Source organism: Brevundimonas bullata, from assembly GCF_014207965.1.
GTDB classification, from domain to species: domain Bacteria; phylum Pseudomonadota; class Alphaproteobacteria; order Caulobacterales; family Caulobacteraceae; genus Brevundimonas; species Brevundimonas bullata_A.
In genome coordinates this window covers 221393-330934 of the sequence record NZ_JACHLM010000001.1, presented here as the reverse complement: position 1 = coordinate 330934, position 109542 = coordinate 221393, and the positions used below count along the sequence as shown (strand labels likewise).

Genomic DNA, 109542 nt, shown 5'->3' with positions numbered 1-109542 from the left:
CAGGGCCGCCCAGATCAGGAAGGACCCGCCGAACAGGGCGAAGAAGCCGAAGATCCAGCGCCAGGGCGCCACCAGCATGATCAACTGGCCGACCGTCGGGGCCAGGATGGGCACGCCCAGGAAGACCAGGAAGCTCAGCGACATGACCCGCGCCATGGTCCGGCCCGAATAGCGGTCGCGCACGATGGACACGGCCAGCACCCGCGTCGCCGCCGAGCCCAGACCCATGCCGATGCGCGACAGGATCAGCAGCTCGAACGAGGCGGCGAAGGCGGCCAGAATGCTGAACAGGACATAGAGGCCGATGCCGACGAACAGCACCGGACGACGGCCATAGCGATCCGACAGCGGGCCGTAGAACAGCTGCGCCCCGCCGAAGCCGAGCAGATAGGCGGTGATGACCCACTGGCGCGTGTTCTCGTTGGCGACGCCCAGGTCTTCGCCGATGTGCGGCAGGGCCGGCAGCATGGCGTCGATGGCCAAGGCGTTCATCGCCATCATGATGGCGATCAGGCAGACGAATTCGGCGAACCCCGGCCCCTTGGGCGCGGCGGCCCCCGGACTTGAGGGAGAGGTGGTCGGGGCGCTGGTCATCGGGACCAATTGCGGGCTGCGACAGGCTGACGCAACCCTGAAGCTGCATCAATTTTGCGTTGCACCATGATGTCAGCGCGTCTTTTCACCGCTCGCGCTGACATCGATTCGCGCCGTCACCGACATGCCGGGGGCCAGCCGCGCGGCGGCTTCCTGACCGGGATCGATGGAGATGCGAACCGGCACGCGCTGGGCCACCTTGGTGAAGTTGCCGGTGGCGTTGTCGGGGCGGATGACGCTGAACTCGGACCCGGTGGCGGGCGAGATGCGCTCGACCCGCCCCTTCAGCGTCTGGCCGCCCAGGACGTCGACCGAGATCTCGACCGGCTGGCCGACGCGGATGTCGCGCATCTGCGTCTCCTTCATATTGGCCGTTACCCAGACCGCATCCGGCACCAGGGCCATCAGTTGCGTGCCGACCGAGACCTGCTGGCCGACGCGGACGGAAACCTCGCCCAGACGACCAGCGCGCGGGGCGGTGATGCGGGTGTTTTCCAGGTCGATCTGGGCCAGACGCACCTGGGCCTGGGCGTTCTCGACGGCGGCCTCCAGCGAGCCGCGCCCGACGACCGCAGAGGTGACGCCGGTCTGGGCCACGCCCTCGGCGGCGCGGGCGGCGGCCAACTGGGCCTCGGCGGCGCGCAGGGCGTTCTGGGCTGTGTCCACCTGGGCCTGGGCCACCCATCCGCCGGCGAACAGGGTGCGGACGCGTTGGGCGTCGGCGCGGGCCTTGGTCACGGCGGATTCGGCGGCGGCGATAGACGCGCGGGTCTGGGCCACGGAACCCCGAGCCGAGGCCTGGCTCTGGGCCGAGTTGGCCAGGGCGGCTTCCGCTGAATGCAGCGACGCCTTCGCCTGCTCCAGCTTCTGGCGATAGATACGGTCGTCGATGGTCGCCAGCAACTGGCCCTGCTTCACCATCTGGAAGTCCTGCACCTCGACCGAGGTGACATAGCCGCTGACCTGCGGGCTGATGACCGTCACCTGGCCGCGCACATAGGCGTTGTCGGTGGTCTGCGGCCCGCCGTCGAACGGCGGCAGACGCCAGGCGTGCAGGATCAGGCCCACGCCGACCAGGGCGATCAGCACCATCACCACGCTCCACATCACGCGGCGGTCGTTGGACGGCGGCGGCGCGGCGGGGGCCGGGGCGGGAGGAGGAGGAGCGGCGGGCGCAGGGGCGGGAGCGGGTGTGGCGTCGGTCATGGTCGGGTCCGGGTCATTCGACAGCGGCGGCGGCGGCGGCTTGCGCCGCCTCGCGGTGGGCGGCGCGGCGCGCCTCGATACGGGGGCGGAAATGGTTGGCGGCGACCCAGAGCGCGCCCACGGCGGCGGCGCCCGAGATCAGCAGGAAAACGTCGTTGTAGGCCAGGACCTGGGCCTGCTGGCTGACCTGCTGTTGCAGCAGTTTCAGCGCCGCGCCCTGTCTCTGGGCCGCGTCGCCGATGACGTGGGCATAGGCCCCGCCCAGTTGCTGCAGCCGCAGCACCACCTCTGGATCGCCCAGGTCGATGTGCTCGGCCAGCTGGTTGGAGTGATATTTCTCGCGGATCGTCTGAACCGTGCCGACCAGGGCCGAGCCCATCAGGCCGCCGATGTTCTGGCCGATGGAGAAGACGACGATGAAGCTGATCAGGTTCTTGCCCCCGCCCTGCAAGACCTTGCCGAAACCGATGATCATGGTGGGGCCGATGAAGAAGGCGGCAGCGAAGGCCAACAGGGCCTGACTGAAATAGAGGTCCACCGGTCGCGTCAGCACTGTCGCGTGGCTGTCCATGAAGGCGCCGACGGCGATCAGGGCGAGGGCGATGGAGATGGGCTTCCACAGCTTCATCGGGTTCAGGGTCAGGGCGCTGGTCAGGGTCCCCGCCGCTGTGGCCAGCAGCATGACCCAGAACAGGCCGTGCATCTGGTCGATGCCCAGACCCATCTGTTGCAGGAAGCCGACCGCGCCGGTCGTCTGTTCCGACAGGACGATCCGCACCAGCAGGATGGCGAGCAGCAGCCGCACGATATCCCCGCCCGCCAGCCATTTCAGGTCGATCAGCGGATTGGCGCGGTTGTATTCGATGACGACAGCGGCGGTCAGCAGGACCAGGGCGCCGACCAGGGCCCAGCCGATCCAGGCCGCCTCGGTCCACCAGACGATGCGCCCCAGTCCCAGCACGGCGGTCAGCAGGGCCACCCCCGGCGCGAACAGGGCGAAGGTGACGAAGTCCAGCTTCTCAAAAGTCTTGACCCGCTGCGACGGCGGCATCTTCAGGGCGAAGACGGCGGGCAGGGCGATCAGCACCAGCCCCAGGTCGAACATATAGACGGCCCGCCACAGGTCGTGGTCCAGCAGGGGGCCGATCCCTAGCCGCGCCAAGGGAATAGCCAGGCTGGACAGGCCGACGCCGATGATGATTCCCTTCAGCCGGTGCTGCGCCGGAAAGGCCTGGATGATGTAAAGGATGCCCAGGGTCGACATCCCCGCCGCGGCCATCCCGGCGATGCCGCGCACCACCAGGGTCGAGCCGAAGTCCTCGAGGAACAGGTGCGCCGCCGCCGTCGCCAGGAAGACGACCAGGATGATCTCGGTGAACAGCCGCAGGCCGTACTGCATCCTGAACTTGACCAGCAGCAGGTTCATGCAGGCGTTGGTCATGACGAAGATGACCGGCAGCCAGGTCGCCTCGGCGATGGTCACGCCCAGGTCGCCCGCCAGCTGCGGAATATTGGCCGTCACCGCCGCATTGCCCAGACTGCCGGTCAGAGCCACCAGAATCCCCACGGCGGCATAGGCCCAGCGCATCGGCGTCGAATGGTCGGGGGTGGCGGGCGAGCCGGGCAGGGCCGGCCGCTCGTGCGGCTTCAGCGTCGCCAGATACTCGTCCCAGGGCAGGTTCCAGTCGCGGCGGCTCATGCGGGGCGCCCCTGCGGACTTGTTCCCTGGCCGGCTTGCGGCCACTCAGCTTCACCGGCTTGCGGCCGGACCGCGTCCAGCACCAACGCCAGCGCCCGGCGGCTCAGGGCGTCGCGGTCGTCGGCCGGGGCGGTGCGCGAGGGCGCGCCCAGCATCAGGGCGAGGACCCGGATGTCCTCGACGGTCAGATCGGGCCGCACTCGCCCCGCCGCCTGCGACACCGCCAGGGCCTCGGCGCCCGCCTGCTTCAGACCCGCGCGGATCGGGGCCAGGGCCTCGTCCCTCAGGTCGCGGATGGCGCTGGACAGGCCCGCGCTCTGGATCATCAGCTCGACCATCTGGGCCAGGAACCACAGGAAGACCTCGGGGTGGTCCAGCCGTTCGTGCGTGCGCCGGCCCAGGTCGTCGATCTGGCCGACAAACACCGCCAGGGCCAGCTCGGAGCGGTCGGCGAAATTGCGATACAGCGTCGCCCGCCCAACCCCCGCCCGCTCGGCGATCAGGTGCAGCGGCGTGTCCAGCCCGTCATACGCAAAAGCCTCGGCGGCCGCTTTCAGCAGCGCCTCGCGTCGTTCGGCGGCGTCTTTTCTAAGGGGACGAGTCATGGAGAACGCCAAGTGGACACTTGTGTCCGCTTAATCAAGGGGAGGCCGCAGATTCCTTTGTTCACCGTCGCAACGCGTCAGAATGGCCGAGGCTGCGTTCGCGACGACGCCGACCTCGCGAGGCCCTGGCTGGAAGGTGATTTTGGCCTTGGGATGAAAAACCCCCGCCCGTGAGGGCGACGGGCTCCGCGGTCCTCGGGCCTGGCGCGACGCCGATGTCCCGGCGTTCGCGCCTGAAGAGACCCGGAAAAGCAAAAGCCCCGCCTTTCGACGGGGCTTTCGAGCCAAGCACAGATGGTGCGGGTGGCCGGGGTCGAACCGGCACTCCTTTCGGAACAGGATTTTGAATCCAGCGCGTCTACCAATTCCACCACACCCGCACAGGTCTGGGAGGCGCGCAATCTAGCGGCGGAATTCGCCGGGTCAATCGCTGACTGCGCGACTGACGGCGACGGCGACCTATTCGCTTCGGCTGCTGCGAATTCTGCCGCCCGATGTCGGTTCCCCCATTTTGAAATTGGTCCGATAGACGATGCGGGTCAGCGGCACGGCGCCGCCGTCGCGGTTCTCCAGGCGACCGGATCGCGTGGCCTTGAGCGCGGCGTCGCCAAACCCGCCGTTGGCAGGGAACTCGGTTTCCACGACGCAGTCCGACAGTCGTCCATCCGGGCGGGCCAGGCAGGTCACGACGGCGAAGCCCGCGGTATAGGTACGGCCCTCAGGATAGCTGGTCTCTGGCATGCGTCGCCATTTGATGTTGGCCGGCAGGCCGTCGTCCTCCAGGCCCTCGAATTCGAGGTCGCGGGGATCGACCAGGGGGTGGCCGCAGGCGCCCAGGGCCTGATCGATCGCGGCGTTGGAGGGCGGCAAGTCGACGACATAGCGCAGGTTGCGACCGCCGGCGCCGGCGCCGGCGACGACGATCTGCATCCTTCCGCCCTTGCGCATGCTGCGGGCGAGCGACGAGGGCCGTTCGGCGAAGACGACGCTGCGGTTGTCGCCCATCATGAAGCCCTGTTCGGAGACGGTGTCGTCGCCGAAGCCGATGCCGAGCATGCGCCGCGCGCTCATCAGATCGCGCGCGGCAGGGGCCTCGGGCAGGCCGCCGATCAGGACCTGGAACGTGGCGCCCTGGCACCGCGCGCCCAGCACCAGGCCGTTGTCGAATTCGGTATGGGCGGTCGTCAGCCTTTCTTCCGGCTTGAGCGTCAGGTCCCAGTCAGCGGGTACATCGCGAGCCTGAGCCTGAGCCTGAGCCTGAGCCGCGGCCGGCTGGGCGACGACCAGGGCCACGCTGATGCTGATCAGCGCGCTCATGGTTTGCGACGACATATGAAGCTCCCCCTTCCGAACGCCGTCAGCCTAGCCCGGCGAACGGCGCTCGAAAAGCGGAGATCAGGCGGGCGCGACCGTCTGTTCGATGGCGCCGAAGATGGTGTGGCGCCCGTCGTCCAGCATCTCGATGCGGACGGTGTCGCCGTGCTTGAGGAAGGGGGTCTTGGCTTCGCCGGTCAGGATGGTCTCGACGGTGCGGACCTCGGCGATGCAGGAATAGCCCAGACCGCCCTCGGCCACCGGCTTGCCCGGGCCGCCGTCGGCGTCCTTGTTCGACACGGTGCCGGAGCCGATGATGGAGCCGGCGATCAGGGCGCGGGTCTTGGCCAGATGGGCGATCAGCACGCCGAAGTCGAAGGTCATGTCCACGCCCGCGTCGGCCTTGCCGAACTCGGCGCCGTTCAACTGGACCAGAAGCTCGCCCGACAGCTTGCCGTCCTTCCAGCGATCACCGAGTTCATCAGGGGTGACGAAGACCGGCGACAGGGCGCTGGCCGGCTTGGACTGGACGAAGCCGAAGCCCTTGGCCAGTTCGCCGGGGATCAGGTTGCGCAAGGACACGTCGTTGACCAGGCCGACCAGACGGATCGAGGCCAGGGCCTCGTCGCGCGTTGCGCCCAGCGGCACGTCGCCGGTCACGACCACGATCTCGGCCTCCAGGTCGCAGCCCCAGGCCTCGTCCTTCAGCGGGATGGCGTCGCGCGGACCCATGAACTGATCGGAGCCGCCCTGATACATCAGCGGGTCGGTCCAGAAGGTCGCCGGCATCTCGGCCCCGCGCGCTTTGCGCACCAGTTCGACGTGGTTCACATAGGCCGAGCCGTCGGCCCACTGATAGGCGCGGGGCAGGGGGGCGGCCGCGTCGCGCTCGTGGAAGCGGCCGCGCGGCACGGCTTCATGCTCCAGGCTCTCGGCCAGGGCCCGCAGCAGCGGCTCACAACGGTCCCAGTCATCCAGCGCCGCCTGCAGCGTCGGCGCGATCAGGAAGGCATCCGTGAACCAGTTCAGGTCCTTGGAGACGACGACGAGGCGGCCGTCACGGCCGTGCTTGAGCGAGGCGAGTTTCATAGGGCGAAGCTAGTCCGAGGCGGGACGGTTGGGAAGCGGTCTCGACGGTCGTAAAGCCGCCGTTCGATCAACTATTCGGGGGCGAGATCACGGCGCGGGCCTCGGCCCCGGTGCGCAAGGCCGGATCGCGCACCTCGACCTCGACGGCGATGGCGCCGGCTGGCTCGTGCGACCACAGATAGCGGCGCTCGATCTCGACCGCGCGGCCGGACAGGGCCACCCCCTCATAGACGTCGCCCCAGGGGGTGATGGCCTTCATCTCGACCCACAGCAGGCCGCAGGCGGCGTCCAGTTCCTCGATGGCCATCTCTGACAGTTCGTCGGCGTGCGGGGCGGGGCGATTCGGGGTCACAGCCATCGGCGGACCTTTCCTTGATAGGCCTGGTATTCGGCGCCGAACTTGGCGCTCAGATAGCGCTCTTCACGCTGAATGACGAAGCGGTCCACGACCATCAGGCAGGGGACCAGAAGGGCCAGGGCGACAGGGCTGTCCATGGCCATGGCGAACCCGGCGTAGGTGACGGCGAAACCGACATAGATCGGGTTGCGGCTGAACTTGTAGAGGCCCCCGGTGGCCAAGGCCGTGGTCGGCTTCCACGGCTCGGGCGGGGTGCCCAGACGGCGGAAGGTCCCCGCCGCGATCCCGTCCAGCAGCAGGCCGGCGATCACCAGGACGAAGGCCAGGCCGCGCCTCAGACTGACGTCGAGCCCCAGCGACGGCTCGCTGACCAGCTGGCCGACGCCGTATCCCGCCAGCAGGAAGCCGAGATAGATCAGCGGCGGCGGGGCGATGACGCCGGGATGGTCGCGTGTCGTCATATCGTCTGCCCTGTCGGCGCGGTGAAGTCGGAGGTCGGGGCGTCGCCGGTGTTGATCACCTCCGAGGGTTCGAAGATCATCACCTCGGCCTCCTCGTCGGCGGCGGTGCGGTGTTCGACCCCGCGCGGCACGACGATGAACTGGCCGGGCTCCAGGTTCTCGATGCGGTCGCGGAACTCGACCCGGAACCGGCCCTTCCAGACCAGAAACATCTCTTCGGCGTCGGCGTGGCTGTGCCAGGGGAAGATCCCCTGCACCTTGACCAGCCGCACGTCCTGACCGTTCAGCCGGGCGGCGACGCGCGGCCGCCAGTGGTCGGAAAAGCCGCCGAACTTCTGCGCCAGATCGACGACCTGTCCGGTCATCGCGAGGCGTCTTCGTCGGCGTAGATGGCGACGCGCGACGTGCGGTCCGAACCGGCCTCGCCGCGATACATGCCCGAGGTGTTCATCGAGAAGGCGACCGCGCCGTCCTGGCCCATGACGATGACGCCGCCGCTGCCGCCGATGGCCCCGACCTCTGCGATCTCGGCGTCGGCGGCGGGCTGTACCGCCATCCCCACGGCCGTGCGATGGCAGATGTCGCGCGCCACGGTGGCGCGGATGAAATACTCGCCCGATCCGGTGGCCGAGACGGCGCAGCCGTCGGCGTTGGAGGCGTAGGTGCCGGCGCCGATCACCGGCACGTCGCCGACCCGGCCCCACTGCTTGGCGGTCATGCCGCCGGTCGAGGTGGCGGCGGCCAGACGCCCCTGGCTGTCCAGAGCCACGGCGCCGACCGTGCCGAACTTGCGCTCGTCCAGCGGGGCTTCGTTGAGCGAGGCCAGAGGCACGGGTTTGCCCAGGGTCGAGGGTTCCGGCGGGGCGCCCGCCGGGCGCGGCGGCAGGGGCAGGCCCTTGTCACGCAGGGCCTTCAGCAGGGCCTGCCAGCGGCTTTCGGTGAAGAAGAAGCTCGGCTCGACCTGTTCCAGCCCGACCGAGGCGGCGAAGGTCTCGGCGCCTTCGCCGATCAGCATGACGTGGGGCGAGCGCTCCATCACCGCGCGGGCCGCCGCGATGGGGTGGCGGGTGCGGGTCAGGCCGGCCACGGCCCCGGCGGATACGTCAGCGCCGTTCATCACGGCGGCGTCCAGCTCGTTCTGGCCGGCGGCGGTGAAGACCGCCCCGCGCCCGGCGTTGAACAGGGGGTTGTCTTCCATGGTCTGAACCGCGGCCTGAACCGCATCCAGCGAGGACCCGCCCTGGGCCAGAACCGCCGAACCGGCGTCCAGTGCGGCCTGAAGCCCGGCGCGATAGGCCGCGTCGCGTTCCGGGCTCAGGTTGGCGCGTTCGATCACGCCCGCGCCGCCGTGGATGGCCAGCGACCAGGTCGGGGCCTCTTGGGCAAGGGCCGGCGAGGCCAGCAGGGTCAGGGCGGCTGCGGCGGTCAGGACGGATTTCATCGGCGGTTTCCCCTCAGTTCTTTCCTCCCCACTCTGTGGGGAGGTGGCGCGGTCGCGCAAGCGACCGTGACGGAGGGGGCGGCTCGACGGCGGATGTCAGCGTAGCCCCCTCCACCGCTACGCGGTCCCCCTCCCCACAGAGTGGGGAGGAAAAGGCTAGCGCCGATGGTGCAGTTGCTTCCACACGCGGTAGGCCAGGATGGGGGCGAAGCCGCAGAACAGGGCGGCGAACAGCACCACCCAGAAGCCTCCCCCCAGCCAGTATTCCCCGGCCAGCGCCCCGGCCCCGGCCGCCAGAAGCGGGCCGAGCCAGGGCAGCCAGTGCGGCGGCCGCATCTTCATTCAGGCGTCGACCTTGATGACGCCGCGACGGATCTGGTCCAGCTCGATCGAGTCGAACAGGGCCTGGAAGTTGCCGTTGCCGAAGCCCTCGTTGCCTTTGCGCTGGATGATCTCGAAGAAGATCGGGCCAAAGGTGTCCTGGGTGAAGATCTGCAGCAGCAGGCCTTCCTCGTCGGAACCGTCGATCAGGATGCGGTTCTTGCGCATCCGCTCCACGTCCTCGCCATGGTTGGGCAGGCGCTTGTCGATCAGCTCGAAATAGGTCTCGATCGTGTCCTGGAAGGCCACGCCGCGCGCCTTCATGGCCTCGACCGTCTCGAAGATGTTCTCGGTGGTCAGGGCGATGTGCTGGATGCCCTCGCCGTTGTAGCGACGCAGGAACTCCTCGATCTGCGAGTTGTCGTCCTGGCTCTCGTTCAGCGGGATGCGGATGGCGCGGTCGGGCGCGATCATGGCCTGCGAGAACAGGCCGGTCGCCTTGCCCTTGATGTCGAAATACTTCTGCTCTTCGAAGTTGAAGACCGAGCCGTAGAAGCCCGACCAGGTGCGCATCTCGCCGCGACGCACGTTGTGGGTCAGGTGGTCGAGGATTTCGAGACCCATGGAGTTCTTGCGCTCGGCCTCTTCCCAGCCCTCGATCTCGTCCCAGGCCTCATATAGCGAGCCCTGCTCGCCGTACTGGTCGATGACGTAGAGCAGGCTGCCGCCGATGCCCTGCAGGATGTAGGGATAGTCGTTCCCCAGAGCGCCGCCATGCACCCCCTCGGCGGCGCGGGCGCCGCGTTCCAGCGCGCCCTCATAGGCGGCCTTGGCGTCGGCGACGCGGAAGGCCATGCCGTTGGCCGAGGGGCCATGATCCTTGGCGAAGTCCGCCGCCTGGCCCTTGGGGCTGCGGTTGACCAGCATGGTGATGTCGCCCTGCTTCAGGCGCACGGCGTCCGTGGTCGGGTTCACATGGGTCTGGGTGAAGCCCATCAGCTCCAGACGAGCGATCATGGATTCCGGCTCGGGGCCGGTGAATTCCACGAATTCGAAACCGTCCACGCCCAGCGGGTTTTCCTGGTCGAGTTTGGCGGCGGCGTCCTGCATGACGCGTCTCCTCTCAATATTTTAGTGGCGGCTCCTGCCGCCGATTGGGGCGGAACCTAATGGGCGCCCCCCGTCGGGCGCAAGGCGGGGCTGATCCGAAACAGGACACGTTGCGGTGTCGCAGGCGATTATCGACGGATGCGCGTCCAGTCGCGGCCTGCTAGGAGCCGCAGGCGCAACCGGGACGCCTGAATGCTTCGCAAGCTCTATGACTGGGTCTTCTCTCTGGCCCGCCACCGTCACGCTACCCGGTCGCTGGCCGTGGTCTCCTTCGCGGAAAGCTCCTTCTTCCCCATTCCGCCCGACGTCATGCTGGCGCCCATGGTGCTGGCCCGACCGGATCGCGCCTATTTCTACGCCACGGTCTGCACCGTGGCCTCGGTGTTGGGCGGCCTGCTCGGCTACGCCATCGGCTTCTTCCTGGAGCCGGTGGGCATGTGGATGCTGGCCGTACTGGGAAAGGCCGACACCTTCGAGGCCTCCAAGGCCCTGTTCCAGCAGCACGGGGCCTGGGTCATCCTGATCAAGGGGCTGACGCCGATCCCGTTCAAGCTGATCACCATCGCCTCGGGCATCTTCCAGTTCAATCTGGCTCTGTTCGTCGCCCTGTGCGTGATCACGCGCTGCGCCCGTTTCTTCCTGGTGGCCTTCGTGCTCAAGCGCTGGGGCGAGCCCATGCTGGCCGTGATCGAGAAACGGCTGGCCCTGTTCACCGTGCTTTTCCTCGTCCTGCTGGTCGGCGCCGTCTTTGCGGTCAAGCTTGTCGGACACTGATCGACGCGGGCCTCGGCTGCGTCTAAGAAAGGCGCCATGACGCGCCTGTATCAACGCCTGACCCGCTGGTGGACCGCCTTCGCGCTGGCGGCCTCGCTTGCCATGCTGGGCGCGGCCCACGCCTTCGAGCGGTTCGCCGGCCTGCCGCCGTGCAACCTTTGCCTCAAGCAGCGCGAGGTCTATTGGGCCGCTGTGGCCATCGCCGGGGCCGCCACCTTCTGGGCCGTGTTCAGCCGCGCCAGCCGCGGCACGCCGCGCATCGCCTCCTTCCTGCTGGCCGCCGTCTTCTTCACCGGGGCGATCACAGCGGGCTATCACGCGGGCGGAGAACTGAAGTGGTGGGAACTGCCGGCCACCTGCTCGGCCGCCCCGTCGACCACCATCGACCTCAGCGGCCTCGCCGCCCTGGCCGACGGCACGGCCGAGATGAAGCCCATCGTCGGCTGCGGCGACGTGCCGTGGAGCCTGTTCGGGATTTCGATGGCGGGCTGGAACTTCTTCATCTCCCTGGCGCTGGCGATCTTCAGCCTGCTGGCGGCGAAACGTCCCAAGGACGCACGCGCGCCGAAGGTGTAGAAGGCAGACCATGACCGAGGCATCCGACACCGTCGCCGCCGCCCGCCGCATCCCCCTGCCGCGCCCCGGCGTGGGCCAGACCCGCGCCCGGATGGCCGAAATGCTGCGCGTCGACCACGCGGGCGAGTTCGCCGCCGTCCACATCTACCGCGCCCAGCGCGCCGTGCTGGAAGGCCGCAAGGGCAAGGCCGCCATCGCCGCCGACCTGACCGAGATGGAGGGCCATGAGGCCGTCCACCTGGCCCGCTTCGAGGCCCTGCTGACCGAGAACCGCGTCCGCCCCACGGCCATGATCCCGCTGTGGAAGCTGGCCGCCACGGCGCTCGGCGCCGGCACCGCCCTGATCAGCGAGAAAGCCGCCCACGCCTGCACCGAGGCGGTCGAGAGCGTCATCGAGCAACACTACGCCGACCAGATCGAGGAGGTCCGCGACCGCGACCCCGAACTGGCCGCCGAACTGACCAGGTTCCGCGAAGAGGAACTGGCCCACCACGACCACGCCATCGCCCACGGCAGCCGCGAGGCGCCGGCTTACCGGCTACTCAGCAGCGTCATCAAGGTCGGCTGCAAGGCCGCCATCAAGATCAGCGAACGGATCTAGCGCCCTTCTCCCGCAAGGGGAGAAGGATCAGGCGGCTACATCGAACGCCAGCATCATCGTCCGCTGCAAGGCGAAGTCGTTGTCGTCGGACAGGATGTAGATTCGCGTCCGGTCGCCGCGCCGTTCGGCGGCGATCCCTTCGAAATTATCGGTCGTGCCGGGCAGCTTCAGCTCGACCAGCACCGGGCCCAGGCTCCCGTCCGCCGCCATCCGTCGCACTCGCGCCCTCAGGCCCCCCGGAAAGCCGAAGGACCGTTGCACCACGAACCAGCCGTCCCCCGCCGGATCGCGATCCACGCCGGTGATGCGATAGTCGTGAAATGGGATCGGCGCCTCAGGCGGCGCCGTCAGAACGGCGCAGCCCGCCGCCGAACAGTCCCAGACCCCGCCCGCCTCGCCCGCGACCAGCCAGCCGTCGCCTGAGACGGCCAGCGCCTCCATCCCGTCGTTCTCGGCGAAGGGGACGTCGGGTCGGCGCATGGTCTCGGGTCGCGCCCGCAGCGCGGTCAGCGGGCCGTAGTTCCAGAGGCGGTGCTCGCGCTCGAAGCTGACCAGCAGGTCGCCGTTCGCAGTGAGCGCCAGCCCCTCGGCGTCGCCCTCGGGCTTGCGGCGGATCGGTGCGCCGTCGCCCAAGGTCAGGCGGCGCACCTGAAAACCGTCCAGCCCGATCAATCGGCCGTCCGTGTCGAGCCTCAGCCGCCCGCGCGCCAGATCGCCGACGTCGGACACGGCGATGAAGCCGCCGTCGCCGGTCAGCTTCAGGTCCGACAGGCTGTGCAGCGGCGAGTTGCGGTCGGCCAGAAGAGTCACGCCGCCCGCGAACCGCACGCCCTTCGCCAGCCTGGCGCCGGGCAGGCCCAGCCCCACCGCGCGGGTCGAGACGCTGACCGGGCTCCAGCCGTCCGCCTCGGGCGTCGGCGTCCACGGTTGCGAGGTGACGACCGCGCTGGCGCAGGCCGCCAGCGTCAGCGCCGCCAGCGCCGCGACATAGACCCGGCGGTTCACGCCGCGCGTTTCCCCGCAGACCTCGGCACCGTCTTCGGCTTGGCCTCGAACAGTTCAGCCAGCTTCTCGGTCATGACGCCCGCCAGTTGCTCGACGTCGACGATGGTCACGGCGCGGCGGTACCAGCGGGTCACGTCGTGGCCGATGCCGATGGCGATCAGTTCGACCGGCGACTTGGTCTCGATCTGCTCGATCACCTGCCGCAGGTGCTTGTCCAGATAGAGGGCGGCGTTGGCCGATTGGGTCGAGTCGTCCACCGGCGAGCCGTCGGAAATCACCATCAGGATCTGGCGCGACTCGGTCCGGCCCAGCAACCGCTCGTGCGCCCAGGTCAGGGCCTCGCCGTCGATGTTTTCCTTCAGCAGGCCCTCGCGCATCATCAGGCCCAGGTTCTTCTTGGCCCGGCGCCAGGGCGCGTCGGCGGACTTATAGATGATGTGGCGCAGGTCGTTCAGACGGCCTGGGTTCGCCGGTTTGCCGGCGCTGATCCAGGCCTCGCGCGACTGCCCGCCTTTCCAGGCGCGGGTGGTGAAGCCCAGAATCTCGACCTTGACCCCGCACCGCTCCAGCGTCCGCGCCAGGATGTCGGCGCAGACCGCCGCCACCATGATAGGCCGCCCGCGCATCGAGCCCGAGTTGTCGATCAGCAGGGTCACGACCGTGTCCCGGAACGGGCTCTCGCTCTCCATCTTGAACGACAGGGGGCTGGTCGGATCGGTGATGACGCGGGTCAGGCGCGCGGTGTCCAGCACGCCCTCCTCCAGATCAAAGGCCCAGCTGCGGTTCTGCTGCGCCATCAGGCGGCGCTGCAGCTTGTTGGCCAGACGCGACACCACGCTCGACAGGGTCGCCAGTTGCGCGTCCAGCAGCGACCGCAGCCGGTCCAACTCCATCGGGTCGCACAGCTCTTCGGCGCCGATGGTCTCGTCATAGGCGGTGGTGAAGACGCGATAGGCGTCCACGGCGCGCCCGTCGTCGACGCTGTCCTGACGATTGGGCAGGGCGCCTTCGTTCATTTCGGGGCCGTCGTCCGAGGCCTCGCCGTCGGGATCGGCCGGGGCGCCGTCGGGGCGGGTCTGGCGCTCGTCCTCGGCGGACTGGTCGTCGGCCGTGCCCTCCAGCGACTGCCCGCCTTCGCCGCCGTCCTCTTCTTCCTGTTCCTGCTCGTCCGGCGCGTCCTGCTGCGAGCCGTCCGGCTCGTCCTCGCCCTCCTCGTCATTGGCGTCCTCGGCCTGGCCGTCGCCGGGGTCGAGGTCCAGCGCCCGCAGCACGTCTTTCAGCTTCGCCGCAAACGCCGTCTGGTCGTCGGCCACCGCGGCCAGGGCGTCCAGTTCGGCCCCCGCCTTCAGCTCCATATTGGACCGCACCAGATCCAGCATGGTCTTGAGCCCGTCGCGCGAGGGCTCGCCCGTCAGCCGCTCGCGCACCAGAAGGGCCGCCGCCTCGGCCACCGGCACCCGCTCGGCCTCGGCCCTAAGGGCGCCCGACTTCTCCAGCCGGGTCAGAAGCGCCGCGTTCATATTGTTGCGCACGCCCTTCAGTTCGCGCGCCCCGACCGCCTCGACCCGGGCCTGCTCGACCGCGTCGAACACCTCCGCCGCCGTCTGGTCAATCGGCCGCAGTCGGGCGTTCAGGGCCTCGTCGTGATTGGCCAGCCGCAGGGCCAGCCGGTCGGCCTGACCGCGCAGGGTCGCGCTCTCGGGCCCTGCCGGATCGCGCGGCGGATGGGGCAGGGTCAGGACGCCGTTGGACAGCCTCGGCCCGTCCGAACCAAAGTTCACCTCCAGCTCGGCCTGCTCGGCCAGGGCGCGCGCGGCGTTCGCCAAAGCGCGTTTGAAGGTCTCGACGGGGGTCTCTGCGGCGGCCATGGCCCACACATAGACCACCCCGCGCGCGGGGGAAGGGGGCGGCGGCTCTTACTTGGACTTAGCGGGGTTTGACCCGCACCCGCATGGCCCCGCCCGCCCCGGCCTCGACGTCAAAACGGCCGGTGGCGCGGATCAGGTCGGACAGCTTGGCGTGGCCGTAGGTACGCTGGTCGAAGTCGGGATAGGCGTTCCTCAGCCGGTTGCCGATGCCGCCGATATTGACCCAGCCGTCGCCGTCCTCGTCCATGTCGGCGATGGCGGCGGCGATCAGGCGCACGGCGTCCGACGGCTTTTTCTCGGCGACCGGCGCGGGCGTCGGCTCTTCGCTGTCGTCGGCGCCGCCGCTCCGTCCCGTCAGGTTCTCGGTATAGATGAAGCGGGTGCAGGCCTGGCGGAAGCTTTCCGGCGTCTTGCGCTCGCCAAAGCCATAGACCGGCACCCCCTGCTCGCGGATGCGCGCCGCCAGCCGGGTGAAGTCGCTGTCCGACGACACCAGGCAGAAGCCGTCGAACCGCCCCGAATGCAGCAGGTCCATGGCGTCGATCACCAGTGCGATGTCGCCGGAGTTCTTGCCCCTGGTGTTGGCGAAATTCTGCTGCCACTGGATGGCCCAGCGGGGCAGGACCTCGATCCATCCCTTCAGCGACGGACTGGCCGCGTCGCCATAGATGCGTCTGGCGCTGGCCTCGCCCAGGGTGGCGATTTCGGTGAACAGGGCCTCGGCGATGCGGGCCGAGGCGTTCTCGCCGTCGATCAGCACGGCCAGGCGCGGCGCGCGGGCGGCGGTGGGCAGGTCGGTCGGCATGGAGCGGGCCTCAATGATCTTCACGACGCGCCAGCCTCTTACCGCTCGCGGGCGCGGTCAACAGCCAGTGATTGTGCTATGGCGGGCCATGACCCAAGCCCCCTTGCGCCGCCTGATCGACCTGCCCGGCGTCGATGATCTGGAACTGAAGGCGCTGATGAAGCCGCGCTACGCCGATCCCGACGCCCGCGACGAGTTCCCCGAGATCGACGCCCTGACCCAGGCCCTGTTCGGCCTGACCGGCGACGCCGCCGAGGCCGTCGAACTGCCCGCCGATTGGGACGACATCCACCGTCTGGAAGGCGCCGATCTGGCCGAGGCCTTCGAGGCCCTGGGCTGGGACGTGACCGACAAGCGCCGGAAGCCGCTGCGCCTTCTGCCTCACTACGCCCTGCCTCTGGCCCTGGCGATCCGCGGCGTCGCCGGCGAACTGCCCTTCCACGCCGAGCCCGACCACCCCACGACCGACTGGGGTTCCAGCCTGGCCGCCGACGCCGCCCGCTTCCGCAAACGATAGGCGCTCAACGAAAAAGGCCGGCGGGTCGCCCCGCCGGCCTTTCCTTTTCGTGGGCTGAGGCGGCCTACTGGGCCGTCGTCGGCGTGGCCGAGCGCACCTCGACCGGCAGACCCAGAGCGTCCAGTTGCGGCTTGACCACCGAGGCATCGCCGACCACCACCCAGACGAAGGTGTCCGGCTTGATGGCGGCGCGGGCGGCGGCGTCCATCTGTTCCGCCGTCAGGGCGTTGATGCGGCCGGCCAGGGTTTCCTGATAGCCGTCGGGACGACCGTAGAGGGCGTTGGAGCGCATGGCGCCCAGCACCTGGGCCGAGGTCTCGTAGCTGCCCGACAGGCCGCGCGTGTCGCCCAGCACGGTGCGGTCGCGCTCGGCCTGGGTCACGCCGTCGGCGCTCAGGAAGCGTTCGTACTGGCCGATCAGGGCCGCGATGGATTCGCCGGTGCGGTTGGCCTGGACCGGGGCGTTGACGATGTAGGGCGAGCGGTTCTGCAAGGTGCTGACGTTGCCGCGCACGCCGTAGGACCAGCCCTTGGTCTCGCGCAGGTCGGCGTTGATCCGCGACAGGAAGTCGGCGCCCAGCACGGTGTTGGCCGTGGTCAGGGTCAACAGGTCGTCCGTGCCCGACACCGGCAGCACCTGACCGCCGTAGATCAGCGACTGCGGCGACTGCGGACGGTCGATCAGGACGATCCGCGCCGAGGTCTCGGGCAGGGCGGCGGTGAAGGCCTTGGTCCCCTTGGCCGTCGTCGGCGCGCGCCAGTCGCCGAAGGCCGCTTCCAGCTGCGGCTTCAGTTCGGCTAGCGGCAAGTCCGAGACCACGAACAGCTTGGCGTTGTCGGGGCGGATCCAGGCGGCGTGTTCGGCCGTCAGATCGTCGCGCGTCAGGCTGCGGATGACGGCTTCGTCGCCTGTGCCGCTGAACGAACGACCGTAGGGATGGCCCTCGCCATAGATCAGCGGCGGCAGGGCGCGACCGGCGATCGCGGCGGGCTGGGTCTTCTCATTGGCCAGGGCGGCCAGACGCACCGCGCGCAGACGCTCGATCTCGGCCGGGGCGAAGGCGGGGTTGCGCACCACGTCCGACAGCAGGGTCAGCGACGGCTGCAGGTTGGTGGTCACGGTCGACAGACTGGCCGTGGTGCGGTCCATCGACGAACCGACCGAGACGCTGGCGCCCAGACGTTCCTGGGCCTCGGCCAGGGCCTTGGAATCGCGCGTCGTGGTGCCTTCCTGCATGACGTTCAGCATCAGGGTGTGGGCGCCCAGGCGGTCGGCGCGGTCGGCCGCGACGCCGGCGTCGAACTCCAGGGCCACGCGGGTCACCGGCACGGTGGTCGAGCGGGCGTAAACCACCTCGATCCCGTTCGACAGGGCGGCGCGCTCCACCGCCGGGAAGTCGACGTTGGACACCTCTCCGATGGCCGGCGTGGCCTCGCGGGCCACGCGCTGGATCGGCGCGGCCGGCGTCGGGGTGGCGCCCGACGGGGCGGCGGCGGCGTCGACATAGGCCTCGCGCTCGCCTGGCTTGACGATCTGGCTATAGACCGGGCGGCTCAGCCACTTCTTCATCGCCGCCTGCACCTGGGCCGGGGTCACCGCGGCGTAGGCCGCCAGCTCCTTCTTGTAGAAGTCGGGATCGCCCGAATACAGCTGACCCTCGGCCAGGACCGAAGCCTTGCCGTTGGCCATTTCCAGGCCCTGGATGCGGCGCGAGGCGTACTGCGTCACGACCCGGTCGATCTCGTCCTGGGTGGGTCCGTTGGCGATCAGGTCGGCCAGGACCGCGTCCATGCGCTTGGCCACGGCGTCGGCGTCGGCGCCCGGCTTCACCATGGCCGAATAGCTGAACATGCTGACGCGCTGGAACACCTGGTTGCCGGCCGAGACGCTGGAGGCGATCTGCTCGTCGCGCACCAGGACGTTGTCCAGACGCGAGCTGGCCAGACCGCCCAGCACCGAGGCGCCGACGCTCAGCGGCACCGAGTCCGGGTCGTTCAGGCCCGGCGTTGTCCAGGTGCGGCTGATGCGGGTCTGGGCGACGCGGTCGTGCAGCACCTGCTCGACCGGCGCCGCCAGGGTCGGGATGGGGGCCGCCGCCGGGGTGTTGACCGGGCCGCGGGCGATGGCGCCGAAGTATTTCTGGGTCAGTTCGCGGGCCTTGGCCTCGTCGATGTCGCCCGACAGGACCAGGACGGCGTTGTTGGGACCATAGTTCTCGCGGAACCAGTCGCGCACCGTCTCCATGCTGGCGGCGTCCAGATCGGCCATCGAGCCGATGGTCGAGTGGCGATAGGGGTGACCCTCGGGGAAGAGGGCTTCCAGCGTGGCGTAATAGGTCAGGCCGTAGGGCTGGTTGTCGCCCTGGCGCTTCTCGTTCTGAACGACGCCGCGCTGCAGATCCAGCACCTCCTGGCTGACCTGCCCCAGCAGATAGCCCATACGGTCGGATTCCAGATAGAGCGTGTACTCCAGCGCCGGGGTCGGCACCGTCTGGAAGTAATTGGTGCGGTCGAACCAGGTCGTGCCGTTCAGGCCCGTGGCCCCGGCCGCATTCATCGTCTGGATATGGCTGGACGGCGAGTTCTCCGACCCGCCGAACATCAGATGCTCGAACAGGTGGGCGAAGCCGGTCGAACCCTTGGGCTCGTCCTTGGAGCCGACATTGTACCAGACCGACACCGCCACCACCGGCGCCTTGCGGTCCTCGTGGACCAGCACCGTCAGGCCGTTGTCCAGCTGGAAGCGCTTCCACGGAATATCGACGCGCGCGACCAGTTCCGACACCGGCGCCCCGCGCAGCGGCGTGGCTGACGGCGCGGTCATAGCCGGCGCGGCGGCGGGCGCAGCGGTATGAGCCAGGACGGGCGAAGCGACAGCCACAAGGGCGGCGAGCGCGACGGATGAGGCGGCAAGGCGCATGGATTTCAGTCCCCAACAGAAAATGCTGGGCCGAACCTTAGCTGCGCAGGACGTCACGGCAACGCGACACATTCGTCTATGAACGATTGTTCATCTTCAGGTCGCGGCCTTTAAGGCCTCCAGCGCTTCCTTCGCCTCGCGCATCTCCCTCCGGGCCTGGGCGGCCTCGCGCCGGGCGTCCATCACCTCGGTCCGATAGGCGTCGGGCGCAGCCTTCAACTGATCCCAGTAAAGGGCCTTCAACTCATACTGGGGGTCGTCGTATTTCGACTCCGGCGTCAGGGCGAAGCGCGCGCTCATCATCTCCCCGTTGAACCGCGCCGCCAACAGCACCTCCAGCGGCGTGTTCTCGAAGCTGTGCGCCTTGTCCTGCCGATCCATCAGCCGCACATAGACCTCGGCCAGCCGCGCCAGCCCCTGCGCCTCCGGCAGCCGTCGCATCAGCATGGCCCGGCCCGAGGCGATCATCGCCGTCGAGGCCAGCACCGCCGCCTTGCCCTCGTGCGCGTCTTCCGCCGTCAGCGGCCCGAACAGGGCCTGGGCCAGCGCCGCCTCGGCCGCCGCCTCCTGCTCCACCCTGGCCTTTTCGGCCTCTTCCTGCGCCGCCTCGCGCGCCTTCGCCGTCTCTATGGCGATCTGGTCGCCCCAGTCGCGCTTGGTCGCGCCGTGCACGGTGATCCGCTTGCGCAGGGCATGACCCGACACCCGCCACCGCTCGCTCAGCTCGGGCACAGTCGCCCCATTCCGGTATTCGTCCAGAATGATGTCCCACGTCGCCCTCGACAGCCGATAATGGGCCGGCCCGCCCTTCAGCTTCCCGCTCATCCGCCCAGCATGGCGCCGTCGGCGACCAGGGCGCGCCGATCCCCCCGATCCGCCCCTAACCCCCTGAAAACCCACAAAGTGGAATGCGAGCCTTATCCTTTCTCCCTCCCCTTCATGGGGAGGGTGGTCGCTTCAGCGACCGGGTGGGGAGGGCCAGGCGACCCTCGGTCTCAGCCTAGTCAACCGCCCAAGGCAAAGCTAACCTCCAGTAGGCGGAGGGGCCATGATCGACCCATCAAAAGTAGGAACCGACTGGCAGGCCGCCGAACTCGACGCCATCGTCGCGACCTATTTCGCCATGTTGGCCGCAGAACTGACGGGCCGTCCCTACGTCAAGGCGCACCACGCCCGCGGCCTGATGGCGCGCACCGGGCGGTCGCACCGCTCCGTCGAGTTCAAGCACATGAACCTGTCTTCGGTTTTGGCCGACCTCGGCCTGCCGACGATTCGCGGCTACAAGCGCAAGGATAACATCCAGGGCGCGATCTTCCCCGCCGTCGAACGCTATCTCGACGCCCACCCCGAAGCCTGGGGCATCGGCCTATCACTTTCCTCCCCATTCCATGGGGAGGGGGACCGCGAAGCGGTGGAGGGGGCGACGCGACGCTGGCCTTCAACCAACGAGCCCGACCAGTCCTCTTTCGCCTCGCCATGGAGCGGTCAGGACGCCCCGCCGTCCGCCATCCTCCCCATCACCGCCCCGCCGCCCCTCGGCCCGGCGCGCAAGCCCCGCCCCGAGGGCCTCGCCCGCATCGTCCGCAAATACGACCCCGCCGCCCGCGACCACCGCAACCGCGCCCTCGGCCAGTGGGGCGAAGAACACGTCCTCCGCCACGAACGCGCCTTCCTGATCGCCCATGACCGCCCCGACCTGGCGCGCAAAATCGAATGGACGTCGCAAGAACGCGGCGACGGCGCCGGCTATGACATCCGCAGCTTCGACCCGGCGGGCCGCGAGCGTCTGATCGAGGTCAAGGCCACCCGCGGCGGCCCCGCCACCGACTTCTTCCTGACCCGCACCGAGCGCGAGGTCTCCGCCGAACGCCCCGACGCCTGGCGCCTCTACCGCCTCCACGACCTCGCCGCCGCCCCCGCCCTGTTCCAGCTCAAGCCCCCGCTCGAAGCGGCGGTGACGCTGACGGCGGAGACGTGGCGGGCGGGGTTTTAGGGGTGTCACTCCGACCGAGCTTAACGGAATGGATGTAATCCGATACTCATACCATTGTTCATCGAGCAATGGGGGGTACTATGGATTTGGCTACGCGACTGGCGGAACTGCAGAAGCGCACGTTCGAGCATCGGGAGGTTCTGCTGACCGAGGAGGCGGCTAAGACCGCTCTCGTCATGCCTTTCATCCAGGCTTTGGGTTATGACGTGTTCAATCCTTCCGAAGTCGTGCCGGAATATACCGCTGACGTTGGGACCAAGAAGGGCGAGAAGGTCGACTACGCCATTTGTGACGGCGGCAAGGTAACGATCTTGATCGAATGCAAGCCCGCTTCAGCGGAGCTCAGCATCAACCATGCAGCGCAGTTGTTCCGCTATTTTAGCGTTACGGATGCTCGGTTGGCTGTTCTGACTAATGGGGTGGTTTTCCAGTTCTATTCGGACGTGGAGCGTCCCAACAAAATGGACGAGAAGCCATTCTTTACCTTCAGCATGGATGCAATTAAGCCGGCTGATATAAAAACTCTCGAAAAGTTCTCTAAATCGGGATTTGATATAGAAAAAATTGTTCAAGAGGCTGGGCTTCTCAAACTTCAAACTCTTCTTCGGAAGGAGCTTGAGAAGGAGTTTGCTGAACCTTCTGATGAGTTCATCAGGCTTATGGCCTCACGCATTCACGAAGGAAAAATTACAGCGGCCGTTAAGGAGCAGTATGGCCGCTTGCTGTCGGGCACCATCTCAACCTTGGTACGCGATCTTGTGAATGAGCGCCTTTCTTCTGCGCTTAACGCATCCTCCCCCGCTGTTGACGACGCCTCCGAGTTCGTCGCTACCGGGGAGGAGGTAGTCACTACCGCGGAGGAAGTGTCGGGCTTCCATATCGTTCAGGCGATCGCCTCTCGTATGGTCGATCCGAAGCGCATCGTTATCCGTGATGCCAAGAGCTACTGCGCCATTTTGCTAGATGATAACAACAGGAAGACGATCGCTCGGCTTCATTTCAACGGGATTGCTACGAAATACGTTGGGACATTTGACGGGAAGTCTGAAGAACGTCATCTCATCAGTGACTTGACTGATATTTATCGTTTGAGTGCTCAGATCGAGGCTCGGTTGGCTGAGCTGGATGAGGCGCTTGCGGCCTAGCCGCGCAAGATCCGACGCGTCAGATAAGCAAAGGGCGGAAAGCATCGCTTTCCGCCCTTTCGAGTCCTTGGCTGGTTAGAATGAGGATCAATCCTCATCCATCTTCAGCGCCGCGATGAAGGCTTCCTGCGGGATCTCGACCTTGCCGAACTGGCGCATGCGCTTCTTGCCGGCCTTTTGCTTCTCGAGCAGCTTCTTCTTGCGGGTGGCGTCGCCGCCGTAGCACTTGCTGGTCACGTCCTTGCGCAGGGCGCGGACGGTTTCGCGGGCGATGATCTTGCCGCCGATGGCCGCCTGGATGGGGATGACGAACATGTGGGGCGGGATCAGCTCCTTCATCTTCTCGACCATGCCGCGTCCACGCGTCTCGGCGCGGGCGCGGTGGACCAGCATGGACAGGGCGTCCACCGGCTCGGCGTTGACCAGGATGCTCATCTTGACCAGGTCGCCGACCTTGTAGTCGGTGATCTCGTAGTCGAAGCTAGCGTAGCCTTTCGAGATCGACTTCAGGCGGTCGTAGAAGTCGAAGACGACTTCGTTCAGCGGCAGCTCATAGACCACCAGGGCGCGGCTGCCGACGTAGGACAACTCGACCTGGGTGCCGCGGCGGTCCTGACACAGCTTGATCACGCCGCCCAGGTATTCGTCGGGGGTCAGGATGGTGGCCTTGATCCACGGCTCGCTGATGGTCTCGATCTGCATCACGTCGGGCAGGTCGGCCGGGTTGTGCAGGTCGATCTCGCGTCCGTCGCGCAGACCGATCTTGTAGACGACCGAGGGGGCCGTCGCGATCAGGTCCAGGTTGAACTCGCGGCTCAGGCGCTCCTGGATGATCTCCAGGTGCAGCAGGCCGAGGAAGCCGCAGCGGAAGCCGAAGCCGAGCGCCGCGCTGGATTCCATCTCGAAGGTGAAGGAGGCGTCGTTCAGGCGCAGCTTGCCGATGGCGGCGCGCAGGTCCTCGAAGTCGGCGGCGTCCACCGGGAACAGGCCGCAGAAGACCACCGACTGGACTTCCTTGAAGCCCTTCAGCGGTTCGGCGGTGGGCTTCTTCTCGTCGGTGATGGTGTCGCCGACGGCGGCGTGGGCCACTTCCTTGATCTGGGCGGTGATGAAGCCAACCTCGCCCGGGCCAAGCGCCTCGACGGGCGTATTCTTGGGCAGGAAGACGCCGACGCGGTCGACCAGGTGGGTCGAGCCGGACTGCATCATCTTGACCCGCATGCCGGCCTTCAGCACGCCGTCGAAGACGCGCACCAGCAGCACCACGCCCAGGTAGGGGTCGTACCAGGCGTCGACCAGCATGGCCTTCAGCGGGGCGTCGATGTCGCCCTTGGGCGCGGGCAGGCGCGCGACGATGGCCTCCAGCACGTCCTCGATGCCGATGCCCGACTTGGCCGAGCACAGGACGGCGTCCGAGGCGTCGATGCCGATGACGTCCTCGATCTGGGCCCGCACCCGTTCCGGCTCGGCGGCGGGCAGGTCGATCTTGTTCAGAACCGGGACGATCTCGTGGTTGTTGTCGATCGCCTGATAGACATTGGCCAGGGTCTGCGCCTCGACGCCCTGCGAGGCGTCCACCACCAGGATCGAACCTTCGCACGCGGCCAGGCTGCGCGACACCTCATAGGCGAAGTCGACGTGCCCCGGCGTGTCCATCAGGTTCAGAACATACTCCAGCCCGTCCTTGGCCTTGTAGTTCAGGCGCACGGTCTGCGCCTTGATGGTGATCCCGCGTTCCTTCTCGATGTCCATATTATCAAGGACCTGTTCCGACATTTCCCGCGCGGTCAGGCCGCCGGTGTGCTGGATCAGCCGGTCCGACAGCGTGGACTTGCCGTGGTCGATGTGGGCGACCACCGAGAAATTGCGGATGCGTTCGATTGGGGGCGTCGTCATGGTCGCGCGCTTAGCATCCGTAGCGCCGGAACGCCATGCACAGGGCGCGGGATAGGCGCGCTACGGGAAGTCAGGTGCAGCGTTTAGTTTATTCCGGGTGACGGTCCGATCAAATGATCTGATCTGAAAAAGGCGATGACCGGCCCCCATAACAAATGACGTGCCGCGCCCAAGGGGTGTTTGAAAAGCGGTTGTTTTTGGGCCTGTTCTCCTGCTGCGGGAAAGGGGAACGACGGCCTTCCAAGACGATTGGGTTTCCCGGAGGTGGAGGAACCTCCGTATCCATTTTGATCTGGAGGCTAACGATATGCGTGCCAAATTGATGACTTCGGCGGCAGTTCTGTTGGGGGTGCTGGCGTTTGCAACGGTGACTGAAGCTCAGTCCTTCGGCGGCGGCGGCGGCGGCGGCGGCGGCGGCGGCGGCGGCAGCGACCCGTCCTCGATCGAGGATTCCTACAACAGCAACTCGGGCAATGACAATTCGCGGGTTCGGATCAGCGACTCCTGGAACGACAACTCCACGAATACGGATAACTCGGATCACACCAAAGTCGATGACTCGTTCAATGACAACTCAAAGAACTACACCGACAATTCGGATTACATGCGTGTCGATGACTCGGGCAACGACAACTCGAAAATCTATACTGACGATTCCTACAATACCGACAACTCCAGCCACCTGAAGGTGGATGATTCCTTCAACGACAACTCCAAGACCTACACCGACAACTCCAACCACCTCAAAGTGGAGGACTCGTTCAACACCGCCAACTGGAATGTGCGCGTTTCGCTGACGAACCAGGACCTCGGCGCCTCCGTCAGCAACGTCAAGTTCGATCTCTCCGATGACGGTCGGGGCGCTCAGAACGGTCGTATTCGCAGCGGCGACATCAGCCAAAGCGGCGGCGCCTTCGCCGGCTTCGCGGGCATTCAAACCGTGAGTAACAACACCGGCATGGCTTCGATCGGTCAGGCGGCGACGGCGGTCAGCGCCAACGCCAACGTCACCTTCGGCAACGGCGGCGGCTAATAATCGTCCTGTCGGCGGCCGGTCATCCCGGCCGCCGATCCCTTTCGGGAGGAAGCCATGCTCACCATTCTAACAGCCGCGCTGTTGTTCGCCGGCTCGGATCCCATGCCGCCGCCGCAAGTCGTGACACCCCATGTGTCCGAAGCGCCGCCAGCGTCGGCGCCTTTGGAGGTTCAACCCCTGGACGCCGCCGAGCTTCATGACCTGAGCGCTCGTCAGGGCGTCAGCGTCATCGTGGCCAGCGACCAGCTTCTCAAGGCCACAAACAGCGGCAACAGCATCAACGCCAACACCGTCGGGTCCGGCGCTATCACGGTCGGGGCCAACGCCTTCGCCGGTTACAGCGGCGTCGGCAATTTCGTCATGAACACCGGCCACAACAACAACCTGCAAGGCGCGATCACCATCAATATCGTGACCACGGGGCCGACGCCGTGAAGCGCAGATCTTCCAGTTCCCGCAGCGGTCTTGGCCTGCCGCTCGCGGCCTTGTGTACGGCCTGGTTGTTTGCGGCGCCTGCGAGCGCTGAGGTGATTATCAGCACCGGGGCGGCTCCCGCTCGCCTCAACGTCATCAGCTATCGGGATATCCCCTTCCGCACGGTGGTTCGTCAGCGCTACGATTTCAGCTGCGGTTCAGCCGCCTTGGCCACGCTTTTGCGCTATCACTATGATCGCGAGGTCGGCGAGGAGCAGGTGTTTCGCGCCATGTACGCGGCCGGGGATCAGGATGTGATCCGGCAGGTGGGCTTCTCTCTGCTGGACATGAAGCAGTTTCTCGAAGCGAACGGCTATCAGGCGGACGGCTTTCGGCTTTCGCTGGATGATCTGGCCAGCATGAACAGGCCCGCCATCGTCATGATGGACACTGCGGGCTACAAGCATTTCGTGATTTTCAAGGGCGACGACGCTGATCGCGTGCTGATCGGCGATCCTGCCCTGGGGCTGAAAATCTACAGCCGCGATGAGTTCTCTTCGATGTGGAACGGCGTGGCCTTCGTGATCCGCGAACCGGCGGATCGTTTCAATCAGGCGGCGGAGTGGACGCCCTGGAATCGATCGCGGCCCTGGCAGGCCCTGCCCAACAGCTCCTTGGCGGAGCTGACGCGGGAGCTGCCGCCGCTCTATCAGGTGACCACGCGTTTCCCGCTTGATCCGTACCTGAGGTAATGATCATGCGCCGCGTGCATACAGTCGCCCTGGTCGCCCTGTCGTTGGCGACCGCCTGTTTGTCGACGGCCACTCTGGCCAAGCCGGCGTCATGGCTGCAGCCCATGTTTGAGGAAGGGGAGGCGCGGTCCTGGTCCTCTGCGGCGTCGCCGCAGCTTCCGTCTCCCCAGGCCGGGGGGCAGCCCCTTTCCGACGAGGAGCTGTCGGGACTGCGTGGCGGCTTCATCACCACCAACGGCTTCACCTTCGGCTTCGGCGTGGTGATCCGCTCCTATATCGACAACACCTTGGCGCTGAAGACGCAGTTGACCTGGACCCCGAAGGGGGCGGTCACCGAACAGACCCGTGGCGATGTGCCTGGTGCGACGGATCTTGCCAGCGCCATGACCTCGCTGTTGAATCGCGGGATTGACCTGACTGGGCTCACCGGAACCAGCGGCGGCGTCGCCTTGGTCGATGGCGATGGCGCTACGGCCCTGATCCATAATGTGACGACCGGTCAGTTGCAGAACCTGATCGTCAACAACGCCAATAATCGCAACCTGCGCCAGGACATGGAGTTGAATCTCTACCTGCCCGATCTGGCTGCGATGCAGAGCGCCAGCAGCGCGCAGCAACGCGCTATGCAGATGACCTATGATCTGAATACGGCCCTGGTTGGTTCGCTAGGACGTTGACGGCCTCCGACCCTCGGGTCGGAGGCGCTTTTCTCTCGGGTCAGAAGATGATCGGCAGACGCAGGACGAACCGCATGTCCGGCGCGTCTTCCGTGACGCCGAACTCGAAGTTGCCGTTCAGGCTGAACCGATCCGTCAGCAGGTAGGACATGCCGAACTGCAGGGCGCCGACCTGGAGGGAATCGGACTTCTCGACGAGGTCGTTCAGCTCGCTGCTCGTGGGGCGGATATAGTTGTGCTTGTAGCCCAGCGAGAATGAGAATTTCGGGTTGAGCGAGAAGCCGAAGCCGATCGACATGCCGATCGCGTCGCCGGGATCGACCTCGCCGATACGGATATCGCCCTCGGTCTTGTTGATGTCGCGCGGCAGGTGGGCGAAGTAGCTGAGGCTGCCGAAGATCACCGCCGGATCGCTGGGATAAATGAAGCTGAGGCTCGGCTCGACGCCCCAGAAGCCCGAGCCGGTGGCCAGGCGGGACGCCACGCCGAACTCGTCGCGGGGAATGTCGAAGGGGCCTTCGCCGGTGTCGCTCTTGACGCGCAGGCCGGCGATGACGATCGGGCGGCCGCGTTCGCCGCCATTGATCTGATAACGAACGGCGCCCTCGACATCGCCGATCCCGTCGCCGCTCAGGTCGATGGTGCGCGTGACGGCTTCATCGCGCTGCTGGACCGTGGTGATGGTGTCGTTGCGGCGAACATAGCTGGCGCGCAGTTCCACCTCCATGCGTGAGGTCAGGCCGTACTTGGCCGCGACGGTCGCCACATTGGTGTCGCGGTCGGCCTCGTTGGCTTCGATGACGCCGATCTGGACGCCGGGGACGATCTCGATGCCGCGGAAGACCAGGCGATTGGCGCTGGAACGCGTGTATTCCCCCGACAGGTCGAGGGTCAGCTTGCCGGGTTGGGTCAGCACGGCGATGCCTTCGGGGATGGCGGCCAACTGTTCGCGGCGGGCCGCCAGAAGCGGCGCTTCCACGGGCGGGGCCCCCGCGGGCGCCGGCAGGGTCTGGGGCTGGGAGTTCAGCGTGGTCTGGCTGGCGACTTGATCGGGCGCATGACCGGCCCGCAAGGTCGACATGTCGCGATCGGCGAAAATCGCCCGACCCGAGGCGTCGGTCTGGACGCGCCAGCGGGTGTCGACGTCGGATGCGGCCATTCCGGCCGGGGGGGCGGTTCCCGCCGCCCTCTCAGCGAGAAGCGCGTCCTGGGCCTCGATACGTTTCTGCTGGTCCAGAACCAGGGCTTCGAGCCGCGCCACCCGCGCGGCCAGATCGGCCTCCTGGGCCAGGGCGGCCCCCGGCGCGAGCAGGGCCGCCGCGGCGACGGTCGCCAACAGCAAGCCGGACCTGGAACCCTTTCGACGAGAGCCGCGCAATTCGCGCTGCTGAGGCGAAGGACGATGCTGGATCATAACGCGCTCTCTCTCTCTCTTTTGACGGGATTCAATGAAGGACCGGGTAGTCGGCGTCGTAGTCGCAGGCGGACCGGAGGTAAGACTCGTCCAGAATGGTCAGCCAGCCATTCTGCATCGCGATCAGGCGGTTGCGCTTCATCTGGCTGAGGGTTCGGCTGACGTGGACCAGGCTGAGGCCCAGCGCGTCCGCGAGCGCTTCCTGGGTCAGGGGCAGGTGCATCCGGTCGATGCTGCACAGCCCGGCCCGTTGCAGGCGGTCGCGCAGCTCCAGCAGCAGATGCGCCAGCCGGGCCAGGGCGGACTGGCGGCCCAGGCGCACGACGTGATTCAGAAGGCAGGTCTCTTCATAGCGGCGCGCGGTGGCCAGGGCTCGGCGCAGCCGGTCGTGCCGGGGATCCTGAAGCGCCAGAATCTCGCGCAGCATGACGGCGTCGACGCACTCTACCCGGGTCAGGGCCACTGTTGACGCTTCGTCCAGCGGGCGCGCGTCCGTTCCGAGACCGACGCCGTCGCCGGGCAGCAGGAAGCCGAAGATCTGCCGCTGGCCGTCGGCCAGGATGCGCTGCCGGCAGGCCCAGCCGCTCAGGATCAGCCGCGGGGTCACCGTCCTCCCTTCGGAGGTGAAGGCTTCGCCCGCGTTGATGACTTCCTGAAAGATGCAGAGGCGGCGCACCAGGGCGCGTTCTTCGTCCGACAGGCGCGCGGCCGTGTTCAGGATGCGCAGCGCCGCCGTATCCGCGGGTACGGCCAGGCTGCGTCGCGCGGTCAGGGTTCGCGACGTCATGCGCTGCGTGCTTTCTGGCGCGGCGACCCTCCAGTCGCGCAGCGCCTGTCCCTCGCCCAATACATATGGCGCTCCTCCGAGGGCGCAACGGTCGCAAACCGTTGGTGTTCCGCAGGGTTGGGGGAAACATCTGTTTCCGCGGGCGCTGTGTTTTGACGGTCTCGAACAGGCCGGTAGAGGTCTCGGCCACGCTTCAATGGCGCGGCGCGAGGGATCGCTGTTGGTCCCGCCGGCGCGGCGCTGGAACGGCGTGGTCGCGCCCAGTCAGTGAGCGGCAAGCAGCGACTGGCCCGGATGGGCTTATCTAGCTAACTTGCTGAAAAAATGGTGGACACGACAGGGATTGAACCTGTGACCCCCTCGATGTCAACGAGGTGCTCTCCCGCTGAGCTACGCGTCCGCCGGGTTTGCTGAGCGGCGACTGATGTCGTTGCCCGGCAAGGCGGCGTCTATAACCCGCAGTTTGCGGCCGCCGCAAGAGGCTTGTGCCTTCTTTTTTCGTATTTTTCCGTTAGGCGGCGATCATCCGTTCGACCTCGTTCACCAGGTCGCGCAGGTGGACGGGTTTGGACAGAACCTTGGCCTGAGGCGTGGCTTGAGCGGCTGACAAGGCGACGGCGGCGAAGCCGGTGATGAACATGATGCGGATGCCCGGCTGGCGCACGGCGGCGACGCGGGCGACCTCGATCCCGTCGGCGCCGGGCATGACGATGTCGGTCAGCAACAGATCATAGGGACCCTGTTCCAGGGCGTCGATGGCGTCGTCGCCGTTCTCGCAATCCACCACGGCGTGACCGGCGCGTTCCAGCGCACGGGTCAGGAAGCCTCGAAGCGAGCCGTCGTCTTCGGCCAGCAGAATACGCGCCATGTGGGGATCAGGTCCTTGGAATGTCAGCGGGGAACCTAGGCTGTGATCTGTAAACTCGTGATGAAAATCACCCTTGAGACGAATGCGTAGAGGGGCGAAGTCGGGGATAAATCAGTCTATGGCCAAGCCATGAGCCCCCAGCCCATGAAACCAGCGCCGACCGACGCGACCTTCAGCATCTCCCCCGCGCCGTCCGGGCGGGCGACGCCGCTGGTGTTCGCCTCGCCTCATTCGGGCGTGATCTACCCCGAGGACATGGGGGCGGCCGTGGGCCTGTCAGAGGCGTCGTTGCGCAGCGCCGAGGACGCGGCCGTGGACCAGCTTCTGACCGCCAGCGCGGCGGTAGGGGTGGTGTTGATCACCGGGCGGATCGGGCGGGCCTATGTCGATCTGAACCGCGGCCCGGACGAACTGGACCCTGTCCTGATCGTCGGGGCGCCGGAAGCGCCGCCGCCGGGGCTGAAGACCTTGGCCGGATATGGCGTCGTGCCGCGCCTGGCCGGGGACGGGAGGGCGCTCTACGACCGCCGTCTGACGCTGGAAGAGGCGAGGGGACGGATCGGCCGGGTCCATGCCCCCTATCATGCGGCCCTGGCCGAACAGATGCAGGCGGCGCGTGACCGCCACGGGCGTGCCATTCTGATCGACTGGCATTCCATGCCCGCGCGCGCCACGGGGCCGAATGGGCCGGACGTGGTCCTGGGCGACCGCTATGGGACCAGCTGCGCGGTGGGGCTGACGCGGCGTCTGCGGGCGCTGTTCGAGGCTCTGGGCTGGCGCGTGGCGCTGAACCGGCCCTATGCAGGCGGTTACGCCACCCAGTCCTGGGGGCGGCCTGACGAGGGCTTAGAGGCGATCCAGATCGAACTGAACCGTCGGCTTTATTGGGATGAGGTCGCGAGCGCGCCTTCGGTCAGCTGGGGGCGTTGCCAGTCGGGGCTGAACCGGGTGATTGCGGCTCTGGGCGAAGACTTCGCCGTGTGAGCCGACCTTGCAGACCAAAAAAAAGCCGCGCCCGGGGGCGCGGCATATAAAGTCTATAGGGAGGAAACGCCCAGGAAGGGCATGACGCCCGGAGGCGTCGAAAGCCAAGTTAGTTTGCAGCGCACAAAATTTCAAGGTCCGATTATCTTTGTGCGATCACAGGCTGTTACGTAAATCTGTTTCGTTGTTACCTGTCGCGGGGCGCGCGATCCGCATAAATCGTTCGCGGCTGCAATATGGCCAAACTCAGGCCTAGCTGCGTTCCAGCAGCCGTCGAGCGGTGCGTACGGCCCGCGCCGCCGGGGACCCGGCCTGGCGCCAGACCAGCAGTCCGAAGGCCGAGATCACCCCCAGCGCCAGCCACGTGGGCCCGAACAGCCAGGCCGCCGCCGCCAGGGCGAAGTAGTAGCCGCGCACGCCCTGGCTGAACCCGCCCAGGGCCGGGTTCAGCACCCGCGCCACGGCATGGCCATAAGCGACCTTGTCGGTCTCGGAGTGAATTTCGGGCGCCGCGCCGATCAGAGCCAGGGCGTAGTTCATCTGCCGCAGCGACCAGATGAAATCGAGGAAGCCGCGCGCCAGGCAGACCAGAACCAGAGCCAGCTTGGCCTCCAGAATCTTGACCGGCACCGCCTCGGCGCCGACGGCGGCGAACCCGCGCAAGGCGTTCTCGCCGCCGAACAGGATGCCGGCCACAGCGGCGATCAGCAGCAGGTTGGTCGAGGCGAAAAAGGAGGCCGAGTTGATCGAATGCCCCATCAGCTGGCTGTCGATCAGCCGGATCTCGCGATGGGTCATGGCGGTCATCCAGCTGTCGCGGACGACCAGCATATCGTCGTTCAGCGACCCGCTGCGCCGCGCGATCACGCTCAGGATCGGACCATAGCCGAGCCAGGCGATGAAGAAGAGGGCGAGGGCGATCCAGTCGAACAGGCTCATGCCCTGTTGATGCCTTCAGTCGGGCCTATGGAGCAAGGCTGATCGTCGCAATGCATCCTCTGAAGCTTGCTGTTCGGCGATGCAAAGCTTATCACGCCGCCCAAACTCCCCGTTCGCACCTGCAACAAGAGCGTACCATGAACATCGAAGCCATTCCGGTCGGCCCGAACGCCCCCTGGGACGTCAACGTGATCATCGAAATCCCGCAGGGCGGCCTGCCGGTCAAATACGAGATGGACAAGGCCTCGGGCGCCCTGTTCGTGGACCGCTTCCTGCACACCGCCATGTACTATCCGGGCAACTACGGCTTCATCCCGCACACCCTGTCGGACGACGGCGATCCCTGCGACGTCATCGTGCTGAACCCGACCCCGGTGGTGCCGGGCTGCGTCATCCGCTCGCGTCCCATCGGCGTGCTGAAGATGGTCGACGAAGCCGGCGGCGATGAAAAGATCCTGGCCGTGCCGGTCGACAAGCTGAACCCCTACTACACCGAGGTCTCCAGCTACCGTCAGCTGCCCGCCATCCTGATCGAGCAGATCGAGCACTTCTTCACCCGCTACAAGGATCTGGAGAAGGGCAAGTCGGTCACGGTCCACGGTTGGGGCGACGCCGGCGAAGCCGCCGAACTGATCGCCGCCGGCATGGCCGCCCACCAAGCCAAACTGGCCAAGGCCGCCGCCGAAGCCGCCTGAGGCGACGAAGCGTATGAATAGGAGAGGCCCCGCTGGCTCAACCGGCGGGGCCTTTTTCTTTACCTTTCCTCCCTGTCGCGCAGCGATGGGGAGGTGGCGCGGCGCCGAAGGCGACGTGACGGAGGGGGCGTCTCAACGTCAGCCCTCTGTGCCGCCCCCCTCCACCGCTACGCGGTCCCCCTCCCCATGGAATGGGGAGGAAAGAAGAGGCGTTACTTCGCCCGGAACGCCGCAATCGCTTCGACCGTCTGGCGCACCTTGGCCTCGATCCCCGCCCAGTCTCTGGCCTGGATCGCCGCATCGGTGATCAGCTTGGACCCCATGCCCGCCGCCACGATGCCCGAGCCGAACCATTTGGCGATGGAGGCCTCGTCCGGGTCCACCCCGCCGGTCGGCATGATCTTGGTCCAGGGCATCGGCCCCAGCACCGCCTTGACGAAGTCCGGCCCGCCGACGGAGGCGCCGGGGAAGAGCTTGACGATCTCGCAACCCAGGCTCTGAGCTTCCGAGATGTCGCGCACCGAGCCGCAGCCGGGCGAATAGGCCACCTGACGGCGGTTGCAGACCTGGGCCACCTCGGGCACCAGGCAGGGGCTGATGACGAAGCGCGCGCCCGAGGCGAGGTAGAGGGCCGCCGTCGGCGCATCCAGGATCGAGCCGACACCCATGATGATGTCGGGATCGGTCTGGGCGAACTGTTTCGACAGGGCGGTGAAGGTCTCCCAGGCGAAGTCGCCGCGGTTGGTGAACTCGACCGCCTTGGCCCCGCCGCGGGCGCAGGCGCGGATCACCTCGGCGCAGACCTCCGGGTCGGCATGATAGAAGACCGGGACGACGCCCTGGGTTTCGAGGGCGGTCAGCACGCTGAGACGATCGTGTCGCATGGGGTCTCCTTCAGGCCTATCAGGCCCGCAGATCGGCGGTTCCCGGCGCCCTCGTCAAGTGACACCGGGATCAATCCTGGTAAGCGACGCCTTATTCGGCGGTCGCCAGCGTCACCAGCCGCTTGACCATGCGGCTGTCCTTGTCGGCCAGCGGGTCCAGGATGGTGAAGTGATCCAGCCCGTCCAGCACCTCGACATGGGTGTCGGCGCCCTTGCCGCCCCACTCGGCGGCCATGCTGCGGCTCTGGCGGATGAACTCGTTGCTCTCCGCCCCGCCGACCCAGCAGTCCAGCGCCCGACCGCCCGGCGCTCCGCCGTTCGGCGCTGGCCAGTGGATAGGCGACAGCGCCCGCGCCGTGACCGCGTCCAGCCCCAGAGCCTGGTTCAGCGAGGTGTGGATCAGCGGCTCGATGTCGAACACGCCGGAAATCGCCAGCGCCGCCCGCGCCCGCCCTTCGGACAGCATGGCCGCCGCCATATGCCCGCCGACGGAATGACCAAAGACCAGGGGCCGCTTGCCGGTGCGGTCGCGCACCAGCTCCGTGGCGCGGCGCATCTCGCCGATGATGGCGCCGACCTTGACCGCCGGGGCCAGGTCATAGCCGGGAATGACCACGCTGATCCCGTGCTCCAGCAGGGCCGGCGCCACCCAGGCGAACCAGGCCCGGTCCAGCGCCTGCCAATAGCCGCCGTGCATGAAGATGGCGGTCGGCGCGCCGGATCCGGCGTCGAACCATTCCATCTTCTGACGCTCGCCGGGGCCGTATTCGACGGTTTCAGGACGCCGCGCGTCGATGACGCGGGCCGAATCTTCTCGCCATCGTTTCAGGATTTCCGGGTGTCCCGGCACCCGTTCCCGATTGTTGTACGCCGCCTCGTAGTCGACTGGAGGGGCCGTCAGTGTCGCCGGAGCCTTACCCATGCCGTTTCCATCCGCTATGCACCTCCGCTTGAACGGGAGGTTCCGACCATGATGACCGCCATTTTCGTCTTCATCAAATGCGAGTTGGGCTACGCCAACGATGTCGCCGCCGACCTGGTCGACAACGTTGAAAACGTGTCGGAAGTTTACTCGACCTCGGGTCAGCACGACCTGCTGGCCAAGTTCCAGCTGCCGAAAGACGCCGACATCGGCACCTTCGTGACCAAGCAGGTGCAGACGCGCCCGCACATCCGCGACACCTTCACCGTCATCACCTTCTCGCCCTTCCTGCCCTCGAAGAAGTAGCCTCCGAGGGCGGCGCGGCTAGGCCTTCTTGCGGGCGGGGGTGCGGCGGGTCGGTGTCTTCGCCTGCTGCTCGTCGAGCCGTTCCTCCGCCGCATCGTCATCGCCGACCTTCTCCTCAACGGTGGCCGAGAAGCGTTGGTAGGCGCCCAGGCCGACCAGAACCAGAACGGCGGCGATCAGCAGGGCCGTCGGATAGACCAGCAGGGCCACGTCCTCGCGTGCCGTCTTGAACACCACCACCAGGGCCTCAAGGAAGACGGCGATGATGATGGTCGACAGGAACTTGGTCAGGCTGCGCCGGGCCTCCGCCGCGCTGCGCCGCTCGCTGCCGCGCCTTACCTCGTCTTCGAACAGGTATTTGGCCACGTCGAAGACGGCGATGGCGACGATGACATAGCCCAGCACATCCAGGATGGCGTCGGCCCCGGACCGATCGGGGCTGCGAATGGCCTCCCACGCGTCGCCTAGCCCCAGCCAGACCAGCCCCAGGGCCAGCAGAAGCAGCAGCAGACTGGCCGCGCCGAACACCAGACGATTGAGAATGATCATGCCAAGGCCCCTCTGTGCGGGCCCAAAACGCGCCACAGGCGCGGCGGTTCAGAACCTTGGCTGGAGACCGTAGCCAATCGCAACGGATTGCTGTTAGCCTCGCTTCCGGGAAACGCAGCAAGGGCACGCAGATGACCGACCTGGACACATTCCGCGCCGAAACGCGCGCCTGGCTGGAGGCCAACTGCCCGCCCGAGGTGCGCGGACCGCGTGACGGCGACGAGGACTATGTCTGGGGCGGCCGCAAGGCCGTGTTCAAGACCCCGGCGCACAAGCTGTGGTTGGAGCGCATGGCCGCGCGCGGCTGGACCGCGCCGGAATGGCCCAGCGCCTATGGCGGCGGCGGCCTGTCCCGCGAAGAGGCCAAGGTGCTGGCGTCGGAGATGCGCCGCATCCAGGCCCAGATGCCGCTGGCCAGCTTCGGCATCTGGATGCTGGGGCCGGCGCTGCTGGCCTTTGGAACCGAGGAGCAGAAGCAGCGCTTCCTGCCCCCCATCGTGCGCGGCGAGATCCGCTGGTGTCAGGGCTATTCCGAGCCCGGCTCCGGCTCCGACCTGGCCTCGATCCAGACCCGCGCCGAGGATCGCGGCGACCACTGGATCGTCAACGGCCAGAAGGTCTGGACCTCCTACGCCGATCAGGCCGACTGGATCTTCTGTCTGGTCCGCACCGACCCCGAGGCGCCCAAGCATCTGGGCATCAGCTTCGTCCTGTTCGACATGGCGACGCCGGGCGTCAGCACCCGCCCCATCACGCTGATCAGCGGCAAGTCGCCCTTCTGCGAGACCTTCTTCGACGACGTGCGGGTCGAGAAGGAAAACCTGATTGGAACCCTGAACCGCGGCTGGGACGTGGCCAAAGCCCTGCTGGCGCACGAGCGGACCATGATCGGCGCCATGGGCGACATCGGCGTCGGACGCCCGCTCAGCCAGGTCGCGGTCGACGCCCTGGGCGTGGACGAGGCTGGCCGGCTGGACGAGCCGTCCTTGCGCGCCCGCATCGCCGACTACGACATCGACGCCGCCGCCTTCCGTCTGGCGATGGAGCGGGTGGGGGATCAGGTGAAGGCCAAACAGGCGCACCCGGCCATCGCCTCAATGCTCAAATACTACGGCTCTGAACTGAACAAGCGCCGCCACGAACTGGCCATGGCGGCAGGCGGTTCGGACGCACTGGAATGGGAGGGCGAACGCTCGAAGGACGGCGCCGCCGCCCGCGACTGGCTGCGCACCAAGGCCAACTCCATCGAAGGCGGCACCAGCGAAATCCAGCTGAACATCATCGCCAAACACCTGCTGCAACTGCCGGGGGCGTGAGCCCATGCCCGCCGTCATCCTCGGGCTTGACCCGAGGATCGAGGGTGGCGCCGGCCTGGACGCCGCCCGCTCGCCCCAACGCCCGATGCTCGGATCAAGTCCGAGCATGACGAAGAGAAAGTAGGATTGATGCCCCTGATCCTGACCGAAGAACAGACCATGCTTCAGGACGCCGCCGACGGCTTCCTGAGCGAACATGCCCCCATCGCCCATCTGCGCAAACTGCGCGACAGCCGCGACCCCGACGGCGTCTCGCGCGACCTGTGGCGAGCCTTCGGCGAGATGGGCTTTGCGGGCGTCATCATCCCCGAAGAAGACGGCGGCTCCGGCCTCGGCGCGGTCGAGGCGGGCGTCATCGCCGAGAGCCTGGGCCGCACCCTGACGCCCTCGCCCTTCGTGGGTTCGTCCGTTCTGGCGGCGACGGTGCTGAAGGCGGCGGGCTCGGAGACGCAGAAGGCCTGGCTGGGCAAGATTTCGGCGGGCGAGGCCATCCTCAGCCTCGCCGTGGATGAAGGTCCCAAGCACGCGCCCGCAAAGATCGCCACGCGGGCCGAACGCGCCGGCAACGGCTTCAAGCTGAACGGCGCCAAGGGCTTCGTGCTGGACGGCCACGTCGCCGACGCCCTGATCGTGGCGGCGCAGACGGATGAAGGCCTGACCCTCTTCCTGATCGACCCGCAGACCCCCGGCGTCGCGGTCGAGCGCACCATCATGGTCGACGCCCACAACGCCGCGCGCGTCACCCTGACCGAAGTGGCGGTGGACGCCGACGCCGTGATCGGCGCAGTGGGCGAGGGGCAGGGGCCGCTGGACGCCGCGCTGACGCTGGGCCGGGCCTGCGCCGCCGCCTCTCTGGTCGGGGCGGGGGATCAGGCCTTCAAGATCACGCTGGAATACCTGCGCACCCGCAAGCAGTTCGGCAAGCTGATCGGTGAGTTCCAGGCCCTGCAGCACCGCGCCGCCCACCTGTTCACCGAGCTGGAACTGGCCAGGGCCGCGACCTTGGCCGCCCTGCAAGCCATCGACGCGGGCCGTCCCGACGCCGAGCAAGCCGCCGGCGTCGCCAAGGCCAAGGCCGGCCGCGTCGCCGAACTGGCGGTGCAGGAGGCGGTGCAGATGCACGGCGGCGTCGGCATGACCGACGAGTTCGACGTCGGCCTGTTCATGAAGCGCGTCCGCGTCCTGAACGAACTGCTGGGCGACGCGGGCTTCCACGCTGAACGTCTGGCGCGGGCGCAGGGCTTCTGACGCTCGTTTGATCCAGGACAAGGCTGAGCCGGGCCGGGGTGACGCATCGGCTTGGCCCGGCTAAACCTCCCGCAAGGGAGAAACCACATGACGCGATCCAACGCGCCCGCCTATCAGACCGGCTTCGCCAACCACTTCGCCACCGAGGCCGTCGAGGGCGCCCTGCCGGTCGGCCGCAACTCGCCGCAGCGCCCGGCCCTGGGCCTTTACGCCGAGCAGCTGTCGGGCGCGGCCTTCACCGCGCCGCGCGACCATAACCTGCGCAGCTGGCTCTATCGTCTGCGGCCCTCGGCCCAGCACGGACCGTATCAGCCGTTCGCGCAGGGCCGCGTGCGCTCAGGCCCCTTCACCGAGACCCCGCCCAACCCCAACCGCATGCGCTGGGACCCCCTGACCATGCCGGATCAGCCGACCGACTGGGTTGAAGGCCTGACCACCTATGGCGGCAATGGCGACGCGGATTCCGGGACGGGCGTGGGCATCCACCTCTATGTCGCCAACCGCTCGATGACGGATCGGGTCTTCTACTCCGCCGACGGCGAACTTCTGATCGTGCCGCAGCAAGGAAGCCACCGCTTCGTCACCGAGATGGGCGTGATCGAGGCGGCGCCCGGCCATGTGGTGGTCATCCCTCGCGGCGTGCGCTTCCGCGTCGAGGTGGACGCAGAAGTGCGGGGCTATGTTTGCGAGAACTTCGGTTCGCCCTTCCGCCTGCCGGACCTCGGCCCCATCGGCTCAAACGGACTGGCCAATCCGCGCGACTTCGAGACCCCGGTCGCCTGGTTCGAGGACGTCGATCGCCCGACGGAGTGCGTGCAGAAATACGGCGGCCTGCTGTGGGCCACGACCTTTGGCCACAGCCCGCTGGACGTCGTCGGCTGGCACGGCAACTACGCCCCCTATCGCTATGACACGGCGCGGTTCAACACCATCGGCACGGTCAGCTATGACCACCCGGATCCGTCGATCTTCACCGTCCTGACCTCGCCGTCGGACACGCCCGGCACGGCCAACTGCGACTTCGTCATCTTCCCGCCGCGCTGGATGGTGGCCGAGGACACCTTCCGCCCGCCCTGGTTCCACAGGAACGTCATGAGCGAGTTCATGGGGCTGATCTTCGGCGAGTACGACGCCAAGGCGGGCGGCTTCGCCCCCGGCGGCGCGTCCCTGCACAACCGCATGAGCGGCCACGGCCCCGATCAGGCCAGCTGGAACGGCGCCACAAACGCCGAGCTGAAACCGCACAAGATCGAGAACACCCTCGCCTTCATGTTCGAGACGCGGATGCCGATCCGCACCACGGCCTGGGCCGAGACGACGCCCCTGATGCAGCTCGACTACGACGACTGCTGGACCGGGTTCGAAAAAGGACAGGTCGGATGAGGCTGAAAGCCCTTCTCTTTGCCGCCGGTCTGGGACTGGCCGCCTGCTCGCCGACGCCCGCGCCCGAGCCGGTCGTCCCCGCCGTCGAGGCCCCCGAACCGCCGAAGATGACCGTTTCGTCCAGCGCCTGCACCGCGCGCGGCGGCGAGATGCGGCAGGTCGGGCGGATGCAGTCCTGGCAGTGCGTGGTCAAATACGCCGACGCGGGCAAGCGCTGCACCGACGCCTCGCAATGCGAGGGCGACTGCGAGATCGCGGGCAATAGCGGCATCGCCGCCGGAACCGCCGCGACCGGCGTCTGTCAGGCCGACAGCAACCGTTTCGGCTGCCGCACCACGGTCAAGGACGGCAAGGCCGAGGCGACCCTCTGCATCGACTGAGCCCCTGTCATCCGCACGGCGCTGAAGGACGTATCTGAGCCATGACCCTGTCCGAGATCGCCCTGCTCCTGTTGCTCAATCTGGTCCTGATCCTGGCGGTCATGACGGCGCTGTGGCGGGTGGCCGTGCGGCTGGGGGATGTCAGCTTCATCGACGGGGTCTGGCCCCTGGGCATGTTGATGCTGGCTCTGGCGACCTGGCCGCGTGCGGAAGGCGACCCCACGCGGTCGGCCCTTCTGGTGGGCCTGTGCGGGATCTGGGCGCTGCGGCTGGCCTGGCATCTGCTGCGGCGTTGGCGGGCGCATGGGGCGGACGGGCGCTATGTCGCCATCCTCCAGGCGCAGGAGCGTAAAAAAGGCTGGGGTTTCTCGCGCACGGCCCTGCTGATGGTCTTCCTCCCCCAGGGCGTCCTGGCCTGGCTGACCGCTCTGCCGGTGCAACTGGGCCAGGTCGCGGCCCAGCCTGCTGTGGGCGTGGTCGGCTGGATCGGCGTCGGGCTGGCGCTGATCGGCATCGTGTTCGAGACGGTGGGCGACGCCCAACTGACGACCTTCCGCAATGATCCGGCGCGCAAGGGTCAGGTGCTGGACACCGGCCTGTGGCGCTATACCCGCCATCCCAACTATTTCGGGGACGCCTGCGTCTGGTGGGGTCTGTATCTGATCGCGGCCGAGACGGGGCCGGGGCTGTGGTCGATCGCGGGGCCGCTGTTCCTGACCTTCACCCTGACGCGCTGGTCCGGCATCGGCCTGACCGAGAAGGCCATTCACAAGTCGCGGCCCGGCTACGCCGACTATGTGAAACGCACCAGCGCCTTCATCCCCTGGCCGCCGAAGCGCGTCTGAAACTTCCATGAAAAAGCCCCCGCTGCTTTCGCGGCGGGGGCCTTGTCGGTTCGGATCGGACCGCCTTAGTTGGCGGGCGTGCTCGGTGAGGTGTTCGGCGTGTTCGAGGTGGTCATGCCGCCGTCGGCGTTGCCGGCCTGTTGCTCGATGCGGTCGGCTTCGGCGTTCAGGGCCTGTTCCTGGGCTTCGTTCGGGGTCGCGGCGGCCTGGGCCTCCAGAGCGTCAGCCTTTTGCTCGGCGGCCTTGTCGGCGGCGCTTTCACCGCAGGCGGCCAGACCGGCGACGGCGACGATGGAAGCGGCGGCGAGAACGAGTTTACGCATGGTGTTCCTCCAAAGGATTGAGCCTGAAGAACGCGCCTGCATCACGTTCGGTTCACGCCGCCGTGAGTTTTTGTGTCATCCGGCCTCGACGAAGGCCACCCGCGCGGCCCCCAGCAGGGCCGCGTGCTTGTGCAGGATCACCTTGGTCGGGATGGCCTGCATGTATTCCTTGAACCGGCCCTTGCGCTCGAACCGTTCGCGAAACGGACTGGCCTTGAGGAAGGGCAGGATGCGCGGGGCGATGCCCCCGGCGATATAGACTCCGCCGCGCGCACCCGTCGTCAGGGCGATATCCCCGGCCACGGCGCCCAGGATGGCGCAGAAGCGCGCCAAGGTCGCGCCGCAGGGCGTGTTCGGGTCGTTCAGCGCGGTCTCCGTGATCTCGGCCGGGTCGTCGATATGGGTCTCGCGCCCGTCGATCTCGGCCAGGGCGCGGTGCATGTTCAGAAGGCCGGGGCCGCAGATCAGGCGCTCGATCGAGACGCGGTCATAGCGGCGACGCAGGATGCGCAGGATTTCGTCCTCCACCGCGTCGCCGGGCGGGAAGCAGGCGTGGCCGCCCTCGGAGGGCATGGCCATCTCGCGCCCATGGGCGTCGCGCACCAGGGCCGAGACGCCGAAGCCGGTGCCGGGGCCGAGCACCGCCACCGTGGCGTGCGGATCTCCGTCCAACGGCCCGCCCAGCGAGGCCAGCTCGGCCTCCGGCACGATGGGCGCGCCCCAGGCCAGGGCCTCGAAGTCGTTGATCAGCTTGACCGGGTTCAGCCCCAGGGTCTGAAGCTCGCCTTCCGACACCCGCCACGGCGAGTTGGTCAGGTCGATTTCGCCGTCCGTCACAGGGCCGGCCACGGCGATGACGCCGCCGGTCGGCTTGACCGCGCAGCCGTCGATGAAGGCCTTCACTCCGCCGAGGAAGGTCGGATAGGTCTCGGCGGGGAAGCTCTCGTGATGTTCCAGCACCGGACGGCCGTCGACCATGCGGGTCAGGGCGAAACGGGCGTTGGTGCCGCCGACATCGCCGACGAGAAGAATCTGATCAGTCATCAGGCGTCTACCGTGCGATCAACGACATTGGGATTGGGAGGCGTGTCCGTATGGCCGCCGGCTCCGGCGGGCACGGCGAAGCAGACGGTGGCCCCCTGTTCGGCCGTGGTCACGACATGACGGAAGGCCCCGAACAGTTCGCGGCCATAGCCCCAGGAGGAACCCTCGGCGTTGGCGGTCGAGCGCACGGCCAGCGGTCGCGCCGTCAGATCCGCCACCCCGACCGTGGTCAGCACCCCGGCCTCGGCGTCCAGGCGGATGATGTCGCCGTCCTGAACGTGGGCCAGCGGGCCGCCCGCCAGGGCCTCGGGGCTGACGTGGATGGCGGCGGGGGTCTTGCCGCTGGCGCCCGACATGCGGCCGTCGGTGACGAAGGCGACCTTGAAGCCCTTGTCCTGCAGCACGCCCAAGGCCGGCGACAGGCTGTGCAGTTCCGGCATGCCGTTGGCGCGCGGGCCCTGGAAGCGCAGCACCACCACCACGTCGCGATCCAGCTGCCCGGCTTTGAAGGCGGCCAAGGCGTCTTCCTGGGTCTCGAACACGGCGGCAGGGGCCTCGACGATGCGGTTCTCGGGTTTGACCGCCGAGACCTTGATCACCGCCCGACCCAGATCGCCCTGCACCAGGCGCAACCCCCCCTCCTTGTCGAAGGGATCGGCGGCGGGACGCAGGATGTCGCGGTCCAGACTCTCGCTGACCCCGTCGCGCCAGACCAGTTCGCCGTCCACCAGCGACGGTTCCTGGAAATAGGCCTCGATCCCCTGACCCATGACGGTCGTGACGTCCGAGTGGATATGGCCCGCCTGGGCCAGTTCGCGCGTGACGAAGGCCACGCCGCCCGCCGCCTGGAAGGCGTTCACGTCCGCCGAGCCGTTGGGATAGACCCGCGCCAGCAGCGGCGTCACCGAGGACAGCTGGTCCATGTCGGTCCAGTCGATCAGCACCCCCGCCGCCCGCGCCATGGCCACCAGATGGATGGCGTGGTTGGTCGAGCCGCCGGTGGCCAGCAGGGCCACGATCATGTTGACGATCGACTTCTCGCTGATGACGTCGGCCATGCGGCCCTCGCCTGACCGCGCCAGTTCGACCGCGCGCTTGGCGGCGGCGGCGGTCAAGGCGTCGCGCAGTCCGGTCTCGGGATGAACGAAGGCGGTCGAGGGCATGTGCAGGCCCGCGATCTCCATCATCATCTGGTTGGAGTTGGCCGTGCCGTAGAAGGTGCAGGTGCCCGGCGAGTGGTAGCTGCCGATCTCGCTTTGCAGCAGGGTGGCGCGATCCACCTGGTTCTGGGCGTACAGCGCCCGCACGCGGGCCTTCTCGGCATTGGGGATGCCAGACGGCATCGGTCCCGCAGGCGCGAACACGACCGGCAGATGTCCAAAGGCCAGCGCGCCCATGAACAGGCCCGGCACGATCTTGTCGCAGACGCCCAGCATCATGGCGGCGTCAAAGGCGTCGTGGGTCAGGGCCACGCCCGTCGCCATGGCGATGGCGTCGCGGCTGAACAGCGACAGCTCCATGCCGGGCCGACCCTGGGTGACGCCGTCGCACATGGCCGGGGTTCCGCCCGCCACCTGGGCCGTGGCGCCGACTTCGCGCACCGCTTGACGGATCACGGCGGGAAAGCGCTCGAACGGCTGATGCGCCGACAGCATGTCGTTGTAGGCGGTGACCACGCCGACATTGGGCCTGGAGCCGTCCATGGCCCTCAGCTTGTCGGCGATGGTTTGGCCGGCAAACGCATGCGCCCAGTTGGCGCAGGACAGCTTGGCGCGACCGGCCCCGCTGTCGCGGGCGGCGTCCATGCGGCGGATGTAGTCGGCGCGGGTGGCGCGGCTGCGCTCAGTGATGCGGGCGGTGACTTCCGCGACTACGGGGTTGAGAGCCATCAGACGGCCTCCGTCCAAAGCACTTCGAGGGGAACCTTCGCAGCGATCAAGGCGGCGATGGGCTGGACGCGGGGATCGCCCGCCGCTTCGCGCTCGAACACGGCGCGCTTTTTCGCGCCGGTCAGGGCCAGCACCACGCGCCGCGCCTTCGCCAGATAGGGCAGGTTGATCGACAAACGTTCCTGCGGCGGCGCCAAACCGTCCCTGCCCGGCGGCACGCCATAGACGGCGGGCTTCAGATCGGGCGTCAGCAGGGTCTTCAGCGTCGGGCTTTCGGGGAACATCGAGCAGATATGCCCATCCTCGCCCATGCCCAGCAGGACGGCGTCCAGACGCCCGCCTTCACCCTTCAGCGCCTTCGACGCCTCAGCGGCGGCGCGGTCCACGGTGACCGACGGCGCATACAACGGCAGGAAACGCGCGGCGGACGCGGGGCCGGTCAGCAGGGTCCGTTTCATCAGGGCGGCGTTCGAGTCCGGGGAAGTCTCGGCCACATAGCGTTCGTCCACCAGGGTGACGACGACCCGGGACCAGTCCAGATCGATGCGCGCCAGATCGGCATAGATGGGCGAGGGGGTCGAGCCGCCGGCGCCGGCGAAAACCGCGCGCCCCTGTTCGAGCACAGCCGCGCCCAGGGTTTCGCCCAGACGCGCGGCGCAGGCCTCGGCCCAGGCGGCGGCGGTGGGGAAAACTTCAATCGTGGTCATCAAACCCTCCCGCTCATCCCCGCGGAGGCGGGGACCCAGGTTTGAGCCATCTGACGGACGGCGGCCCTGTCTGCGCCACCCAGAACGCGGCGTCTGTCGCCAAAGCGCTGGGTCCCCGCCTCCGCGGGAATGAGCGGATGGTGATCACTCATCGCGCGTGTTCCACTTCCGTCCGGTCCGCGACAGCAGCAGGTCCGCCGCCTCAGGCCCCCAGGTCCCAGCCCCGTAATCCAGCGGCTTGAACCCGGCCCCCGACCAGGCGTCGGCCACCTCGTCCACCCACTTCCACGCCTGCTCGGCCTCGTCGCGGCGCACGAACAGGGTGCTGTCGCCCTTGAGCGCATCCAGCAGCAGGCGTTCATAGGCGATGCGGCGGCGCGGCGGGGCGGCGTCCTTGCCGTTTACCCCCCAGGACAGGCTCATCTTGATCGGCTGCAACTGCATCCGCTGATCCAGCCCCGGCTTCTTGTTCATCACCGACAGCGAGATGTCCTCGTCGGGCTGCAGTTCGATGACCAGGCGGTTGTCGTAGATGTCCCCGCGCTCGCCGTGGCCGAAGATGGAGTGCGGCACCGGCTTGAACTGGATGACGATCTCGGTGCGCTTCTCGGGCAGACGCTTGCCGGTGCGCATGAAGAAGGGCACGCCCGCCCAGCGCCAGTTGTCGATGTCGGCGCGGATGGCCACGAAGGTTTCGGTGTCGGACGGCTGGCCGCGTTCGTCACGATAGGCCCTGGCCGGCTGGCCCTCGACCGCGCCCGCCACATACTGGCCGCGCACGGTGACGCGCTCGGCCTCCTCCGGCGTGATGGGGCGAAGGGACCGCAGCACCTTGACCTTCTCGTTGCGCACCGAGTCCGGGTCGAGGTCCGAGGGCGGCTCCATCGCCACCAGGCACAGCAGCTGCAGCATGTGGTTCTGCAGCATGTCCCGCAGGGCGCCGTACTCGTCGTAGTAAGGCCAGCGGTCGCCGACCCCGACCGTTTCGCCCACCGTGATCTGGACGTGATCGACGGTCAGATTGTTCCACAGCGGCTCGAAGATGGTGTTGCCGAAGCGCAGGGCGATCAGGTTCTGCACCGTCTCCTTGCCCAGGTAGTGATCGATGCGGAACACCTGACGTTCGTCAAAAGCCTGGGCCACGGCGTCGTCGATTTCGAGGAAGCTTTCCAGATCCCGCCCGACCGGCTTCTCCAGCACGATGCGGCAGTTCTTCTCGGCCAGACCCGCCGCCTTCATCGCCGTGACGATCCGGCCATAGAGAGAGGGCGACACCGCCAGGAAGGAGGTCGTCTCACCGTCGCCGGCCTTGGCCTTCAGCCCCTTCAGGCTCTCTGGATCGGTGGCGTCCACGGCCAGGTAGTCGAGACGCGCCTTCATCCGCGCCCAACTGGCCTCGTCCCAGGCCTCGTCGGCCTCGGCCTTGGCCTTCACCGTCTCATGGACCTTGGCGATATAGGCCTCAGCGCTTTCAGCCGATCGCGCCGCGCCGATGATCTTCAGGTCGTCCGGCAGCAGGCCGTCGTGGTCGAGGAAATAGAGCGACGGCAGCAGCATCCGCATGGCGAGGTCGCCGCCTCCGCCGAACAGAATGAGAGCCGCCATTCGCGCTTTCCTCCATGACCCCGACCTGCGGGGTTGCGTCTTAATGTCTAGCTATCGTCCTTGGCCGGTTGCGCGCGGCGGGCCAAGACGTCCAGCACGTCCTGAAACACCATGTTACGCGCATGGAGCAGGACCAGCAGGTGATAGATCAAATCCGCCGACTCGCTGGCGAGTTCCGTCTCATCGCCCGCAGCCCCCGCCAGCGCCGTCTCGACGCCCTCCTCGCCGACCTTCTGCGCGGCGCGTTTCGGCCCCTGGGCGATCAGGCGGGCGGTCCAGCTGTCGTTGGGGTCGGCCTGGGCGCGGACGTGGATGGTGCGCTCCAGTCGCGCGATGCGGCCCACGCCTGGCGCGTCCTCCTCGCCGAAGCAGCTGACGCGGTTCAGATGGCAGGCGTTGCCGACGGGGCGCACCTTCACCACCACGGCGTCGCCGTCGCAGTCCGGCGTCACCGACACGACGTTGAGAAAATCGCCCGAGGTCTCGCCCTTGCGCCACCGTCCGCCCCGCGATCGCGAGAAGAAGGTGGCCTGGCCGCTGTCCAGCGTCTCACGCAACGCCGCCTCGTCCATATAGGCTAGGGTCAGCACCTGCAGGGTGTCGGCGTCCTGCACCACGGCGGGGATCAGGCCGCCGCTCTTGGCGAAGTCGATGGAAGAGACATTGAGCGTGTTGGAGGGGGTCATTTGTCTTCTCCGCTCATCCCCGCGGAGGCGGGGACCCAGGTTTGAGCCATCTGACGGACGGCGGCCTTCTTCGCGAAACCCAGGATGCGGCGTTTGTCGCCAAAGCACTGGGTCCCCGCCTCCGCGGGGATGAGCGGGAGGAGGCGGGTCATATCCTCACCTCCACGCCTTGCGTGTCCAGGTAACGCTTGAGATCGGGAATCGCGATCGCGCCCGAGTGAAACACGCTGGCGGCCAGCGCCCCCGACACGTCGGCGTCAAGAAACACGTCGCGGAAATGCTCGACCGCCCCGGCCCCGCCGGACGCCACCAGCGGAATGCTCAGCCGCCGCCGCGCCTCGGCCAGTTGTTCAAGGTCATAGCCGCGCCGCACCCCGTCCTGATCGATGCAGTTCAGCACGATCTCCCCGGCGCCCAGGCCTTGCGCCTCGACGATCCAGTCCATGGTCAGCTTGCCGGCGCCGCGCCGGGCGTTGGGATCGCCGGTGTATTTGTGGACGCGCCATTCGCCGTCCTGAAAGGCGCTGTCGACGCCGACGACGACGCATTGTCGCCCCAGCCTCTGCGCCATCTCGCCGATCAGCTCAGGCCGTTCCAGGGCGGGCGAGTTGATCGACACCTTGTCCGCCCCGTGATCCAGACAGCGCGCCGCCTGCTCCACCGTGCGGATGCCGCCGGCGACGCAGAAGGGGATGTCCAGCAGCCGGGCGATATCCTGCACCCAGCCATAGTCCAGCGTCCGCCCCTCGGGGCTGGCCGTGATGTCGTAAAAGACCAGTTCGTCGGCGCCCTGATCGCGATAGCGCGCGGCCAGTTCGGCGGCGTCGCCCATGTCCACGTGGCCCTCGAACCGCACGCCCTTGACCACCCGCCCGACCTTGACGTCGAGGCAGGGGATGATGCGCCTAGCGGTCATTGGCCGAAACCGGGGCCATGTTCACGGCCTCGATGGCCTCAGCCACGGTGAAGCGACCGGCATAGATAGCGCGGCCGGTAATGGCCCCGGCGCAGCCGATGGTCTTGGCGGTGGTCAGGTCCTCCAGACTGGCGATCCCGCCCGAGGCCTGGATCTCCAGCTCGGGGCGACGCGCGATGGCCTCGGACAGAAGCGCCCGGTTCAGACCCGTCAGGGCGCCGTCGCGCTCGACGTCCGTGATCAGGATATGGCGCAGCATCCCGACCGGATAGCGATCCAGCACGCTCCACAGATCCACGCCCGACGACTGGGTCCAGCCCTTCAGGGCGGGCACGGGCAGGCCGTTCTCGTTTCTCACGTCCAGGGCCAGGGCGATGGCCTTGGGGCCGAACTGCTCCAGCCATTTCAGCACCTGATCCGTGTCGGTGACGGCCAGAGAGCCGATGACGACGCGGCTGATCCCGGCCCCCAGCAGGTGTTCGATATCCTTTTCCGAGCGCACGCCGCCGCCGGACTGGACCTTGATGTCCACCGCCCGCGCCATGTCGCCGATCAGCGCATACTGGCGCGCCTCGCCCGCCTTGGCCCCGTCCAGGTCGATGACGTGGATCCACTCGGCCCCCTCGGCGGTGAAGGCCGCCATCCGGTTGGCGGGATGGGCGTCGTAGCGGGTCACGTGATTGAAATCGCCGTGCAACAGGCGAACCGCATGGCCGTCGATCAGGTCAATGGCGGGATAGATGATCACGCGGGCAACTCCAGGAAGTTCTTCAAGATACGCGCACCGGCCTTGGCCGACCGTTCCGGGTGGAACTGACAGCCCCAGCGGTTGGCGCTGTTGACCATGGCCGGGACCGCGATGCCGTAGTCGGCGGCGGCGATGGTCGCCGGGCCGTCAGTGCAGACGAAACCGTGGACGAAATAGGCCCAGTCGCCGTCTTTGATCCCCTCCAGAAGGGGATCGGGACGGCGGATGTTTAGTCTGCTCCAGCCCATGTGCGGCGAGGGCCGCGACGGCGCGGGCGCAATGGCCTCGACCCGGCCGGGGATCAGGCCCAGCAGGTCGACGCCGCCATCTTCGGCGCTGGTCTCGAACAGCAGTTGCTGGCCCAGACAGACGCCCAGCAAGGGCCGCTTGAACCGCCTTAGCGGCTCCACCAGACCCAGCGCATTCAGCCGCTGCATGGCGTAGCCCGCCGCCCCGACGCCAGGCAGGATGACCCGCTCGGCCTCCTCCAGATCGGCAGGGTCGGCGGTGATCCGCACCCGCGCCCCCAGCCGCTCCAGCGCGAACCGCACCGAGGCCACATTGCCCGAGCCGTAACCGATCAGGGTGACTTCGGTCATGAGCCGGTTCCGATCCTCCCCTGTCGCGCAGCGACGGGGGAGGGGGACCATGCGCAGCATGGTGGAGGGGGCGAAATCTGGACGCAGCGTGTGGGATTCGCCCCCTCCACCGCTGCGCGGTCCCCCTCCCCCGCTCCGCAGGGGAGGATTGAGAATGCGTGACTCATCACAACACCCCCTTGGTGCTCGGCACGACATCGCCCTCGACGCGGATGGCCTGGCGCAGCGCCCGACCCAGGGCCTTGAACACGGCCTCGGTCTTGTGGTGGTCGTCGTCGCCGGTGACCGTGACGTGGATGGCCGCGCCCAGGTTCTCGGCCAAGGACCGGATGACGTGGGCCGTCAGGTCGGTGCGGTAGTCGCCGATGAAGGGGGTGGCAAACGTCCCCTCGAACACCGGATAGGGCCGCCCCGACAGGTCGATGGAGACCGCGGCATTGGCCTCGTCCATCGGCAGGACGAAGCCATAGCGTTGAATGCCCTTCCGTTCGCCCAGCGCCTGTTTCAGCGCCTGCCCCAGGGCAATCGCGCTGTCCTCGATGGTGTGGTGCGGGTCGGTGTGCAGGTCGCCCTCGCACGACAGTCGGATCGAAAACCCGCCGTGCGCCGCCACCTGTTCGATCATGTGGTCGAAGAAGCCGACGCCCGTGTGGATCGTCACCGGCCCGGCGCTGTCCAGATCGACGGCGCAGACGATGCGCGTCTCCTTCGTATCGCGCACGGCCTGTCCGACGCGAGTGCGGCGGACCTTGGCGTCGGCGGCGCCGAGGGCGACCAGCAGCCGGTCGTTGACCTCGAGCTTCAGCGACACCGGCAGGCGCACGCGATCCCCGGCCTCATCGGCGGTCAGGCCGAACCGGCGAAGGCTCTCGACCACGGCCGCCGGATCAGACGGCCGGGCGATGATCACCGGCCCGACGCCGGCCTCCAGCGGCATCAGCCGCGACAGGGCCTCGGCGACGCGCGCGCGCTCGCGGCGCACGCCGTCGATGCGTTCGGCGGTCTCGATCATCCGCGACGGGTCCAGGGCCTGCAGCGCCAGCCGCACCGAGACCTCGGGCAGGGCGTAGGGCTCCAGCACGCTCGCCAGCCGCGCCAGCGTCTGGCCTTGCGCCACCGCCGCCCCGACCCTCGCCCCGGCCAGGCCATAGGCCAGCGACAGGCTGCGCAGCACGATCAGGTTAGCGTGGTCCTTCACGACCGTCGCGGCGGATGGCGTCTCGGCGAACTCCGCCAGACCCTCGTCCACCACCAGCAGGGCCGGAGCGACGCGCTTGGCCATTTCGGCCACGGCTTCGGGCGAGCCCAGGGCGCGGATGACGACGGCGGTGATCTCGGCGCCTTCAGCCGGGCGGGCGTAGAGCGCCGCCAGACCCCGATAGGGCTCAGCCTCCGGCGCCTGCACCGCCTGTCCCTCGCGCGCGGCCAGACGCCAGACCAGCTCCAGCCCGTGCGTCAGGCCGCGCACCGGCAGCACCTGATCGGCGGCGACGCCATAGAGGTCGGCCAGTCGCGCGGCGAGCGCCGTCGGCTCGGCCGGATAGCGGTCCAGACCTTCGCCGCCGGACACCAGCGGCGGATAGGGGGCGGGCAAACTCATGACCCTTCTCCCCTCGTGGGAGAAGATGGGCGCCGGAGGCGCTCGGATGAGGGGGAGGGTTCAGCAGGCAGGACGGTTGATGACGAGGGTGAAGCCAACGTCCCCCTCATCCGGCCTGCCCCGCAGGCCACCTTCTCCCAGGAGGGGAGAAGGAAGAGATTCTTGCTCATCCTTCCGTCCTCAGATCCGCCGCCCGCGCGTGGGCCTCCAGCCCCTCCAGCCGCGCCAGACGGGCGGCGACGGGGGCCAGGGCGGCGGCGCCGGCTTGCGTCACCATCTGCACCGACATGGTGGTCATGAAGCTGGCGGTCGTGATGCCGCCCAGCGTCCGCGCCCCGCCGTCGGTGGGCAGGACGTGGCTGGGGCCAGCGGCGTAGTCGCCCAGCGTCTCGGCCGCCCACTGGCCGACGAAGACGGCTCCGGCGGCGGTGATCCGGTCCACCAGCCGTTCGGCCTCCTCGGCCTGGATCGACAGGTGCTCGGGACCATAGAGGTTGGCGACCGCACAGGCCTCGGCCATGTCGGCCACGCGGATGGCGCGGGCCTGCTCCAGCGAGGCGCGGGCGATGGCCGCGCGGGGCAGGGTCTCCACCTGACGCTCCACCTCGGCGACGATCTCGGTCAGAGCGGTGCCGCTGTCGGAGACGAGAAGAACCTGGGCGTCGGCGTCGTGCTCGGCCTGACTGAGCAGGTCGGCGGCGACGATCTCGAAATCGGCGTCGCGGTCGGCGATGACCAGCAGTTCCGACGGGCCCGCCGGCATGTCCTGCGCCGGGCCGTTCGGCAGGCTGGACGCATAACGCTTGGCCTCGGCCACATAGGCGTTGCCGGGGCCGAACAGCTTGTCGACCGGGGCGATGACGCCCTCGTCCAGTTCAGCGCCGAAGGTCAGGGCCGCGATCGCCTGGGCGCCGCCCAGCAGCCACAGCTCGTCCAGCCCCGCTTCTGCGGCGGCGACGATCATGGCCGGGTGAACCGAGCCGTCCTTCGACGGCGGCGTCACGGCGACGCGCCGCCCGACCCCGGCCACGCCCGCCGGAATGGCCAGCATCAGCAGGGATGAAAACAGAGGCGCCGTGCCGCCGGGCACATAGAGACCCGCCGAACCGATGGCCCGCCAGACCAGCTTGGACTTCACGCCCGGCGTGGTCTCGATGAAGGCGGTGTCCTCGGGCCGCGTCGCCGCGTGGAAGACGCGCACATTGTCGGCGGCGACGCGCAGGGCGCGGGCGGCGGCGGGCGGAAGGTCGGCGCGGGCTTCAGCGGCGGCCTTCTCGGTGATGGCCACCCGGCGCGGCGCGGCGCCATCCAGCTTGATCGCCCAGTCGGTCACGGCCTGACCGCCGCGCGCCTGCACGTCGTCGAAGATCTCGCGTACCACGCCGGTGACGAAACCCTCGGTGCGTTGCTGCGGGCGGGCCAAAGCCGCCTGACGCTCGCCTGCGTCCAGCTTGTTCCAGTCGATCCGCTTCATCACATCATCTTCTCGATCGGCAGGACCAGGATGGCCGAGGCCCCCGCCGCCTTCAGCTTCTCCAGCGTCTCCCAGAAGACGGCTTCCTGACAGACGGCGTGGACGGCCACGGCGTCGTCGCGGCCCGACAGGGGCATGACGGTCGGCGAGCCGGCGCCGGGCAGGATGGCGGTGATCTGATCCAGCGCCGAGCGCGGCGCGTTCAGCATGACGTACTTGGCCCCTTGCGAGGACACCACGCCGGCCATCCGCTCGATGATGCTGTCCAGCAGGTGTTGCAAGCCCGCCTCGGGCGCGGTCGGCGCCTTGATCAGCACCGCCTGGCTGTCCAGCACGGTCTCCTTGGCCATCAGGCCGTTGGCCTCCAGCGTCGCGCCGGTCGAGACCAGATCACAGATGGCCGAGGCCAGCTTCAGCCGCGGGGCCACCTCGACCGCGCCGCGCATGGTGACGATGTCGGCGCCGACGCCGTTCTCATCCAGAAACCGGCGCAGGATCTTGGGATAGGAGGTGGCGATGCGCAGCCCCTCCAGCGACGACGGACCGGCGTAGTCCAACGTCGGCGGCACGGCGATCTTCAGCGTGCAGCGGCCAAAGCCCAGGGGCATGACCACCTCGGCGTTCGGGCCGCCGTTCCGGACCTCTTCCAGCACGTTCTCGCCGACGATGCCGAGGTCGCAGACCCCGTCCGCCACGAAGGTCGGGATGTCGTCGTCGCGCACCCGCAGCAGGTCGATCGGATAGTTTTCGATCCGGTACAGCAGGTCGTTGTTGCCCTTGACCACCCGCAGGCCCGCGTCGCGGACCAGGTCGAGGCTGCGTTCGGCCAGACGGCCGGATTTCTGGACGGCGATGCGAAGCCGCCCTTGCACGGTGCTCATGATCTCAACTCAGGCTTTCAGTCTGTCCAGCACCAGGCGATAGCCCTGGTGCGGCATGTCCTTCAGGGAACGCGCGACGCGCACCACGGTGGTCGGGCTGGCCGAGGCCTCCACCGCGATCTCGCGATAGGTCTTGTCCCCCCCGTCCAGCAGCCGCGCCACCTGCCACCGCTCGGCGAAGGCGCGCAGTTCGGCGGGGGTGCACAGATCGGACAGAAAGGCGTCGGCCTCGGCCCGCGTCTGCAGCGAAAGCAGGGCGTCCAGCAGGGCGGTCTTGGCGGCGTCGGTGCTCATGGCGTGTTCCATTATGCTGTAACAATGAAACGGTCAAGCGCTGTCGCGGCAAACTGTCGTAACCACCTAAAATCTGCTCATTCCAAGCTAAGCTCTGCGCAGCCTGATCGGTTGAAGGCCAACTCGAGAAAGGTGCATCCGAGCTCAGCCACCGCCGAGATGCCAGGCTGCGAATGGCTGACCCGTTGCGGCGGTTCGAAGCGTCCGCTTCGAGGCTGGCCCAATCTGCGCATATGAATTGATGAGAACCATCGTCGGAGGCCGCAGTTGGCGACTATCTACTTTAGCTTGTGGCAAAGTGGCCTGCGTCTATTGTGAAGCAATGCGCATGCATTTTACCGCTGGCTCTGTTGAGACAGATCAGCGCGGCGAAGCCCATAGGATCAGATTGAGCATGTCGAAGTACAGTCGTCGCGCAATGCGGACAACCGTCCTGGCGATGCTTCTGGCCGCTCTCGCCGCTGAGCCCGCCTTGTCGCAGGGACGGTCCGCCAGCTCGGCCGTCGATCTCGCGCGGGCCGCTGGCAGTCTTCAACCGGGAGAGTGGGTCTGGGCGCCGGAGATCGCTCCCTCCGGGCCTGTCCTGATCTATGTGAACCTGTCCGACCAGCGCGCTACAGTGTATCGCAACGGCGTACGGATCGGGGTAAGCACCATTTCGTCAGGAAAGCCTGGACACGAAACACCTACGGGCGTCTTCACGATCCTGCAGAAAGACGCCCGGCACCATTCGACGACCTATAACAACGCGCCGATGTTCTACATGGAGCGCCTGACCTGGGACGGCGTGGCGCTGCATGCTGGCGGGTTGCCAGGCTTTCCTGAAAGCCATGGTTGCGTGCACCTGCCGCTGCAATTCGCCCGACTGCTCTACGGCGCGACCGACTTCAGCGTGACGGTCGTGATCGCGGGCGACGCGGCGCGACATGTGGGTGCGGTTCCGGCCGGGGTCGTCGCGCCGTTCGCGGCGGGCGGACGACCGGTCGAGCCGCTGCCGCTCAACGTCCCGTGGCGCTGGACCCCGGAGCAGGCCGCGGACGGGCCGACGACAGTCATCGTCTCCAAGGTTGATCAGATCGCTGTGGTTCTGCGCAACGGCATAGAGATCGGCCGCAGCGCCATCGCCCTGGACGATTATGATGGAGAAGTGCACGTCCTGACCCTCTCGGCGAGCGCAGACGGCGCCCAGCGTTGGCTCTATGCGGGCTTGCCTGGGCGAGAGGCCGAGGCGGGCGCAGAGCTCAGTGCGGCCATGCTCGGCCGCCTGCGCGCGCCGCACCCCTTCTATGTTCAGGTTCGCGATAGCCTGAAGCCGGGCGACACAGTCGTGATCACCCCGGCGCCGATCGGGGCGGGATCGGTCGGCCGCGCCCTGACGGTCATGGACGCCCTCGATGAACCGACCGTGGCCCCGTAGAAAAGGCGGCGCGGATCCATGCCGCCGTTATCTTCAGCAACCCGCGCTGACGTCCAGGGTGGTTGGCGCGTTCGCCGCGGCGGCAGTCGGATGCAATCTTCATCCATTGTTTTCAGCCTGGCCTTGCTCTCGCCGCTGGCATTCGCAGATCAAAGCGCGCCATTGGATGTCCGCGACTTGGTCTGCGCGCGAGGACTAGGTGGGCGACCACAGGCGCTGATCCCACGCGGCGCCGGATTATGTGTCTGTGCCGATCGGCAGATGCCCGCCGGCGAAGGACATAAGGAACAGCGACCAGTCATTGGCCACGTGCGCGGTCACGGAAACCCAGAGATTGCGGGTTAGGACATAGGCCAGCGTCAGAACAAGGCGGGCCGTCCCGATGGTCCCGAGGCACTGCACCACGTTCCAGCCGTAGGTCGGCAGGTGCAGGGCTGCGAACAGAAGGGTGGACGCGATCACGGCGATCACGAGCGCTCGTCGCCGCGAGAGCCCAAACCGGGAGACGCAGAGCCACAGCACGGCCAGCAGCGGCAGGATGGTGATCAGTTCCTCGCCGATCAGTTGGATGAAGGTGCGCGGCAGGAAGAGGAGAAGCTCGGCCGTGCCTGCCGTCGCGAGGTCAGCCACTGAGTTGTTCGGCGCCAGTTCCATGACGCGTGTCATCAGCAGGCCGACGATCATCGAGCTGACGATGGTCAGCAGCGCAAAACCAAGTCCGGTGAACAGCCCCTTGAATCCCATCGGCCGAAAGACAGCGGGCGCGCGCCAACCCGTCACCGCCATCAGCGCCAGAAGCGGCAGGCCGGTGAACAGCAGGGCCGGAATGAAGTTGAGGGGTAAGGTCTTCAGCGGCAGCAGTTCCAACTGAGCGAAGGCGACCCCCAGGGCGAGCATGATGACCAGCCAGCCGCGCCCGCTGATCTCGACCGGATCGCCCGCGTAATAGGGGAAGTCGCGCTTGGCGGCCCCTCGCCGCCCGGCGTGGTCGCCCGTAGAAGCCGCCGTGTTCATTTCAGCCGTCCGCTCAGGGTCTCAGGGGAATCGATGGTCCGCTCCCATTTGAGGGACTTGATCTCCCAGGCAGGATCAAGGGCCTTCAGGTCGCGCAACAATCCGGGCAGGTGGCCGGCGCCATAGGTAACATAGATCTTGTTCGCGGGGCTCTGAGCGATCCGCGCCGCCAGTTCGCGATTGCGATAGTCGAGCACGACCTTGTTGATCGGATCGCTTTCGTCGTCGTTGACGGTGACGATGTTGAGGACGCCACGGCACGCCGTTCCAATGAGAACCTGCTGGCCCGGCGTGGCGCGGTCCAGCCATGCCAGGGCCTTGGCTATATTGGAGCCCGTCGCCTCGTCCTTCTTCACCTCCGCCGAGCGGGCGTAGGCGGCGAACGCGGGGTCCGTGCGGACAAGACGTTCGTACTCGCGCTTCATGTCGGCGGTCGTGACGTCGGCCGTCACATGCCGTTCGGGGTGCGCCGCCTTGTCCACGTCCAGCAGGGTGAAATAGTTCAGTTGGAAGTCGAGGCCGCAGGCCTTGCCCAGGGCGGTGTAGTTGGCGGACAGATCGCCGCCGCCCGCCAGGGTCTGACTGAACCAGGCGTCAGCGCTCGGATCCGGCTGTACGCCTTCATAGAACAGGACATAGCCCTCGGTCAGGGCCCGTTCCAGATCATAGACCACGCCCTTGTAGAAGCTCTCCGTGCCGATGTGCATCATGCCCTGGAAGACCACGGTCTTCTTGCCGTTCGACAGGGTGGCCAAGGGCACGGTCACGGGGCGCAGCGCTGCATTGAAGGCCAGAAAATAGATCGGCGCCGCCGCCAGGATCGACAGCAGGGCGAAGGTCGCCAGCGCCGTCTTCAACAGAGAGGCCCGCCACGGCTGGCTCCGCTGTCGAGAAAACAGTCGTCGCAGACTCCAGGCGACAGGAAGGGCCAAAACCCCTGCAAGAACCGCCAGGCCCAGCACCGCCCACCCGCCCACATCGAACAGGATCGGCAGGCTCAGCAGCATCCCGACCAGGAGCAGGAACCACAGGATCGCAGATAGTCTGATCAGCCAGACCTCGGTCGAACCCTTCATCCCTGCTCTCCTGAACGCCGCCAGCCGATCTGCGTAGGTGATGCCACGGCTTGCCGTTCAAGGATGAGCTGCACCCGTTCGGCGAACAGTAGCGCCCAACTGGGGATCAGCGTCAACCGCCCCCGGATCGCTTTGCAGGGACTCGCCTTTGTCGGCGGGCTTGCGATTGTGCAACGGTTCAGGCTCTGCAACTGTGGCCGCTCGAGACCATCGAGCGGCGACAGGCGAGGCGATCTTGGACTTCATGAAGCTTTTGAAAAGCTTCGAGGATTTCATCTTCGAAGCGGCCAGTTGGCTGATCTTCTATCCGCTGACGCTGGGGCGTATCATGCTGCACCCGCTGAAGACGATGGAGTATTCCGACCGGGAGCAGACCGAAGACACCGATCATCGCTACGACGACGCCCTGAGCCCGCCCTTGCTGCTGATGGTGACCATCCTTCTGTCGAACCTGATCTCGGCGGCGGCGCACATCGCGCCGCCGGACGCGACCACGGCGATGTTGCAGACGATCACCGCGACGCAGCAGAATTTGACGCTGTTCCGCACCCTGCTGTTCAGCCTGATCCCCCTGATCGCGGCGTCCAGCCTTGTGCGCCGCCAGGGGAAGAAACTCAGCCGTCAGACCCTGAGGCCTCCGTTTTACGCCCAGTGCTATCTTGCCGCCTTCTGCGCCGCCTTCGTCGCGGTCGGGGATGTCTTCCTGCGGCGTCCTGAACTGAGCAACGCCGTGGGTGCGACCATCATTTGCGGCGGGGTGCTCTGGTTCCTGGCGGTTCAGTCGACCTGGTTCTCAAGGAAGCTCAACATCCCTCGGATCAAGGCGGCTGCCATCGCGGTCTGGGCCACGCTCCGGGCCATCATCTATATGCTGCTGGTCGTCATTCCGATCGCCTATGTTTGACGGGCTACCGGCCGCTGGCTGACCCTGTTCGGCATGAGGGGGCGTGATGGGCGTGCGGCGGAGACTCCTGCGGGGGCGCGAAATCCCCAGCGTAAATTCAGCCATAATGGTGTCAGGATCGGGGAACCGAGCGTCGCACTACGCCCTTTTCTGTGTCAGTCTGAATCGCTGATATTTTAAACGGCGGTCATCGACCTTGATCGGCGGCCGCCTGGAACGAGGACCGCCATGACGTCTCGCCTGATCAAGGTTGCCTTGGCTTTCACATTGGCGGCGACGCCTGTTCTGGCGCAAACGCCGTCGCGATTAAGCGATCTGGTCGGCGCGCGCGCGGGCCAATCCGAGGGCGAGTTGCAGCGACGCGGTTACCAGGCGACCGATCGCAGCGAGGTCGTAGGCGACGGTCGCATGACCTACTGGCGGCGCGGCGACGACTGCGTGTCGATCATGACCCGCAACGGGCGCTACGAGTCGATCAACCAGGCCGGGCGCGATGAATGCGGCGGGCGTTCCTCGTCGTCCAATACCGGTGCGATCGTGGCCGGGGTTGCGCTCGTGGGTCTGGCGGCGGCCCTGGCGGCGCACAACAATCATCACAACGACGGCGACGACAATCACGACCGCGAGTATCAGCGCGGCTATCAGGCGGCCCTTTACGGTTCGCCCTATGATGATCGCCATGAAACCGAGGGATACCACGAAGGCTATCTGGCGGGAGAAGCGGAATCCACCAACCGCCGCCATTCGAACAGCCGCTGGGTCCGCGGCGTGCCGGACGCCGCTCAGGAAGCCTGTTCGCGTCGCGCCGACAGCTACATGAGCCGCCCGCCGGGTTCGAGCGTGCCGATCAGCATGCGCGAGCTGGGCCGCAACGAATACTCCCTTACCATGGCGACCGGCAGCTACCGGTCGATCTGCCGCGTCAGCGGGTCTGGCGAAGTGCTCTATCTTGAGCCTGCCACCTGAGAGACAAGGCTTTATCTGAGTCTAGGAAACGTGACCTCCTGACCAAGGCGTTGCACTGCCGACGCGCATTGTGGATGTCGCGATTCCGAAGCATCTCGTGTGCCTTGCAATCGCGCAGAGCGGATCACAGGAACCTGATGGCTCTCTCCCGCTTGAGGTCTGCATGAAGAGAGCCATCGTCACGGGAGCCGCGGGCCTGATCGGTCGGGGAATTTGCCGAGCCCTGATCGATGACGGCTGGACCGTCGTCGCCTTCGACCTGAAACCGGGGCCGGATCAAACCCGGTCCGTGATCTGCGACGTGGGCGACGAGGCTTCGGTCCAGGCCGCTTTTGCTGAACTGGGGTGGGACGGGCTGGATCTGTTGGTGAACAATGCGGGCGTCGCCCGGCCGGATCGTGGCCCGATGTCCGAGCTGTCGTTGGCCGAATGGCGCGAGGTCACCGACAGCCACCTGACCGGGACCTTCCTGATGAGCCGGTCAGCCATTCCGATGTTCGGCGACGAGGGCGTCATCATCAATATGGTTTCGACAAGGGCCTACATGTCCGAGCCGAACACCGAGGCCTACGCCGCCTCCAAGGGGGCCCTGGTCGCTCTGACGCACGCCATGGCCATCAGCCTGGGGCCAAAGGTGCGCGTCAACGCTATCGCGCCGGGCTGGATCTCTGACGACCAGGATCTCCGGTCGATCGATCACACGCAGCATCCGGTCGGCCGGGTCGGCCGCCCGGAAGACGTCGCGGGCGCCGTTGTCTATCTGGCCGGAGCCAGCTTCGTCACAGGCCAGGTCCTGACTCTCGACGGCGGAATGACGCGCAAGATGATCTACGCTGAATAGCCTAGTTCTCTTTTGCATCCTTTCAGATTTCGAGACCCAACCTGGACGAGGGTTGGTGAGGGGTCTGAAGGGGAGGGCGTGTGGTGGTCAAGCCGCCGGTGAATGTCAGGTTTCCGACGATCAATGCATGACCGCTCATGGCGCACACCCGCCCTAAGTTGCCTCATGGAGACAACAAAGGTGAGGTCAGCGGCAGGCTTGGCACGTCACCATAAGCTGCAGAGACGGGCGCCGCATTTCTGGTCGCGAGCCAATAGGTTGTCTCTGCGTCCAGTCCGATGTCCGCGAGCGCTATTGGACGCGCTCGACCGTCAGACCCCGGTCTTCCAGCATTCTCTGGACGCTATCCTCGCCGGCGAGGTGAAGGGCGCCCACGGCGATGAAGGCTGTTCCCGTGTCGTCCAGAATCAACGAGATGCGATCGACCCATGCCCGGTTCCGCTCGACCAGCAGCGCCTGATAAACCCGCTCCCCGACCTCACGCATTGGGCGCAAGCCGATCTGTTCAATCGCGACGACATCACCGGCAAGCCACGCCTCGACCAGACGTTCAAGTTGGGCCGCTCCGTCGTCAAAATCGTCCAGCGACCGCAGCAGATAAGCCAACTGTCCTTCCTCGGGGAATCCGGCCAGCAGGCGGACCTGCTGGTCCAACGTCTCCAGACCTGCGATCGTCATCCCCGCCGCCAGGGCGTCGGCTCTGAGAACCGGATCAATGCCCGAGGCGGGATCATAGCCGGCCCGACGAAGCGGCGCGGCGGCGAGAGAGAGCGAAGCCAGCCAGGGACGCATGGGATCGAGTTGCGCCGCCCTGAGCCCCAGGGACTGCGCCGCAGCGTCGAGGCGGGCCAGGTCCTCAGCGGACAGGAGAACGGAAAGCGGTCGGTCCGGTGAGAGGCCATGCTCTCGTATCAGCGGCAGAACTGCCGCCTGATCCTCCGGGTTATCGACTTCGAGGATCAGTTGGTCCGCGCCCTTGAAGGCGTCGTCGAAGCGACGCGAGCGCCATTCAGTTCCAGGCTTCATCACGTGGATCGTGCCGAACAGAAAGACAGTGGAATCCCGGTCGCGCACCGCCCAGATCGCGGGTTCGGCAAAAGCCGCTCCGCTGAAAAGCAGGACGAGGCCGCCGACAACCGCAGGCAGAGCCGCGCGCAACGTTTGGCGAACTGAGGTGGGGGACATTAGAGGCTCCGGAAAAAGGCATGATGAGGCGTCGTCGCGGTGAGACGCCGGACGGACAGGCCGAAACTTGAAGATGTCGGTTCAGCGGCGGACGGGCAGGTGCCTGCGTCCGGTAAAGACGGCTGTCAGCCTGCGAGGTCGGCGCTTCGCGATCGGCACGCGTTCCAGGCGCAGAGAACGGTGACGGTCAGGCCGGTCGCTACGACCGCTATCGAGACAGGGGCCGCGAGGGCGACGGGCGCAAAGACCCAGACCCCCGCGTAGATCAGCCCGGCAATCGTGAGGGACCAGCCCGCGATGCGGCGAGCCGCCTGAGCCCGGCCTTCAGCCTCAAACGAGGCACGTGGCCGGCCGATCTGCTTAGGTGCTCCGTTTGCAAAGACGACCAGGGTCACGCCGATCGCTATCTGGATCAGCCGTGACGCCATGTCCGCGTCGATCACCTCAAGATGCGCCCCCAGCTTGCCGAGTGCGGCGAGGCTGATCAGGACGGTCGCGCCGGTAACGGACGCGGCGGTGCGGTTGAACGTCATTTCTGATCCTCCTTCGACGACGGGAGCTTGAAGCCGAACACTTGGGCAAAGCCCAGAAGCGCGTCTTCCAGCACCGTCAATTTGAGACGGTAGGTAACGGTCGTGCCGCGCCGTTCGGCGTCGACCAGGTCCGCTTCCTTGAGCACGTTGAAGTGTGCGGACATGGTGGGCCGCGAAACGGGAAACTGCGCGCTCAGTTCGCCCGCGGTCATCGGCCGCTCGCGCAAAAGCTCGAGCACCTTGCGCCGCGTCGGATCGGACAGAGCCTTGAAAACCGAGTTCATAAGTTTGTGTTTAGCTAAACATCTAAACAAGAGTCAAGACCTACCTCTGATTCAGGAACATCGCCCGGCTCAGGGGGCTACTGATGAGGCTCAAAGCCGCGACGGGCTACCAGCCGGCCGCCTGGAAGCGGAGATCTGAACCATTGGCTAGGGTCAGGTGGGCGTCGTTATCTGCTGCGCTCCCGCAGCTATGAGTCGCAAATGATCATGACCACGAGGGCATGACGCGGCACTTACGATGGCCGAGCGCTGGAGCTGAAAGTCGTCCTTGCGGCGCTCAGTGAATGTCCGGTTCTGGCGCATTTGCGATGGCGACCACACCAGACGCGAAGCGGCCGTTAGAACCAGCCGGCCTCTCTCAATTTGGCGCTATAGGTCCGGCTGACCGGTGCGCTAAGGCCGCCGAGAAGTCTTAGATCGCCGCCGCCGCGCCGCCAGCGCACCGCCTCGACCGCATCGGCCGCGACCCACCAGGAGCGATGCACCCGCCACCCGTGCGCCTGCGTCAGGTCGTCCATTGCGTCCGAAAAACGAAGCGCGACAAGTTCCACGCCAGCGTCGGTGTGGACCTTCAGATAATGGTCGTGCGCCTCGACGGCGATCAGCTGTGCGTTGCGCCGTTTGGCGGAAAGCCGTCGCCGGAACGCCGCCTCGGCCTCGGGCAGCGGCGGGGCGACAATGGTCCGCGCCTCGATCCGCACGGGCATGCGCCGCCAGACCAGAGCCCGGACCGTCATGGCCGCGAGCATGATGGGCCATACCTGCCAGAGCAGTTGCAGATAGACCGGCCAGCGCAAGATCTCGCCGAAAAGGAAGCACTGAATGCTCAGAACGAACAGGGCCACGAGCGGCGTTGCGAGCGTCGAGATACACGACGGACAGGCGTCGGCCGAACCCTTCATCCACCACGATTGCGATCAAGCCGCCGCCCAGCATGCAGAGGATCCAATAGGCATAGCGGGTTCCGGCCGGGGCGCTGTCCGAGTCGAAGGGACCGAGGAAGCCCAGCAGGCCGCCCATGGCGACGAGCATGATTGTGTCGATCCCCCAGCGTCGCGCGGTCCCCGTCCCGATGATGGCTTTATCCTTGCGGCTCATGCAGCCCCGTTCGCGCACTCACGGCGCCGTTCGCGAAGTCCGGCCTAGCGAGCCCTCGCCCCACGGGCAATGGCGTTCGGCGAGAACTGACTTTCATACGAGAGAACCCTGTGTCGCAATCCTGGCTCGCCCCCGCCCTGGCTTTACTCCTCGTCTCGGCCGCCTTTCCCGCAACCGCCCAGCTGCCGGGCGCCGATGTCGATGCACGACCCGACCCGACCACGATCTGCCACGTTGGGCTCTACCGCCTTGAAGACGGCAGTTGGGTGGATGTGGCGCCGCTCGTCAACACGGGCCTTCGCTGGCGCCGCTTGGACGGGTCCACCGCCAGGATGACCCTCGACACCGATGGGCGTTGGATCAGCACCTTGGGTTCGACTACCCGTGTCGAAGGTCCGCAACCTCAGCTTGGGAGCTGTGAAGTGGGGCGGATCATGTTTGAGGGAAAGGTCGGGCGCCGCTTGGCTCTGGATTCTCAGCCAACGACATTCACCGGCCAGGGCGGCGCCCGCCTGAACGGGCGTTTGATCCTTCCGCCGGGAGATGGGCCGGTCCCCATCATGGTCGAGGTGCACGGCTCCGAAGGCGCCAATGCCCTGGACTTCAACGCCTTCCAGCGGTTCGCCCCCGCGTCCGGCGTCGGCGTCTTCGTCTACGCCAAGCGGGGTTCCGGCGGATCGGAGGGGAGTTATACGCAAGACTTCTACGTGCTGGCGGAAGATGCAGCGGCTGCGGTGCTGGAGGCTCGTCGTCTGGCCGGCGCGCGGGCGGGTCGGGTCGGTCTGCATGGTGCGAGCCAGGGCGGTTGGATTGCGCCGCTCGCCGCCAGCCAGACGCCTGTCGACTTCGTCACCGTGGCCTTCGGTTTGGCCTATGGCGCCCTGTCGGAAGACAGCGATCAGGTGGTTCTGGATCTGAAGGCCAAGGGGTGGGGCGCCGACGTGCTCGAACAGGCGCGCGCGATCACTGATGTCACGAGCGCATTCATCGGCTCGCACGGTAAGGCAGGCTTTGGCGATCTGGAGGCGGCGCGGGCCCGATATGGCGCCGAACCCTGGTTCGCGGATATCAAGGGCGAGTTTACCGGCTTCCTCCTGAACACGCCGAACGATCAGATCATCGCCATGGCCCCTGTCCTCGATCTGGGAACCTCCTGGGACTACGATCCCCTGGCGGTGCTCAGCCGTCTGGACACGCCCATGCTGTGGATCCAGGCAGAAGACGACATCGCCGCCCCGCCGGACGCCACCCGTCAACGGCTGATCGACCTGGCGGCGCAGGGCCGGCCCATTACTCTGCTGGAATACCCCGACACCGACCACGGCATCGTTCGCTTCCAAACCGCGCCGAATGGCGTGAGGACTTCGCTGGGGTATGCGCCCGGCTACTATCAGGCGGTGTTGGACTGGGCGCGGACGGGGCGGTTGGATGCGGCCTATGGAAATGGACGAATTCTGACGCGATCCGCGCCTTAAGGTGTCGCTAACCGGAACGTCAGCATCCATTCCTGTGTTGAAGGTGGATCTTGAGCGCACGGCGACGCTCAAGAAGCTCCTGACATCCATCCTTGATCAATTCGGCGATCCGCATTCGACGCCCGGGAATGAGCTTTTTCTGAAGCGCCGCGTGATGGCTGGCGTTGAGCGCTTTGGGACGGAGCTGTTGTTTGTGGATGAGGTGCAGCACCTCAACTACCGAAGCGGACCTAAGAATGACGTCGAAGATACGCTTGAAGGCATGCTGGGCGCAGACGTTGTCCCGACGGTTTTTCTCGGCACGCAGGATGCGGGCGCGCTCGTCGGTCGAAATCTGCAATTGAATGGCCGTCTCTTGCCGCCCTGTGATTTCGAGCCGTTGAGGGCGAGGGTTAAAGAGGATCAGCGCGTGTTTGCCGGTTTCGCCGCCAAGCTCGAGAAAGCGATCGTCGAGCAGGGTGTTTTGGGGGAGGCGTCTGGATTGGATGCGGCCGGTATGCTGCCGGCAATCTTCCGAGTTAGTAAAGGAGTGGCGGGGCGGTCTTAGTGGGCTGTGGCCTGCTCGCTCAGGATGGCCCGGCCGGAGCGCCGATCCCAGCTGTCTATGATCTCCAGCGCCGCGCGTTCATGCAGCCTGTCGCGCGCTTCGCCGGTGGCCGAACGGATGGCGTCGGGCGTGGCGTCGAGACGCTCGACGAAGGCGCGGTTGAGGCGGGCCTTGCTGGCGTAGCCGCACAGGTTGGCGACCTGTGCGATCGTGGGCCCCCCGGGCGACGAGATCAGAACCCAGGCGCGCTGCAGTCGCCGTTCGTCGATGAAGCGGGCGACGCCGCCGTAGGCGGTGAAGGTGCGGTAGAGCGTGGCGCGCGACACGCCGAGCCGCCCGGCTATCCAGGCGGGCGTCAGGGCGGCGTCCTGCAAGTGATCGTCGATGATGGCTTCGGCGCCGACCTTCAACGGCACCTCCTCGCCGCGGGCGCGGCTGCTGTCGGTCAGCGCCAGCCCCAGCATGTCCATGGCGCCGCGGAAGACGACGGCGCCCTGGGCCGGGGTCATCCGTCGCGAGTCTTCCCAGAGCCGGTGGCAGGTGCCGGCGATGACGCGCGCGAGCGGATGATCGGCGCGAATCTCGCTGCAATGCAGGTCGAGGCAACGGACCTCCTTGGGCAGCAGACTGCGCGAAATGACGATCATCATTCCGGTGTAGTCGGACTGGGTCAGGGTCACGGCCTTCTTGAGATCGACGACCAGGATGTCGCCTTCGCGCAGGCGCCGTCCCGACCGCGTCGGCTGCAGGTCGATCAGCCCCGCTTCCAGGATGATGATGAAGAGCTGGTCGGCGCCGGTGGCGGCGATGCGGGCCGCATCGCGCTCCAGGATCGTCGAACCGCGCATCGTCGAGCGGGAAATGACGCCGTCGGGCAAGACAGCCGTTTCGCCCGAATACTCGAACCCGGGCTGGGCGGCGGTGCGCTCGGCGTCGAGGTGGAAGGCGAAGGCCACGGACTGCGCCGTGCGCCGCATCAGGTCCAGCATCTCTTCGCCGGGCAGACGCACGTGGCGGACACGGGGGATGGGCTGCTCGAACCGCAGCTCTCCGCCTGAGGTGTCCAAAGCGCCGTTCATGGCGGCTCAATGACCGAGGTTACGCCGACCGCCAAGCGGTTTTCTCAGGCGTGAGACACATTTGCGCTTTTCCCAGGCTGAAGAGACGTTTCCCGGCGGGGGACGCCCAAGCCTCTCGCCTCTGGCTTCTCGCCTCTCGCCTCTCGCGACGCGCCGCACTATCTGTCGGGCCATGACCAAGGTTCTGATTATCGGCGCGGGACACGCGGGGGGCTCGGCGGCGGCGCTGCTGAGACAGTATGGCTTTGAGGGCGAGATCGTCCTGGCGGGCGAGGAGGCGGCGGCGCCCTATCAGCGACCGCCCCTGTCCAAGGCCTGGCTGAAGGGGGAGGCGGGTCTGGAGGACCTGCTGCTGCGCCCCGAGAGCTTCTACGTCGAACAGAAGATCGACCTGCGCACCGGCGTCGTCGCCACGACCATCGACGCGGCGGGCAAGACCGTGACCTTCGCCGACGGGACGCTCGAGCCGTACGACGTGCTGATCCTGGCCACCGGCTCGATGGCGCGCAAGCTGGCCATCCCGGGCGCCGACCGGCCCGACCTGCTGGGGCTGCGCACCCTGGAGGACGCCGAACGGCTGAAGGCCGCGCTCGCTCCCGGCAAGCGTCTGGCCGTGGTCGGCGGCGGCTATGTGGGTCTCGAGGCGGCGGCTTCCGCTCGCGCCCTCGGCGCCGAGGCGGTGGTGATCGAGCGCATGGATCGGGTGCTGGCCCGCGTGGCGTCGGAAACCCTCTCGGCCTTCTTCACCGATCTGCACCGCCAGCATGGCGTCGAGATCCTGACCGGCGCCGAGGTGGCCGGCTTCGAGGACGGCGGCGTGCGGATGGCCGACGGCGGCCTGATTGCGGCGGACGCTGTCCTTGTCGGCGTCGGCGCCTTGGCGCGCGAGGCCTTGGCGCGCACCGCCGGTCTGGCTTGCGAGAACGGCGTGGTGGTGGACGACACCGCCCGCACCAGCGACCCCGCCATCTACGCCATCGGCGACGTCACCCACCGGCCCATCCCGGTCCACGGCGGCAGGATGCACCGGCTGGAAAGCGTGCCCAACGCGCTTGAGCAGGCCAAGCAGGCCGCTTCCGCCATCGTCGGCCGCGCGGCGCCCGCGCCAGAGGTGCCGTGGTTCTGGTCCGACCAGTATGACGTGAAACTTCAGATCGCCGGCCTGCCCTTCGACGCCGACCGGCAGGTCGTGCGCGGCGATCCGGCGACAGGCGCCTTCGCTGTCTTCCACCTGAAGGGCGACCGCATCGTCTGCGTCGAGGCGGTCAACGCCCCCGCCGACTTCATGGGCGGGCGCCTGCTGATCGGCAAGGCGACCCCTGTGGACGCCGCCCTGCTGGCCGACCCCGCGACCTCGATAAAGGCGGTGGCGAAACCGGATTGAGGGCGCCGTCATGACGGTGGTGTGACATCTGAGCCGCAAATGCGATTTAGTCGCAGGAGTCAGATTGTCGCAGGTGAGGAATCTGATATTGCGACCAGATCGCATTATCACTGACTGGTTCCTCCCCCATGTCCGACGCTCGTTCCTCCGCCCTCAAGGCGCTTCTGTTCGCCTCCAGCGCCGCCGGCATGCTGTGCGCGGCGCCTGCCCTGGCCGCTGACGAGGCCCCCATCGCGACGGCCGACGTGACCCAGGACGCCACCAACCTGGGCACGATCGACGTGCATGGCCAGCGCACCCGGCGCGAGCCCAAGGACCAGACCTTCGTCGCGCCCCTGCTCGACACCCCGCGCGCGGTCACCGTGATCCCTCAGCAGATCATCGAACAGACCGCCGCCACCTCGCTGCAGGACATCCTGCGCACCTCGCCGGGCATCACCTTCGGCGCGGGCGAGGGCGGTCAGCCGCTGGCCGACCGGCCCTTCATCCGCGGCCAGGCCTCGGGCAACAATATCTTCGTCGACGGCATCCGCGACACCGGCGGCCAGCAGCGCGAGGTCTTCAACCTGGAGCAGGTCGAAGTCATCAAGGGCCCGGACTCGGTCTATTCGGGCCGCGGCTCGGGCGGCGGCAGCATCAACCTGTCCTCCAAGGCTCCGCGTCTGCAGAACTTCATCCGCGGCTCGGCCGGCGCCGGCACGGACGGCTATGCGCGCGGCACGGTCGACGCCAACTGGCAGGTCAGCCCGACGGCCGCCATGCGTCTGAATGTGATGGCCGCACAGGGCGATGTCGCCGGTCGCGACGCGGTCGACTTCGACAAGTGGGGCGTGGGCGCCGCCGTCGCCATGGGCCTCGGCACGCCGACCACCCTGACCGCCAGCTACTACCACCTCGACAGCGACCAGATGCCTGACTACGGCATCCCGCTCTACACCAAGCTGGCCGGCGCCAACGGTCCGCGCCCCGACGCCCCAGGCGTCCTCGACGTGCCCTATGACAGCTTCTACGGCCTGAAGGGGCGCGACTATCTGACCAATACCGTCGACAGCCTGACACTGACCGCCGATCACCGCTTCAGCGACACCCTGGCGATCCGCAACGTCACCCGCTACTCGCAGACGCTGAACGACTATGTCGTCACCAATCCCGGCGACGGCGGCACGGCGGCGCTGGTCAACGGCGTCTGGTGGATGAAGCGCGGCACCAAGTCGCGCTGGAACCCGGCTGAGACCCTGGCCAACGTCACCGACCTGCACGGCTCGTTCACGACGGGTTCGATCAAGCACGACTTCGACGTCGGCGTCGAACTGTCGCGCGAAACCAACAAGAACGCTTCCTATGTGGTCACCACCCTGTCGGGCAGCGCCTGTCCGGCGCCCCTGACCGGCTTCGACTGCACCCCGGTCTATGACCCCAACCCGAACGATCCCTGGACCGGCACGATCACGCGCGGCGTGGTCAGCGACAGCCAGACGGACTCGCTGGGCGTCTATGCCTTCGACTCGATCAGCTTCGGCGAGAAGTTCATCGTCAACCTGGGCCTGCGCTGGGACGACTATTCGGTCGACGCCGTCAACGCCACGGGCACGGTCGCGGCCCCGGTCTATAAGCCGTTCAAGGGCGACTGGGACTTCGTCAACTATCAGGTCGGCTTGGTCTATAAGCCTACGCCGAACACCAGCCTCTACGCTTCCTACGCCACCTCCTCGACGCCGCCGACCATTTCGGCGGGCGACCAGAACACCGGCGCTGGGACCGGCACAGGCAACCTGCTGACCGCGATTCTGGATCCGGAAGACACCGAGAGCTTCGAAATCGGCGCCAAGGCCGACCTGTTCAACGACCGTCTGGCCCTCAGCGGCGCCCTGTTCCACCTGACCCGCAAGAATGCGGCGGTTCTGGAAGGCGACGGCAAGTATTATCAGGTCGGCGAGGTCGAGGTTCAGGGTCTGGAACTGGGCGTCTCGGGCAACATCACCGACAAGTGGCAGGTCTTCGGCGGCTACACCTGGATGGATTCCGAACTGGTCAAGGGCGCCTCGGCCAACGTCAACGTCGGCGATCCCCTAGCCAATACCCCGGAGCACACCGCCAGCCTGTTCACCACCTACCGCCTCATGCCCAAGCTCAGCCTGGGCGGCGGCGTCTATTATGTCGGCAAGTCGTTCGGCGGCAATCAGGGCGGCGCCGGCGGCGGCGCGAACCGCATCTACGCCCCGGAATACACCCGCGTGGACCTGTTCGCCTCCTACGACCTCAGCGATCGCGCAGCGCTGCAGCTGAATGTCCAGAACGCGGGCGATGAGGCATACATCATGCGCACCAACGGCGTTCACCACGCCGACGTGGCGCCGGGCCGTTCGGCCATCCTGACGCTGAACCTCCGCTACTAAGCGACAGCGTTTCGCGCCATTCTGTCGGCCCCGTCGTTCGTCCGAGCGGCGGGGCCGATGCGCATCTGATCGAGGCTCCCATGCTGCTGCACATCCCCGACGTCTTCACCAAGGCCGAGGTCGCGGCTCTGCGCCGCACCCTTGACGCCGGTCCCTGGGCCGACGGCAACATGACCTCGGGCCACCAGTCGGCGACGGCCAAGAAGAACCAGCAACTGCCCGAGGACAGCGCGGCGGCGCGCGAGGTCTCGGCCCTGATCGTCCAGGCCCTGAACGCCAATCCCATGTTTGTTTCGGCGGCCCTGCCGCACACGATCTTTCCGCCCCTGTTCAACCGCTACGAGGGCGGCGGCGAGTTCGGCCTCCACGTCGACAACGCCATCCGGCAGCGGGGGAATATCCGCATCCGCAGCGACCTCTCGGCCACCCTCTTCCTGTCCGAGCCCGAGGACTATGACGGCGGCGAACTGATCATCGAGGAGCTGTACGGCGCCCAGTCGGTCAAGCTGCCCGCCGGCGACCTGGTCCTCTATCCGTCCAAGAGCCTGCACCGGGTCACGCCCGTCACGCGCGGCGCCCGCGTCTCCAGCTTCATGTGGTTGCAGAGCCTGGTCCGCGACGACGCCGACCGCGAAAGCCTGTTCCGTCTCGATGTGGCCACCCAGCGGGTCAATCTGGACAGGGGACCGAAGGATCAGGCGGTGATCGAACTGACCGGCCTCTATCACAACCTGCTGCGCCGCTGGTCGGAGGTCTGAGGTGGCAACCCTCTCCCGGCGGGAGAGGGAAGCGTTTCAGTAAACGTCGCGCCTGTACCGCCCGCTGTCGGTCAGCCGCATCAGCCGCTCCTCGCCCAGCGCCGCCTCCAACGCCGCGTGCACGCCCTTCGACATGCCTTCCAGACTGCCGCAGACATAGACATAGGCCCCGCGATCAACCCAGTCGGCCATCGGCCGGGCGTGCTCGGCCACCAGCGACTGCACATAGCGATGCTCGCCCCCGTCGCGCGAGAAGGCCCGGTCCAGACGGGTCAGGACGCCCGATGCGAGCCAGGCTTGCAGGTCGGCGTCATAGAGGGCGTCGTGCGCCCGCGTCCGCTCGCCGAACAGGAGCCAGGCCCCGCCGGTCTTCGCGAACTGCGCCCGCGCCTTCAGGTGGCCGCGCAGGCCGGCGATGCCGGTGCCGTTGCCGATCAGGATGATGGGGGCCTCCGCCGGCGGGGCGTGGAAGCTGCGGTTGGCCCGCACCCGCATGGCCACCTCGTCGCCGATCTGCGCGTCTTGCGTCAGCCAACCGGAAGCCAGACCCGGCGTGCCGTTGGGCTGCGTCATCAGGCGGATGCAGAACTCGACCCGCCCGTCCGAGGGCAGGGAGGCGACCGAGTATTCGCGGCTGGCGGGCTGCTCGCCGTCGCGGACGGGCAGGCCGACCTCGGCGATGTCGCCCGCCGCCCATTCGGGCGCGTGGTCGATGGGCTCGAAGGCCAGATGATACGCCTCGCCGCCGGGGCTGCCGGCGTTCAGCAGGGTCCGCTCGACCAGACGCCAGCGGTCATAGGCGGGCGGGGTCCAGTCGGGGGCTGAGGTGGCCCCGGTCAGCTGGTTCAGCTGATGCTGCCAGTGACGGATCGCGCCTGCATCGCCGTTGTCGACCTCGACCCGGTCGAACAGGGTCTGGGCCCCGCTGCGCTCCAGCCAGTCGCCGACCGCGTGGCCAAAGCTGCAATAGGCGTCATAGGAACGGTCGCCTAAGGCCAGCAGGCCATAGGACAGATGCGACAGGTCCACATCCGCCGCCATCACCTGGCGCACGAAGCGGGCCGCGCTGTCGGGGGCGTCGCCCTCGCCGGTGGTCGAGGCGATGACCAGCAGGCGCCGCGCGCCCTTCAGCGTCTCCAGATCCAGATCGGCGAATGACAGGGGCCGCGCGCCGACGCCGCCGTCGCCCAAAGCGCGGGCCGTCATCCAGGCCAGTTCCTCGCCAAAGCCGGTCTGGCTGGCGAAGGCGATCAGCACGGCGTCGTCGCCGGCCGCTTCAGCCAGCGTCCGCGCCTGCTCGACGGCCTTCTGCGCGGCGGCGCGCACGCGCCACACCGTCAGGCCGATCAGGGCCAGCCACAGGGCGACGGCGAAGGCCGTCCACAGCCAGCGGGACAGGTCGGCGGTCACGATCAGGCTTCTTCTTCGTCCATCATGGCGGCGAAGGCGGGCGTCATCCGCTCGACCAGGCCGCGCGGCGTCCGCTCCACAAAGTGGGCCGCGATCTGCATCGCCTCGGCGAACTCCGGCCCGTCGAACGGCCCCAGCACCATCAGGGCCGTGGCCCAGGCGTCGGCGCGCATGGCCGAGGCGTCAAAGACCGTCACCTGCGCCAGTCCATTGTCCACCGGCCGCCCGGTCGAACCGTCGAGGGTGTGCGGATAGAGGCGGTCTTCATGCACAAAGGCCCGGCGCCAGTCGCCGGAGGTGGCCACCGCCACATCGAATAGGGCCGCCACCGTATGCGGCGCGGGCGAGCCCGGCACAGCCTCGATCTCGACCCACCAGGGCTGGGCGTCCGGCTTGACCCCGCGCCCCAGCAGCTCGCCGCCGATCTCGACCAGATGCGAGGTCGCGCCCATCGCGGTCAGACGCGCGGAGACGCGGTCCACGGCGTGACCCTTGGCTATGCCAGAGAAATCAAGCTTCGTGCCGCCGGCCTGAACCGCCGCCTGGGCGTCGCGGTTCAGCCGCAGCTTCTGCCAGCCGGACACGGCCAGGGCCGCCTCGATCTCTTCGGCGGACGGCAAGGGGGTGAGCGGATCGCGCGGCCCCGGCGGACCAAAGCCCCACAGGTCGACCAAGGCCCCCAGCGTCGGATCAACCGCGCCGTTGACGTCGTCGGCCAGATCCAGCGCCGCGTTCAACAGGCTCCAGAAGTCGTCCGACAGCTTCCACGTCCCGGCGGGGGCGGTGTTGAAGCGGCTGATCTCGCTGGCCGGCGTCCAGGGGCTGAACAGGGCGATGATGCGCGCCAGCTCTTCGTCGATGGCCGCCTGAAACGCGTCCTGCGTGGACCCCATCGGCGGGACCAGACGCACCGACCAGGTGGTGCCCATGCTCTCCCCCGCCAGCGACCAGATCAGGTCGCTGGGCGGCCGTTCCGGCGCGCGGGTGGTCGGCGGGATCAGGACGCGGCTGTCCTGACGGCCTTCGACCGCCGCTCCGATCTGGAGCGGCGGCGGGGCTGAGCTGGAGCGTTTCGAGGTCAGGGCAGGACTTCCAGCGCGCCGTTCCACGAGGCGTTCGTGCCGGGCTGGCCGTTCACGCCCGCCGTCCGCACCGAGGCGCCCAGCCAGTAGAGACCGGCTTCCGGCCAGGTCACGCTGAAGGCGCCGTCCGCGCCCGTCTTGACCGTGATCTCTTCGGGGTTGTTGCGATAGCGGATGCCGCCGCGGGCGATGGTCACGTCCACATTGGCGGCGGGCTGGCCGTCCTTCAGCAGCTTGAAGGTGGCGGCCTCGCCGGCGGCCAGATCGTTCGGGTGGGTGACCGGGGCCAGTTCCAGACCCTTGCCGACGACGGTCAGGTCGGTCGGCTCGCCGAGCGTCACGAAGGTCTCGGTGCGGCTGTCGGTGCGGACGGCCTCGACGTCGGTGGCGTCAGCGGGCAGGGCGCCGGGGAAGTCGGCCTCGGCCCCGCGCCAGCGCTTCTGTTCGCCGCCCTGCTTGTAGCTGGCCATGAAGCCCGAGCCGACGTTGGCGACGCGATAGGTGCCCGGCTGCGACAGGTGCAGATCGAAGCTGGAGCGGTACTTGGCCTGATGGACGTTCTCGGCCTGGGCGGTCGAACCGTCCGGGGCGGTGATGGTCAGACCGGCCAGACGCATGGCGGCGTGGTCGGGGATGAAGACCCCGTTCGACATGCCGGCGTCGAAACCGACCCAGGCGTCGTTGCCCGACAGGACGGTCGAGGTCGGGGCCAGCCAGGCGCGGTGCGCCTGGGCCGAGAGCGGCGCGGCCAGGACGGCGGCCAGCGACAGAAAGGCGAGGGTCTTCTTCATGGTCAGATCCTTAGCGGGTCACGGCGACGCGAACGGCGCCCAGTTCGGTGGAGCCGGTTCCGGCGGCGGTGTTGGCGGCGCCCCAGCGGAAGGGCACGCGGACGACCTCGCGACCGCCCAGTTCACGAGCCGCCTCGACGACGATGTTGTACTGGCCCGCAGGCAGATTGCGCAGACGCGCGCCCGGCACGGTCACGGCGTGGCGGCCGGGAGCCTTGGTCGGGCCGGACACGCCGTCGGCGGGCATGGCCATGGCGCGACCGCCCTTGCGCCACCAGGTGCGCAGGTCCTTCAGCCAGTCCTTGCCGTCGCCCTCGTTGTTGCGGGTCTGCTGGTACCAGACGGCCAGGGTCTGGGCCGTCGACTGGTCCGGCTTCTCGATCCACACGGCCACATAGGGCCGGTGATAGGAGGCGCTGGAAATGCGCGGCAACTCGACGCTGACGCTCAGATCGGCGGCGGTTGCGACGGCGGGGGCGGCGGCCGCGAGGCCCGCAGCGGTCAGGACGAGGGGAAGCTTACGCATGAGGGGAGCTCGTCAATGGATGAACAGAAGGGCGATAACGACAGGAATGAGCAGACCCAGGGCCACGATGGGCCAGGTCGAGGGACGGCCGCGCGCGTGCAGCCACAGCAGGGCCAGACCCGTCACGGAAAAGATCACGCAGGCTGCGGCGAAGACGTCGATGAACCAGTACCAGACCACCCCGGCGTTGCGACCCTTGTGCAGGTCGTTGAGATAGGCGACCGCCCCGCGCGTGGTCTTCTCGTGCAGGGCCTCGCCGGTGGAACGGTCGATGGTCAGCCATCCGTCGCCGCCGGGCGTGGGCAGGGCGACATAGATCTCGTCCGCCGTGGTCTCGGTGGCGCGGCCCTCGACCTGCACCTTGAAGGCCTCGGCGGCCCAGCGCGCCACGGGGGCGGGGACCGGGTCGGTGGTGTCTTCCGGGAAGTCGGCCAGGCCCGCCAGCAAGGGCGCGGGCAGGGTCGCCGTCGCCTCCTTGACCACCGGCTCGGCCGGGATCTGCGCCGCGTGGTTCAGGGTGATGCCGGTGATCGCAAACAGGATCATGCCGACCAGGCTGACCGCCGCCGAGATCCAGTGCCAGCTGTGCAATTGCTTCAGCCAGAACGACCGTTTGGCGTTCAGCGCCGCCTTGGGACGGGCAGCGGATTTGGCAGGGTTTGCGGCGGTTTCAGTCACAATATGGCTGTGCCATACTCTGCGAACGATTTGCAATACCGTTTAGGCGTCGGAATGTCGCGGGTCAGTAAGTCAGCCGCAGGCCGAGGCTGATCAAACGCGGCGGGCCATAGCCTTCGACGCCGTTTCCGGTCTCGGACACCTCGACCTCGGCGTCGAACAGATTGTCGGCCGCCAGCCACAGCGAGGTCGTCTCATTCACCCGCCAGTCGGCCCGCGCGTCGGCCGTCACGGCGGCGCCCAGCACCCGGCTGTTCAGGTCGTCCTCGAAGCGCTTGCTCTCATAGCGGGCGCGGGCGCTCAGGCTCAGCCGGTCGCTGGCGCGCCAGTCGATCCCGGCCGAGGCGCTCCAGATCGGGGCCTGGGCCGGGCGCAGGCCGGTCAGTTGCGCCGCGGCCGATCCGCCGTCCACGCGGGCGTCGGTGACGGAGACGGCGCCGGTCAGGTCCAGTCCGCCGCGCAGCCTCTGGCGGGCGCTGATCTCCAGGCCGGTCGCCTCGATGGTCCCGGCGTTCTGGCGCTGGCGCAGCACGCCGCCAGCGGGCACGAAGCCGGCGCGGGGGAAGGTCGCCGGGCCCTCGCCGATGGTGACGTTGACCACGGCGTCCTCGATCCGGTTCCAGAACAGAGTAGCGCTCAGCGACGAGATCGGCCCCTCAAACGCCAGTCCGGCCTCGACGCCTTGCAGGGTTTCCGGAACCAGCCCGGCATTGGCCTCGGTCAGGTCGTTGCCGACGCGGAAGGGCCGGTGCAGTTCGTTCAGCGTGGCCGGCCGGAAGCCGGAATAGGCCGCCCCGCGCGCCGCCCAGCCGCCGCCGATCATGCGCCGCGCCGCCAGCCGCGCGCTGACCACCTCGCCCGAGCGTTCCGGATCGACCTCGTCCAGCGTCGCCGCCCCGGTGGCCCGGTCGCGTTCCAGACGCCGTCCGTTCCGGTTTTTCCAGCCGTCCAGCCGCAGCCCCCCGGCCAGCAGCCACGGCCCGTTTTCCAGCGAGCCTTCGCCGTAGATCCCCGCCACGGCGGTCTCGCCTCCGGCGACGCGGTCGCGGGTGAAGGCTCCGCCCATGGAACGGAACAGCTCGCGCGTCTCGCCTTCGTTGAAGCGGGCGTCGGCGCCGACCTCCCACTCCAGCCGCCCGCCGCCCATCGGGCGCTCGACCCGGCGCAGGGCGGCGTTCAGGCCCCAGCCGGTCGCGGGCGTCTCATACTGGTCGTTGGCGGGCGTGGTCGTCGCCCGGTCCGCCGCCACCGCAACCGAGGTGTTGGCCAAGTCGCTCTCGCGCCGCCAGGCCTGCAGCCGCCAGCCGTAGTCGCCCTCGGTCGGGCGTTTGGCCGCCGTGGCCGACAGCACATGGCCGCTGGCCGTGGCCCGCGCCCCCGCCAGACCCGAGCCGCGATTCTCCTCATAGGCGGCGGCCCGCAACGACAGGGCCGCCTCGCCCAAAGCGGGCGGCAGCGGGATATCCGCCCGCAGCGAGGCGCTTTTCGCCTCCAGGTCCAGCGGCGTGTCCGCCGCCCCCGCCGCTGCGCCGCGCACGGGGATATAGCCGTCGCTGGTTTCGTAAAGCGCCGATCCGGTCAGCCGCATCGGGCCGGCGTCGACGCCGCCCGCCCCCGCCAGCCGCGCGCCGCCACGCTCGCCGATGGAGGCGTCCAGCACCCCGCCGCGCTCGCGTTCCCTCAGCTGGATCACCCCGGTCAGCGCCCCCGCGCCATAGGGACCGGCGCCCGCGCCGCGCACGATGTCCAGGCTCTCGACGCTCTCGGTCGGAACCTGCGACCAGATCACCCAGCCGCCGAAGGGATCGTTCAGCGGCGCCCCGTCCAGCGTCACCAGCGTCCGTCCCGCACCCGACGGCGCGATGGCCCGCAAGGATATGCCCTGCGTCGTCGGATTGGCCGCCAGGCTGGAGGTGCGCCGGAACAGGGAGACCGCCGGAACCGTCGCCAGGGCCTCGTCCAGCCGCGTCGCTGTCGACAGCGTCTCCGCGCCCAGGCGGATCACGGAAAAGGCCGCTTCGCCCGCCGCCGGAGGCAGGCGGGCGGCGGTGACGATCACCTCGTCAAGGGCGGTGGTCGGCGGGGCGGGAGGCGTGTCCTGAAGCATCGAGCGGGACCATAGCCCAGCGCCCGCCTGGAGGCGCGCCCTTAAGCCGCCGCTGCGACTGTGTGGCGCGACAGGGCCAGGCGGATGGCGTTCAGCAGGGCGTCGGGCTGGATCGGTTTCTGCGCCACCCCGTCCATGCCCGCCGCCAGATACTCGGCCTCGTCGCGCGGGTCGGCGTTGGCGGTCAGGGCCAGGATGGGCACGACGGAGGCGGGGCCTGGCAGGGCGCGGATGGCCCGCGTCGCCGCCACCCCGTCCATCACCGGCATCTTCACGTCCATCAGGATCAGGTCGAAGGGGGCGACCGCAGCCCACTCCACCGCCTGTCGCCCGTCGTCAGCCGTCTCGTGGGTGCAACCGAACAGCTCCAGCACCTTGCCGGCGACGAAGCGGTTGGCGGCGTTGTCGTCCACCACCAGGACGTGCAGGGTCTCGTGCGGGGTCGGGGCGGCCGTTCGGTCCTCGTCGCGCCGGGCGTCGGCCTCGGCCAGCGGCAGATGCAGGTCGAAGCGGAAGCGCGCCCCGCCTGATGGAGACCGCTCCAGCGCCAGTCGTCCCTCCATCCGCTCGACGATCTGGCGGCAGATGGCCAGGCCCAAGCCGGCGCCCGCGCCCTGCCGCCCGGCCTCGCCGGTGTTGAAGGGCTCGAAAATGGCGATCGCCGCCGCGTCGCTGACGCCGGGGCCGCTGTCGTCCACGACGGCGTCCAGCCGCACCCGCCCGTCGTCCAGCCGGGTGGTCAGGCTGACCTCGACGGCGCCCTCGCTCGTGAACTTCAGCGCATTGCCGATCAGGTTGTTCAGAAGCTGCTTCAGCCGCATCTCGTCGCCGACGACCCAGCGCGCGGCGTCGGTCGCCGTCGTCACCGTGAGGTCCAGGTTCTTCTCTTCCGCGCGCGGCCGCCACAGGGCCGAGAGGTCAGCGGCCACGGCGTTCAGGTCCAGCGGCGCGGGCTCCAGCGTCAGTATGCCCGCCTCGGCGCGCGACATGTCCAGGGCGTCGGTCAGCAGGCGCAACAGGCTGGCCCCCGAGTCCAGAATGGTGCGGACATAGGGGCGCAGCGAGCCTTGGGTCAGCTCGCGCTCCATCAGGGCGGCGACGCCCAGCACCCCGTTCAGCGGCGTGCGGATCTCGTGGCTCATCACCGCCAGAAACTCGGACTTGGCGCGGCTGGAGGCGCGGGCCTCGGCCTCGGCGCGCACCAGATTCTGGGCCAGATCGCTCATGGCCTCGGCGCGGCGCTTGTGAATGGCCACCCCCGCCTGCATGACGTGCAGGCCCGCCCCGACCCCGATGTAGCGCCCCTGTGACACGACGATGAAGCCCTTCAGCAGGGCGCCCAGATCCGCGGCGTCCATCGACTGGAACAGGACCTCGGCCGAGGCGTCGGCCTCGACCAGCAAGGGCGACGGGTCCATCAGGGCCGAGATGGGACGACGGGCATAGAGGGCGCGGCCGAACTCGGCCGCCATCTTCAGGGTGAAGGCGTTGCGCTCGATCAGGCCGACGGGCCGCCCGTCCGCGTCCACCACGGCGATGACCAGGGTGTCCGGCTCGGCCTGAAACCGGTCGAAAGCCTCGGCGCCGAAGGCGTCGGGCGCCATGGGCGGCGCCGCCTCGACGAAGTCTCCGATCCTGGCCATTCTGTCGCCCCTCCCGCGTTTTGCGAGAGCGCAGTTAGGCGGGCGAGGCTTAACAGCCGCTTTGCTGGAAATGAATGTTTTGCAAGCGCAATCTGACGCTTGCTCCGACGACGGAGCTTAAAATCGCGCCAATAGCTCCGCTGCAAAGCTCGACAGGCTGTCGTCGCGCGCGCCCATGACCACCACCCGGTCGCCGGGCTGGGCGATCTCGACGATGCGGTCGCCGCAGTCGGCGCGGGTGGCCAGGGCCTCGGCCTGACGGCCTTCGGCGCGCACGCCCGCCGCGATGTCCTCGCTGCCCACGCTGCGGTCGGTCGTCCCGCCGTAATAGACCGGCTCGGGCATCAGCAGGACGTCATGCTCGCGCATCAGCCCGGCGAAGCCCTCGATGAACTCGGCCCTCATCAGCTTCAGCGGGCCGAAGCCGTGCGGCTGGAACAGGATCAGCAGCCGCCCGTCAAAGGCGTGCAGGGTCTTCAGCGTGGCGGCGATCTTGTCGGGGTTGTGGGCGAAGTCGTCGATGACGGTGACGCCGTTTTGCGCGCCCACCACCTCCAGCCGCCGCCGGATGCCGGCGAAGGTCGTGAGCGCTGCGACCGCGTCGTCGACCGAAACGCCCAGCGCCTTCACCGCGCCCAGGGCCGCCAGGGCGTTGGCGACGTTGTGCGCGCCGGGGACGTTCAGCACGACCGGACGCGGGGCCTCGCCGCGCACCCGCAGCTCGAAACTCATGCCGGTCGGCAGGGGATTGAGGTCGTGGGCTGACAGGTCCGCCTCTTCCTCGCCAAGGGCGAAGGTTACGGCCTTGCCCGTCGGCAGGGTCTGCGCCAGCGCCGCCGTTTCGGGATTGTCGAGGTTCAGCACCGCCGTCGTCGCCCGCGCGACGAAGCCGCCGAACAGGTCGCGCAACTCCTCCATCGACTTGTGGTCCAGCGAGATGTTCGACACGACCGCCACCGTCGGATCATAGCGGGCGATGGAGCCGTCGCTCTCGTCCACCTCGGCCACGAACAGATCGGGACCGCCGACCAGGGCGCTGGCGAAGGGATGGTCCGCATCGGCGAAATTCTTCATCACGGCGCCGTTGACCACGGTGGGCTGGCGCCCCGCCTGATCCAGGATCCAGGCCGCCATGCCGGTGATGGTCGACTTGCCGCTGGTCCCGGCCACGCCGATCGAGGTCGGCGCGGCGTTGAACAGTTCGCTCAGCAACTGGGGCCGGGTCTTGATCTCTGCGCCAACGCGTTTGGCCGCGCCAATGTCGGGCACCGTGTCCTCGACCGCGCCGGTGGCGACCACGATCTGATCGGGGCGGGTCACGCCCGACCCGTCCTGCGGATGCAGGGCGACGCCGTGGGCGCGCAGCCAGTCGAACTTGTCCGGGGTCCGGCCCTGATCCAGCGCCCGGTCAGAACCGGCGATGCGGTTCCCTTGCGCCTGAACGATCATGGCCAGGGGCAGCATGCCGGACCCGCCGACGCCGCAGAAGAAATAGTCTTTGTTCATCGGCTTGATTTTGACGCGCGAAACCGGGGAATGTCCGACGGCCTGACTAGCACGGGCGACGCCGGAGGCCAGCCCCATCCCTATGCCAGACTCTGCCAAATCCGGGCCGTTCAAGATCGGCGTCGTCAACGCCAGTTCGCGCCTGGACCCCGCACGCGGCGAAGCGATCCAGGCCTGGATGGATCAGGCCTATCCGGGCGGCGAGGTTCAGTTGGTCTTCCACCCGCAGACCTTCAACAAGCACGGCCATTTCGGCGGCGACGACGCCACCCGCGCCCGCGCCTTCGTCGAGTTCGCCAATGATCCGCGCCTGGGCGCCCTGTGGTTCGCGCGCGGCGGCTATGGCGCCTGCCGCATCGCCGAGGCGGTGCTGCCGCAACTGACCGATGTGGCGAGGAAGAAGCGCTACCTGGGCTATTCCGACGCGGGCAGCCTGCTGGCCCTGCTCTACAAGGCGGGCTTTCCCCATGTGGCCCACGGGCCGATGGCCTCGGACGGGGCGCGCCACGACGCCACGGGCCGTCGCGCGGTGGACTGGCTGGTCAGCGGCGACCGCGCCTCGCTGGAGCCCTCGCTGTTGGACGACCCGCGCCCGGCCGTCGCTTTCAATCTGACCATCTTGAATGAGCTGGTCGGCACGGCGCTGGAGCCCGACCTGAGCGGCCACGTCATCATGCTGGAAGAGGTGTCCGAGGCCCTCTATCGCGTCGACCGGATGATGTTCCACCTGACGGGCCAGGCCTCGATCCGCCGCGCGGCGGGCATCCGCCTGGGCCGAGTTTCCGACGTCACGCCCAATGATCCCGACTTCGGCCTGACGGCGGAAGAGATCGTCCGCTACTGGTGCGCGCGCTCGGGCATTCCCTACCTGGGGAGCGCGGACATCGGCCACGACCCGGACAACAAGGTGGTGCCGTTCGGCGTGACGCGCTGACACTCGTCATCCCGGCCAAGCCTCTCGCAGAGAGGCGCAGAGCCGGGACCGCCCAAGGCGCTGACGTCAGCATTTCCTGCGGTCCCGGATAGCGGCTGCGCCGCTTCCGGGATGACGAAGAGGGAAGCAGTTTACCCCTTGAAGGTCAGCCCTTCAGGCCGCGCCTCGAAGCCCGATAGCCGCCCCAGATAGCTCATGCCCAGCAGCGAGGCGGGCATGTCGGCGTCCACCACCAAAGCCTCGACCGAGGTCAGTCGCACCCCCGCCACCGCCAGCGACGGCAGGACGACCGGCGCCGCCTTCACCGGACCGGCGGCGGTGTTCAGAGTGCGGGTGAAGTCTCCGGCGCCGACGCTGACGCCGGCCTTCTCCGCGTCGGCGCGGCTCAGGGTCACGACGCTGGCGCCGGTGTCCACCAGCATGCGCATGGGGCGTCCGTCCACGACGGCCTCAGCCCAGTAGTGGCCGTCCGCCGAGCGCACGACCGAGGGCGCGGCGATCGCGGCCTGCGCTTCGCCCGTCCCGTCCATCCAGCGCAAGGCGCCGGCACAGGCCAGCGACGTGGCCAGGGCGGCGGCGAAAACGACAGCAGAGCGCGGATCGATACGGATCATGACGCCGACTGTGCCGCAAGGGTCTTGGCGTCGGGTGAAGCGATACGGCGAACGAAAGGTTGACGGCTGAACATTGTTACGCGCCGTCTTTGCTCGTCATCCCGGCCGAAGCCGCAGGCGTAGAGCCGGGACCGCCCAAGGCGCTGCGGTCGGCGCTTCTTGCGGTCCCGGATAGCGGCTTCGCCGCTTCCGGGATGACGGGGAGAGGCTACCCGCCCAGCAGCACCGGGTCGATCAGCCCCCGCCGCCCCTCCAGTTCGTCCATGATCGCGGCCCGTTCCTCCGCACTCATCCGGCTCCAGGTCGCGATCTCGGGCAGGGTGCGAAAACAACCCAGGCACAGCCCCGACGCCCCATCGACCGTGCAGACCATGACGCAGGGCGTGGCGACGGAACGCGGCGGTCTGGCGGGCGAGGGGGCTGCTGGCTGGCGCATGGTTTTATGACGGGGAAACTACAATACGTCCGGCTTCGGACCAAAATCTTGACTTTTTAACCAAGCGTGGCTATCTAGGAGCCTGACGCGAAACGACTATGACGGTGAGATCCCCGATAAGCACGACGCGTCTTCTTTCATCGTTCAACGAAAGGAGACGCCCAAATGAACGACAAGGACCGTAATCTCCAGCACGCCATGATGTCCTTCGCCCTATGGGGCGGGATGCTGGTCAACACGAAGCAGATGAACCCCGCGAACAACCGCGCGGTCAGTCACCCTTCGAACTTTGTGCCCATCACGATCAAACGGCCGCGCGCGTAGTCGCGAGGGTATTTGATCCAATCCGCAAGCCCCGGTCACAACGCCGGGGTTTTTCAATTCCGCTTGCCTTAACCCCCCCGCCCCGCTGAAACCGGCTCCATCATCAAGAGGAGCATTATCATGGGTCTGATCGTCGAGGAGCGCCGCGGCTCGGTCATGGTCTGGACCCTGACGCGGCCCGACCGATTGAACGCCCTGCCGGATCTGGAAGACGGCGAAGCCTTCGCCGCCGCCTGCGAGGCGGTCAACGCCGACCCCTCGATCCGCTGCGTGGTCATGACCGGCGCGGGCCGCGCCTTCTCGGCAGGCGGCGACCTCAAGGCCATGAAGGACCGCCGCGACCTGTTCGAGGGCTCGGGCGCGGCGATCCGCGAACGCTATCGTCGCGTCGTCCATCGCATCGTGCGTTCGCTCTATGGGCTGGAGGTTCCGCTGATCGCCGCCGTCAACGGCCCGGCCATGGGTCTGGGCTGCGACATCGCCGGGCTCGGCGACATCCGCATCGCCTCGGACCGCGCCAGCTTCGGCGTGCCCTTCATGAAGCTGGGCATCATTCCCGGCGACGGCGGCTCCTGGCTGCTGCCGCGCAACGTCGGCTATGTCCGCGCCGCCGAAATGCTGTTCACCGCCCGATCCATCGACGCCGAGACGGCGGACCAGTGGGGGCTGGTCAATCGCGTGGTCCCGCACGAGACCCTGATGGACGAGGCCATGACCACGGCGGCCCAGATCGCCGCCCAGCCGCCCCAGGCCCTGCGCATGGCCAAGAGCCTGCTGCGTCAGGGCCGCGACATGAATTTCGATCAGATGCTGGAGCTGTCGGCGGCCCTGCAAGCCCTGGCCCACCTGACCGACGACCACATCGAGGGCGTGACCGCGGTGCTGGAGAAGCGGCCGGGGGAATTTACGGGCAACTGACTTTCAACCATTATCCGCTCATCCCCGCGGAGGCGGGGACCCAGTCCTTTGGCTTCAAGCGCGACTTGGGGACAGAGATTTCTCACCGAGGTGCTGTAGCTCTCACTGGGTCCCCGCCTCCGCGGGGATGAGCGGCGGAAAGAGCCGCAGCCAACAAAAAAGGGGCGCCTCGCAGCGCCCCTTTCCCATTTCAACCTCGCTGACCCTTAGCGGCGGGCCGGCGTCTGCATCGAGCGCGTAGCCGGCACGCCGGCGACGCTGTTGTCACGCTTGGCCCGGGCGGTTTCGCCCGGCTTCATGAACTTGACCAGGACGCGCTGGCCGATCAACAGCGGGGCGTCGTTGACGGCCACGACCACCTCGACCACGCGCTCGTCCGAACGCTGCGAGGGATCGTCCGAGGCCAGCTTGCGGGCGCCGAAGACGGCGGCGCGGCGCAGGACCTTGCCGACATAAACCTTCGACGGGTCGCCTTCCGGGGTGATCTCGACGGCCTGATCGGTGGTGATGTTGGGGATGTCGGCCTCGACGATCTCGGCGCGGGCGATGCGCGGGGCGTCGGGCTCCAGATCGAACATGTTGGACACGTTCAGGGTCGAGGCGCCGGCGCCGGGGTTGGCGTAGCGGCGCACGATACGGCCGTTCTGCGGGGCGCGGATCACGGTCAGTTCAACATTATAGGCGGCCTGATCGCGGCGGGCGCGGGCGGTCTGCACCGCCGCCTGCTGGGCGCCGAGGCGCGCCTGGGCCTGCGCGATGGCGTCGCGGGCCTGATCCATCTTCTGGGCGGCGACGAAGTTGGTGGCCACCAGCTTCTGCAGGCGGTCGAACTCGCGCTGGGCGGTGGCGATGTCGACGTTGATCAGGCGCAGCTGGCTTTCGGCCTGGGCCACGTCGGCCGAGGCGCTTTGCAGCGACAGGCGCGGTTCGTCGTCTTCCTGGCGAGCCAGGATCTGTCCGGCGACGACGCGGTCGCCTTCCTGAACCAGGACTTCGCGCACCACGCCGCCGCGACGGGCCGCGACCTGGATGATGCCGCCCTCAATGTCGACCTTGGCGTTGGCGATGGCGGCGTAGGGGCTCTCGACCTTCTTCTCTTTCTGAGCGGTCTCTTCGGCCTTCTTGGCGGCGCTGGCCTTCTGGAACATGCCGAAGCCGACGACGAGCACGATCAGGGCCACGAGGCCGATCCAGAGCCATTTGTTTTTCAGGAAAGCAGGCATGGAGGTGTCCTTGAGGATCGGTGTCTAGTGCGAGGCCAGAATGGCGTCGGGATTGGGGATGCGGCGCTGATCGTCGATGATCACGCCGTCTTCGATGTGGATGACCCGGTCAGCCCAGGCTTCCAGGCGGGGGTCGTGGGTCACGCAGATGACCGCCGCGCCGTGCTCGGTGGCGGCCCGGCGCAGAAGTCTGATGACGACCTGGCCGTTCTCGCCGTCCAGGGCCGAGGTCGGTTCGTCGGCGAACAGGATCTGCGGGTCCTTGGCCAGGGCGCGGGCGATGGCGACGCGCTGCTTCTCGCCGCCGGACAGGGCCGCCGGACGCTGATGCAGACGGTGGCCGAGGCCGACTTCTTCCAGGGCCAGGGTGGCGCGCTTCTTCGCCTGATCCGGGGTCAGACCCTGGAATTTCAGCACCGTCGTCACCTGTTGCAGGGCGCTGAGCGACGGGAACAGGTTGAAACCCTGGAAGATGAAGCCGCAGTGATCCAGGCGGAACTTGTCCAGTCGGCCCGACGACAGCTTCCACATGTCGTCCACGTCCAGGGCGTCGACCCGGCCCGCTTCAGGCTTCAACAGGCCGGACAGGGCGGCGATCAACGTCGATTTGCCCGAACCGGACGGCCCCATGACCATGGTCAGGTCACCGTGTCGGGCGTCGAAGTTCACGCCCTTCAGCACCTCGACATAGTTCTTGCCGGACTTGAACCGCTTGACCAGACCCTTGGCCTCGATGGCGAACTCGCCATGCCGGCCTTGAACTTTCGTATGCATGTTCATCGCAGCAGGTCCGCAGGTTGGCTCTTCTTGAGGATGCCCATCGAGAGGAAGCCCGACAGCATGGCGATGGCGATCAGGCCGCCGCCCACGACGATCAACAGGGGCAGGGGCAGGGCGATGATGACGGCCTTGGACAGGGCGAACAGCGACAGCAGCCAGGTCAGGCCGATGGCGGCGGCCACGCCGACCACGCCGACCCAGAAGCTCAGCTCCATGACGATGCGGCGCAAGCTTCCCATGCCCACGCCCAAGGCGCGCAGCGAGGCGAACTCCTTGATGTTGGCCATGATGGCGCCGCGCAGGGTCTGCCAGGTGATGGCCACGCCGATGATGATGCCCAGCACCACGCAGCCGCCGATGATGATGACCAGGATGCCTTCCTCGAACATGGCGCCGGCGTTGGCGTCGGCCAGTTCCTGACGGGTCCAGGCCTTCCACTGGCCCTTGCCGATTTCATTCAGCTGGGCCGCGACGATGGAGGCCTGCGACGGGTCGCGCAGCTTGATCATCAGGGGGCCGACGCGCGGGCCGGTGTCGGCCTGACCGACCATGCGCAGGGTGTCGCGCGACATGACCACGCCCGGCTGCATCATGTTGGGATAGCCGCGCGTCACGCCGACGACGGTGACGGTCTGGCCGTTGTACAGGGCCTTGTCGCCCAGCTTGACGCCTAGGGTGGTCAGGGCCGTTTCATCGACCGCGACGGTGTAGGGCTGACGCAGGGCGTCGACCAGTTCGCGCGAGTAGTCGGTGGGAATGGTGACCGAGCCGGGCGTGGTGTCGATGATGCTGGACTGGACGAATTTCTGGCGCGGCGCGCCCTGCTTGGCCCGGTCGGCCTGGGACATGGTCGGATCGACCTCCTTCACCGACTGGAAGGTCCCGCCGGCGCCGTCCAGAGGCTGAACCTCGACCACGGCCGGGTGATTGTAGGCCAGCGGGATGAAGCGGCGCGGCACGCCCGAGGGGCCGTTGATCAGGCTCTTGGCGCCCGGCTGCATGATGATGATGTCGGCGGCCGAGCGTTCGATCTGGGCGGTGAAGCCCTTGCCGATGCCGATGAAGACCCCGGTCATGGCCAGCACCAGCAGACCTGACAGAGCCAGCGCCATGACGGCGGCCATATAACGTCGCCACTCAAAGAGCAGCGTGGAGAGCGCGAGCGACATAACGCGTTTCAAATCCCTGACTTGCAGCGTTATCTGACCGGGCTGGAGCGCGGGGCCAAGTTAAATCGGGGTAAGGCTTCGGCTTCCCCCCGGCGCCATGCGGGACTATGGGGGCTTGAGGCCCGTCCACGGACGGCGCTAGTTACACAATAACAGACGCGAGGCGCCGGGCCTTGCGCGCCGGGAGAGCCCAATGTCGCTTCGTCGCACCTTTTCCTTCACCGCCTCATTGGCTGCTCTGGGGGCCGCCGCCGCGGTGATGGGCGTCACCGCCACCCCGGCGCGCGCCGATGAGGGCATGTGGACCTTCGACAACTTCCCGATCCAGACGGTCAACGACAAGTACGGCACCCGCATCGACCAGTCGTGGCTGGACGGCGTGCGCAACGCCGCCGTGCGCCTGCAGGGCTGCTCGGCCTCGTTCGTCTCGGGCGAAGGCCTGATCCTGACCAACCACCACTGCGTCATCTCCTGCGTTCAGGATCTGTCCACGGCCCAGAACGACTACGTCAAGAACGGCTGGATGCCGGCCACGCGTGAAGAAGAAAAGACCTGCCCCGGCCAGACCGCCGAGGTCCTGACCGACATCACCGACGTGACCGAGCGCGTGCTGGGCGCCGGCGCCGGCCTGGAAGGCGCCGCCTTCGTCACGGCCCGCGCCGCCGAGATCGACAAGATCCAGAAGGACGCCTGCGGCGACGACCGCAAGCTGACCTGCCAGGTCATCAGCTTCTATCGCGGCGGCAAGTACGCCCTGTACCAGTTCCGCAAGTATGAAGACGTGCGTCTGGCCTTCGCGCCGGAGTTCCAGGCGGCCTTCTTCGGCGGCGACCCGGACAATTTCAACTTCCCCCGCTACGCCCTCGATGCCGCCTTCCTGCGCGCCTATGAGGACGGCAAGCCAGTCGCCACGCCGAACCACCTCAAGTGGAACCCGAACGCGCCCAAGGAAGGCGAAGTCACCTTCGTCGCCGGCAACCCCGGCTCGACCTCGCGCCTGCTGACCATGAGCCAGCTGGAGCGTCTGCGCGACCAGCAGATCCCCACCACCCTGATCCAGAGCTCGGAACTGCGCGGTCGCCTGACCGAATACTCGACCCAGGGCGAAGAAGAAAAGCGCGTCTCGCTGGACCCGATCTTTGGTCTGGAGAACGGCTTCAAGGTCAACTACGGCCAGCTGGGCGCCCTGACCGATCCGGCCTTCATGGCCAAGAAGCGCGCCGAAGAAGCCGAGCTGCGTCAACGCGTCGCCGCTGATCCGGCCTTGCTGCAACGCATCGGCGATCCCTGGGCCGATCTGGAAAAGACCCAGGCCACCGCGCGTGACCTCTACCTGCCCTACCGTCAGCTGGAGGCGAACGCCGGCGGCGGTTCGACCCTCTATTCCTATGCTCGCGCCATCGTCCGCGCCTCCAAGGAACGCGCCAAGCCGGTCGCCGAGCGCCGGGCCGGCTACGCCGACAGCGACATCGCCGCCCTGGGCCGTCGTCTGGCCTCGGAAGCCCCGATCGCCAAGGGCGTCGAGGAAATCCAGCTGTCCTTCTGGCTGTCCAAGACCCGCGAATACCTGACCGTCGACAACGCCAACGTGAAGGCGATGCTGGGCCGCGAAAACCCCGAGGGCATCGCCGCCAAGCTGGTCGAGACCAAGCTGATCGACCCGGCTTTCCGCGCCCAGGCTCTGGCCATGACGCCGGAACAGCTGGCCTCGTCGGGCGACCCGATGATCGCCTTCGTCCTGGCCAATGACGACGCGGCGCAAGCCGTCCGCACCCAGTGGGACGCGGGCGTCAACGCCCCGACCGCCCGCGCCGCCGAAAAGGTCGCCCAGGCCCGCTTCGCCGTCTATGGCGACAACCTCTACCCCGACGCGACCTTCAGTCTGCGCCTGTCCTACGGTCAGGTGAAGGGCTGGACCTATCGCGGCGTGACCGTGCCGGCCTTCACCTACATGGGCGGCCTGTACGAGCGCGCCACGGGCGCCGAGCCGTTCAACGCGGCCCAGCGCTTCGTCGATGCCGAGAGCCGCATCAACAAGAACGTCGTCTATGATTTCGTCTCGACCAACGACATCATCGGCGGCAACTCCGGCTCGCCGGTGATCAACGCCAAGGGTGAAGTGATCGGCGCCGCCTTCGACGGCAACATCCACTCGCTGGGCGGCTCCTACGGCTACGACGGCGAACTGAACCGCACGGTGACGGTCTCGACCGCCGCCGTCACCGAGGCCCTGCGCAACGTCTACAACCAGCCGCGCCTGCTGCGCGAACTGGGCGTCACGCGCTAAGGGCTTTGAGCGCGGCGTCCAATCCAGACGCCGCGCCTCTCCCTCCCCTTCATGGGGAGGGTGGTCGCGCAGCGACCGGGTGGGGAGGGCGTGGCGATGAGAATGCTGCGCCTGACTTGCCCTGCCGCCCCCATCCGGTTTCGCCCTGCCGGGCTCAACCACCCTCCCCATGAAGGGGAGGGAGAAAGTACGCCCCCGTCTGACGCAGCGCCCTGCTAGCTTCTCTTGATCCGCGCCGCCGATTTCAGACTATTCAGACGAATTGGACTCTGTTTTTTCCTCGCCAGAGTCTGAACCAGGAGTTCTCCATGCGTCACATGTTCTTCGCCTCGGCCGCCGTTCTGGCCTTCGCCGCCGCCAACTCCGCCAAGGCAGAGGAGGGCATGTGGACCTACGACAACTTCCCCATCGCCCGCGCCAACCAGACCCTGGGCACGAACATCGACCAGGCCTGGCTGGACAAGGTCCGCCTGTCGTCGGTCAAGTTCGGCGGCTGCTCGGCGGGCGTCATCTCGGGCGAAGGCCTGGTGATGACCAACAATCACTGCGTCGCCACCTGCGTCGCCAACCTGTCCACGCCGCAACTGCAGTACGCCGAGACCGGCTTCACGCCCAAGAGCCGCGAGGAGGAGCTGAAATGCCCCGGCGGTTCGGCCGAGATTCTGACCGACATCTCCGACGTGACCGAGCGCGTGCAGAAGGCGGGCGAGGGTCTGGACGGCCAGGCCTTCACCCAGGCGCGCGAGGCCGAGGCCGGCCGCATCGAAACCGAGAACTGCGGCGATGATCCCAAGATCCGCTGCCAGGTCGTCAGCCTGTATCGCGGCGGCCAGTTCAAGCTCTACAAGTTCCGCAAATACTCCGACGTGCGTCTGGCCTGGGCGCCGGAAGACCGCGCCGCGACCTTCGGCGGCGACCTCGACAACTTCTCCTTCCCGCGCTTCGCCATCGATGCGGCCTTCATCCGCCTCTATGAGGACGGCAAGCCCGCCCTGACGCCGACCCACTTCACCTGGAACCCGAACAAGCCGACCGAGGGCGAGCCGGTCTTCGTCACCGGCAACCCCGGCTCGACCCAGCGCCTGCTGACCCAGTCGCAGCTGATGACCATCCGCGACGTGGTCCTGCCGATGGACCAGCTGATCGCCTCAGAACTGCGCGGCCGCCTGATCCGCTACTCGGAAGAGGGCGAGGAACAGGCCTTCATCGCCATGGACCCCATCGTCGGCGTCGAGAACACCTACAAGCGCGGTCGCGGCCGCATGGCGGCCCTGATCGACCCGGCCTTCATGGCCGCCAAGGCTGAGGCCGAGGCGGACTTCCGCGCCCGTGCGGCGGGCGGAGCGACTGATCCGTGGGCGACGCTGGACGGGGTTCAACCTCTGGCCCGCGAGCTCTACGCCCCCATGACCCTGCTGGAAGGCGGCACCGGCATGGGCACGACCTCGGTCGCGGGCGGCTCGCCCCTGTTCCAGTGGGCGCGGGCCATCGTGCGCGGCGCCCAGGAGCGCGCCAAGCCGTCCGATCAGCGTCTGGGCGAGTTCGCCGACAGCCGTCTGCCGGGCGTCCAGTCGGGCCTGTTCGCCGAGCGCCCGACCTACCCGGAACTGGAGCAGATTCGTCTGGAGTGGTGGCTGTCCAAGACCCGCGAATGGCTGACCGTCGACAGCCCCTATGTCCGCACCCTGCTGGGCAAGGAAAGCCCCGAGGCCCTGTCGGCCCGCCTGATCACCGGCACCAAGCTGGCTGACCCGGCCGTGCGCCGCGCCCTGTGGGAAGGCGGTCTGCCGGCCGTCCAGGCCTCGACCGATCCGCTGATCCAGTACGTCCTGGCCATCGACGCCGACGCCCGCGCCGTGCGCGCCGACTGGGACAACAAGGTCAAGGCGCCGACCGACCGCGCTTCGGAACAACTGGCCGCCGCCCGCTTCGCCGCCTATGGCGACGCCGTCTATCCCGACGCCACCGGCACGCTCCGCCTGACCTATGGCCGCGTCGAAGGCACGGACGTTCCGGGCCAGCGCATCGGCGCCTTCACCACCTTCGCCGGCCTGTGGGACCGCGCGACGGGCGCTGAGCCCTTCAACGTCGCGCCCAAGCTGCTGGCCGCCAAGGACCGCATCGACCCCAATGCGGTGATGAACATGGCCGTCTCGTCCGACACCATCGGCGGCTCGTCGGGCTCGCCCGCCGTCAACGCCAAGGGCGAGATCATCGGCGCCAACTTCGACTCCACCGTCCTGACCCAGCGCAACGCTTACGGCTATGACCGCAACGTCAACCGCAGCGTCATCGTCACCACCCAGGCCGTGACCACGGCCCTGCGCGACGTCTACGGCATGGATCACCTGATCGAGGAACTCGGGGTCAAATGACCGCGACGACCTTCCGTCCCGCCGCGTCTTCGGACGTGGCGGGGCTGCACCGCCTGGTCGAAAGCGCCTATCGCGGCGACGCTGCCCGGGCCGGCTGGACCCATGAGGCCGATCTGCTGGGCGGCCAGCGCACCGACGAGGCCGAACTGCTCGACATCCTCGCCGACGCCCGCCGGGTCATCCTGCTGGCCGAGGTCGATGGGGCTCTGACCGGCTGCGTCCAGGTGGCGGATCAGGGCGAAGGTCTGGCCTATCTCGGCCTGCTGACCGTCGACCCGACCCATCAGGCCGGCGGTCTGGGCCGGCTGCTGATCGAGGCCGCCGAGGCCGAAGCCCGCAGCCGCTTCGCCGCGACCCGCATGGAGATGACCGTCATCCGCCAGCGCGTCGAGCTGATCGCCTGGTACGAACGCCGCGGCTATCGCCTGACCGGCGAAACCCGCCCCTTCCCGCTGGACGACGAACGCTTCGGCCTGCCGCAGACGCGGGAGCTGGAGTTCGTGGTCATGGACAAGGCGCTCTGACGTCCTTCTCCCCTTGTGGGAGAAGGTGGGCGCCGAAAGGCGCTCGGATGAGGGGTGTCAGCGCGACCTCATGAAAAAGGGGTGCCGGCGGCCAGCCTGACATCTCAGACCGCGGCGCCGACACCCCTCATCCGGCCCTATCGGGCCACCTTCTCCCTCAAGGGAAGAAGGAGAAACTCAGAGATCCCGCATCTGCTTCTGGGCGGCGTTGAAATACTGCCAGCCGGTCCACAGGGTGATGAGGGCCGCCAGCCAGATCAGGGTGTCGGCGAACAGCTGGAAGTGGGGCAGGTAGTCGAAAGGCAGGCCCCAGCCGTCCCAGTTGCGGGCGAACAGCTGGCAGCCCAGGGCCACCATCTGCAGGGTGGTCTTCCACTTGGCGGCCAGGGTGACAGGCAGGGTGATGCGCCCGGCCATGGTCTCGCGCAGGGCCGAGACCGCGAACTCGCGGAACAGGATCAGGCCGCAGGGGATGATGATCTGCTGCACCGACCCGCTTGTCAGAACGCCCAGGATGGCGCCCGTGACCAGGATCTTGTCGGCGATGGGGTCCAGGATGGCGCCCCAGCGCGTCTCGGCGTTCCAGCGCCTTGCCAGATAGCCGTCGATCCAGTCCGTCGAGGCGGCGATGACGAAGATCCAGAAGCCCGTCCGGTACATGGCGAACTGATCGTCAGGGCTCAGCATGGCCGAGACGAAGGGGAAGCCGCTGGTGGCGCCGGCCAGCAGCAGGAACATGACCACGCCCGCCGCCAGACGAATGCCGGTCAGGATGTTCGGGATCGGGTTGGCTTTGTGGGCAGAAGTCATCATCACGTCCATTGCAACGCCTGAGGGTGTGGCACGGTTCGCCACAAGAGGCGAGGGCGGCGACTTGTCCCGCTTAGCCCAGTCGTTCGAACCGCTTGGCGCCGGTCAGCTTGGACAGGATGCCGTCGGCGATGCCGAAGTGCAGGCCGCTGAGCACCAGATCGCCCGCCGCCTCGCGCGCGGCGATCCAGGGGAAGGTGCGCAGGTTGTCGATCGACAGGCGCACCACGGCTTCCTCGGCGGCCCGCTCGACCTGATCGGCAGGAAACTCCTCGACCACGCGGCGCACCGTCGGCGCGCCCTGCGCGACCCAGGGGGCGACGAAGTCCTGGCAGTTTGACGGCGAGCCGTTCAGCATGGCGTTCACGCCGCCGCAGTAGGCGTGACCCATGACGACGATGCGCTTGACCTGCAGCACGTTGACGCCGAACTCCAGCGCCGCCGAGACGCCGTGCAGCTTGCCGTCGGGCTCATAGGGCGGAACCAGGTTGGCGACGTTGCGCACCACGAACAACTCGCCCGGCGCTGTGTCGAAGATCAGGGCCGGATCGGCGCGGCTGTCGGAACAGGCCACGACCAGGGTGTGCGGCTTCTGGCCATGGACCAGGGCTTCATACTCGGCATGTTCCGTCGGCCAGCGGTTCTGGCGGAAGCGGTGATAGCCTTCGGTCAGTTCGTCGCGTTCATCGGTCATGGGCGCTTCCTAAACCGGCTTCAGCTCTTGCGGAAGAAGGCATGAATACGTTCCGCCAGCGCCTGGTTGACGCCGGGGACCTTGATCAGGTCCGCCACCCCGGCGCGCGACACGCCCTTGGCCGAGCCGAAGGCGTGCAGCATGGCCTTTTTGCGGGCGGGGCCGACGCCCTCAATCTCGTCCAGCGGGTTCTTCTTGATGTCCATGGAGCGGCGCTGGGCGTGGGCGCCGTTGGCGAAGCGGTGGGCCTCGTCGCGCAGCCGCTGAATGTAATAGAGGGCCGGGCTCTTCAGCGGCAGCATGAAGGGCGGCTTGCCGGGCATGAAGAAATGCTCCTTGCCCGCGTCCCGATCCGGCCCCTTGGCCACGCCGACGGCGGTGATGTCGTCCACGCCCAGGTCAGCCAGCACCGCCAGCACCTCGGCCAGTTGCCCGGCCCCGCCGTCGATCAGCAGCAGGTCCGGGCGCTCGACGGCCTCGCCGGCCTCCTCGTCCTTGACCATCTTGCCGAAGCGCCGGCGCATGACCTCGCGCATCATGCCGTAGTCGTCGCCGGGGGTCAGATCGTCGCCGCGGATGTTGAACTTGCGGTACTGGTTCTTGCGGAAGCCCTCGGGCCCGGCGACGATCATGCCGCCGACCGCATTGGTCCCCTGGATATGGGCGTTGTCATAGACCTCGATCCGCTCGGGGCGGGCGTCCAGACCGAAGGCCTCGCAGACCTCGTCCAGAATCTTCGACGTGGCGGAGTTCTCGGCCATCTTGCGGCCCAGGGCCTCGCGGGCGTTGGTCAGGGCGTGATCGACCAGGCTGAGCTTGCCGCCGCGCAAGGGCTTGGCGATCTCCACCTTGTGTTCGGCCTTCATCGAGAAGGCGGCTTCCAGCAGCTCCAGCTCGTGCGGGCGGACGTTGGACAGGATCAGGCGCGGGATCGGCTTGTCCTCGTAGAACTGGCCGAGGAAGGCGGCGAGGATTTCGGGGTCGCTGTCGGTCTTGTCCACGCGGGGGAAATAGGCCCGACCGCCCCAGTTCTGGCCCGCGCGATAGAAGAAGACCTGGACGCAGGCCTGACCGCCCTCGGCGTGCAGGGCGAAGACGTCGGCCTCGGCCACGCCGTCGGCGTTGACGCTGTTCTGCATGGAAATTGCCGACAGGGCGCGGATGCGGTCGCGCACGCGGGCGGCGGTCTCGAAATCCATGTCGTCGGACGCCGTCTGCATTTCCTGCGACAGGCGGCCGATCACCGCCCGCGACTTGCCGCGCAGGAAGGCCTCCGCCTCGTTCACCAGTTCTGAATAGTCCTCAAGCGAGATCAGGCCGGTGCAGGGAGCCGAGCAGCGCTTGATCTGATGCAGCATGCAGGGCCGCGTGCGGGTCTCGTAAACGCTGTCCGAGCACGAGCGCAGCAGGAAGGCCTTCTGCAAGGTGTTCAAGGTGTGGTTGACCGCCCAGGTCGAGGCGAAGGGGCCGAAGTAGTCGCCGGGAATGGTGTGGGCGCCGCGATGCTTGCGCACCTGGGGCGCGCGGTGGTCGCGCCGGATCATCAACTCGGCGAAGGACTTGTCGTCGCGCATCAGAACGTTGAAGCGCGGCTTCAGCTTCTTGATGAAGTTCGACTCGAGCAGCAGGGCCTCGGTCTCCGAGGCCGTGACCACCAGCTCCATCGACCGGGTCAGCGACACCATCAGGCCGATGCGCTGGGTGTGGAACCGCCCTTGCGCATACTGGATGATGCGCTTCTTCAGGGACTTGGCCTTGCCGACATAGAGGCAGGTCCCGTCCTCGCCGTACATGCGATAGACGCCGGGCTTGTCGGGCGCACGGCGCGCCTCGTCGGCGATCAGCTCTGCGGCTTGTAACGGCAGCGGGGCGCCGGCGGCGGCGTCCGGAATGTCGGGGGTCTCGTCGGTCATCGGCGGGGATATAGGCTCAGGACCGACGAACCAGAACCACGCCGCCGATCACCAGGGCGACCCCGGCGATGCGGCCCAGGCTCAGCGGCTGTTTCTCGACGCCCAGAGCGCCGAAGTGGTCCAGCACCAGGCTGAGCAGCAACTGGCCGGCGATCATCAGGGTGATGGTGGTCGCGACCCCGAGGCGCGGCACGCCCCAGGCGGCGGAAATGACGAAGGCGCAGCCGTAGAAGCCGCCCATCCACGCCCACCAGGGCAGGGCCTTCATCGCGCCGACGTCAGGTCGCGTCTGCAAGGCCAGGGCCAGACAGCCCAGCGCCACGGTGCCCACCGCGAAGGAGATGAAGGCGGCGTTCACCGGAGACCCGACCGCCGTGACCAGCCGGGCGTTGGTCGGACCCTGCAAGGCCGTGGCGGCGCCCGCCATCAGCAGGGTCAGAAAGACAAGAATGGGAACCTGCATGCGGGGTCTCTACCAGTTCGGATCGGCGGGCGCGCCGCCGAAGATCTCGGCCAGGCGGTCGCGGGTGGCGCGGGTCGTATCTTCGGGCAGGGCGTCGAGGGCGAACCAGCCGATCTCGGCGATCTCGCCGTGGCTGGTGCGCTCGGTCAGGTCGAAGGCGTCGATGGAGAAGACCAGGACGTGATCGCCGGGAAAGAAGCGCTCGTTGGAATGGACCGAGATCAGGCGCGGCTCGGTCCTGGCGATCAGCCCCGCCTCCTCGCGCAGTTCGCGGACCACGGCGGCCTGGGTCGTCTCGCCCTTGTCCACGCCGCCGCCCGGCAGCCACCAGCCGCGTAGATAGGTGTGCTTGACCAGCAGCACCCGACCCTCGCCGTCGACCGCCAGCCCGCGCACGCCCAGGGTCATGCCCCGCCGCATCCGCGAGACGGCGAAGAAGACAGGCCGGGTGAAGGGCTCGATTCGGGTGCGCCAGGTGGTCATGGGGTGAGAGTGTCATGCTTTGGATTGTGCGCCGAGCCTGCCCATGATCTTGTTCAGTCATGGAGCGTCAGCAGGAAACTAGCGGGTCATCATCCAGCGATGCGCCGGTCCATGGCCGTGTGCACCTGATAAGGATGAGGCTCGCCATCGGAATTCTGGCCGCCGTGTTCGGGTTTGCCGGCGTGGCTGCGTTTCGGGAAGACGGCTTCACCATCGGGTTGGTGATCAAAGCGGTTCTGGCCATAGGTCTGCTCGGGCTCATGGAGCTTGCAGTTCGCGGACTTGAGCGACTGGGACGGTGGATGAAGCTCTGATCTCCGGCTTGAACCCAGCGTCGCGCCCCTCTATGCGAAGCTTTGAACAGGAGCCTTCCCATGCTGGCCATCGCCATCATCTTCACCTTCATCGCCGTCATCGCCGCCGTGAACTTCTTCGAGTTCGGCCGGGTTGACTGAATCCGCTGCCGGCACGGGCGGGTTCGACTGGCGTCACGCCGGGGACCATGTCCGTGTCCTGTTGTCGGACGTGGCGGTCGATGTGCGCATCGGCCTGCACCCGTGGGAGCGGCACCCCGAGCGCCCCACGCGGCTGATCGTCAATGTCGAGATGTTCGCCGCCTGGCCTTTGGCCGAATCTGGGCCGGAGGGCGACTTCATTGATTACGACCGGGTGCGCGATCACATCAACGGCTGGCGCGGGCGTGAACATGTCGAGTTGCTGGAAACCCTGGTCGAGGAGCTGATCGGCGTCTGCTTCGCCCTGCCGCCGGTCGAGGCCTGCCGGGTGCGGATCACCAAGCCGGACATCTTCCCTGAGGCTGCGGGCGCGGGCGTGGAAATCTTCCGCCGCAGGCCGGGCTGAATGGGCGACCCCTTGAACAAGGTGGTGCTGATCACCGGGGCCGCGCGGCGCGTCGGCGCCGGGATCGCGCGGGCTTTGGCCGAGGCGGGCTGGGACGTGGCCGTCCATCATCGCGGCGGGGCGGACGAGGCGGCGGCCCTGGTCGCCGAGCTGAGCGCCAAGGGCGTGCAGGCCGCGGCCTTTGCGGCGGACCTCAATGAGCCGAGCGAGCGTGACGTCCTGATCGACCGCGTCGTCGGTCATTTCGGGCGCATCGACGCCCTGATCAACAACGCCTCCCTGTTCCGCTATGATACCTTGCAGACCCTGACGGAGGCGTCGTGGGCCGAGCATCTGGCTTCAAACCTGACCGCGCCGGTCTTCCTGATCCGCGACTTCGCCCGGGCGATCGAGGCGGCGGACGGGCAGGGGGTGGTGGTCAATATTCTGGATCACAAGGTAGATAGTCCGAACCCCGACTTCTTCGCCTATACGGCCGGCAAGGTCGGGCTGGCGGGACTGACGCGGACCCTGGCCATGGGGCTGGCGCCCCGCATCCGGCTGTGCGGCGTCTCGCCCGGCCTGATCCTGCGCAGCGGCGAGCAGACCGAGGCCGAGTATGAAGCCGCGTGGCGCGATACGCCCCTGGGACGCGGCTCCTCGCTGGACGACGTGGCCCGCACCGTGCGCTTCATCCTCGAGACGCCCAGTCTGACCGGCCAGAACCTGACCATCGACGGGGGCGAGACCTTGATCGGGCGGGGGCGGGACGTGGCCTTTGACGGTATCCCTGTTCCCTGACCCCGCCTTTACTTCGCCGTCGTCAGGGTGTTGATGCGCGAACCCTTCGCGGCGCCTATATGGGGCGACTGCGTTTTCGGAACCCTTGCCCCTGATGCCTGCCGTCCAGTTCACCCGCCGCTTCTCGATGGCGCACCGGCTGATCGCCGATGCGGGGTCCAAGTGCGCCGTGCCGCACGGCCACAATGAGTTCGTCAAGGTGACGCTGGAGCCGACGGCCGAGATCGCCTTTGGCCAGTCCAACCACGCCGCCTCGTTCGAAAACCTGAAGCGGCGCTGGCACGGCTTTGTCGACCGCAGCCTGGACCATGCCTTCCAGCTGAACCGCGCCGACCCTCTGCTGGACTGGTTCCAGACGCATGAGCCGCAGCGGCTGAACCAGGTCCTGACCATCGACGGCGATCCGACGACCGAGGCCCTGGTCATCGCGCTGTGGCGCAAGTTGGAGGCCATCCTCAAGGCCGAGGGCCTGCCCTTCCGGCTGGCCGAACTGGCCATCGAGGAGACGCCGACCAATACCGTGTTGACGCGCGGTCTTACCGAGGCCGAGCGGGCCTGGGTGCTGGGCGGCTGGTGCGACCGGGCCGATTTCAGCATCAATGACCTTCTGCCGCCGGAGACCTGGTCGTGAGCGCCGTCGTCACGCCTTTCACCGCGTCCGAGCCGCGCCGTCTGGGCTTGACCGTGCTGGTGCGCGGTCTGGAGGTGCAGGCCGCCATCGGGGTTCACGCCCACGAGCACGGTCGCTTGCAGCCCCTGTTCGTGGACGTCGAGCTGGACCTGGGCGCCGCCCCGATCCGCACCCTGTCCGACACCCTGGACTATGAGGGCGTGGCCCGCATCGCTCGCGATCTGGCGGCCGGCGAGCACATCGCCTTGGTCGAGACCTTCGCCGAGCGGGTGGCCCTGGCCTGCCTGAACGATCCGCGTGTCCTGGCGGTCAAGGTGCGGGTCGAAAAGCCCGGCGCCATTCCCGGCGCGGCGGCCGCGGGCTGCGAAGTCGCCTATTCGCGCTGAGGCCGGTTGCGCGGGGCCGTTCGTCCCGCCATTGTCCCGCCTCGTTCAAGAGGTTCCGATGGTCCATTCCGGCGATTACAGCAGCAACAGCGCGGCCTCGTCCGACCAGGCCAGCGACCTGACCAGCCTCTATGTCGGCTATGCCCTGATCCTGTTCGCCGTGCCGACCTTCGGCGTGGCGGCGGCGATCGGCCTGCTGCGGGTCTGGCGCAAGCCGCCGCCCGCGGAGCCCGTGGCGCGCAGCCACTTCATCTTTCAGCAGCGGACCCTGATGGCCGCCGTGGCCGCCATCGTCGGCGGGGTGGTGCTGATCCTGATCAACGTCGGCGTCTTCGTCCTGTTCGTCATGGCGGTGTGGACCATCGTGCGCGGCGCCCTGGGTCTGAAAGACCTGCTGGAAGGCCGCGCCATCCGCCATCCCCTTCGTCTCTTTTACTAAAGGCCCGTCATGACCGATCAGAACCTTGAGGCGCGCGGCAACGGCCGAGACGGGGCCGTTCTGGCCTGGATCCTCTATATTCTGTCGATCCCCAGCGCCAACCTGTTGGTGCTGGCGGGGCTGGTCGTGGCCTACGCCTGCCGGGGCTCGGCGACCGGGCTGGCGGCCCAGCATATCGAGGCGCAGATCAAGCTGTTCTGGTCGGTCTTCTGGATCACCATCGTTCTGTGGGGCCTGATCGCGGTCAGCGCCGTGGCCTCGGTCTTCCTGATCGGCATTCCCTTCCTGCTGCTGTTCGGACTTCTTTTGCTGCTGGTGTCGATCTGGTTCACGGTGAAAAGCGTTCTGGGTCTGCTGGCCCTGCTGAACGATCGGCCGGCCTGATTTCAGGAGCCTCCATGCCCGCCTTCCGCGACCAGCCCGCCGACCGCCGCTTCCAGCAGGAGTTCGCCGACGCGGACGGGAACGAGCATCCCGTCTGGGCCGAGTACGCCATCCGCGGCCACGCCCGGGTCATCCTGCACGTCGAAGCCCATCCGGCCCTGCGCGGAACGGGGGCGGCGGGGAGGTTCATGCAGGCGATGGCCGAGCACGCCCGCGCCGAGAAGCTGACCCTGGTCCCGCACTGCAGCTATGCGGTGGCGTGGCTGAAGCGGCATCCGGAGTTCTCCGACATCGTCGGCTGACGTCGAAGCGTCATCCCGGAAGCGGCGCAGCCGCTATCCGGGACCGCAAGAAGTGCTGACGGCGGCGTCCTGGGCGGTCCCGGCTCTGCGCTTCGCTTCGGCCGGGATGACGATGAAGGAAGGACGCTTATGCGCTCAAGCAGCGAGGCTCCGCGAGCCGCGCGATAGCGCCCTTGGTCTGCGCTCAAGCAGCGAGCGACCGCGTCGCTCACGTTAGCGCCCTTCAGGCCATCATGGATGGCTCTTGGCGATGATGGCCTTCATGGTCTCGGCCTTGACCGGCAGGTCCTGGCCCAGGCGATGGGCCAGTTCGCGGGCGCCGACGGGGTAGGCGTCGCCGCCCTCGGCGATCTCCTTGGCCATGTCGGCGGCTTTCAGCAGAACCTCCTCCAGCGCCTCGACCTGCTCGAGCGCCAGGGCGCGCGCTTCGGCTTGCAGGCGCTTGACGCGCTCGGCGGTGGTTTCTGGCGCACGCATCAGGTCATAGACCTCGGCCTCGGGGGAGGTGACCACCCGCAGGTTGGGACGGTCGTCGGATTCTGGACTGTTCGATTTCGACATGATGCACCCTTCGACACGACAATGCCGCAATTTCCTCGCCGTTCCCTTATTCATCTGAGGGAGACGCGGAGTTTTGCGCCCCTGTGGCGCCCAAGCCTCAGGCCTCGGGGGCGGTCGCGCAAAAGATCGGCTTAGCGCCCGATCCCCTACCGCCCCTTCCTGAACGCCTCTGCCTTCTCGGCAGCCGCTTCCGCGCGCCAGCGTTTGGGGGCTGACTTGTCGACGTCTTCGCCGGCGCCGGTGAGGGCTTCGTTGGCGAATTCGAGGTCGAGGAGCTTCATCTTCTTGATCTCGTCGCGCAGGCGGGCGGCTTCTTCGAACTCGAGGTTGGCGGCGGCCTCGCGCATCTTGCCTTCCATGTCCTTGAGGGCGGCCTGGAAGTTGGAGCCGAGGAAGGGCTTGGCTTCTTCGGCGACGCCGGGGCGGGTCAGCTTGTCGAGGTCGCGCGACTCGTAGGGGCTGTCGAGGATGTCCTTGATGTCGCGCTTGACGCTCTCGGGGGTGATGCCGTGTTCGAGGTTGTAGGCCTGCTGCTTCTCGCGGCGGCGGTTGGTCTCGGCGATGGCGCGCTCCATCGAGCCGGTCATGCGGTCGGCGTAGAGGATGACGCGGCCGTCGACGTTACGGGCGGCGCGGCCGATGGTCTGGATCAGGGCGGTTTCGGAGCGCAGGAAGCCCTCCTTGTCCGCGTCGAGGATGGCGACCAGGCCGCACTCGGGGATGTCGAGGCCCTCGCGCAGCAGGTTGATGCCGATCAGGACGTCGAAGGCGCCCAGGCGCAGATCGCGCAGAATCTCGATGCGCTCAAGCGTGTCGACGTCGGAGTGCATGTAGCGGACCCGCACCCCCTGTTCGTGCATGTATTCGGTCAGATCCTCGGCCATCTTCTTGGTCAGGGTGGTGACCAGGGAGCGGTAGCCCGCGCGGGTGACGGCCTTGACCTCGTCGATGACGTCGTCGACCTGGTTGCGGGTGGCGCCGGAGACGGGGCGGATCTCGACCGGCGGGTCGATCAGGCCGGTGGGGCGGATGACCTGCTCGACGAAGACGCCGCCGGTGCGCTCCATCTCCCACGGGCCGGGGGTGGCGGAGACGAAGACCGACTGGGGCCGCATGGCGTCCCATTCGTCGAACTTGAGCGGGCGGTTGTCGATGCAGGAAGGCAGGCGGAAGCCGTACTCGGCCAGGGTCGACTTGCGGCGGTAGTCGCCCCGGAACATGCCGTTGATCTGGCCCACAGTGACGTGGCTCTCGTCCACGAACAGCAGGGCGTTGTCGGGGATGTATTCGAAGAAGGTGGGCGGCGGCTCGCCCGGCGCGCGGCCGGTCAGCCAGCGGCTGTAGTTCTCGATGCCGGCGCAGGCGCCGGTGGCCTCCATCATCTCCAGGTCGAAACGGACGCGCTGTTCGAGGCGCTGGGCCTCCAGCAGCTTGCCGTTCTCGGTCATCCAGTCGAGCGTCTCCTTCAGCTCGGCCTTGATGCCCATGATGGCCTGGTTCAGCGACGGGCGCGGGGTGACGTAGTGGCTCGCGGCATAGACGGTGACTTCCTCCAGGTCGGCGGTCTTCTTGCCGGTCAGGGGGTCGAACTCCTGGATGGATTCCAGCTCGTCGCCGAACAGCTGGATGCGCCAGGCACGGTCCTCCATGTGGACGGGGAAGATCTCCAGCACGTCGCCGCGCTTGCGGAACATGCCGCGCTCGAAGTTCAGGTCGTTGCGCTTGTACTGCAGGGCGATGAGGTCGGCGCGCAGCTTGGCCTCGTCGATCTGGTCGCCGACCTTCAGCGAGAAGGTCATGGCGGTATAGGTCTCGACCGAGCCGATGCCGTAGATGCAGGAAACCGAGGCGACCACGATGACGTCGTCGCGCTCCAGGATCGCGCGGGTGGCCGAGTGGCGCATCCGGTCGATCTGCTCGTTAATCGACGAGTCCTTCTCGATGTAGGTGTCGGTGCGCGGGACGTAGGCCTCGGGCTGGTAGTAGTCGTAGTAGCTGACGAAATACTCGACCGCATTGTCGGGGAAGAAGGCCTTGAACTCGGAATAGAGCTGGGCCGCCAGCGTCTTGTTGTGGGCCAGGATCAGGGCCGGGCGCTGGGTCTGTTCAATGACCTTGGCCATGGTGAAGGTCTTGCCCGAGCCGGTGACGCCCAGCAGGACCTGGTCGCGCTCGCCCGCATCGGCCATGGCCGACAGTTCGGCGATGGCGGCGGGCTGGTCCCCGGCGGGAGTGTATTTGGTCTCCAGCCGGAAGCGGCCGCCCTTCTTCTTGCCCTCGCGCGAGGGGCGGTGCGGGACCCAGTCGCCTGGGGCGGCGGGCGGCTCCTCCGGCGTCAGGCGCGGGCCGGTGACGGGAGCGAACATGGGGGCGGCCTTGTTCCCCCGGCCGCGCGGCGCGTCCTGAAGGAAGGGCGCGGCCATCTCCTGCATGCCTGCGCTTTGGCCGGGCACATGAACGGGCTTGGGCGACGGTGTCGAGGGAGAACGAGCCATGAACGTCAAGGTAGTGCGCGCGGGCCGAGGACGCCATAGGCGGCGCGTCGGGGCGTGGCTTGTTCGCGCGCAATCCACCGGTTTGCGGCTTGTGCGGGCCGGGGCGTGCGGCCAAGGTCCGCCCCATGAGTATGCTTCGCGACGTCTTCATCACCGGGACCGGCGCCGTCCTGCCCGGCGAGCGGGTCGGCAACGACCGGATGGAGGACGTCATCGGCCGCATCGGCGGGCGGGCGTCGGCCGTCGGGCGGCGCGCCCTGCGCTGGAACGGGATCGAGGGGCGGCACTACGCCCTGAATGCGGACGGCGAGCCGTTGCACTCCAACGCCTCCATGTGCGCCGAGGCGGTGCGGGCGGCGCTGGACGAGGCGGGCTTGAGCCTGGGCGATCTGCAGCATCTGGGCGCGGCGGCGACGCAGGGGGACTATCTGGTCCCCGGCCACGCCAGCGCGGTTCACGCCGAACTGGGCGCCGGGCCTCTGGAGGCGTTCAGCTATCAGTCGGTCTGCGCCAGCGCCCTGATGGCGGCCAAGGGCGCGTGGCTGAGCGTGCGCGCGGGCGAAGCGGAGGTCGCCGCCGCCTGTGCAGGCGAGTTCTCGTCGCGCTGGTTCCGGCCCGCCTTCTATGAGGGCACGGCCCTGGTGGACGAGAAGGGCCGAGCGCGGATCGAGGCGGACTTCCTGCGCTTCACCCTGTCGGACGGGGCGGGCGCCGTGGTGATGGAGCCGAGGCCGAAGCCCGACGGCCTGAGCCTGAAGGTCGAATGGATCGACATGACCTCGCTGGCCGGGCGCTTCGATCCCTGCATGTGGGCCGGATCAACGCCCGAAGCGCGCGCCGACATGACCAGCGCCTGGAGCCACGCAGGCCCTGTGGCCGCCCATGCGGCGGGGGCGGTGGCCCTGTTGCAGGACTTCGACCTGCTGAAGATCGTCATTCGCGCCTGGATCGGGGTCTGGCTGGAGAAGGTGGACGCCGGAAGGATCGTGCCGGATCAGGTCGACCACCTGCTGTGCCACTACTCGGCGCGGTCGCTGCGTCAGGAGATCGTCGGCCTGCTGGAAAGCACGGCCGCCATGATCCCGGAGGAGAAGTGGTTCACGACCCTGGCCGACAGCGGCAATGTCGGCTCGGCCTCGATCTGGGTCATGCTGGACGCCTTCATGGCGTCGGGACGCGGAAGGCGCGGAGACAAGGTGCTGTGCATCGTGCCCGAGAGCGGGCGGGCGATGATCGGCTTCATGATGCTGGAGATCGTGTGATGGCGGAACGCGAAGCCGAGGCGGCCGTGGCCGATTGCTTGAGGAAGCTGGCGGTCGTCTTCGCCGATTTCGAGCAGCGGCTGGAGGCGACGCCCCTGATCCGCAAGCTGACGCGGGGGCGGTTCGAGATCGGGGACTACCACGCCTTCCTGATCAACCTGCGCCAGCAGGTGAAGGACGGAGCGCTGTGGATGAGCCGGGCGGCGTCGAACATCGGCGAGGATCATCTGGAACTGCGTTCGACCCTGATGCGCCACGCGGTGACCGAGCATCGCGATTTCCGCCTTCTGGAGGCCGACTTCGTCGCCTCGGGCGGGCTGCTGTCAGACATCCAGTCGGCGCCGAAGAACGTGGGGTCCGAGGCCCTGTCGGCCTGGATGTTCCATGAGGCTTCCAAGCCCGATCCCTTCGGCCTGCTGGGCGCCATGTTCATCATCGAGGGGCTGGGCTCGATCAAGGCACGGCCGTGGGGCCTGAAGGTGCAGGAGCGGCTGGCCCTGCCCGACGAGGCGGTGCGCTTCCTGCTCTATCACGGCGACAACGACGCCGAGCACATGAAGGAGTTCGAGGAGATGCTGGGCATGGTCCTGCCCGATCCCTTCGTCGCCGAACGCATCGTCGTCACGGCCAGGGTGACGGCCCGCCTCTACGCCCTGCAGATCGAGGAGATCGCGGCGTGAGATATTTCAAACCGCATGAGGATCCGTTCGACCCGGCGCGGTTCGATCCCAAGGATCCCGATCCGTGGATGGCGCTTTATCTGGACCACAGCCTGCCGATCGATGACGGAGCCAAACGCGACCTGCTGCTGGGCGCCCGTTCCCGATCGCGGCGCTGGCTGTTCCCGGTGGCGCGGCCTCTGGTCTTCCTGTTCTTCTGCCTGGTGAAGGTGCTGCGGGTCATTTCGCCCAAGCATCCGAACCTGAACGGCCTGCTGCACAAAACCATCCACTGGGGGCTGCGGACCTTCGCCACGCCCGAGGCCAATCGGGTGATCCTGCGCCACTTCCATGTCGGGTCCGAGCTGACCGCCTTCGTGCGCGAGAACGCCGGCGTGGGCGACAAGGTGACCAAGTGGCCGCTGACGCCGACGCGGCTGAAGGACATCGAGCCGGACCTGTTCCTCCAGCACGACCTGAACATCTTCAACTTCGTCATCGAGCTGAACACGGTGCTGCGCGCCGAGGGGCGCGAACTGACGCCGCCCGAGCGCATCGACTTCTCCATGATCTCGGACGAATTCCCGCCGTTCGAGGAGTTTCCGCGCCGCTGGCACAACTTCGTCGACGTGCAGACGGCGGTGGAGTTCTACACCCCCATCTACGCCCTGATGCTGCCGAGGGACGACTTCGTGCGGGCGTCCAGTTCGCTGCAGCTGGACGAGGTGATGGCCATCTACATCGCCCGCATCCTGGGCACGAGCTACCACATGGCCTTCGTCAAGAACGGCCATCCGCTGGTGGCCCTGTCGACGCTGCAGGCGGGCTATCGCCTGATGATGCACGGGTTGGATTCGGAGGCCATGCACGGCTGGCTGCGGGTGATGAAGGGGCGTCAGGCGGCGGGTCTGCCGCTGGATCCCGCCAATTCGGGCACGCCGCATTAGGCCGCGCGGCGACGCCGATTTCCTCTGGCGCGTTTCACGGGCGCTGCTAGCGTCGCCGTTATGAAAACGGCGCGTTCCTTTCTGACCTCCCTCAGCACCCTGGTGCTGCTGTCGCTTGTGCTGGGCCTTGTCGCCGGGGCGGCGGCGCAGAAGTGGGGTCTGCCGGGCGGCCACGCCACGGCGGACTTCATCCAGGCCCTGGGCCAGCTGTGGCTCAACGCCTTGAGGATGACGATCATTCCCCTGGTGTTCAGTCTGCTGGTGACGGGCATCGCCTCGATTGCGGACGCGGCGCGGACCGGGCGGCTGGCGATGCGGGCCGTGGCCTGGTTCGGGGGCCTGATCGTCTTCGCCACGATTTACGCCGTGGGGGCGGCCTATGGCCTGCACGCCCTGTGGCCGATCGACCCGGAAGGCGCGCGTCTGCTGCTGGCCATCAAGCCCGAGGGGGCCGAGGGCCTGGGCGCCGGCGCGCCCTTCAGCGAGTTCCTGAAAACCATCGCCCCGGCCAACCCGATCCGCGCGGCGGCCGAGGACGCCATCCTGGGCATGGTGGTCTTCGCCGTCTTCTTCGGTTTCGCGGCCTCGGGCCTGCCCGACCGGCTGCGCGTGCCGCTGATCACCTTCTTCGAGGCGGTCGGCGAGACCATGATCACCATCGTCCGCTGGGTGTTGCTGGCGGCGCCGCTGGGGGTCTTCGCCCTGTCGATCGGGGTGGGGCTGATGGCCGGAGCCAGCGCGGCCGGCGTGCTGCTGCACTATGTGGCCCTGATCTCCATCGCCTGCATCGGCATCGGCCTGATCTTCTATCCGCTGGCGGTCATCTTCGGCCGGGTCAGCCTGGGGCGCTTCGCCCGCGCCGCGGCCCCGGCCCAGGTGGTGGCCTTCTCGACCCAGTCGTCGCTGGCCAGCCTGCCGGTCATGGTCGAGCGGTCGGTGGACATGCTGGGGGTCAAGCGGGCCACGGCGGGCCTGGTCCTGCCGCTGGCGGTGGCGGTGTTCCGCATCACCAGCCCGGTGGCCAACCTGGGCGTGGCCATCTACTGCGCCCACCTGTTCGGCATCGAGCCTTCGGCGGGCCAGGTGTTCGCCGCCATGCTGACGGCGGTGCTGATCTCGATCGGCACCGTGGGGCTGCCGGGTCAGGCCAGCTTCTTCGCCTCCATCGCCCCCATCTGCATCGCCATGGGGGTGCCGCTGGAGATGCTGCCCCTGCTGCTGGCGGTCGAGGTCATCCCCGACATCTTCCGCACCCTGGGCAATGTCACCGCCGACATGGCGGTGACGCGGATGGTGCAGGGCGGCGAGGCCGTCGAGGCCGACTGAGGGTGGCGGCTCAGGCCCGGATCAGGCGCCGCCGCTGTAGCTGGAAGGCGGCGCCGCCGGCCAGCGACACGCCCAGCAGGATCAGGGCCCATTCCGACATCGTGGGAATCGCCGCCAGCGGCTGAACCAGGGCCAGCGTCAGGGTGCTGTCCTTCTGGATGTTGTAGTCGGACAGCGTGCGCGCGTCGTCGAGTTGCTTGCCGCCATAGATCAGGTGGATGCTCTCGGGGGGAATGCCCTCCTTGTCCTGAATCTTGGCCTTCACGTTTTCAATCGAGTCGCTGCCTTCGACATCGAGCGTGATCGTCTTGCCGGTCAGGGTCACGACGAAGATCTGCATCGCGAAGGCGGGAGAGGCGAGGCCCAGGCTGAGGAAGAGCGCGATCAGCAGAGGGGTGAGTTTGCGCACTTTGAATTCCTTTGACGCCGACGTCAGGCCAGCGTTTCGCCGCGCCTGCTATCGCAGTCCGAGCTTGGCGTCACGTTGAATTGACGCATGAAATCAAGCGGCCCCATGTCTCGTGTGCGGCGAGGGGCAGGGGATAATGACCGCCGGTTGACCAAGTTCCGCCATCAAGGCCAAGCTTCCTTGCTGCAGGGGCCTCGGAGGGAAGACATCATGAGCAAGAGACTGGCGGGCGCGTTCGCCGCCCTGGCGATGGTTTGCGGCGCTTCAACCTCCGCGCTGGCCGAGCAGGCGGCGACCATCGAGGCGCGCAGCGCGCCCGGCGGCGTGATCGTGACCTGGCGGCTGGCCGAACCGACCACGCGGGTCGCCTTTCTGTCCGAGAGCGTCATCCGCGACCTGTGGACGGTGACGACGCCGGGCCTGACGCTGAAGGACGGCGGGGTAGAGGGCGCCGAACCCTTCGACCGTTTCGAGATCCGGATCGCGCCCGACGCCGCCGAGGTGGACCGTACCTACATGGGGCTGGCCCGCGTGGGGACGGGCCACGTCCTCTATGGGCCGGGGTTGGAACTTCAGGGCATGGACGCGGTGCTGACCGCTCGGCCGGTCGCGGGCGAGGCGACCCTGCCGACGACCGATGCGGTCAAGGGCTATGTCTATCTGGGACCGAAGGAGGTGGTGATGCGCCGCGACGGCGCGGCGGTCGTGACCAGCGCCTCGGCGCCGGCCTTCCTGGCGACGACGATGCGCGACGGCTTCTTTGCGGCGCAGGCCTTCTATGGTGCGCGGCTGGGGCGCAATCTGCCCTATGAGCCCACCCTGATCGTCACCACCGATAGTCCGGGGCCGAATCCTTTTCGCGGCGACGTCACCGACACGGGCGTCATCTCGACGCGCTTCCACGGTTCGTCCTGGAATGCGCCGCCGCCCGAGGTAGCGGGGCAGCTGTCGACGTTCGTCTGGCACGAGACGTTTCACCTGTGGAACGGCCATGGCGTGACGACCGTGGACGGCGACACGGCGCCCTGGCTGCACGAGGGCGGAGCCGAATATGGCGCAGTGGTCGCCGCCGTGTCGACCGGCGTGATCGACGAAACTGAGGGGCGTACGTCCTTGGCCCAGCGGTTGAACGGGTGCCGCAAGGCCTTGGGGAACGCCGACTATGACCCCCGTCGATTGCGATCCGGCTCTGCCATCTACAACTGCGGCGTCGTGGTGCAGTGGATCGCCGATCTGGAGACGCGGCAGACGTCGGGCGGAACGCGGGACGTGTTCGACCTGTGGAAGGTCATGCTGGACGCGGGGCGGGCGAGCGAAGGCTATGGCGTCACCGACTTCCGCGCCCTGCTGCAAGCGGACAGCGCGGTCGGCGTGCTGATGGACGGTCCGGGTGCGGCGCGCTGGAGCGGGATCGAGGCCCGGTTGATGGCGCTGGGCGTGACCTTGGAGGATCGACCCGGTCCGAGCGACTATCGCCTGGCGGCCCTGTTCCACCTGAACGATGAGAACTGCGCAGGCGGCGGCGCAGGCTTCTACAGCGTCGAGCAAGGCATCAAGCTGGATAGCGGAGACAAGTGCGGGCCGCTGTCGGGCGACCCGCTGCTGGCGTCGGTCGAGGGGCATGATCCGGCCAGCGAGGCGACCGCCATGTTCTTCGCGGTTCAAGCGCGCTGCGCGGCCTCGCTGCCGGTGCGCTATCGCACCCAGGACGGCCGGCTGATCGAGGCGAAGTGCGGCAAGCCCCTGGTCGCGCCGAAAGCCTGGGCCGTCACCGCTGCACCGCCGCTGGCGACGCGGGCGTCGTGATCCGGGCGAAGCGGTAACGCGTCAGCGACCTGTCGACGAAGGCCCAGGGCAGCAGCCCCATCTGACGCCGCTCTGACCATAGGTCGAGAATCAGGGCCTCGGGCGTGGCGGACAGGACGCCCACGTGATGGTTGGCCGTGTAGCTTTCGTATTGGGTGTGCACGCTGTGGGTTGTGATCCACAG

Annotated in this window: 113 protein-coding genes and 2 tRNA genes (2 of these 115 only partly in view); 46 read left to right on the top strand and 69 right to left on the bottom strand. The window is 67.6% G+C overall.

The window, feature by feature from the left end; translation table 11 throughout:
* The 13 genes from HNP51_RS01640 to hppD all read right to left on the bottom strand — a co-directional run.
* Nucleotides 1–594, bottom strand: the start of a protein-coding gene (locus tag HNP51_RS01640) for a multidrug effflux MFS transporter (protein WP_114817617.1). Its footprint begins 675 nt before the window's first position; the window shows 594 of its 1269 coding nt (coding positions 1–594); its start codon is at nt 592–594; the stop codon falls past the left edge of the window.
* 72 nt (nt 595–666) lie between these two features.
* The gene (locus tag HNP51_RS01635) at nt 667–1800 is read right to left on the bottom strand and encodes an HlyD family secretion protein (RefSeq protein WP_184266318.1); all 1134 of its coding nucleotides are present in this window, start codon (nt 1798–1800) and stop codon (nt 667–669) included.
* A gap of 13 nt (nt 1801–1813) precedes the next feature.
* Entirely contained in the window at nt 1814–3499 is a 1686-nt protein-coding gene (locus tag HNP51_RS01630) for an MFS transporter (protein ID WP_184266315.1), read from the bottom strand.
* Complete coding sequence (locus tag HNP51_RS01625) at nt 3496–4104, bottom strand: TetR/AcrR family transcriptional regulator (protein WP_184266313.1); 609 nt, start codon at nt 4102–4104, stop codon at nt 3496–3498. Before HNP51_RS01625 ends, HNP51_RS01630 begins: the two co-directional genes overlap by 4 nt.
* A 295-nt stretch (nt 4105–4399) precedes the next feature.
* A tRNA-Leu gene (locus tag HNP51_RS01620) sits at nt 4400–4484 on the bottom strand.
* Nucleotides 4485–4563: 79 nt separating this feature from the next.
* Entirely contained in the window at nt 4564–5436 is an 873-nt protein-coding gene (locus HNP51_RS01615; RefSeq protein ID WP_184266310.1) for a hypothetical protein, read from the bottom strand.
* 63 nt (nt 5437–5499) lie between these two features.
* Nucleotides 5500–6507, bottom strand: coding sequence for a fumarylacetoacetate hydrolase family protein (locus HNP51_RS01610; protein ID WP_184266307.1), 1008 nt, complete (start codon nt 6505–6507; stop codon nt 5500–5502).
* A 67-nt stretch (nt 6508–6574) separates the two neighbouring features.
* Nucleotides 6575–6865, bottom strand: a complete 291-nt coding sequence (locus tag HNP51_RS01605; RefSeq protein ID WP_184266304.1) for a hypothetical protein — start codon at nt 6863–6865, stop codon at nt 6575–6577.
* Entirely contained in the window at nt 6856–7326 is a 471-nt protein-coding gene (locus tag HNP51_RS01600) for an isoprenylcysteine carboxylmethyltransferase family protein (protein WP_184266302.1), read from the bottom strand. Before HNP51_RS01600 ends, HNP51_RS01605 begins: the two co-directional genes overlap by 10 nt.
* Nucleotides 7323–7691, bottom strand: a complete 369-nt coding sequence (locus HNP51_RS01595; RefSeq protein ID WP_184266299.1) for a cupin domain-containing protein — start codon at nt 7689–7691, stop codon at nt 7323–7325. The genes HNP51_RS01600 and HNP51_RS01595 overlap by 4 nt, the downstream gene beginning before the upstream one ends.
* Nucleotides 7688–8767, bottom strand: a complete 1080-nt coding sequence (locus HNP51_RS01590; RefSeq protein WP_184266296.1) for an isoaspartyl peptidase/L-asparaginase family protein — start codon at nt 8765–8767, stop codon at nt 7688–7690. The genes HNP51_RS01595 and HNP51_RS01590 overlap by 4 nt, the downstream gene beginning before the upstream one ends.
* Nucleotides 8768–8923: 156 nt before the next feature.
* Nucleotides 8924–9109, bottom strand: coding sequence for a hypothetical protein (locus tag HNP51_RS01585; RefSeq protein ID WP_184266293.1), 186 nt, complete (start codon nt 9107–9109; stop codon nt 8924–8926).
* Nucleotides 9110–10198, bottom strand: coding sequence for a 4-hydroxyphenylpyruvate dioxygenase (hppD, locus tag HNP51_RS01580; protein WP_184266291.1), 1089 nt, complete (start codon nt 10196–10198; stop codon nt 9110–9112).
* Nucleotides 10199–10390: 192 nt separating this feature from the next.
* Between hppD and HNP51_RS01575 the strand changes: the two genes are divergently transcribed.
* Genes HNP51_RS01575 through HNP51_RS01565 form a run of 3 tightly spaced genes read left to right on the top strand, consistent with a single transcriptional unit; the run spans nt 10391 to nt 12149 of the window.
* Entirely contained in the window at nt 10391–10972 is a 582-nt protein-coding gene (locus HNP51_RS01575; RefSeq protein ID WP_184266288.1) for a YqaA family protein, read from the top strand.
* A 36-nt stretch (nt 10973–11008) separates the two neighbouring features.
* A complete protein-coding gene (locus tag HNP51_RS01570) occupies nt 11009–11548 on the top strand; it encodes a disulfide bond formation protein B (protein ID WP_184266285.1) in 540 nt (179 codons plus the stop codon).
* Between the two features lie 10 nt (nt 11549–11558).
* Entirely contained in the window at nt 11559–12149 is a 591-nt protein-coding gene (locus tag HNP51_RS01565) for a demethoxyubiquinone hydroxylase family protein (protein WP_184266282.1), read from the top strand.
* A 27-nt stretch (nt 12150–12176) separates the two neighbouring features.
* Here HNP51_RS01565 and HNP51_RS01560 read toward each other — a convergent pair whose 3' ends face one another.
* From HNP51_RS01560 to HNP51_RS01550, 3 genes are read right to left on the bottom strand one after another with little or no spacing between them, the layout of a single operon-like run.
* Nucleotides 12177–13154, bottom strand: a complete 978-nt coding sequence (locus HNP51_RS01560) for an esterase-like activity of phytase family protein (RefSeq protein WP_184266279.1) — start codon at nt 13152–13154, stop codon at nt 12177–12179.
* The gene (cobT, locus tag HNP51_RS01555) at nt 13151–15022 is read right to left on the bottom strand and encodes a cobaltochelatase subunit CobT (RefSeq protein WP_184266276.1); all 1872 of its coding nucleotides are present in this window, start codon (nt 15020–15022) and stop codon (nt 13151–13153) included. The genes HNP51_RS01560 and cobT overlap by 4 nt, the downstream gene beginning before the upstream one ends.
* 58 nt (nt 15023–15080) lie before the next feature.
* On the bottom strand, nt 15081–15851 hold the full coding sequence (locus tag HNP51_RS01550) for an NYN domain-containing protein (protein ID WP_311769884.1): 771 nt from the start codon (nt 15849–15851) through the stop codon (nt 15081–15083).
* Between the two features lie 64 nt (nt 15852–15915).
* Here HNP51_RS01550 and HNP51_RS01545 point away from each other — a divergent pair, with 64 nt between their 5' ends.
* On the top strand, nt 15916–16344 hold the full coding sequence (locus HNP51_RS01545; protein ID WP_184266273.1) for a hypothetical protein: 429 nt from the start codon (nt 15916–15918) through the stop codon (nt 16342–16344).
* Nucleotides 16345–16408: 64 nt separating this feature from the next.
* Here HNP51_RS01545 and HNP51_RS01540 read toward each other — a convergent pair whose 3' ends face one another.
* Together HNP51_RS01540 and HNP51_RS01535 are read right to left on the bottom strand one after the other, a co-directional pair.
* The gene (locus tag HNP51_RS01540; protein WP_184266270.1) at nt 16409–19264 is read right to left on the bottom strand and encodes a pitrilysin family protein; all 2856 of its coding nucleotides are present in this window, start codon (nt 19262–19264) and stop codon (nt 16409–16411) included.
* A 96-nt stretch (nt 19265–19360) separates the two neighbouring features.
* A complete protein-coding gene (locus HNP51_RS01535) occupies nt 19361–20089 on the bottom strand; it encodes a hypothetical protein (RefSeq protein ID WP_184266267.1) in 729 nt (242 codons plus the stop codon).
* Between the two features lie 223 nt (nt 20090–20312).
* Between HNP51_RS01535 and HNP51_RS01530 the strand changes: the two genes are divergently transcribed.
* Both HNP51_RS01530 and HNP51_RS01525 read left to right on the top strand, forming a co-directional pair.
* Nucleotides 20313–21257 carry a DUF3883 domain-containing protein gene (locus tag HNP51_RS01530; RefSeq protein ID WP_184266264.1) on the top strand — a complete coding sequence of 315 codons (945 nt, stop codon included), beginning with the start codon at nt 20313–20315 and terminating at the stop codon, nt 21255–21257.
* A gap of 80 nt (nt 21258–21337) precedes the next feature.
* Nucleotides 21338–22402 (top strand): type I restriction endonuclease, encoded by a 1065-nt coding sequence (locus HNP51_RS01525; RefSeq protein WP_184266261.1) that lies wholly within the window; start codon nt 21338–21340, stop codon nt 22400–22402.
* 87 nt (nt 22403–22489) lie between these two features.
* Here the strand turns inward: HNP51_RS01525 and lepA are convergent, their stop codons facing one another.
* Nucleotides 22490–24298, bottom strand: coding sequence for a translation elongation factor 4 (gene lepA, locus HNP51_RS01520; protein ID WP_184266257.1), 1809 nt, complete (start codon nt 24296–24298; stop codon nt 22490–22492).
* 307 nt (nt 24299–24605) lie between these two features.
* Here lepA and HNP51_RS01515 point away from each other — a divergent pair, with 307 nt between their 5' ends.
* From HNP51_RS01515 to HNP51_RS01500, 4 genes are read left to right on the top strand one after another with little or no spacing between them, the layout of a single operon-like run.
* Nucleotides 24606–25331 (top strand): hypothetical protein, encoded by a 726-nt coding sequence (locus HNP51_RS01515; protein WP_184266254.1) that lies wholly within the window; start codon nt 24606–24608, stop codon nt 25329–25331.
* 57 nt (nt 25332–25388) lie between these two features.
* A complete protein-coding gene (locus tag HNP51_RS01510; protein WP_184266251.1) occupies nt 25389–25769 on the top strand; it encodes a hypothetical protein in 381 nt (126 codons plus the stop codon).
* Entirely contained in the window at nt 25766–26500 is a 735-nt protein-coding gene (locus tag HNP51_RS01505; protein ID WP_184266248.1) for a C39 family peptidase, read from the top strand. Before HNP51_RS01510 ends, HNP51_RS01505 begins: the two co-directional genes overlap by 4 nt.
* Before the next feature lie 5 nt (nt 26501–26505).
* Complete coding sequence (locus tag HNP51_RS01500; RefSeq protein ID WP_184266246.1) at nt 26506–27177, top strand: hypothetical protein; 672 nt, start codon at nt 26506–26508, stop codon at nt 27175–27177.
* 40 nt (nt 27178–27217) lie between these two features.
* On the opposite strand, the gene HNP51_RS01495 is transcribed toward HNP51_RS01500, so the two are convergent.
* The 4 genes from HNP51_RS01495 to cpdR form a co-directional block, all read right to left on the bottom strand.
* A complete protein-coding gene (locus HNP51_RS01495; protein WP_260398280.1) occupies nt 27218–28513 on the bottom strand; it encodes a transporter in 1296 nt (431 codons plus the stop codon).
* Between the two features lie 109 nt (nt 28514–28622).
* Nucleotides 28623–29378 carry a Crp/Fnr family transcriptional regulator gene (locus HNP51_RS01490; RefSeq protein ID WP_184266240.1) on the bottom strand — a complete coding sequence of 252 codons (756 nt, stop codon included), beginning with the start codon at nt 29376–29378 and terminating at the stop codon, nt 28623–28625.
* Between the two features lie 325 nt (nt 29379–29703).
* A tRNA-Val gene (locus HNP51_RS01485) sits at nt 29704–29778 on the bottom strand.
* Between the two features lie 111 nt (nt 29779–29889).
* Nucleotides 29890–30246, bottom strand: coding sequence for a cell cycle two-component system response regulator CpdR (cpdR, locus tag HNP51_RS01480; protein ID WP_105562479.1), 357 nt, complete (start codon nt 30244–30246; stop codon nt 29890–29892).
* 144 nt (nt 30247–30390) lie between these two features.
* Here cpdR and HNP51_RS01475 point away from each other — a divergent pair, with 144 nt between their 5' ends.
* The gene (locus HNP51_RS01475; RefSeq protein WP_184266237.1) at nt 30391–31230 is read left to right on the top strand and encodes an N-formylglutamate amidohydrolase; all 840 of its coding nucleotides are present in this window, start codon (nt 30391–30393) and stop codon (nt 31228–31230) included.
* 252 nt (nt 31231–31482) lie between these two features.
* On the opposite strand, the gene HNP51_RS01470 is transcribed toward HNP51_RS01475, so the two are convergent.
* The gene (locus HNP51_RS01470) at nt 31483–32169 is read right to left on the bottom strand and encodes a DUF599 domain-containing protein (protein WP_184266234.1); all 687 of its coding nucleotides are present in this window, start codon (nt 32167–32169) and stop codon (nt 31483–31485) included.
* Nucleotides 32170–32306: 137 nt separating this feature from the next.
* On the opposite strand from HNP51_RS01470, the gene ppa reads away from it, so the two are divergent.
* Nucleotides 32307–32864, top strand: coding sequence for an inorganic diphosphatase (gene ppa / locus HNP51_RS01465; protein ID WP_184266231.1), 558 nt, complete (start codon nt 32307–32309; stop codon nt 32862–32864).
* A 212-nt stretch (nt 32865–33076) separates the two neighbouring features.
* Here the strand turns inward: ppa and HNP51_RS01460 are convergent, their stop codons facing one another.
* Both HNP51_RS01460 and HNP51_RS01455 read right to left on the bottom strand, forming a co-directional pair.
* Nucleotides 33077–33748 carry a bifunctional 4-hydroxy-2-oxoglutarate aldolase/2-dehydro-3-deoxy-phosphogluconate aldolase gene (locus HNP51_RS01460; RefSeq protein WP_184266228.1) on the bottom strand — a complete coding sequence of 224 codons (672 nt, stop codon included), beginning with the start codon at nt 33746–33748 and terminating at the stop codon, nt 33077–33079.
* A 91-nt stretch (nt 33749–33839) separates the two neighbouring features.
* The gene (locus HNP51_RS01455; RefSeq protein ID WP_184266225.1) at nt 33840–34670 is read right to left on the bottom strand and encodes an alpha/beta hydrolase; all 831 of its coding nucleotides are present in this window, start codon (nt 34668–34670) and stop codon (nt 33840–33842) included.
* 48 nt (nt 34671–34718) lie between these two features.
* On the opposite strand from HNP51_RS01455, the gene HNP51_RS01450 reads away from it, so the two are divergent.
* On the top strand, nt 34719–34976 hold the full coding sequence (locus HNP51_RS01450) for an Lrp/AsnC ligand binding domain-containing protein (protein ID WP_040347054.1): 258 nt from the start codon (nt 34719–34721) through the stop codon (nt 34974–34976).
* 18 nt (nt 34977–34994) lie between these two features.
* Here the strand turns inward: HNP51_RS01450 and HNP51_RS01445 are convergent, their stop codons facing one another.
* A complete protein-coding gene (locus HNP51_RS01445; RefSeq protein ID WP_184266222.1) occupies nt 34995–35525 on the bottom strand; it encodes a GNAT family acetyltransferase in 531 nt (176 codons plus the stop codon).
* Nucleotides 35526–35656: 131 nt separating this feature from the next.
* On the opposite strand from HNP51_RS01445, the gene HNP51_RS01440 reads away from it, so the two are divergent.
* The 5 genes from HNP51_RS01440 (at nt 35657) to HNP51_RS01420 (ending at nt 40697) form a co-directional block, all read left to right on the top strand.
* Complete coding sequence (locus HNP51_RS01440; RefSeq protein ID WP_184266219.1) at nt 35657–36841, top strand: acyl-CoA dehydrogenase family protein; 1185 nt, start codon at nt 35657–35659, stop codon at nt 36839–36841.
* Nucleotides 36842–36970: 129 nt separating this feature from the next.
* Nucleotides 36971–38089, top strand: a complete 1119-nt coding sequence (locus HNP51_RS01435) for an acyl-CoA dehydrogenase family protein (RefSeq protein WP_184266216.1) — start codon at nt 36971–36973, stop codon at nt 38087–38089.
* An 87-nt stretch (nt 38090–38176) separates the two neighbouring features.
* The gene (gene hmgA, locus HNP51_RS01430; RefSeq protein ID WP_184266213.1) at nt 38177–39472 is read left to right on the top strand and encodes a homogentisate 1,2-dioxygenase; all 1296 of its coding nucleotides are present in this window, start codon (nt 38177–38179) and stop codon (nt 39470–39472) included.
* Entirely contained in the window at nt 39469–39852 is a 384-nt protein-coding gene (locus tag HNP51_RS01425; protein ID WP_184266209.1) for a hypothetical protein, read from the top strand. Before hmgA ends, HNP51_RS01425 begins: the two co-directional genes overlap by 4 nt.
* Before the next feature lie 41 nt (nt 39853–39893).
* Complete coding sequence (locus HNP51_RS01420) at nt 39894–40697, top strand: DUF1295 domain-containing protein (RefSeq protein WP_184266207.1); 804 nt, start codon at nt 39894–39896, stop codon at nt 40695–40697.
* Between the two features lie 65 nt (nt 40698–40762).
* Here HNP51_RS01420 and HNP51_RS01415 read toward each other — a convergent pair whose 3' ends face one another.
* From HNP51_RS01415 to HNP51_RS01355, 13 genes are all read right to left on the bottom strand, one after another.
* Nucleotides 40763–41020 (bottom strand): hypothetical protein, encoded by a 258-nt coding sequence (locus HNP51_RS01415; RefSeq protein ID WP_114817306.1) that lies wholly within the window; start codon nt 41018–41020, stop codon nt 40763–40765.
* A 75-nt stretch (nt 41021–41095) separates the two neighbouring features.
* On the bottom strand, nt 41096–42064 hold the full coding sequence (glk, locus tag HNP51_RS01410) for a glucokinase (protein ID WP_184266204.1): 969 nt from the start codon (nt 42062–42064) through the stop codon (nt 41096–41098).
* Nucleotides 42064–43953, bottom strand: a complete 1890-nt coding sequence (gene edd, locus HNP51_RS01405) for a phosphogluconate dehydratase (RefSeq protein ID WP_184266201.1) — start codon at nt 43951–43953, stop codon at nt 42064–42066. The genes glk and edd overlap by 1 nt, the downstream gene beginning before the upstream one ends.
* A complete protein-coding gene (gene pgl, locus HNP51_RS01400; RefSeq protein ID WP_184266198.1) occupies nt 43953–44660 on the bottom strand; it encodes a 6-phosphogluconolactonase in 708 nt (235 codons plus the stop codon). The genes edd and pgl overlap by 1 nt, the downstream gene beginning before the upstream one ends.
* 144 nt (nt 44661–44804) lie before the next feature.
* Nucleotides 44805–46265 (bottom strand): glucose-6-phosphate dehydrogenase, encoded by a 1461-nt coding sequence (gene zwf / locus HNP51_RS01395; RefSeq protein WP_184266195.1) that lies wholly within the window; start codon nt 46263–46265, stop codon nt 44805–44807.
* A 47-nt stretch (nt 46266–46312) separates the two neighbouring features.
* Entirely contained in the window at nt 46313–46951 is a 639-nt protein-coding gene (gene hisIE, locus HNP51_RS01390) for a bifunctional phosphoribosyl-AMP cyclohydrolase/phosphoribosyl-ATP diphosphatase HisIE (RefSeq protein WP_184266193.1), read from the bottom strand.
* Between the two features lie 148 nt (nt 46952–47099).
* Entirely contained in the window at nt 47100–47867 is a 768-nt protein-coding gene (gene hisF, locus HNP51_RS01385; RefSeq protein ID WP_184266189.1) for an imidazole glycerol phosphate synthase subunit HisF, read from the bottom strand.
* The gene (gene hisA, locus HNP51_RS01380; RefSeq protein WP_184266186.1) at nt 47857–48615 is read right to left on the bottom strand and encodes a 1-(5-phosphoribosyl)-5-[(5-phosphoribosylamino)methylideneamino]imidazole-4-carboxamide isomerase; all 759 of its coding nucleotides are present in this window, start codon (nt 48613–48615) and stop codon (nt 47857–47859) included. Before hisA ends, hisF begins: the two co-directional genes overlap by 11 nt.
* Nucleotides 48612–49214: an imidazole glycerol phosphate synthase subunit HisH gene (gene hisH / locus HNP51_RS01375; protein WP_184266183.1), complete on the bottom strand. Its 603-nt coding sequence runs from the start codon at nt 49212–49214 to the stop codon at nt 48612–48614. The genes hisA and hisH overlap by 4 nt, the downstream gene beginning before the upstream one ends.
* A 166-nt stretch (nt 49215–49380) precedes the next feature.
* The gene (gene hisB / locus HNP51_RS01370) at nt 49381–50814 is read right to left on the bottom strand and encodes an imidazoleglycerol-phosphate dehydratase HisB (RefSeq protein WP_184266180.1); all 1434 of its coding nucleotides are present in this window, start codon (nt 50812–50814) and stop codon (nt 49381–49383) included.
* A gap of 166 nt (nt 50815–50980) precedes the next feature.
* On the bottom strand, nt 50981–52288 hold the full coding sequence (gene hisD, locus HNP51_RS01365; RefSeq protein ID WP_184266178.1) for a histidinol dehydrogenase: 1308 nt from the start codon (nt 52286–52288) through the stop codon (nt 50981–50983).
* On the bottom strand, nt 52288–53169 hold the full coding sequence (gene hisG, locus HNP51_RS01360) for an ATP phosphoribosyltransferase (RefSeq protein WP_184266175.1): 882 nt from the start codon (nt 53167–53169) through the stop codon (nt 52288–52290). Before hisG ends, hisD begins: the two co-directional genes overlap by 1 nt.
* Nucleotides 53170–53178: 9 nt before the next feature.
* Nucleotides 53179–53475 carry a YerC/YecD family TrpR-related protein gene (locus HNP51_RS01355; RefSeq protein ID WP_184266172.1) on the bottom strand — a complete coding sequence of 99 codons (297 nt, stop codon included), beginning with the start codon at nt 53473–53475 and terminating at the stop codon, nt 53179–53181.
* Nucleotides 53476–53857: 382 nt separating this feature from the next.
* On the opposite strand from HNP51_RS01355, the gene HNP51_RS01350 reads away from it, so the two are divergent.
* Entirely contained in the window at nt 53858–54880 is a 1023-nt protein-coding gene (locus HNP51_RS01350) for a L,D-transpeptidase family protein (RefSeq protein ID WP_221415690.1), read from the top strand.
* 237 nt (nt 54881–55117) lie between these two features.
* Here HNP51_RS01350 and HNP51_RS01345 read toward each other — a convergent pair whose 3' ends face one another.
* Nucleotides 55118–55894, bottom strand: a complete 777-nt coding sequence (locus tag HNP51_RS01345) for a type II CAAX endopeptidase family protein (RefSeq protein ID WP_184266169.1) — start codon at nt 55892–55894, stop codon at nt 55118–55120.
* On the bottom strand, nt 55891–56970 hold the full coding sequence (locus tag HNP51_RS01340; RefSeq protein WP_184266166.1) for a hypothetical protein: 1080 nt from the start codon (nt 56968–56970) through the stop codon (nt 55891–55893). Before HNP51_RS01340 ends, HNP51_RS01345 begins: the two co-directional genes overlap by 4 nt.
* A 244-nt stretch (nt 56971–57214) precedes the next feature.
* Here HNP51_RS01340 and HNP51_RS01335 point away from each other — a divergent pair, with 244 nt between their 5' ends.
* The 3 genes from HNP51_RS01335 to HNP51_RS01325 all read left to right on the top strand — a co-directional run bounded on the left by HNP51_RS01335 (nt 57215) and on the right by HNP51_RS01325 (nt 59681).
* The gene (locus HNP51_RS01335) at nt 57215–57874 is read left to right on the top strand and encodes a hypothetical protein (RefSeq protein WP_184266163.1); all 660 of its coding nucleotides are present in this window, start codon (nt 57215–57217) and stop codon (nt 57872–57874) included.
* 228 nt (nt 57875–58102) lie between these two features.
* The gene (locus HNP51_RS01330; RefSeq protein ID WP_184266160.1) at nt 58103–58840 is read left to right on the top strand and encodes a hypothetical protein; all 738 of its coding nucleotides are present in this window, start codon (nt 58103–58105) and stop codon (nt 58838–58840) included.
* 163 nt (nt 58841–59003) lie between these two features.
* Nucleotides 59004–59681 (top strand): SDR family oxidoreductase, encoded by a 678-nt coding sequence (locus HNP51_RS01325; protein ID WP_184266157.1) that lies wholly within the window; start codon nt 59004–59006, stop codon nt 59679–59681.
* Nucleotides 59682–59972: 291 nt separating this feature from the next.
* On the opposite strand, the gene HNP51_RS01320 is transcribed toward HNP51_RS01325, so the two are convergent.
* The 4 genes from HNP51_RS01320 to HNP51_RS01305 all read right to left on the bottom strand — a co-directional run bounded on the left by HNP51_RS01320 (nt 59973) and on the right by HNP51_RS01305 (nt 62528).
* Nucleotides 59973–60866: a TraB/GumN family protein gene (locus tag HNP51_RS01320; RefSeq protein WP_184266154.1), complete on the bottom strand. Its 894-nt coding sequence runs from the start codon at nt 60864–60866 to the stop codon at nt 59973–59975.
* A 125-nt stretch (nt 60867–60991) separates the two neighbouring features.
* Entirely contained in the window at nt 60992–61399 is a 408-nt protein-coding gene (locus HNP51_RS01315; RefSeq protein WP_184266151.1) for a hypothetical protein, read from the bottom strand.
* The gene (locus HNP51_RS01310) at nt 61396–61683 is read right to left on the bottom strand and encodes an autorepressor SdpR family transcription factor (RefSeq protein ID WP_184266148.1); all 288 of its coding nucleotides are present in this window, start codon (nt 61681–61683) and stop codon (nt 61396–61398) included. Before HNP51_RS01310 ends, HNP51_RS01315 begins: the two co-directional genes overlap by 4 nt.
* A 338-nt stretch (nt 61684–62021) precedes the next feature.
* The gene (locus tag HNP51_RS01305; protein WP_311769883.1) at nt 62022–62528 is read right to left on the bottom strand and encodes a LytTR family DNA-binding domain-containing protein; all 507 of its coding nucleotides are present in this window, start codon (nt 62526–62528) and stop codon (nt 62022–62024) included.
* 687 nt (nt 62529–63215) lie between these two features.
* On the opposite strand from HNP51_RS01305, the gene HNP51_RS01300 reads away from it, so the two are divergent.
* Together HNP51_RS01300 and HNP51_RS01295 are read left to right on the top strand one after the other, a co-directional pair.
* Nucleotides 63216–64256: a S9 family peptidase gene (locus tag HNP51_RS01300; protein ID WP_184266145.1), complete on the top strand. Its 1041-nt coding sequence runs from the start codon at nt 63216–63218 to the stop codon at nt 64254–64256.
* A 1-nt stretch (nt 64257) separates the two neighbouring features.
* The gene (locus HNP51_RS01295; RefSeq protein ID WP_311769882.1) at nt 64258–64803 is read left to right on the top strand and encodes a TniB family NTP-binding protein; all 546 of its coding nucleotides are present in this window, start codon (nt 64258–64260) and stop codon (nt 64801–64803) included.
* On the opposite strand, the gene HNP51_RS01290 is transcribed toward HNP51_RS01295, so the two are convergent.
* On the bottom strand, nt 64800–65882 hold the full coding sequence (locus HNP51_RS01290; RefSeq protein WP_184266139.1) for a helix-turn-helix domain-containing protein: 1083 nt from the start codon (nt 65880–65882) through the stop codon (nt 64800–64802). The two genes, HNP51_RS01295 and HNP51_RS01290, sit on opposite strands and share 4 nt — an antisense overlap.
* A 172-nt stretch (nt 65883–66054) precedes the next feature.
* Here HNP51_RS01290 and HNP51_RS01285 point away from each other — a divergent pair, with 172 nt between their 5' ends.
* The 3 genes from HNP51_RS01285 (at nt 66055) to HNP51_RS01275 (ending at nt 70420) form a co-directional block, all read left to right on the top strand.
* Nucleotides 66055–67266 (top strand): NAD(P)/FAD-dependent oxidoreductase, encoded by a 1212-nt coding sequence (locus HNP51_RS01285; RefSeq protein ID WP_184266136.1) that lies wholly within the window; start codon nt 66055–66057, stop codon nt 67264–67266.
* 128 nt (nt 67267–67394) lie between these two features.
* Entirely contained in the window at nt 67395–69662 is a 2268-nt protein-coding gene (locus HNP51_RS01280) for a TonB-dependent siderophore receptor (RefSeq protein ID WP_184266133.1), read from the top strand.
* Between the two features lie 80 nt (nt 69663–69742).
* Complete coding sequence (locus tag HNP51_RS01275) at nt 69743–70420, top strand: Fe2+-dependent dioxygenase (RefSeq protein WP_184266130.1); 678 nt, start codon at nt 69743–69745, stop codon at nt 70418–70420.
* A 36-nt stretch (nt 70421–70456) separates the two neighbouring features.
* Here HNP51_RS01275 and HNP51_RS01270 read toward each other — a convergent pair whose 3' ends face one another.
* The 8 genes from HNP51_RS01270 to murC form a co-directional block, all read right to left on the bottom strand.
* The gene (locus HNP51_RS01270; protein ID WP_184266127.1) at nt 70457–71830 is read right to left on the bottom strand and encodes a sulfite reductase subunit alpha; all 1374 of its coding nucleotides are present in this window, start codon (nt 71828–71830) and stop codon (nt 70457–70459) included.
* Nucleotides 71831–71832: 2 nt separating this feature from the next.
* A complete protein-coding gene (locus tag HNP51_RS01265; RefSeq protein WP_311769881.1) occupies nt 71833–72939 on the bottom strand; it encodes an FAD:protein FMN transferase in 1107 nt (368 codons plus the stop codon).
* Entirely contained in the window at nt 72909–73703 is a 795-nt protein-coding gene (locus tag HNP51_RS01260; protein ID WP_184266124.1) for a DUF4198 domain-containing protein, read from the bottom strand. Before HNP51_RS01260 ends, HNP51_RS01265 begins: the two co-directional genes overlap by 31 nt.
* Before the next feature lie 10 nt (nt 73704–73713).
* Entirely contained in the window at nt 73714–74229 is a 516-nt protein-coding gene (locus tag HNP51_RS01255; protein WP_184266121.1) for a DUF2271 domain-containing protein, read from the bottom strand.
* A gap of 12 nt (nt 74230–74241) precedes the next feature.
* A complete protein-coding gene (locus HNP51_RS01250; RefSeq protein ID WP_184266118.1) occupies nt 74242–74907 on the bottom strand; it encodes a PepSY-associated TM helix domain-containing protein in 666 nt (221 codons plus the stop codon).
* A 64-nt stretch (nt 74908–74971) separates the two neighbouring features.
* Nucleotides 74972–77014: a TonB-dependent receptor gene (locus HNP51_RS01245; RefSeq protein WP_184266115.1), complete on the bottom strand. Its 2043-nt coding sequence runs from the start codon at nt 77012–77014 to the stop codon at nt 74972–74974.
* 41 nt (nt 77015–77055) lie between these two features.
* Nucleotides 77056–78657, bottom strand: a complete 1602-nt coding sequence (locus HNP51_RS01240; protein WP_184266113.1) for an ATP-binding protein — start codon at nt 78655–78657, stop codon at nt 77056–77058.
* 117 nt (nt 78658–78774) lie between these two features.
* A complete protein-coding gene (murC, locus tag HNP51_RS01235; RefSeq protein ID WP_184266110.1) occupies nt 78775–80163 on the bottom strand; it encodes a UDP-N-acetylmuramate--L-alanine ligase in 1389 nt (462 codons plus the stop codon).
* Nucleotides 80164–80245: 82 nt separating this feature from the next.
* Here murC and HNP51_RS01230 point away from each other — a divergent pair, with 82 nt between their 5' ends.
* Nucleotides 80246–81097 carry an LD-carboxypeptidase gene (locus tag HNP51_RS01230; RefSeq protein ID WP_184266106.1) on the top strand — a complete coding sequence of 284 codons (852 nt, stop codon included), beginning with the start codon at nt 80246–80248 and terminating at the stop codon, nt 81095–81097.
* Between the two features lie 131 nt (nt 81098–81228).
* Here HNP51_RS01230 and HNP51_RS01225 read toward each other — a convergent pair whose 3' ends face one another.
* Together HNP51_RS01225 and HNP51_RS01220 are read right to left on the bottom strand one after the other, a co-directional pair.
* Nucleotides 81229–81711 (bottom strand): TIGR02281 family clan AA aspartic protease, encoded by a 483-nt coding sequence (locus HNP51_RS01225; RefSeq protein ID WP_178825089.1) that lies wholly within the window; start codon nt 81709–81711, stop codon nt 81229–81231.
* A 208-nt stretch (nt 81712–81919) separates the two neighbouring features.
* A complete protein-coding gene (locus HNP51_RS01220; protein ID WP_260398276.1) occupies nt 81920–82147 on the bottom strand; it encodes a DUF1289 domain-containing protein in 228 nt (75 codons plus the stop codon).
* Between the two features lie 165 nt (nt 82148–82312).
* Between HNP51_RS01220 and HNP51_RS01215 the strand changes: the two genes are divergently transcribed.
* Nucleotides 82313–82471 carry a hypothetical protein gene (locus tag HNP51_RS01215; RefSeq protein WP_170136955.1) on the top strand — a complete coding sequence of 53 codons (159 nt, stop codon included), beginning with the start codon at nt 82313–82315 and terminating at the stop codon, nt 82469–82471.
* Between the two features lie 120 nt (nt 82472–82591).
* Entirely contained in the window at nt 82592–83389 is a 798-nt protein-coding gene (locus HNP51_RS01210; RefSeq protein WP_184266103.1) for a crotonase/enoyl-CoA hydratase family protein, read from the top strand.
* A 206-nt stretch (nt 83390–83595) separates the two neighbouring features.
* On the opposite strand, the gene HNP51_RS01205 is transcribed toward HNP51_RS01210, so the two are convergent.
* Genes HNP51_RS01205 through HNP51_RS01195 form a run of 3 tightly spaced genes read right to left on the bottom strand, consistent with a single transcriptional unit; the run spans nt 83596 to nt 86561 of the window.
* Nucleotides 83596–84612, bottom strand: coding sequence for an HlyD family secretion protein (locus HNP51_RS01205; RefSeq protein ID WP_184266100.1), 1017 nt, complete (start codon nt 84610–84612; stop codon nt 83596–83598).
* Between the two features lie 24 nt (nt 84613–84636).
* The gene (locus HNP51_RS01200) at nt 84637–85392 is read right to left on the bottom strand and encodes an ABC transporter ATP-binding protein (protein ID WP_184266097.1); all 756 of its coding nucleotides are present in this window, start codon (nt 85390–85392) and stop codon (nt 84637–84639) included.
* On the bottom strand, nt 85389–86561 hold the full coding sequence (locus tag HNP51_RS01195) for an ABC transporter permease (RefSeq protein WP_184266094.1): 1173 nt from the start codon (nt 86559–86561) through the stop codon (nt 85389–85391). The genes HNP51_RS01200 and HNP51_RS01195 overlap by 4 nt, the downstream gene beginning before the upstream one ends.
* Nucleotides 86562–86754: 193 nt before the next feature.
* Here HNP51_RS01195 and HNP51_RS01190 point away from each other — a divergent pair, with 193 nt between their 5' ends.
* The 3 genes from HNP51_RS01190 (at nt 86755) to HNP51_RS01180 (ending at nt 91747) form a co-directional block, all read left to right on the top strand.
* Nucleotides 86755–88848, top strand: coding sequence for a S46 family peptidase (locus HNP51_RS01190; RefSeq protein WP_184266091.1), 2094 nt, complete (start codon nt 86755–86757; stop codon nt 88846–88848).
* 308 nt (nt 88849–89156) lie between these two features.
* Nucleotides 89157–91223, top strand: a complete 2067-nt coding sequence (locus HNP51_RS01185; RefSeq protein ID WP_184266089.1) for a S46 family peptidase — start codon at nt 89157–89159, stop codon at nt 91221–91223.
* Nucleotides 91220–91747 carry a GNAT family N-acetyltransferase gene (locus HNP51_RS01180; protein WP_184266086.1) on the top strand — a complete coding sequence of 176 codons (528 nt, stop codon included), beginning with the start codon at nt 91220–91222 and terminating at the stop codon, nt 91745–91747. Before HNP51_RS01185 ends, HNP51_RS01180 begins: the two co-directional genes overlap by 4 nt.
* A gap of 177 nt (nt 91748–91924) precedes the next feature.
* On the opposite strand, the gene pgsA is transcribed toward HNP51_RS01180, so the two are convergent.
* The 5 genes from pgsA to HNP51_RS01155 all read right to left on the bottom strand — a co-directional run bounded on the left by pgsA (nt 91925) and on the right by HNP51_RS01155 (nt 96110).
* Nucleotides 91925–92557: a CDP-diacylglycerol--glycerol-3-phosphate 3-phosphatidyltransferase gene (gene pgsA, locus HNP51_RS01175; RefSeq protein WP_184266083.1), complete on the bottom strand. Its 633-nt coding sequence runs from the start codon at nt 92555–92557 to the stop codon at nt 91925–91927.
* A gap of 73 nt (nt 92558–92630) precedes the next feature.
* On the bottom strand, nt 92631–93251 hold the full coding sequence (locus HNP51_RS01170) for a carbonic anhydrase (RefSeq protein ID WP_184266080.1): 621 nt from the start codon (nt 93249–93251) through the stop codon (nt 92631–92633).
* Between the two features lie 20 nt (nt 93252–93271).
* A complete protein-coding gene (gene uvrC / locus HNP51_RS01165) occupies nt 93272–95164 on the bottom strand; it encodes an excinuclease ABC subunit UvrC (RefSeq protein WP_184266077.1) in 1893 nt (630 codons plus the stop codon).
* A gap of 16 nt (nt 95165–95180) precedes the next feature.
* Complete coding sequence (locus tag HNP51_RS01160) at nt 95181–95627, bottom strand: DMT family transporter (protein WP_184266074.1); 447 nt, start codon at nt 95625–95627, stop codon at nt 95181–95183.
* Nucleotides 95628–95636: 9 nt separating this feature from the next.
* Nucleotides 95637–96110, bottom strand: a complete 474-nt coding sequence (locus HNP51_RS01155) for an NUDIX domain-containing protein (RefSeq protein WP_184266071.1) — start codon at nt 96108–96110, stop codon at nt 95637–95639.
* 59 nt (nt 96111–96169) lie between these two features.
* Here HNP51_RS01155 and HNP51_RS01150 point away from each other — a divergent pair, with 59 nt between their 5' ends.
* The 8 genes from HNP51_RS01150 to HNP51_RS01115 all read left to right on the top strand — a co-directional run bounded on the left by HNP51_RS01150 (nt 96170) and on the right by HNP51_RS01115 (nt 99893).
* Nucleotides 96170–96424: a hypothetical protein gene (locus HNP51_RS01150; protein WP_184266068.1), complete on the top strand. Its 255-nt coding sequence runs from the start codon at nt 96170–96172 to the stop codon at nt 96422–96424.
* Between the two features lie 133 nt (nt 96425–96557).
* Complete coding sequence (locus HNP51_RS01145) at nt 96558–96971, top strand: dihydroneopterin aldolase (RefSeq protein WP_184266065.1); 414 nt, start codon at nt 96558–96560, stop codon at nt 96969–96971.
* The gene (locus HNP51_RS01140; RefSeq protein WP_184266062.1) at nt 96972–97751 is read left to right on the top strand and encodes an SDR family oxidoreductase; all 780 of its coding nucleotides are present in this window, start codon (nt 96972–96974) and stop codon (nt 97749–97751) included.
* A gap of 94 nt (nt 97752–97845) precedes the next feature.
* The gene (locus HNP51_RS01135) at nt 97846–98382 is read left to right on the top strand and encodes a 6-carboxytetrahydropterin synthase (RefSeq protein WP_184267506.1); all 537 of its coding nucleotides are present in this window, start codon (nt 97846–97848) and stop codon (nt 98380–98382) included.
* The gene (gene folB / locus HNP51_RS01130; protein WP_184266058.1) at nt 98379–98768 is read left to right on the top strand and encodes a dihydroneopterin aldolase; all 390 of its coding nucleotides are present in this window, start codon (nt 98379–98381) and stop codon (nt 98766–98768) included. Before HNP51_RS01135 ends, folB begins: the two co-directional genes overlap by 4 nt.
* Nucleotides 98769–98826: 58 nt before the next feature.
* Nucleotides 98827–99207: a serine/threonine protein kinase gene (locus HNP51_RS01125; protein ID WP_184266055.1), complete on the top strand. Its 381-nt coding sequence runs from the start codon at nt 98827–98829 to the stop codon at nt 99205–99207.
* A gap of 9 nt (nt 99208–99216) precedes the next feature.
* Complete coding sequence (locus HNP51_RS01120; protein WP_184266052.1) at nt 99217–99591, top strand: hypothetical protein; 375 nt, start codon at nt 99217–99219, stop codon at nt 99589–99591.
* 14 nt (nt 99592–99605) lie between these two features.
* On the top strand, nt 99606–99893 hold the full coding sequence (locus tag HNP51_RS01115) for a GNAT family N-acetyltransferase (protein WP_184266049.1): 288 nt from the start codon (nt 99606–99608) through the stop codon (nt 99891–99893).
* 231 nt (nt 99894–100124) lie between these two features.
* Here HNP51_RS01115 and HNP51_RS01110 read toward each other — a convergent pair whose 3' ends face one another.
* Together HNP51_RS01110 and uvrB are read right to left on the bottom strand one after the other, a co-directional pair.
* Nucleotides 100125–100454: a hypothetical protein gene (locus HNP51_RS01110; protein WP_184266046.1), complete on the bottom strand. Its 330-nt coding sequence runs from the start codon at nt 100452–100454 to the stop codon at nt 100125–100127.
* A gap of 146 nt (nt 100455–100600) precedes the next feature.
* A complete protein-coding gene (uvrB, locus tag HNP51_RS01105) occupies nt 100601–102949 on the bottom strand; it encodes an excinuclease ABC subunit UvrB (RefSeq protein WP_184266043.1) in 2349 nt (782 codons plus the stop codon).
* A gap of 125 nt (nt 102950–103074) precedes the next feature.
* Between uvrB and HNP51_RS01100 the strand changes: the two genes are divergently transcribed.
* From HNP51_RS01100 to HNP51_RS01085, 4 genes are read left to right on the top strand one after another with little or no spacing between them, the layout of a single operon-like run.
* Nucleotides 103075–104211 (top strand): beta-ketoacyl-ACP synthase III, encoded by a 1137-nt coding sequence (locus HNP51_RS01100; RefSeq protein WP_184266040.1) that lies wholly within the window; start codon nt 103075–103077, stop codon nt 104209–104211.
* Entirely contained in the window at nt 104151–104891 is a 741-nt protein-coding gene (locus tag HNP51_RS01095; RefSeq protein ID WP_184266037.1) for an iron-containing redox enzyme family protein, read from the top strand. Before HNP51_RS01100 ends, HNP51_RS01095 begins: the two co-directional genes overlap by 61 nt.
* Nucleotides 104888–105817, top strand: coding sequence for a DUF6999 family protein (locus HNP51_RS01090; protein WP_184266033.1), 930 nt, complete (start codon nt 104888–104890; stop codon nt 105815–105817). Before HNP51_RS01095 ends, HNP51_RS01090 begins: the two co-directional genes overlap by 4 nt.
* Before the next feature lie 60 nt (nt 105818–105877).
* Nucleotides 105878–107143: a dicarboxylate/amino acid:cation symporter gene (locus tag HNP51_RS01085; protein ID WP_184266030.1), complete on the top strand. Its 1266-nt coding sequence runs from the start codon at nt 105878–105880 to the stop codon at nt 107141–107143.
* Nucleotides 107144–107153: 10 nt separating this feature from the next.
* Here HNP51_RS01085 and HNP51_RS01080 read toward each other — a convergent pair whose 3' ends face one another.
* Nucleotides 107154–107552, bottom strand: a complete 399-nt coding sequence (locus tag HNP51_RS01080) for an IPTL-CTERM sorting domain-containing protein (RefSeq protein ID WP_221415688.1) — start codon at nt 107550–107552, stop codon at nt 107154–107156.
* A gap of 210 nt (nt 107553–107762) precedes the next feature.
* On the opposite strand from HNP51_RS01080, the gene HNP51_RS01075 reads away from it, so the two are divergent.
* Nucleotides 107763–109358 carry a hypothetical protein gene (locus HNP51_RS01075; RefSeq protein WP_184266027.1) on the top strand — a complete coding sequence of 532 codons (1596 nt, stop codon included), beginning with the start codon at nt 107763–107765 and terminating at the stop codon, nt 109356–109358.
* On the opposite strand, the gene HNP51_RS01070 is transcribed toward HNP51_RS01075, so the two are convergent.
* Nucleotides 109321–109542 carry the 3' end of a hypothetical protein gene (locus HNP51_RS01070; RefSeq protein WP_184266024.1) on the bottom strand. The gene runs 441 nt beyond the window's last position, so only the last 222 of its 663 coding nucleotides appear in the window; the start codon falls outside the window, past its right edge; its stop codon occupies nt 109321–109323. The two genes, HNP51_RS01075 and HNP51_RS01070, sit on opposite strands and share 38 nt — an antisense overlap.

What these genes read in the sequence shown, in the direction of transcription:
- HNP51_RS01635 (WP_184266318.1), bottom strand. Translation starts at nt 1,800, where the DNA reads ATGACCGACGCCACACCCGCTCCCGCCCCTGCGCCCGCCGCTCCTCCT.
- HNP51_RS01630 (WP_184266315.1), bottom strand. Translation starts at nt 3,499, where the DNA reads ATGAGCCGCCGCGACTGGAACCTGCCCTGGGACGAGTATCTGGCGACG.
- HNP51_RS01625 (WP_184266313.1), bottom strand. Translation starts at nt 4,104, where the DNA reads ATGACTCGTCCCCTTAGAAAAGACGCCGCCGAACGACGCGAGGCGCTG.
- HNP51_RS01615 (WP_184266310.1), bottom strand. Translation starts at nt 5,436, where the DNA reads ATGTCGTCGCAAACCATGAGCGCGCTGATCAGCATCAGCGTGGCCCTG.
- HNP51_RS01610 (WP_184266307.1), bottom strand. Translation starts at nt 6,507, where the DNA reads ATGAAACTCGCCTCGCTCAAGCACGGCCGTGACGGCCGCCTCGTCGTC.
- HNP51_RS01605 (WP_184266304.1), bottom strand. Translation starts at nt 6,865, where the DNA reads ATGGCTGTGACCCCGAATCGCCCCGCCCCGCACGCCGACGAACTGTCA.
- HNP51_RS01600 (WP_184266302.1), bottom strand. Translation starts at nt 7,326, where the DNA reads ATGACGACACGCGACCATCCCGGCGTCATCGCCCCGCCGCCGCTGATC.
- HNP51_RS01595 (WP_184266299.1), bottom strand. Translation starts at nt 7,691, where the DNA reads ATGACCGGACAGGTCGTCGATCTGGCGCAGAAGTTCGGCGGCTTTTCC.
- HNP51_RS01590 (WP_184266296.1), bottom strand. Translation starts at nt 8,767, where the DNA reads ATGAAATCCGTCCTGACCGCCGCAGCCGCCCTGACCCTGCTGGCCTCG.
- HNP51_RS01585 (WP_184266293.1), bottom strand. Translation starts at nt 9,109, where the DNA reads ATGAAGATGCGGCCGCCGCACTGGCTGCCCTGGCTCGGCCCGCTTCTG.
- hppD (WP_184266291.1), bottom strand. Translation starts at nt 10,198, where the DNA reads ATGCAGGACGCCGCCGCCAAACTCGACCAGGAAAACCCGCTGGGCGTG.
- HNP51_RS01575 (WP_184266288.1), top strand. Translation starts at nt 10,391, where the DNA reads ATGCTTCGCAAGCTCTATGACTGGGTCTTCTCTCTGGCCCGCCACCGT.
- HNP51_RS01570 (WP_184266285.1), top strand. Translation starts at nt 11,009, where the DNA reads ATGACGCGCCTGTATCAACGCCTGACCCGCTGGTGGACCGCCTTCGCG.
- HNP51_RS01565 (WP_184266282.1), top strand. Translation starts at nt 11,559, where the DNA reads ATGACCGAGGCATCCGACACCGTCGCCGCCGCCCGCCGCATCCCCCTG.
- cobT (WP_184266276.1), bottom strand. Translation starts at nt 15,022, where the DNA reads ATGGCCGCCGCAGAGACCCCCGTCGAGACCTTCAAACGCGCTTTGGCG.
- HNP51_RS01545 (WP_184266273.1), top strand. Translation starts at nt 15,916, where the DNA reads ATGACCCAAGCCCCCTTGCGCCGCCTGATCGACCTGCCCGGCGTCGAT.
- HNP51_RS01540 (WP_184266270.1), bottom strand. Translation starts at nt 19,264, where the DNA reads ATGCGCCTTGCCGCCTCATCCGTCGCGCTCGCCGCCCTTGTGGCTGTC.
- HNP51_RS01535 (WP_184266267.1), bottom strand. Translation starts at nt 20,089, where the DNA reads ATGAGCGGGAAGCTGAAGGGCGGGCCGGCCCATTATCGGCTGTCGAGG.
- HNP51_RS01530 (WP_184266264.1), top strand. Translation starts at nt 20,313, where the DNA reads ATGATCGACCCATCAAAAGTAGGAACCGACTGGCAGGCCGCCGAACTC.
- HNP51_RS01525 (WP_184266261.1), top strand. Translation starts at nt 21,338, where the DNA reads ATGGATTTGGCTACGCGACTGGCGGAACTGCAGAAGCGCACGTTCGAG.
- lepA (WP_184266257.1), bottom strand. Translation starts at nt 24,298, where the DNA reads ATGACGACGCCCCCAATCGAACGCATCCGCAATTTCTCGGTGGTCGCC.
- HNP51_RS01515 (WP_184266254.1), top strand. Translation starts at nt 24,606, where the DNA reads ATGCGTGCCAAATTGATGACTTCGGCGGCAGTTCTGTTGGGGGTGCTG.
- HNP51_RS01510 (WP_184266251.1), top strand. Translation starts at nt 25,389, where the DNA reads ATGCTCACCATTCTAACAGCCGCGCTGTTGTTCGCCGGCTCGGATCCC.
- HNP51_RS01500 (WP_184266246.1), top strand. Translation starts at nt 26,506, where the DNA reads ATGCGCCGCGTGCATACAGTCGCCCTGGTCGCCCTGTCGTTGGCGACC.
- HNP51_RS01490 (WP_184266240.1), bottom strand. Translation starts at nt 29,378, where the DNA reads ATGACGTCGCGAACCCTGACCGCGCGACGCAGCCTGGCCGTACCCGCG.
- cpdR (WP_105562479.1), bottom strand. Translation starts at nt 30,246, where the DNA reads ATGGCGCGTATTCTGCTGGCCGAAGACGACGGCTCGCTTCGAGGCTTC.
- HNP51_RS01475 (WP_184266237.1), top strand. Translation starts at nt 30,391, where the DNA reads ATGAAACCAGCGCCGACCGACGCGACCTTCAGCATCTCCCCCGCGCCG.
- HNP51_RS01470 (WP_184266234.1), bottom strand. Translation starts at nt 32,169, where the DNA reads ATGAGCCTGTTCGACTGGATCGCCCTCGCCCTCTTCTTCATCGCCTGG.
- ppa (WP_184266231.1), top strand. Translation starts at nt 32,307, where the DNA reads ATGAACATCGAAGCCATTCCGGTCGGCCCGAACGCCCCCTGGGACGTC.
- HNP51_RS01460 (WP_184266228.1), bottom strand. Translation starts at nt 33,748, where the DNA reads ATGCGACACGATCGTCTCAGCGTGCTGACCGCCCTCGAAACCCAGGGC.
- HNP51_RS01455 (WP_184266225.1), bottom strand. Translation starts at nt 34,670, where the DNA reads ATGGGTAAGGCTCCGGCGACACTGACGGCCCCTCCAGTCGACTACGAG.
- HNP51_RS01450 (WP_040347054.1), top strand. Translation starts at nt 34,719, where the DNA reads ATGATGACCGCCATTTTCGTCTTCATCAAATGCGAGTTGGGCTACGCC.
- HNP51_RS01445 (WP_184266222.1), bottom strand. Translation starts at nt 35,525, where the DNA reads ATGATCATTCTCAATCGTCTGGTGTTCGGCGCGGCCAGTCTGCTGCTG.
- HNP51_RS01440 (WP_184266219.1), top strand. Translation starts at nt 35,657, where the DNA reads ATGACCGACCTGGACACATTCCGCGCCGAAACGCGCGCCTGGCTGGAG.
- HNP51_RS01435 (WP_184266216.1), top strand. Translation starts at nt 36,971, where the DNA reads ATGCCCCTGATCCTGACCGAAGAACAGACCATGCTTCAGGACGCCGCC.
- hmgA (WP_184266213.1), top strand. Translation starts at nt 38,177, where the DNA reads ATGACGCGATCCAACGCGCCCGCCTATCAGACCGGCTTCGCCAACCAC.
- HNP51_RS01425 (WP_184266209.1), top strand. Translation starts at nt 39,469, where the DNA reads ATGAGGCTGAAAGCCCTTCTCTTTGCCGCCGGTCTGGGACTGGCCGCC.
- HNP51_RS01420 (WP_184266207.1), top strand. Translation starts at nt 39,894, where the DNA reads ATGACCCTGTCCGAGATCGCCCTGCTCCTGTTGCTCAATCTGGTCCTG.
- HNP51_RS01415 (WP_114817306.1), bottom strand. Translation starts at nt 41,020, where the DNA reads ATGCGTAAACTCGTTCTCGCCGCCGCTTCCATCGTCGCCGTCGCCGGT.
- glk (WP_184266204.1), bottom strand. Translation starts at nt 42,064, where the DNA reads ATGACTGATCAGATTCTTCTCGTCGGCGATGTCGGCGGCACCAACGCC.
- edd (WP_184266201.1), bottom strand. Translation starts at nt 43,953, where the DNA reads ATGGCTCTCAACCCCGTAGTCGCGGAAGTCACCGCCCGCATCACTGAG.
- pgl (WP_184266198.1), bottom strand. Translation starts at nt 44,660, where the DNA reads ATGACCACGATTGAAGTTTTCCCCACCGCCGCCGCCTGGGCCGAGGCC.
- zwf (WP_184266195.1), bottom strand. Translation starts at nt 46,265, where the DNA reads ATGGCGGCTCTCATTCTGTTCGGCGGAGGCGGCGACCTCGCCATGCGG.
- hisIE (WP_184266193.1), bottom strand. Translation starts at nt 46,951, where the DNA reads ATGACCCCCTCCAACACGCTCAATGTCTCTTCCATCGACTTCGCCAAG.
- hisF (WP_184266189.1), bottom strand. Translation starts at nt 47,867, where the DNA reads ATGACCGCTAGGCGCATCATCCCCTGCCTCGACGTCAAGGTCGGGCGG.
- hisH (WP_184266183.1), bottom strand. Translation starts at nt 49,214, where the DNA reads ATGACCGAAGTCACCCTGATCGGTTACGGCTCGGGCAATGTGGCCTCG.
- hisB (WP_184266180.1), bottom strand. Translation starts at nt 50,814, where the DNA reads ATGAGTTTGCCCGCCCCCTATCCGCCGCTGGTGTCCGGCGGCGAAGGT.
- hisD (WP_184266178.1), bottom strand. Translation starts at nt 52,288, where the DNA reads ATGAAGCGGATCGACTGGAACAAGCTGGACGCAGGCGAGCGTCAGGCG.
- hisG (WP_184266175.1), bottom strand. Translation starts at nt 53,169, where the DNA reads ATGAGCACCGTGCAAGGGCGGCTTCGCATCGCCGTCCAGAAATCCGGC.
- HNP51_RS01355 (WP_184266172.1), bottom strand. Translation starts at nt 53,475, where the DNA reads ATGGAACACGCCATGAGCACCGACGCCGCCAAGACCGCCCTGCTGGAC.
- HNP51_RS01350 (WP_221415690.1), top strand. Translation starts at nt 53,858, where the DNA reads ATGTCGAAGTACAGTCGTCGCGCAATGCGGACAACCGTCCTGGCGATG.
- HNP51_RS01345 (WP_184266169.1), bottom strand. Translation starts at nt 55,894, where the DNA reads ATGAACACGGCGGCTTCTACGGGCGACCACGCCGGGCGGCGAGGGGCC.
- HNP51_RS01340 (WP_184266166.1), bottom strand. Translation starts at nt 56,970, where the DNA reads ATGAAGGGTTCGACCGAGGTCTGGCTGATCAGACTATCTGCGATCCTG.
- HNP51_RS01335 (WP_184266163.1), top strand. Translation starts at nt 57,215, where the DNA reads ATGAAGCTTTTGAAAAGCTTCGAGGATTTCATCTTCGAAGCGGCCAGT.
- HNP51_RS01330 (WP_184266160.1), top strand. Translation starts at nt 58,103, where the DNA reads ATGACGTCTCGCCTGATCAAGGTTGCCTTGGCTTTCACATTGGCGGCG.
- HNP51_RS01325 (WP_184266157.1), top strand. Translation starts at nt 59,004, where the DNA reads ATGAAGAGAGCCATCGTCACGGGAGCCGCGGGCCTGATCGGTCGGGGA.
- HNP51_RS01320 (WP_184266154.1), bottom strand. Translation starts at nt 60,866, where the DNA reads ATGTCCCCCACCTCAGTTCGCCAAACGTTGCGCGCGGCTCTGCCTGCG.
- HNP51_RS01315 (WP_184266151.1), bottom strand. Translation starts at nt 61,399, where the DNA reads ATGACGTTCAACCGCACCGCCGCGTCCGTTACCGGCGCGACCGTCCTG.
- HNP51_RS01310 (WP_184266148.1), bottom strand. Translation starts at nt 61,683, where the DNA reads ATGAACTCGGTTTTCAAGGCTCTGTCCGATCCGACGCGGCGCAAGGTG.
- HNP51_RS01300 (WP_184266145.1), top strand. Translation starts at nt 63,216, where the DNA reads ATGTTTGAGGGAAAGGTCGGGCGCCGCTTGGCTCTGGATTCTCAGCCA.
- HNP51_RS01290 (WP_184266139.1), bottom strand. Translation starts at nt 65,882, where the DNA reads ATGAACGGCGCTTTGGACACCTCAGGCGGAGAGCTGCGGTTCGAGCAG.
- HNP51_RS01285 (WP_184266136.1), top strand. Translation starts at nt 66,055, where the DNA reads ATGACCAAGGTTCTGATTATCGGCGCGGGACACGCGGGGGGCTCGGCG.
- HNP51_RS01280 (WP_184266133.1), top strand. Translation starts at nt 67,395, where the DNA reads ATGTCCGACGCTCGTTCCTCCGCCCTCAAGGCGCTTCTGTTCGCCTCC.
- HNP51_RS01275 (WP_184266130.1), top strand. Translation starts at nt 69,743, where the DNA reads ATGCTGCTGCACATCCCCGACGTCTTCACCAAGGCCGAGGTCGCGGCT.
- HNP51_RS01260 (WP_184266124.1), bottom strand. Translation starts at nt 73,703, where the DNA reads ATGAAGAAGACCCTCGCCTTTCTGTCGCTGGCCGCCGTCCTGGCCGCG.
- HNP51_RS01255 (WP_184266121.1), bottom strand. Translation starts at nt 74,229, where the DNA reads ATGCGTAAGCTTCCCCTCGTCCTGACCGCTGCGGGCCTCGCGGCCGCC.
- HNP51_RS01245 (WP_184266115.1), bottom strand. Translation starts at nt 77,014, where the DNA reads ATGCTTCAGGACACGCCTCCCGCCCCGCCGACCACCGCCCTTGACGAG.
- HNP51_RS01240 (WP_184266113.1), bottom strand. Translation starts at nt 78,657, where the DNA reads ATGGCCAGGATCGGAGACTTCGTCGAGGCGGCGCCGCCCATGGCGCCC.
- murC (WP_184266110.1), bottom strand. Translation starts at nt 80,163, where the DNA reads ATGAACAAAGACTATTTCTTCTGCGGCGTCGGCGGGTCCGGCATGCTG.
- HNP51_RS01230 (WP_184266106.1), top strand. Translation starts at nt 80,246, where the DNA reads ATGCCAGACTCTGCCAAATCCGGGCCGTTCAAGATCGGCGTCGTCAAC.
- HNP51_RS01225 (WP_178825089.1), bottom strand. Translation starts at nt 81,711, where the DNA reads ATGATCCGTATCGATCCGCGCTCTGCTGTCGTTTTCGCCGCCGCCCTG.
- HNP51_RS01220 (WP_260398276.1), bottom strand. Translation starts at nt 82,147, where the DNA reads ATGCGCCAGCCAGCAGCCCCCTCGCCCGCCAGACCGCCGCGTTCCGTC.
- HNP51_RS01215 (WP_170136955.1), top strand. Translation starts at nt 82,313, where the DNA reads ATGAACGACAAGGACCGTAATCTCCAGCACGCCATGATGTCCTTCGCC.
- HNP51_RS01210 (WP_184266103.1), top strand. Translation starts at nt 82,592, where the DNA reads ATGGGTCTGATCGTCGAGGAGCGCCGCGGCTCGGTCATGGTCTGGACC.
- HNP51_RS01205 (WP_184266100.1), bottom strand. Translation starts at nt 84,612, where the DNA reads ATGCCTGCTTTCCTGAAAAACAAATGGCTCTGGATCGGCCTCGTGGCC.
- HNP51_RS01200 (WP_184266097.1), bottom strand. Translation starts at nt 85,392, where the DNA reads ATGAACATGCATACGAAAGTTCAAGGCCGGCATGGCGAGTTCGCCATC.
- HNP51_RS01195 (WP_184266094.1), bottom strand. Translation starts at nt 86,561, where the DNA reads ATGTCGCTCGCGCTCTCCACGCTGCTCTTTGAGTGGCGACGTTATATG.
- HNP51_RS01190 (WP_184266091.1), top strand. Translation starts at nt 86,755, where the DNA reads ATGTCGCTTCGTCGCACCTTTTCCTTCACCGCCTCATTGGCTGCTCTG.
- HNP51_RS01185 (WP_184266089.1), top strand. Translation starts at nt 89,157, where the DNA reads ATGCGTCACATGTTCTTCGCCTCGGCCGCCGTTCTGGCCTTCGCCGCC.
- HNP51_RS01180 (WP_184266086.1), top strand. Translation starts at nt 91,220, where the DNA reads ATGACCGCGACGACCTTCCGTCCCGCCGCGTCTTCGGACGTGGCGGGG.
- pgsA (WP_184266083.1), bottom strand. Translation starts at nt 92,557, where the DNA reads ATGACTTCTGCCCACAAAGCCAACCCGATCCCGAACATCCTGACCGGC.
- HNP51_RS01170 (WP_184266080.1), bottom strand. Translation starts at nt 93,251, where the DNA reads ATGACCGATGAACGCGACGAACTGACCGAAGGCTATCACCGCTTCCGC.
- uvrC (WP_184266077.1), bottom strand. Translation starts at nt 95,164, where the DNA reads ATGACCGACGAGACCCCCGACATTCCGGACGCCGCCGCCGGCGCCCCG.
- HNP51_RS01160 (WP_184266074.1), bottom strand. Translation starts at nt 95,627, where the DNA reads ATGCAGGTTCCCATTCTTGTCTTTCTGACCCTGCTGATGGCGGGCGCC.
- HNP51_RS01155 (WP_184266071.1), bottom strand. Translation starts at nt 96,110, where the DNA reads ATGACCACCTGGCGCACCCGAATCGAGCCCTTCACCCGGCCTGTCTTC.
- HNP51_RS01150 (WP_184266068.1), top strand. Translation starts at nt 96,170, where the DNA reads ATGGAGCGTCAGCAGGAAACTAGCGGGTCATCATCCAGCGATGCGCCG.
- HNP51_RS01140 (WP_184266062.1), top strand. Translation starts at nt 96,972, where the DNA reads ATGGGCGACCCCTTGAACAAGGTGGTGCTGATCACCGGGGCCGCGCGG.
- HNP51_RS01135 (WP_184267506.1), top strand. Translation starts at nt 97,846, where the DNA reads ATGCCTGCCGTCCAGTTCACCCGCCGCTTCTCGATGGCGCACCGGCTG.
- HNP51_RS01125 (WP_184266055.1), top strand. Translation starts at nt 98,827, where the DNA reads ATGGTCCATTCCGGCGATTACAGCAGCAACAGCGCGGCCTCGTCCGAC.
- HNP51_RS01120 (WP_184266052.1), top strand. Translation starts at nt 99,217, where the DNA reads ATGACCGATCAGAACCTTGAGGCGCGCGGCAACGGCCGAGACGGGGCC.
- HNP51_RS01115 (WP_184266049.1), top strand. Translation starts at nt 99,606, where the DNA reads ATGCCCGCCTTCCGCGACCAGCCCGCCGACCGCCGCTTCCAGCAGGAG.
- HNP51_RS01110 (WP_184266046.1), bottom strand. Translation starts at nt 100,454, where the DNA reads ATGTCGAAATCGAACAGTCCAGAATCCGACGACCGTCCCAACCTGCGG.
- uvrB (WP_184266043.1), bottom strand. Translation starts at nt 102,949, where the DNA reads ATGGCTCGTTCTCCCTCGACACCGTCGCCCAAGCCCGTTCATGTGCCC.
- HNP51_RS01100 (WP_184266040.1), top strand. Translation starts at nt 103,075, where the DNA reads ATGAGTATGCTTCGCGACGTCTTCATCACCGGGACCGGCGCCGTCCTG.
- HNP51_RS01085 (WP_184266030.1), top strand. Translation starts at nt 105,878, where the DNA reads ATGAAAACGGCGCGTTCCTTTCTGACCTCCCTCAGCACCCTGGTGCTG.
- HNP51_RS01075 (WP_184266027.1), top strand. Translation starts at nt 107,763, where the DNA reads ATGAGCAAGAGACTGGCGGGCGCGTTCGCCGCCCTGGCGATGGTTTGC.